General features: G+C 52.1%; 89 protein-coding genes and 4 pseudogenes. 19 read left to right on the top strand and 74 right to left on the bottom strand.

Annotation, left to right across the window (positions count from 1 at the left end):
- The 7 genes and pseudogenes from FYJ62_RS04000 to FYJ62_RS03970 form a co-directional block, all read right to left on the bottom strand.
- Nucleotides 1-460, bottom strand: a pseudogene (locus tag FYJ62_RS04000) (IS4 family transposase); the annotation flags it as partial.
- 88 nt (nucleotides 461-548) lie between these two features.
- A pseudogene (locus tag FYJ62_RS03995) lies at nucleotides 549-905 on the bottom strand (glycosyltransferase); the annotation flags it as partial.
- Between the two features lie 8 nt (nucleotides 906-913).
- Entirely contained in the window at nucleotides 914-1,363 is a 450-nt protein-coding gene (gene pssD, locus FYJ62_RS03990; RefSeq protein WP_206988880.1) for a PssD/Cps14F family polysaccharide biosynthesis glycosyltransferase, read from the bottom strand.
- Nucleotides 1,364-1,425: 62 nt separating this feature from the next.
- Entirely contained in the window at nucleotides 1,426-2,082 is a 657-nt protein-coding gene (locus tag FYJ62_RS03985) for a sugar transferase (protein WP_154547959.1), read from the bottom strand.
- Nucleotides 2,083-2,140: 58 nt separating this feature from the next.
- Complete coding sequence (locus FYJ62_RS03980) at nucleotides 2,141-2,923, bottom strand: CpsD/CapB family tyrosine-protein kinase (protein WP_154547957.1); 783 nt, start codon at nucleotides 2,921-2,923, stop codon at nucleotides 2,141-2,143.
- Nucleotides 2,924-2,932: 9 nt separating this feature from the next.
- Entirely contained in the window at nucleotides 2,933-3,826 is an 894-nt protein-coding gene (locus FYJ62_RS03975; RefSeq protein ID WP_326831988.1) for a YveK family protein, read from the bottom strand.
- Nucleotides 3,826-4,881, bottom strand: a complete 1,056-nt coding sequence (locus FYJ62_RS03970; protein ID WP_195837383.1) for an LCP family protein — start codon at nucleotides 4,879-4,881, stop codon at nucleotides 3,826-3,828. The genes FYJ62_RS03975 and FYJ62_RS03970 overlap by 1 nt, the downstream gene beginning before the upstream one ends.
- Before the next feature lie 333 nt (nucleotides 4,882-5,214).
- Here FYJ62_RS03970 and hflX point away from each other — a divergent pair, with 333 nt between their 5' ends.
- Entirely contained in the window at nucleotides 5,215-6,501 is a 1,287-nt protein-coding gene (gene hflX / locus FYJ62_RS03965; RefSeq protein ID WP_154547955.1) for a GTPase HflX, read from the top strand.
- 234 nt (nucleotides 6,502-6,735) lie between these two features.
- Here hflX and FYJ62_RS03960 read toward each other — a convergent pair whose 3' ends face one another.
- From FYJ62_RS03960 to FYJ62_RS03925, 8 genes are all read right to left on the bottom strand, one after another.
- Nucleotides 6,736-7,524: a C40 family peptidase gene (locus FYJ62_RS03960; RefSeq protein ID WP_154547953.1), complete on the bottom strand. Its 789-nt coding sequence runs from the start codon at nucleotides 7,522-7,524 to the stop codon at nucleotides 6,736-6,738.
- 109 nt (nucleotides 7,525-7,633) lie between these two features.
- Nucleotides 7,634-8,398 carry a C40 family peptidase gene (locus FYJ62_RS03955; RefSeq protein ID WP_154547951.1) on the bottom strand — a complete coding sequence of 255 codons (765 nt, stop codon included), beginning with the start codon at nucleotides 8,396-8,398 and terminating at the stop codon, nucleotides 7,634-7,636.
- A gap of 157 nt (nucleotides 8,399-8,555) precedes the next feature.
- On the bottom strand, nucleotides 8,556-9,221 hold the full coding sequence (locus FYJ62_RS03950) for a C40 family peptidase (RefSeq protein ID WP_154547975.1): 666 nt from the start codon (nucleotides 9,219-9,221) through the stop codon (nucleotides 8,556-8,558).
- A gap of 252 nt (nucleotides 9,222-9,473) precedes the next feature.
- Nucleotides 9,474-10,265: a C40 family peptidase gene (locus tag FYJ62_RS03945; protein ID WP_318282448.1), complete on the bottom strand. Its 792-nt coding sequence runs from the start codon at nucleotides 10,263-10,265 to the stop codon at nucleotides 9,474-9,476.
- 184 nt (nucleotides 10,266-10,449) lie between these two features.
- Complete coding sequence (locus FYJ62_RS03940) at nucleotides 10,450-10,938, bottom strand: C40 family peptidase (RefSeq protein WP_154547947.1); 489 nt, start codon at nucleotides 10,936-10,938, stop codon at nucleotides 10,450-10,452.
- Between the two features lie 256 nt (nucleotides 10,939-11,194).
- Nucleotides 11,195-12,262: a 2-hydroxyacid dehydrogenase gene (locus tag FYJ62_RS03935; protein WP_154547945.1), complete on the bottom strand. Its 1,068-nt coding sequence runs from the start codon at nucleotides 12,260-12,262 to the stop codon at nucleotides 11,195-11,197.
- Between the two features lie 292 nt (nucleotides 12,263-12,554).
- The gene (locus tag FYJ62_RS03930) at nucleotides 12,555-13,043 is read right to left on the bottom strand and encodes a C40 family peptidase (RefSeq protein WP_154547943.1); all 489 of its coding nucleotides are present in this window, start codon (nucleotides 13,041-13,043) and stop codon (nucleotides 12,555-12,557) included.
- A 121-nt stretch (nucleotides 13,044-13,164) separates the two neighbouring features.
- Nucleotides 13,165-13,713: a guanylate kinase gene (locus tag FYJ62_RS03925; RefSeq protein ID WP_154547941.1), complete on the bottom strand. Its 549-nt coding sequence runs from the start codon at nucleotides 13,711-13,713 to the stop codon at nucleotides 13,165-13,167.
- 94 nt (nucleotides 13,714-13,807) lie between these two features.
- Here FYJ62_RS03925 and FYJ62_RS03920 point away from each other — a divergent pair, with 94 nt between their 5' ends.
- From FYJ62_RS03920 to FYJ62_RS03910, 3 genes are all read left to right on the top strand, one after another.
- Nucleotides 13,808-14,149 (top strand): DUF2187 family protein, encoded by a 342-nt coding sequence (locus FYJ62_RS03920; RefSeq protein ID WP_154547939.1) that lies wholly within the window; start codon nucleotides 13,808-13,810, stop codon nucleotides 14,147-14,149.
- A 95-nt stretch (nucleotides 14,150-14,244) separates the two neighbouring features.
- Entirely contained in the window at nucleotides 14,245-15,756 is a 1,512-nt protein-coding gene (locus FYJ62_RS03915) for an O-antigen ligase family protein (protein WP_154547937.1), read from the top strand.
- Between the two features lie 124 nt (nucleotides 15,757-15,880).
- On the top strand, nucleotides 15,881-16,261 hold the full coding sequence (locus FYJ62_RS03910) for a hypothetical protein (RefSeq protein WP_154547935.1): 381 nt from the start codon (nucleotides 15,881-15,883) through the stop codon (nucleotides 16,259-16,261).
- Between the two features lie 445 nt (nucleotides 16,262-16,706).
- Here FYJ62_RS03910 and FYJ62_RS03905 read toward each other — a convergent pair whose 3' ends face one another.
- The 13 genes from FYJ62_RS03905 to FYJ62_RS03845 form a co-directional block, all read right to left on the bottom strand.
- Complete coding sequence (locus FYJ62_RS03905; RefSeq protein WP_154547933.1) at nucleotides 16,707-17,324, bottom strand: LVIS_2131 family protein; 618 nt, start codon at nucleotides 17,322-17,324, stop codon at nucleotides 16,707-16,709.
- Nucleotides 17,325-17,376: 52 nt separating this feature from the next.
- Entirely contained in the window at nucleotides 17,377-17,910 is a 534-nt protein-coding gene (locus FYJ62_RS03900; RefSeq protein ID WP_154547931.1) for a hypothetical protein, read from the bottom strand.
- Nucleotides 17,911-18,554: 644 nt separating this feature from the next.
- Nucleotides 18,555-18,989: a hypothetical protein gene (locus FYJ62_RS03895; protein WP_195837382.1), complete on the bottom strand. Its 435-nt coding sequence runs from the start codon at nucleotides 18,987-18,989 to the stop codon at nucleotides 18,555-18,557.
- Between the two features lie 200 nt (nucleotides 18,990-19,189).
- Nucleotides 19,190-19,627: a cupin domain-containing protein gene (locus FYJ62_RS03890; protein ID WP_154547927.1), complete on the bottom strand. Its 438-nt coding sequence runs from the start codon at nucleotides 19,625-19,627 to the stop codon at nucleotides 19,190-19,192.
- Between the two features lie 98 nt (nucleotides 19,628-19,725).
- On the bottom strand, nucleotides 19,726-20,214 hold the full coding sequence (locus tag FYJ62_RS03885) for a threonine/serine exporter family protein (protein WP_154547925.1): 489 nt from the start codon (nucleotides 20,212-20,214) through the stop codon (nucleotides 19,726-19,728).
- A 2-nt stretch (nucleotides 20,215-20,216) separates the two neighbouring features.
- Nucleotides 20,217-20,996 (bottom strand): threonine/serine exporter family protein, encoded by a 780-nt coding sequence (locus tag FYJ62_RS03880; RefSeq protein WP_154547923.1) that lies wholly within the window; start codon nucleotides 20,994-20,996, stop codon nucleotides 20,217-20,219.
- A gap of 28 nt (nucleotides 20,997-21,024) precedes the next feature.
- Nucleotides 21,025-22,572 carry an ABC-F family ATP-binding cassette domain-containing protein gene (locus tag FYJ62_RS03875; protein ID WP_154547921.1) on the bottom strand — a complete coding sequence of 516 codons (1,548 nt, stop codon included), beginning with the start codon at nucleotides 22,570-22,572 and terminating at the stop codon, nucleotides 21,025-21,027.
- Nucleotides 22,573-22,587: 15 nt separating this feature from the next.
- Nucleotides 22,588-22,962, bottom strand: coding sequence for a hypothetical protein (locus FYJ62_RS03870; protein ID WP_154547920.1), 375 nt, complete (start codon nucleotides 22,960-22,962; stop codon nucleotides 22,588-22,590).
- Between the two features lie 125 nt (nucleotides 22,963-23,087).
- Nucleotides 23,088-23,837, bottom strand: a complete 750-nt coding sequence (locus tag FYJ62_RS10975) for a response regulator transcription factor (protein WP_326831990.1) — start codon at nucleotides 23,835-23,837, stop codon at nucleotides 23,088-23,090.
- Between the two features lie 14 nt (nucleotides 23,838-23,851).
- On the bottom strand, nucleotides 23,852-25,198 hold the full coding sequence (locus FYJ62_RS03860; RefSeq protein WP_154547916.1) for a sensor histidine kinase: 1,347 nt from the start codon (nucleotides 25,196-25,198) through the stop codon (nucleotides 23,852-23,854).
- A 79-nt stretch (nucleotides 25,199-25,277) separates the two neighbouring features.
- A complete protein-coding gene (gene lanKC / locus FYJ62_RS03855) occupies nucleotides 25,278-27,770 on the bottom strand; it encodes a class III lanthionine synthetase LanKC (RefSeq protein WP_154547914.1) in 2,493 nt (830 codons plus the stop codon).
- Nucleotides 27,767-27,916, bottom strand: a complete 150-nt coding sequence (locus FYJ62_RS03850; RefSeq protein WP_154547912.1) for a hypothetical protein — start codon at nucleotides 27,914-27,916, stop codon at nucleotides 27,767-27,769. The genes lanKC and FYJ62_RS03850 overlap by 4 nt, the downstream gene beginning before the upstream one ends.
- Before the next feature lie 132 nt (nucleotides 27,917-28,048).
- Nucleotides 28,049-29,194 (bottom strand): LCP family glycopolymer transferase, encoded by a 1,146-nt coding sequence (locus FYJ62_RS03845; RefSeq protein WP_154547910.1) that lies wholly within the window; start codon nucleotides 29,192-29,194, stop codon nucleotides 28,049-28,051.
- 181 nt (nucleotides 29,195-29,375) lie between these two features.
- Between FYJ62_RS03845 and pepF the strand changes: the two genes are divergently transcribed.
- On the top strand, nucleotides 29,376-31,181 hold the full coding sequence (gene pepF / locus FYJ62_RS03840) for an oligoendopeptidase F (RefSeq protein ID WP_154547908.1): 1,806 nt from the start codon (nucleotides 29,376-29,378) through the stop codon (nucleotides 31,179-31,181).
- Nucleotides 31,182-31,597: 416 nt separating this feature from the next.
- On the opposite strand, the gene FYJ62_RS10740 is transcribed toward pepF, so the two are convergent.
- The 24 genes and pseudogenes from FYJ62_RS10740 to rsmG all read right to left on the bottom strand — a co-directional run bounded on the left by FYJ62_RS10740 (nucleotide 31,598) and on the right by rsmG (nucleotide 56,350).
- The gene (locus FYJ62_RS10740; RefSeq protein WP_229771825.1) at nucleotides 31,598-32,989 is read right to left on the bottom strand and encodes a TcaA second domain-containing protein; all 1,392 of its coding nucleotides are present in this window, start codon (nucleotides 32,987-32,989) and stop codon (nucleotides 31,598-31,600) included.
- A 3-nt stretch (nucleotides 32,990-32,992) separates the two neighbouring features.
- A pseudogene (locus tag FYJ62_RS11055) lies at nucleotides 32,993-33,061 on the bottom strand (zinc-ribbon domain-containing protein); the annotation flags it as partial.
- Nucleotides 33,062-33,088: 27 nt separating this feature from the next.
- On the bottom strand, nucleotides 33,089-33,949 hold the full coding sequence (locus FYJ62_RS03825) for a zinc ribbon domain-containing protein (protein WP_154547906.1): 861 nt from the start codon (nucleotides 33,947-33,949) through the stop codon (nucleotides 33,089-33,091).
- A 176-nt stretch (nucleotides 33,950-34,125) separates the two neighbouring features.
- Complete coding sequence (locus FYJ62_RS03820) at nucleotides 34,126-34,923, bottom strand: metal ABC transporter permease (RefSeq protein ID WP_154547904.1); 798 nt, start codon at nucleotides 34,921-34,923, stop codon at nucleotides 34,126-34,128.
- Nucleotides 34,923-35,576 carry a metal ABC transporter ATP-binding protein gene (locus FYJ62_RS03815; protein ID WP_154547902.1) on the bottom strand — a complete coding sequence of 218 codons (654 nt, stop codon included), beginning with the start codon at nucleotides 35,574-35,576 and terminating at the stop codon, nucleotides 34,923-34,925. Before FYJ62_RS03815 ends, FYJ62_RS03820 begins: the two co-directional genes overlap by 1 nt.
- Before the next feature lie 22 nt (nucleotides 35,577-35,598).
- Nucleotides 35,599-36,390 (bottom strand): Cof-type HAD-IIB family hydrolase, encoded by a 792-nt coding sequence (locus tag FYJ62_RS03810; RefSeq protein ID WP_154547900.1) that lies wholly within the window; start codon nucleotides 36,388-36,390, stop codon nucleotides 35,599-35,601.
- A 395-nt stretch (nucleotides 36,391-36,785) separates the two neighbouring features.
- Nucleotides 36,786-37,043 (bottom strand): hypothetical protein, encoded by a 258-nt coding sequence (locus tag FYJ62_RS03805; RefSeq protein ID WP_154547898.1) that lies wholly within the window; start codon nucleotides 37,041-37,043, stop codon nucleotides 36,786-36,788.
- Nucleotides 37,044-37,127: 84 nt separating this feature from the next.
- Nucleotides 37,128-38,723: an NERD domain-containing protein gene (locus tag FYJ62_RS03800; RefSeq protein WP_154547896.1), complete on the bottom strand. Its 1,596-nt coding sequence runs from the start codon at nucleotides 38,721-38,723 to the stop codon at nucleotides 37,128-37,130.
- 105 nt (nucleotides 38,724-38,828) lie between these two features.
- Nucleotides 38,829-40,814: a PTS fructose transporter subunit IIABC gene (locus tag FYJ62_RS03795; RefSeq protein WP_154547894.1), complete on the bottom strand. Its 1,986-nt coding sequence runs from the start codon at nucleotides 40,812-40,814 to the stop codon at nucleotides 38,829-38,831.
- A 56-nt stretch (nucleotides 40,815-40,870) separates the two neighbouring features.
- Nucleotides 40,871-41,785: a 1-phosphofructokinase gene (pfkB, locus tag FYJ62_RS03790; RefSeq protein WP_154547892.1), complete on the bottom strand. Its 915-nt coding sequence runs from the start codon at nucleotides 41,783-41,785 to the stop codon at nucleotides 40,871-40,873.
- A gap of 4 nt (nucleotides 41,786-41,789) precedes the next feature.
- Nucleotides 41,790-42,539: a DeoR/GlpR family DNA-binding transcription regulator gene (locus FYJ62_RS03785; protein ID WP_154547890.1), complete on the bottom strand. Its 750-nt coding sequence runs from the start codon at nucleotides 42,537-42,539 to the stop codon at nucleotides 41,790-41,792.
- Between the two features lie 238 nt (nucleotides 42,540-42,777).
- Entirely contained in the window at nucleotides 42,778-43,527 is a 750-nt protein-coding gene (locus tag FYJ62_RS03780) for an aspartate/glutamate racemase family protein (protein WP_154547888.1), read from the bottom strand.
- A 21-nt stretch (nucleotides 43,528-43,548) separates the two neighbouring features.
- Nucleotides 43,549-45,099 carry a UDP-N-acetylmuramoyl-L-alanyl-D-glutamate--2,6-diaminopimelate ligase gene (locus FYJ62_RS03775; RefSeq protein WP_154547886.1) on the bottom strand — a complete coding sequence of 517 codons (1,551 nt, stop codon included), beginning with the start codon at nucleotides 45,097-45,099 and terminating at the stop codon, nucleotides 43,549-43,551.
- Nucleotides 45,100-45,137: 38 nt separating this feature from the next.
- Entirely contained in the window at nucleotides 45,138-46,337 is a 1,200-nt protein-coding gene (locus FYJ62_RS03770) for a sensor histidine kinase (protein ID WP_154547884.1), read from the bottom strand.
- On the bottom strand, nucleotides 46,327-47,013 hold the full coding sequence (locus tag FYJ62_RS03765) for a response regulator transcription factor (protein ID WP_154547882.1): 687 nt from the start codon (nucleotides 47,011-47,013) through the stop codon (nucleotides 46,327-46,329). The genes FYJ62_RS03770 and FYJ62_RS03765 overlap by 11 nt, the downstream gene beginning before the upstream one ends.
- 135 nt (nucleotides 47,014-47,148) lie before the next feature.
- Nucleotides 47,149-48,993: an ABC transporter ATP-binding protein gene (locus tag FYJ62_RS03760; RefSeq protein WP_154547880.1), complete on the bottom strand. Its 1,845-nt coding sequence runs from the start codon at nucleotides 48,991-48,993 to the stop codon at nucleotides 47,149-47,151.
- Between the two features lie 14 nt (nucleotides 48,994-49,007).
- Nucleotides 49,008-50,735, bottom strand: coding sequence for an ABC transporter ATP-binding protein (locus FYJ62_RS03755; protein WP_154547878.1), 1,728 nt, complete (start codon nucleotides 50,733-50,735; stop codon nucleotides 49,008-49,010).
- Nucleotides 50,736-50,888: 153 nt separating this feature from the next.
- Nucleotides 50,889-51,632 (bottom strand): DUF1129 domain-containing protein, encoded by a 744-nt coding sequence (locus FYJ62_RS03750; RefSeq protein ID WP_206988801.1) that lies wholly within the window; start codon nucleotides 51,630-51,632, stop codon nucleotides 50,889-50,891.
- A 14-nt stretch (nucleotides 51,633-51,646) separates the two neighbouring features.
- Nucleotides 51,647-52,747, bottom strand: a complete 1,101-nt coding sequence (ychF, locus tag FYJ62_RS03745) for a redox-regulated ATPase YchF (protein ID WP_154547876.1) — start codon at nucleotides 52,745-52,747, stop codon at nucleotides 51,647-51,649.
- An 81-nt stretch (nucleotides 52,748-52,828) separates the two neighbouring features.
- Entirely contained in the window at nucleotides 52,829-53,092 is a 264-nt protein-coding gene (locus tag FYJ62_RS03740) for a DUF951 domain-containing protein (RefSeq protein WP_154547874.1), read from the bottom strand.
- A complete protein-coding gene (locus FYJ62_RS03735; protein ID WP_154547872.1) occupies nucleotides 53,085-53,987 on the bottom strand; it encodes a ParB/RepB/Spo0J family partition protein in 903 nt (300 codons plus the stop codon). Before FYJ62_RS03735 ends, FYJ62_RS03740 begins: the two co-directional genes overlap by 8 nt.
- Nucleotides 53,965-54,744 carry a ParA family protein gene (locus tag FYJ62_RS03730; protein WP_154547870.1) on the bottom strand — a complete coding sequence of 260 codons (780 nt, stop codon included), beginning with the start codon at nucleotides 54,742-54,744 and terminating at the stop codon, nucleotides 53,965-53,967. Before FYJ62_RS03730 ends, FYJ62_RS03735 begins: the two co-directional genes overlap by 23 nt.
- Before the next feature lies 1 nt (nucleotide 54,745).
- Nucleotides 54,746-55,606 carry a nucleoid occlusion protein gene (gene noc / locus FYJ62_RS03725; RefSeq protein ID WP_154547868.1) on the bottom strand — a complete coding sequence of 287 codons (861 nt, stop codon included), beginning with the start codon at nucleotides 55,604-55,606 and terminating at the stop codon, nucleotides 54,746-54,748.
- A 24-nt stretch (nucleotides 55,607-55,630) separates the two neighbouring features.
- Nucleotides 55,631-56,350, bottom strand: a complete 720-nt coding sequence (gene rsmG, locus FYJ62_RS03720; RefSeq protein WP_154547866.1) for a 16S rRNA (guanine(527)-N(7))-methyltransferase RsmG — start codon at nucleotides 56,348-56,350, stop codon at nucleotides 55,631-55,633.
- Nucleotides 56,351-56,525: 175 nt separating this feature from the next.
- Here rsmG and FYJ62_RS03715 point away from each other — a divergent pair, with 175 nt between their 5' ends.
- From FYJ62_RS03715 to FYJ62_RS03700, 4 genes are all read left to right on the top strand, one after another.
- The gene (locus FYJ62_RS03715) at nucleotides 56,526-57,074 is read left to right on the top strand and encodes a CvpA family protein (protein ID WP_154547864.1); all 549 of its coding nucleotides are present in this window, start codon (nucleotides 56,526-56,528) and stop codon (nucleotides 57,072-57,074) included.
- A gap of 103 nt (nucleotides 57,075-57,177) precedes the next feature.
- Nucleotides 57,178-57,714 carry a hypothetical protein gene (locus FYJ62_RS03710; RefSeq protein ID WP_154547862.1) on the top strand — a complete coding sequence of 179 codons (537 nt, stop codon included), beginning with the start codon at nucleotides 57,178-57,180 and terminating at the stop codon, nucleotides 57,712-57,714.
- A gap of 31 nt (nucleotides 57,715-57,745) precedes the next feature.
- Nucleotides 57,746-57,967 carry a hypothetical protein gene (locus FYJ62_RS03705; protein WP_154547860.1) on the top strand — a complete coding sequence of 74 codons (222 nt, stop codon included), beginning with the start codon at nucleotides 57,746-57,748 and terminating at the stop codon, nucleotides 57,965-57,967.
- A 34-nt stretch (nucleotides 57,968-58,001) separates the two neighbouring features.
- Nucleotides 58,002-58,280, top strand: coding sequence for a hypothetical protein (locus FYJ62_RS03700; RefSeq protein ID WP_154547858.1), 279 nt, complete (start codon nucleotides 58,002-58,004; stop codon nucleotides 58,278-58,280).
- Between the two features lie 72 nt (nucleotides 58,281-58,352).
- Here FYJ62_RS03700 and FYJ62_RS03695 read toward each other — a convergent pair whose 3' ends face one another.
- From FYJ62_RS03695 to FYJ62_RS03670, 6 genes are all read right to left on the bottom strand, one after another.
- Nucleotides 58,353-59,312, bottom strand: a complete 960-nt coding sequence (locus FYJ62_RS03695; RefSeq protein ID WP_154547856.1) for an FAD:protein FMN transferase — start codon at nucleotides 59,310-59,312, stop codon at nucleotides 58,353-58,355.
- Between the two features lie 51 nt (nucleotides 59,313-59,363).
- Complete coding sequence (locus FYJ62_RS03690; RefSeq protein WP_154547854.1) at nucleotides 59,364-60,146, bottom strand: tyrosine-protein phosphatase; 783 nt, start codon at nucleotides 60,144-60,146, stop codon at nucleotides 59,364-59,366.
- A 164-nt stretch (nucleotides 60,147-60,310) separates the two neighbouring features.
- Nucleotides 60,311-60,859, bottom strand: a complete 549-nt coding sequence (locus tag FYJ62_RS03685; protein WP_154547852.1) for an NADPH-dependent FMN reductase — start codon at nucleotides 60,857-60,859, stop codon at nucleotides 60,311-60,313.
- Nucleotides 60,860-60,874: 15 nt separating this feature from the next.
- A complete protein-coding gene (locus FYJ62_RS03680) occupies nucleotides 60,875-61,414 on the bottom strand; it encodes an NAD(P)H-dependent oxidoreductase (RefSeq protein ID WP_154547850.1) in 540 nt (179 codons plus the stop codon).
- Nucleotides 61,415-61,475: 61 nt separating this feature from the next.
- On the bottom strand, nucleotides 61,476-61,682 hold the full coding sequence (locus tag FYJ62_RS03675) for a hypothetical protein (RefSeq protein WP_154547848.1): 207 nt from the start codon (nucleotides 61,680-61,682) through the stop codon (nucleotides 61,476-61,478).
- A 52-nt stretch (nucleotides 61,683-61,734) separates the two neighbouring features.
- Nucleotides 61,735-62,298 (bottom strand): TetR/AcrR family transcriptional regulator, encoded by a 564-nt coding sequence (locus FYJ62_RS03670; RefSeq protein ID WP_154547846.1) that lies wholly within the window; start codon nucleotides 62,296-62,298, stop codon nucleotides 61,735-61,737.
- Between the two features lie 292 nt (nucleotides 62,299-62,590).
- Between FYJ62_RS03670 and FYJ62_RS03665 the strand changes: the two genes are divergently transcribed.
- On the top strand, nucleotides 62,591-64,006 hold the full coding sequence (locus tag FYJ62_RS03665) for a C69 family dipeptidase (RefSeq protein WP_154547844.1): 1,416 nt from the start codon (nucleotides 62,591-62,593) through the stop codon (nucleotides 64,004-64,006).
- 208 nt (nucleotides 64,007-64,214) lie between these two features.
- Here the strand turns inward: FYJ62_RS03665 and FYJ62_RS03660 are convergent, their stop codons facing one another.
- From FYJ62_RS03660 to FYJ62_RS03635, 6 genes are all read right to left on the bottom strand, one after another.
- Nucleotides 64,215-64,715, bottom strand: coding sequence for a PTS sugar transporter subunit IIA (locus FYJ62_RS03660; protein WP_154547842.1), 501 nt, complete (start codon nucleotides 64,713-64,715; stop codon nucleotides 64,215-64,217).
- 92 nt (nucleotides 64,716-64,807) lie between these two features.
- Nucleotides 64,808-65,830, bottom strand: a complete 1,023-nt coding sequence (locus FYJ62_RS03655) for a hypothetical protein (protein WP_154547841.1) — start codon at nucleotides 65,828-65,830, stop codon at nucleotides 64,808-64,810.
- A 256-nt stretch (nucleotides 65,831-66,086) separates the two neighbouring features.
- On the bottom strand, nucleotides 66,087-66,761 hold the full coding sequence (locus tag FYJ62_RS03650) for an ABC transporter ATP-binding protein (RefSeq protein WP_154547839.1): 675 nt from the start codon (nucleotides 66,759-66,761) through the stop codon (nucleotides 66,087-66,089).
- Between the two features lies 1 nt (nucleotide 66,762).
- Nucleotides 66,763-67,821, bottom strand: coding sequence for an FtsX-like permease family protein (locus FYJ62_RS03645; protein WP_154547837.1), 1,059 nt, complete (start codon nucleotides 67,819-67,821; stop codon nucleotides 66,763-66,765).
- A 19-nt stretch (nucleotides 67,822-67,840) separates the two neighbouring features.
- Nucleotides 67,841-68,353, bottom strand: a complete 513-nt coding sequence (locus FYJ62_RS03640) for a TetR/AcrR family transcriptional regulator (RefSeq protein WP_154547835.1) — start codon at nucleotides 68,351-68,353, stop codon at nucleotides 67,841-67,843.
- 293 nt (nucleotides 68,354-68,646) lie between these two features.
- Nucleotides 68,647-70,056: an FAD-binding oxidoreductase gene (locus FYJ62_RS03635; protein WP_154547833.1), complete on the bottom strand. Its 1,410-nt coding sequence runs from the start codon at nucleotides 70,054-70,056 to the stop codon at nucleotides 68,647-68,649.
- A 294-nt stretch (nucleotides 70,057-70,350) separates the two neighbouring features.
- Between FYJ62_RS03635 and FYJ62_RS03630 the strand changes: the two genes are divergently transcribed.
- Together FYJ62_RS03630 and FYJ62_RS03625 are read left to right on the top strand one after the other, a co-directional pair.
- Nucleotides 70,351-71,010, top strand: coding sequence for a hypothetical protein (locus FYJ62_RS03630; protein WP_154547831.1), 660 nt, complete (start codon nucleotides 70,351-70,353; stop codon nucleotides 71,008-71,010).
- Between the two features lie 114 nt (nucleotides 71,011-71,124).
- A complete protein-coding gene (locus tag FYJ62_RS03625) occupies nucleotides 71,125-72,339 on the top strand; it encodes a L,D-transpeptidase family protein (RefSeq protein WP_154547829.1) in 1,215 nt (404 codons plus the stop codon).
- Nucleotides 72,340-72,420: 81 nt separating this feature from the next.
- On the opposite strand, the gene FYJ62_RS03620 is transcribed toward FYJ62_RS03625, so the two are convergent.
- Nucleotides 72,421-72,609, bottom strand: a complete 189-nt coding sequence (locus tag FYJ62_RS03620) for a hypothetical protein (RefSeq protein ID WP_154547971.1) — start codon at nucleotides 72,607-72,609, stop codon at nucleotides 72,421-72,423.
- 126 nt (nucleotides 72,610-72,735) lie between these two features.
- Entirely contained in the window at nucleotides 72,736-75,264 is a 2,529-nt protein-coding gene (locus FYJ62_RS03615; RefSeq protein ID WP_154547827.1) for a M1 family metallopeptidase, read from the bottom strand.
- 302 nt (nucleotides 75,265-75,566) lie between these two features.
- Between FYJ62_RS03615 and FYJ62_RS03610 the strand changes: the two genes are divergently transcribed.
- On the top strand, nucleotides 75,567-76,328 hold the full coding sequence (locus FYJ62_RS03610) for a DeoR/GlpR family DNA-binding transcription regulator (protein ID WP_154547825.1): 762 nt from the start codon (nucleotides 75,567-75,569) through the stop codon (nucleotides 76,326-76,328).
- 12 nt (nucleotides 76,329-76,340) lie between these two features.
- On the top strand, nucleotides 76,341-76,751 hold the full coding sequence (locus FYJ62_RS03605; RefSeq protein ID WP_407657295.1) for a bacteriocin immunity protein: 411 nt from the start codon (nucleotides 76,341-76,343) through the stop codon (nucleotides 76,749-76,751).
- Here the strand turns inward: FYJ62_RS03605 and FYJ62_RS03600 are convergent.
- Nucleotides 76,737-77,195, bottom strand: coding sequence for a hypothetical protein (locus FYJ62_RS03600; protein WP_154547823.1), 459 nt, complete (start codon nucleotides 77,193-77,195; stop codon nucleotides 76,737-76,739). The genes FYJ62_RS03605 and FYJ62_RS03600 overlap by 15 nt on opposite strands.
- 402 nt (nucleotides 77,196-77,597) lie before the next feature.
- Here FYJ62_RS03600 and FYJ62_RS03595 point away from each other — a divergent pair, with 402 nt between their 5' ends.
- Nucleotides 77,598-78,011, top strand: coding sequence for a hypothetical protein (locus FYJ62_RS03595; RefSeq protein WP_154547821.1), 414 nt, complete (start codon nucleotides 77,598-77,600; stop codon nucleotides 78,009-78,011).
- 81 nt (nucleotides 78,012-78,092) lie between these two features.
- Here FYJ62_RS03595 and FYJ62_RS03590 read toward each other — a convergent pair whose 3' ends face one another.
- Complete coding sequence (locus FYJ62_RS03590; RefSeq protein ID WP_154547819.1) at nucleotides 78,093-78,848, bottom strand: alpha/beta hydrolase; 756 nt, start codon at nucleotides 78,846-78,848, stop codon at nucleotides 78,093-78,095.
- 370 nt (nucleotides 78,849-79,218) lie between these two features.
- On the opposite strand from FYJ62_RS03590, the gene FYJ62_RS03585 reads away from it, so the two are divergent.
- Entirely contained in the window at nucleotides 79,219-80,076 is an 858-nt protein-coding gene (locus tag FYJ62_RS03585) for an aggregation-promoting factor C-terminal-like domain-containing protein (RefSeq protein ID WP_154547818.1), read from the top strand.
- Nucleotides 80,077-80,364: 288 nt separating this feature from the next.
- A complete protein-coding gene (locus tag FYJ62_RS03580; protein ID WP_154547816.1) occupies nucleotides 80,365-81,315 on the top strand; it encodes a sugar-binding transcriptional regulator in 951 nt (316 codons plus the stop codon).
- A 70-nt stretch (nucleotides 81,316-81,385) separates the two neighbouring features.
- On the opposite strand, the pseudogene FYJ62_RS03575 reads toward FYJ62_RS03580, so the two are convergent.
- From FYJ62_RS03575 to FYJ62_RS03560, 4 genes and pseudogenes are all read right to left on the bottom strand, one after another.
- Nucleotides 81,386-81,601: pseudogene (locus tag FYJ62_RS03575) on the bottom strand (anion permease); the annotation flags it as partial.
- Nucleotides 81,602-81,840: 239 nt separating this feature from the next.
- Nucleotides 81,841-83,223: a flavocytochrome c gene (locus FYJ62_RS03570; RefSeq protein ID WP_154547814.1), complete on the bottom strand. Its 1,383-nt coding sequence runs from the start codon at nucleotides 83,221-83,223 to the stop codon at nucleotides 81,841-81,843.
- Nucleotides 83,224-83,252: 29 nt separating this feature from the next.
- Nucleotides 83,253-84,656: a class II fumarate hydratase gene (locus tag FYJ62_RS03565; RefSeq protein ID WP_154547812.1), complete on the bottom strand. Its 1,404-nt coding sequence runs from the start codon at nucleotides 84,654-84,656 to the stop codon at nucleotides 83,253-83,255.
- Nucleotides 84,657-84,842: 186 nt separating this feature from the next.
- Nucleotides 84,843-85,007, bottom strand: coding sequence for a hypothetical protein (locus tag FYJ62_RS03560; protein WP_154547810.1), 165 nt, complete (start codon nucleotides 85,005-85,007; stop codon nucleotides 84,843-84,845).
- A gap of 86 nt (nucleotides 85,008-85,093) precedes the next feature.
- Between FYJ62_RS03560 and FYJ62_RS03555 the strand changes: the two genes are divergently transcribed.
- Both FYJ62_RS03555 and FYJ62_RS03550 read left to right on the top strand, forming a co-directional pair.
- A complete protein-coding gene (locus tag FYJ62_RS03555) occupies nucleotides 85,094-86,326 on the top strand; it encodes an MFS transporter (protein WP_268233446.1) in 1,233 nt (410 codons plus the stop codon).
- A gap of 81 nt (nucleotides 86,327-86,407) precedes the next feature.
- Nucleotides 86,408-86,674, top strand: coding sequence for a hypothetical protein (locus tag FYJ62_RS03550; RefSeq protein WP_154547808.1), 267 nt, complete (start codon nucleotides 86,408-86,410; stop codon nucleotides 86,672-86,674).
- 8 nt (nucleotides 86,675-86,682) lie between these two features.
- Here the strand turns inward: FYJ62_RS03550 and FYJ62_RS03545 are convergent, their stop codons facing one another.
- Both FYJ62_RS03545 and FYJ62_RS03540 read right to left on the bottom strand, forming a co-directional pair.
- Nucleotides 86,683-86,922, bottom strand: a complete 240-nt coding sequence (locus FYJ62_RS03545; RefSeq protein ID WP_154547806.1) for a hypothetical protein — start codon at nucleotides 86,920-86,922, stop codon at nucleotides 86,683-86,685.
- A gap of 143 nt (nucleotides 86,923-87,065) precedes the next feature.
- Nucleotides 87,066-87,155, bottom strand: a 90-nt coding sequence (locus FYJ62_RS03540; RefSeq protein ID WP_154486841.1) for an IS3 family transposase, incomplete at its 5' end; no start/stop codon positions are given.

Here is an 87,155-nt window from a genome sequence, read left to right as displayed (position 1 = left end):
TCCGAAAGCCCTTCTTGTAGGTCATCGAAACGTGGTCGAATACTTTGGCAGCCAGCTCAGTCTTCTTGTATCCAGTTCTGGAGTAGAGCGAATCGTCAAAGACGAAGCAATCGGCACGTTGGTCAGAGGTCAGATCTTTCAGATGCCCATTGACGATCTTCTCAGCTAGCAGAATAGTGAAGCGGAGCCAGTTGATATGTGGGTTCTGCATGAATCGATAGTAGGTGTTTTTGGAGAAGCCAGCAGTACACTTGCCAGACTTCTGTTGCATGTACATGCTTCTGTCTCGAAACACATTACTGAAGATGTATGAAAGGATCGACCAAAGATGGATTCCTTTTGACTTGCGGAGCCCACATCTACGGAGAAGCTCCATAACTTTGTAGTCCTTGAAGAACTTTTCAACAGAACGGGCGATTTTAGGTTCATTTTCAGTATCGAATGATGGTAAACTAGACATAGCACAAGCCTTTCGTTTGATATTGATGATGTTGTGGTTGACTAAATTATATCAAGCGAACAAAGGCCTTGTGCTTTTTTATTGGCTAAACTATTGAATTTTCAAGGTACAAGCCCACTTTTGCAAGTGGGAAGTTTAAGTTATTAACGTGTTCATTGAATTCTAACTGTCTCGGTACTACAATTGGTACCTTACCATACTGCAGAGCTTCTACAAAGCTAGATGGACCACCGTGAGTGATGACAATACGTGCATCCTTAAATGTTTGTTGCATTTCGTCAAAACTCATCATTTTGTGCATCTCACAATGCTTAGCTTCATAAGTGCTGAACCCGTACTGGACAACCACTTTTTCTTTAATTTCACCTTTTCCAACCAATTCGTCCATCTTCTCAATTAGACGGTTGAATGGCTGCTCGTGCGTTCCTACAGTTACAAATATCATATGTTCCTCTAGAAGATACTACCCAAGTTAATTGCCTTAGGATAAACCTGTTTCATTTCTTCCCATTCTACAATGAACTTATCAGTAATTGGATAAACAAGTTTTCCTGTCACTGTCGGTTTATCATAACGGTCAAATACTTCAATATACACTAACTTAGCGCCCATCATCTTCCCAATATAAAAGAATGGCGCTGCCACAGCTGCACCGCTAGAAATAATCAGATCAGGCTTTTCCTTACGAAGTACCTTTATTGCTAAAAAAGTGTTCTTGATCAAGTTCTTCAAATTACGGTTAGTTGGGTAATAGCAAGGATAGAATCTTTCCCCCTTAAGTTTACTTCTAGCATCTTCTTTATCAAAAGTAACCCAAAAGCGTTCCTTGTTTTGCCAAAATGGCTTCAACATATACAAGTGCGTCAAGTGACCACCGCTTGATCCAACCAAACATACTTTAATATTTTTCTTACTCATTGTTTGCTTCCTAACAAAAAAGCGAGGCGATTAATCCTCGCAAACTCTTAACCTTCATACATTCCATTCGGATGAAAGATAACACCAATTGTCTTGATGATGATCCACAAATCGAAGAAGACGCTGCTCCGATTGATGTATTCAATATCGAGTTGCACCATTTCCGCAAAATCTGCCGCATTCCGGCTAGTTGCCTGCCATAGACCGCTGCATCCCGGCTTGACTAACAGTCTCTGTTTGTCATAGTCGGTATACTGCTCTACCTCATTTGGCAGTGGTGGCCGTGGACCAACCAGTGACATATTGCCAATCAAAACATTCCACAACTGTGGCAATTCATCCAAACTGTGAGCTCGAATGAACTTGCCGATCCTGGTAATCCGGGGATCATCATGCATTTTGAACATGGCGCCCTCAACTTCGTTTTGATCCAAGAGTTCCTTCTTCATTTTATCGGCATTGACCACCATTGAACGGAATTTGTAGATCCGAAATGGCTTCTCATTCTTGCCAATTCTGATTTGTGAATAAAAGACCGGGCCGCCATCTTCGCTACGAATTTTAATCGCCAACCATAAAAAGAGCGGCGATAATAAAATTAATGCAACTAGAGAAGCCAGAAAATCAAAGAGCCGCTTAATTCCATGATAGATCGGTCGACCTTTGACTTTGGCTTGATCAACATATGCTTGGCTCATTTCCATTCTTTCCTCTCCTAACAATTCACCCAAACTTCTTATTTTTTCTCAAACTTATCTGAGGCTACTTCTTTCTCCCAAAGAGCCCCTTTTTCTTTGTTTCTTCTTCTCCGTAACCATAGCCGTAGCCATAACCATAGCCGTAGCCGTAGCCGCCATCCCCATCGGCATCAACGTCATTCATAACATAGCCTAAAATTGCTGAATCAGTCAGCTTCAACAATTCAACGGCCCGCTTAACCGCAGCCTTCTGCGAGTGTCCTTGCCGGACTACCAAGATCGTCCCGTCCAAGGAGCTGGTCAGCTGCTGGGTTTCAGCCGCATCCAAGATTGGGGCCAAGTCCAAGATAACCATGTCGTACTTTTGCTTCAAATCTTCAATCAAGTCAAGCATATGCTTAGAAGACAAGAGCTCTGAAGGGTTAGGTGGAATTGGGCCTGCGGTAAGAATTGATAAATTCTCTACGCCGCTTTCCCGGATCACGCTAGCCGCATCCATTTCCTTAGTCCGGCTAGTCAACAAAGTCGTCAACCCGTTGCTGTTAGTTACGTTGAAAGTTGAGTGTAAAGTTGGTCTACGCAAATCGGCATCGATCAAGATCGTCTTCTTGCCTGCTTGTGCCATGGTGATTGCCACATTGGCACTGACCGTTGACTTGCCGGCACTGGCCATAGCTGAAGTAAAGGCAATCGTCTTGACTTCCTTGTCAACGTTCATGAAATTGATGTTGGTCCGGATATTTCTGAACTGTTCTGAAATGACGCTTTGCGGGTTAGCCAGGGTAATCAGCTTAGCCCCGTTTTCCATCGTTTCGTTGTCTAAGTGCTTCTTTCTAAATAAGCCCATGCTAACCTCCTAAACCCGTCTTCTGGTGCCCAAGCTTCTGTGCTTTTCAGCACTGGCTGCCGTAAAGGTCCAGTCCTTTGGCATCTTAATGCTGGAAACTTCGCCCAAGTTGATCAAGCCTAATTCCTTTTCCATAAAGCTGTCATCACGAACGCTCGTATCTGACAAGTCTTTGATGATAATAATCAACAAGCTGACTACTAAACCAGCCAAGACCCCAACTGCAGTGAGCATTTTCACCTTTGGATATGACTTTGTCCCCTTAGAAGCTTCCGCAACAATCGTCACGTTGTTGACGTCCATGATTGAAGGAATCTGCTTCTTGAATTCCTTGGCCACTGCATTGGCAATTGCTTGAGCCTTTTCTGGAGTTTCAGCCGTAGCTGACAGGCTGAAGACCTGTGATGAAGTCGTAGTCGTTACTGAAACAGCGCTAGACAATTCACTAACTGAAACTGAGTAGCTCTTGCCGTCCCGCTTAATAACGGCTGGCTTGGCCTTGACTGCCTTCTTGACCAAGACCCTCGTCCCATCATCATCAGTCCGGTAAACGGCTTTCTTGGCTGGGGTTGCCTTTCTAACCACAGTAACTGGGTTGGCCAGGTACTTGGAAGCTCCCTTCAAGATTACCCGGCTGGTAATAATGTCCTTATAAGTCGTAACCGCGTTAACGTCGGCTTGCTGGTTGGCATATGCTTGGTTAACGTCGGCTGATTTCCGGTTAACCAACAATTGAGTGCTGGCAGTGTACTTGGGTACCAGAACGTATTCTGAAACTCCATAAGCAATCAATCCCAGGCCGATCATCCAAATCAAGATGCTGATAAAGTGCTTCTTGATCAAGATGAAGAGTCTGCGCAGATCAATGGTTACTTCTTCATTATTCTGTTGTTCAGCGCTCACTAGTTATCCTCCTTATAAACGTTGACAGTCTTAATTCCTAAAGTCTTGCGGATATTGTTGGAAATCCGCTGTCTTTCCTTGGTCGTCATGATCTCGACTTCCATGTTGCCAAACTTCTGGTTGTTGACGCTGCTGCTCCGGCCCTGCGCGTAGTCTGATTTGATCGTGGCCGTCGCGCCGCGGTAGTTGGTCGCCAGCTTGATCATCTGGTTTAAAGTCAAGTCAGTTTGCACGCTATTGCCCAGGGACTGCATAAAGCTGCTGTTCAAGATGTTCTTGTAGGAAACGCTCTTCTTCAAGGCAGCTACCATGACCCGCCGCTCACGGTCCTGCCGGCCGTAGTCTTGCCGTGGGTCGCCGTGGCGGAGCTGAACAAAGGCCAAGGCCTTCTTGCCTGAAATATGGTAAGTTTCACCCTTCTTGAAGCTGTAGCCCATATTGTCAAAGGTCAATGGTGAAGTTACGTCAACGCCGCCCATCTTAGTGATGATCTTCATCGTGCTTTCCCAGTTGACCAGCACATAGCCGTCAATCGGCACGCTGTAGTACTTGTCCAGGGTCTTCATAGTTTCCGTAACCCCGCCAAGTGAGTAGGCACTGTTCAACTTGATCGGTGAATACTCTGGGTAGTCAGGCAGGTTGACCTTGGAGTCCCGGGCGATCGTCGTGACTCTCGTCTGCTTCATGGACGGGTTGACCGTCACGAACATCATCAAGTCCGTCAGCCCGTGATACTTCTTCACGCTGCGGCCCTCCGCGCCGGTGTCAGTCCCTAAGATCAGCAAGTTGACTGGCTTCTTCTTGTCCAGAATCTGGTCAGAAGATGACCGGCCCTTGTTGCTCTTAATGTTCTTTGAAACAGGAGTGTACATCGCGGTAGTCGCGTTGCGCGCGTTCTTGTAGGCATAGCCAGCTACCATCAAGGCTGCCAGCAGAACGATCCCAATAACAATCGCAATATAGCGGCCAATATGACGCTTGTGATGGCGGTGATGATGATGGTGGTGGTGATGGTGATGACGATGCTCTACATTTTGTTGTTCAATTTCCGACATCGGTATCTTATTACCTCTTTATATATTTTTCTTTTCCCTCATCATAAGGACATCTTCCCAATACTGTCCCTATTGTATAGTGATAATAATACAGTATAAGTGCTCACATATTTGCATGCAATATGCGTTATCGCTTACATCCATCTAACACCATTGTTATCTAATAATAATTTAATTATCATTTGCTAAATAATGTTTTTTTGCTGCTAAATGAACCTGTATCTACTATTATAGCAGAACCAGATAGCTTGCATGCACCGCAATCTAGGCTACAATATCTGTAACATGATTTTTATAGCCCTGAATTAAGGGTAAATGATAAGGGGGAGCGCTATGATTGACAATACGCAACATAAAATAAAAGCATACTTAGCCGGGGTAAACTTGAATGATCCCAACTTTGACTACTACATGACCGAATTGGCCAACCTGGCCGAAGCCAACAATTATGAAGTCGTCGGCCAGTCCGTGCAAAGGGCCGAAGCGATCGTCAACAGCACCTACCTGGGCAGCGGGAAAGTCAACTTGATCAAGAACATGGCCCATGGCCTGGGAGCGGAAGTACTAGTAATCAACGATGAACTTTCGCCAATGCAGATCCGCAACCTGGAACAGATGACCAAGCTGCGCGTCGTCGACCGGACGGAATTGATCTTGGAAATCTTCTCCAGCCGAGCCCGGACCAAGCAGGCCAAGCTGCAGGTCCAGCTGGCGCGCCTGCAGTATGAGCTGCCCCGCCTGCACCCGTCTGAGAACAACTTGGACCAGCAGCGCGGCAGCGGCGGCTCAACTGGTGGCGGCTTCGCCAACCGCGGGGCCGGTGAATCCAAACTGGAACTGAACCGGCGGACCATCGGCAAGCAGATCTCCGCCATCAAGCACGAACTCAAAGACATTGCCGGACAAGAAGAGATCAAATCCGCCCGCCGCAATCAAAGCCGCCTGCCCAAAGTCGCCCTGGTCGGCTACACCAATGCTGGCAAGTCCACGACCATGAACGGCCTGCTCCAGGCCTTTGGCGTTGAGAACAGCGACAAGCAGGTTTTCGCCAAAGACATGCTCTTCGCGACCCTGGACACCTCCGTGCGCCGGATCGACTTGGACAAGGGCTTCTCCTTTATTCTGTCCGACACGGTCGGCTTCGTCTCCAAATTGCCCCACAACCTGGTCGACTCCTTCAAGGCCACCCTGCAGGAAGCCAAGGACGCTGACCTCTTGGTCAACGTGGTCGACGCGACTGATCCCAACATGAACCAGATGATCAAGACCACCATGAGCGTCTTGGAAGAAATCGGCGTGACCGGAATCCCAATCATCACCGCCTACAACAAGGCTGACCTGACTGAGCGCAGCTACCCGCAGATCGAAGGCAACGACCTCCTCTACAGCGCCCAAGACCCAGCCTCAATCCGGGCCCTGGCTGACTTGATCACCAAGCGGGTCTTCAGCAATTACAAGTCCTTCCAGCTTCTCTTGCCCCTGTCTGCCGGCAAGGAGCTGGGTTACCTGCATGAGCACGCCCACGTTGAGAACGAAGACTACCAAGATGACGGCATCCACCTCGTGGCCAACATCGCCCCCGAAGACCAGGCCCGCTTCTTGCAATACGTGCAACAATAGGGAAAATGAGTCTGGGAAATACGCTAAGGGCTAAAAAGGCTTCTAGAAGTGAAAATACTTCTGGAAGCCTTTTTATGTATCTCAAATCACAGCAGAGAGCTGCTGAAGCTCAAGAGTCCTCGACTGCCACTTTTTTCCCACATTCGCTTGCCCAAACACAAAAAACGCTCATCTAAATTAGATGAGCGTCCTAGAGCCTTGCCCAGACTCATTTATTTGCTTTGCTATCGATAATTACAGGACCCGTCTAGCCTTGCTTGGCCAGAAGTAGCTGGAAAGAGTCGTCTGCACGACGCCATCCTTGCTGCCCGTGGCGGCCACGTACTTGCCGCCGCCAACGTAAATCCCCACGCTGTATGGGTTGGTGGCTGAGCCCCAGAAGAGCAGGTCGCCCTTCTGCAAGTTCTTGGTTGAGTCAACGGCAATCCCCTGCTTGCTCTGGTCCTTGACTGACCGGCCGGTATTGACCCCGGCGGCCTTCTTGTAGACATAGGCAACCAGGCCCGTATTGTCAAATGACTTAGGCCCAGTTGACCCCTTGGAGTAAGCCTTGCCGACCTGCTGCTTGGCCAGGCTGACGACCGCGTTGGCCTTGGCCCGGGAACCCATCGGGGCACCCCAGGACGCCGCCAGCTTCACCGCGCTGACCGCCTTGGTCTTGACCGTCTGCTTGACTTTCTTGTTCTTGCTCTTAGCCTTGACCGGCTTGGTCTTCTTGGCCTTGACGGCTTGCTTGACGTACTTTGCCATGACCCACTGGTTCTTGCCAACCCGGTACCAGACATTGCCCATGCTGTCCTTGGCAGTCTGCAGAACCATCCAGGCCGTGCCCTTCTTGGCGTGCGTGGCCACGTGGCGGCCATTCTGATAGTTGGTCCAAACCGTGACATACTTCTTGGCCACGACCTTGATCCGCTTCGATGAGGCGTTGACCGTTTGTGAGACAGGCTTCATGCCGGTTGCCGAAATGCTTAAGAAAGTCAGAGCGGCGGCTGACACTTTAATCCACTTTGACTTGTTCATGTCCAACATTCCCCCTATATAACGACTTGACGATACCTATTCTTATAATAAAGCAAGTCTCGACCCTGACGCAACTAAAAAGAAAGCCCTGCCACAAGCAGGGCCCCTATTAAAGCAGGCGGCGGGCCGTAACTGGCCAGTAGTAGCTGCTCAAGGTCGCTAAGATGACCCCTTGGGTTTCATCAGCGGCGGAAACGTATTGGCCGTTGCCAACGTAAATCGCTACGTGGTACGGCGCGCTCTTGTCGCCCCAGAAGAGCAAGTCCCCTGGCTGCAAAGCAGCCGCGGAAACGGGAACTTCATAGCCTTCGTTGACTTGGGTGTAGGTAGTTCTGGAAACGGTCTTGCCAACGGCTGTCTTGTAGACCCATTGCACCAGGCCGGAGCAGTCAAAGCTGTAAGGGCCAACTCCGCCCCAGACATAGGCGTGGCCAACCTGCTGCTTGGCAAGGTTGACGACTGCCGCCTGCCGGAAATTGGACCCGGTTGGAGCCTGGCTGGAAGCCGCCTGGGTGATCTGCGTGCTTGACAGAGACGCCTTGGCTTGGGCCGTCTTGGACTTGGTCGTCGTGGACACCACTACCGTGTTCTTGCTTTGAATCCACTTCTTGCTGCCAACCTTGATCCAGACCGTGTGCTTGCTGTCAGTGGCTTCGGCCTGAACCTTCTTGACCGTGCCCTTCTTCAAGTACTTCTTGGTCTTCTTCCGGCGGCCGCGCTTGTAGTTGTTCCAAATGGCCGTCTTCTTGACTGTCTGGACTCTGGCTACCCGGCCCTTGACCTGCGCGTATGCTGCTGGCGCCTTTAATGCCGCGAAAGCAAAGAACGCCGCGAAAACCGTGACAAGCTTGACCCACTTGCTTGACTTGCCCATAAACTATCCTCCAAGACTACTACACTATTTTGATGCTGTTAATACTTATAATAAACGCTCAAGCCGCTTCCTAGCAAGCCTTCTTTGCATTACAAGTTTGTTACAAGCGCAAAAAAATGGCCTCATCCAAGATGAGACCATGACCAATATGCTTAGCTTAGATCAGCCGGCGTGCGCTTGACGGATAAAAGACGCTTGATGGCCGGGTGCTGACCGTTGACTTGATGACGCCAACCGTTGGGCTGGACGCGTGGACGAACTTGTTGCCGCCAACGTAGATGCCCACGTGGCTTGGCGCGCGCTTGGAGCCAAAGAAGAGCAGGTCGCCCTTTTGCAGCTTCTTGGTAGAAACCGCCTTGCCGTAGTAGAGCTGCGACACTGAGTAGTGCGGCAGGTTGACGCCCAAGGCGTGCTTGTAGACGTACATGGTCAAGCCGGAGCAGTCAAAGGAATAAGGACCAGTCGCCCCCCACACATAGCTCTTGCCAAGTTCGCCGGTTGCCAAGGCTGCCACCTTCTTTTGCTTGGAAGCCTTGGCGGCAGCCGCCTTGATCTTGTTGTACTTGGTAGTCGTAATCGCATTTACGCCGTTGATCCACTTCTTTGAGCTGATCCGGTACCAGGTCTTGCCGTTTGCCTTGACCTGGCCAGTCGCCGTAAACTTGCGGCCGGACTTGTAACGGGTCACGACCCTCTTGCCCTTGCCGTAGGTGGACCAGATGTTCAGCTTGTTGCCGCGGTTGTAGGCCACAAAGGTCTTCTTGATCTTCTTGACCGGGTCGACTTGGACGGTCTGGGCATCGTTGGTCTCCGCCTTGACCATGCCTGGCTTGACCGCGAAAAAGCAGGCCAGGGCTAATAAACTCAAAAGATAAGTGAAATTGCGCTGTTTGCTATGCATATTGAAATTCTTGCTCCGTCTATTTGATATTACTGGCTAACATTCTACGGAACTTATATTACATTTCTGTAACAGGCATGATACAAGTCATTAAAACTTAGGCTTTTTCACAAGCAAAAAGCGCCAGCCTTTCGCTGACGCTTATCGTTCGATGGTATCTTAATTGGCTTTGAATTAGATGATCCGCTTAGCGGTTGATGGCCAGAAGTAGTAGCTCAGGCTTTGCTTGATGACGCCTTGGCTTGGCGTAGCGGCGTGAACGTACTTGCCGCCACCAACGTAGATCCCAACGTGGTAAGGCGCGCTTGACGGACCCCAGAAGAGCAGGTCGCCCTTCTTCAAGGTGGCGCTTGAAACGGCTACCCGCTTGCCTTGGTAGACTTGGGTGTAGGTCGTCCGGCTGATGTTCTTGCCGATGGCGTGCTTGTAAACGTATGAAGTCAGGCCAGAGCAGTCAAAGCTGTAAGGGCCAGTAGCTCCCCAAACGTAAGGCTTGCCCAGTTCGCTTTCAGCTAAAGCAACGACCTTAGCGGCCTTGCGGCTCTTGCTCTTGGACAGCTTCTTTTCTTTAGCGGCCTTCTTGGCAGCTTTCTTGGCAGCCTTTTCGGCTTCCTTGGCCTTCTTGGCCCATTGGTCAGTGGTCAAAGTATACCGTTTCAAAATCCACTCATGGTCGCCCAGCCGGTACCAGACCTGCTTCTTGTAAGTTACTTGGCCGGTAACGTTCAAAGTCGTGCCGTGCTTGTAAGAGTTGGCGGTGGCGTTGCCGCGGACGGTCCCCTTCTTGTAGTTCTTCCAGCTCTTGATGCTGTAGCCGGCAACGTAGTTGACGACAACTTGCTTGTTGACGTCCTTGACGCGGGCAGCAGCAACGGTGTTGACTTGGCTTTGAGTGACAACGGCCGCGCCGGTGAAGAACAGGGCGCAAGCCGCGGTTAATTTGATTAAAGTACGCTTTAAATTCACTATAAGATACCTTCTTGTCATTTCAATGACAATCTTTCATTTTTTGTTTTCTTTTTTACACAATGACTATCATAATTAACTAATGTTACAGAAATGTTACAAGGCCAATACTATCTTGTTAAAATCCCTCCTATTTAAATAAGCCACCGGAAGATCGCTTCCGGTGGCTTGCTTAATTCACGATTTAGATGATCCGCTTGGCAGTTGATGGCCAGAAGTAGCGGCTCAGGCTCTGCTTGCGCACGCCCTGGCTGGGGGTCGCGGCGTGGACGTACTTGCCGCCCCCAACGTAGATGCCCACGTGGTAAGGTGAGCGCTTGGAGCCCCAGAAGAGCAGGTCGCCCTTTTGCAGCTTCCTGGTGGAAACCTTGACCGTCTTCCCCTTCTTGACCTGGGTGTAGGTGGTCCGAGTAATGTTCTTCTTGATGGCCTTGCTGTAGACAAAGGAGGTCAAGCCGGAGCAGTCAAAGCTGTAAGGGCCAGTCGCGCCCCAGACGTAGCGCTTGCCAACCTGCTTCTTGGCTAAGGAAACGACCTTGTTGCGCTCGGTCTTCTTAGAGGCAGCCTGGACTGGCTGGCCGGCACTTGGCACCTGGCTGGCCGCGAAGCTCACGCCAGCGGTTAAGGCCAGGGCCAAGGTCAATTTTGCAAATACTTTCTTCAGCTTCAACATTTCTCGATTACACTCCCGAATTTGATTTTTTAAGTTAGATAATTAGTTTGATTCATTTTTTCCTTAAGTACGCTATCTATCTTAACCAATCTTTGTTACAAGCCATTTACAGACTGTTTGCAATTCTTTGAATTAGCATTTACAGAACTTTTGCACGAAAGCTAGCAAACAAAAAGGAAGACTCCCCGCTATTCTCAAGCGGAGAGCCTTCCAGCCTATTTGTTAAATTGTTATCGTATGCTTTTGTAACTCAGTCTTAGGCGCCAACCTTTTCGGTAGCGCCGCTGGAGACTTCGACCTTGATCTTTGGCGCTGGGGCCTTGTATTCAACCTTGTTGCGCTGGTCAACCGTGCCTTCAGCTTCCATATTGTGGAAATTGTTGTAAGACAGGGTGATCATGTCTTCCAGGGCTGGTTCGGTAAAGGAGCCCATGTGCGGCGTCAGCAGGACGCGCGGGTACAGGTCCATCAATTCTTGCACGTCATGGTCAGGAACCTGCGCTTGGTTGGCAAATTGGTGACCCATGATCTTCTTTTCGCTGGTAACGACATCGGCGCCGTAGCCGCCCAGGTGGCCAGACTTGATGCCAGCGGCAACGGCCGCCTCGTTGGCCAGCTCGCCTCGGGCCGTGTTGATCAAAACCGCGCCCGGCTTCATGCTCTTGATGAAGTCTTCGTTGATCAAGCCATCATTCTTGCCTGGGAAGTAAGGCACGTGCACGGAAACGATGTCGCAAGTGGCGAGCAATTCCTCCTCGGAAACGAATTCGCAGTATTGCTTGGCGAAGTCGGATGGATAGGGATCATAGGCATAGACCTGGCTGCCCAGCCCCTTCCACATCTTGCCTTCAACGGCACCGATCTTGCCGGCCCCGTAGATGCCGACCTTCAAGCGGTTGAATTCAGTGGCAAAGTAGTCCGGGTGCATCCCAAAGTCCTGTTCATGCACATGGTAGACTGCTTCCCCAACGTGGCGCGACAGGGTGACGCCCAAAGTGAAGGCCAAGTTGGCAACCGCGTATGGCGAGTAGTTAGGAACGCGGGCAACCGAAATCCCTAATTCCTTGGCTGCCTTCAAGTCGTAATGGTCAACGCCAACCGACCTGGTGAAGACCCAGTTGATCCCATAGGACTTAAACTTCTTCAGGTTGGTCCGGTCACAAAGACAATTCCCGCGAACCAAGACCGCGTCACAGTCAGCGGCTTCTGCAGCATTGTCCCTGTTCAAGTATTCGCCAATGAGCTTCAAGTCATAGCCGTACTTGTTCAACTTCTTAAAGTAACTTCTTTCCAAAGGGCGGACGCCGTAACATGCAATTCTCATGGTGAATACCTTCTTTACAAATTAGACTATATTTAACCTTCATTAACAATGACCATATTCTATTTAATCCTTTTCTAAGGTTCAACCCCTTTGGCTTACATTCTTAGAAAATAATTTTGTTCTCGATTACTTTTGCAAGAAGTGCCCCCTTCTGCTTTCACAAACGAAAGTCAGTCCGCTTTTTCCCGCAATTGCGGGCTTTGGCCGCTTTTTCAGGGCAAGCAAAAAGCGCCTCGCGGACAGGTGTCCGCGGGACGCTCTTATCATCAGCATCATTTTGAAGCAAAGGCAATTAGATGATCCGCTTGGCGGTTGATGGCCAGAAGTAGCCGCTCAGAGTCTGCTTGCGCACGCCTTGGCTTGGGGTGGCAGCGTGCACGTATTGGCCGCCCCCAACGTAGATCCCAACGTGGTAAGGTGAGTTCTTGGAACCCCAGAAGAGGAGGTCGCCCTTCTGCAGGGTGGCAGTTGAAACGCGTACCGTCTTGCCCCGCTTTACTTGGGTGAAGGTGGTCCGGCTAATGTTCTTGCCGATGGCGCGGCTGTAGACGAATGAAGTCAGGCCGGAGCAGTCAAAGGCGTTTGGGCCAGTAGCGCCGTAAACGTAGCGCTTGCCGACTTCCTTCTTGGCCAAGGCAACGACCTTGTTGCGCTTGCTTGCCTTGGAAGCGGCTTGCACTTGTGGGGCGTTGTTGGCAGAAACGGTTAAAACAGTTACGAGGCCGGCGAAGGCAAAGGCCACGGCGGCAAAAGCTTTAACGAGTGAATTCTTGAACTTCAAAATGATAACTTCCTTTACTTGTATGCTTGAATTAATTGCTTAATTGAACTTGATGCCCTATATCATACAGAGGAAATGTTTCATTTCTGTGTCAAAATAATCACACGTTCTTTAAGAAATGTTACTTTTGCTCCTTTAATTGCAATACAAGCCGGTCAAGGGCCTGCTTTGTCTGTGTTAAATCTTCATTGACCAGGATATGGGCGTAAGGGGCCAGATCGCTTGGGAGAGCATTCAATTCATGCCCCGTCAGGCGCTGCTTGATCTTGGCCGGGTCATCCCCTCTAAGCCGCATCCGTTCAGCCAGTTCCGCGACCGGGCTGGTCACGTACAGGAAATAGACCTGCTGGCCCAGAGCCTTGATGTAGGAGCGGGCGCCTTCGATGTCAACGATCAGGCTGACCAGGTCGCCCTTGGCCCAGGCCTTCCGCAGCCCCTCCTGGCTGGACCCGTAATGGTAGTCGCCGTATTTGACCGACTCAAAGAGGTGGAGGCGGCTGAAGGAGGCCTCGTCTTCAAAGTAGTAGGCAACCCCGTTGACTTCGCCGGCGCGCTTGGGCCGGGTCGTGTGGGTGATCACCCGCTGGATGTGGTATTGCTGGCTGAGATAGTCGGAAATGGTAGTCTTGCCAGCCCCGCTTGGACCAGCGATCAGAATTATTTTTTGCAAAAGAGGATGCTCCTAACTTGAATTTTTTGAACATATAATATAGTATAACTTCGTTGTAATTTTAACCAGTTAAATAAAAAGGTGAGGCCAAGACATGAAAAAAGCAGATGTTGAATTGGGTGCGGTTGTGACCGCCAAGTCAGAAGAAGAATTGAAGAAGCCATTCCAGGGCACGGTGGAAAAGATTTACGAAAATTCAGCCTTGCTCGCCATCACCTCTTTTGACGATGTCGACGCGACTGCCGTCAGCGACTTGAACTACAAGCTGGTCGTCAACTTCAAGAACATGAAGCCGGCCAAGTCAGCCAAGAAGGCCAAGGCCCTGTCCACCAACAACGTGACCGTAGAAAAGATTGCCCCAACCATGAAGGCGGCAGACAAGGATGAGAAAGAAGCCAAGGCCAAGACGGCCAAAGGCAAGAAGACCGGCAAATAAGCCAGTTATGGGTCAGCTCTAAGGAGCTGACCCTTTTTTCTTGCCTGCCGCAACTTGTGTTAAGATGATTAAGCAATAGAAAGCGAGGAAAATCAATGAACGAAAAAGCGCGCAAGCTCCTCTGCGGCTTCGTCCTCATCCAGCCCTTCCTGGATTTCGACTTCTTCTACGAGGGGCGCCTGGCTACGGCTTTGCCCTTTACCATCCCGACCATCCTGCGGATCATTGGGGTCCTGGCCTTGCTGGGCCTTTACCTGGCTAATGCGGACCACCGAAGCCGCTTGAAGCGCCAGTACTGGCTCTGGGCCTACCTGGCCGTCTTGACTGTCTACTGCCTGTTGCACCTGTGGCACGCCAAGACTTTTAAGAGCATCAACCCGTCAGGCTATGGCTACTCCCTGTTCGGGGAAATTTTCTACCTTTTCAGAATGGCCATGCCCCTGATCCTGATCTACCTGACCCAGGGGCTGGAAATCTCCAAAGAGCTGTTCCTCAAGGTCTGCTACTGGGTCAGCCTGACCTTCTCGGGCATCATCGTCTTGTCCAACCTCTTCGTGGTGTCCTTGAAGTCATATGAGCACGGGGTGATCTCCGGCAACATCTTCACCTGGTTCATGGGACCCTTGTACGGCTACTCCCATTCAGCCTCCAAGGGCTTCTTCTACTTCACCAACACTTTGAGCGCCATCTTGCTGATGCTGGCGCCGCTGGTCTTCTACCTGCTTTTGGCCCGCTTCAAGTGGCAGAACTGCCTTTTGGCCGTGGTTCACTTCCTGGCCATGCTGGAAGTGGGGACCAAGGTGGCCTTGTATGGGCTCTTGGCCAGCATGGTCTTGAGCCTGCTGGGTTGGCTGTTTCATATTTTTTTGACCAAGAACGAAAGCTTCTCTTGGAAGCCGGTGGCCGTGATGGCGGTCTTGTTCGCGGCTTTTGCCGTGACCTACAAGGTCACCCCGGCCGTGCAGCGGTATGAATACGAGATCTACTGGGCCAAGAGCCACGATGCCGACATCTCCAAGGAGAACGCGGAACTGGCCGCGGGCCTGGCCAAGTACCGGAATGATCCGGCCAAGCTGGCGGAATTTGAGAAGGACTTTTTGGCAAAGAACTACCAGAAATACGCCTTGAACAAGCGCTTCATCACCAAGTCCTACCCTTACAAGTACGACCCGCAGTTCTGGATCGACATGCTTAAGAAGCCCGCCACTTACCGCCTGGCCAACCGGAACGTGGAGACGGCCATGCTGGACCGGGTCGTGGCCACCAACGCCAGTCCTTGGGACAAGTGGCTGGGGATCGGCTATACCCGGGAAACCAATATTTTTAACCTGGAACGGGACTTCAAGGCCCAAGCGTACTCGCTGGGGGTGGCCGGCACGGTCCTCTACCTGGGCTTTTACCTGGGAATCCTCCTCTACGGGGCCTGGGAGTGGCTGCGCTTCAAGGGCGTCCGGAACTACCTGGTTACCACAAGTTTGCTGGCCAGCGGCATGATCCTAGGCGCCGGCTACATGTCCGGCAACGTCCTGGACTTCCTGACCTCCAGCCTTCTGCTGGCCTTCCTCGACGGCTGCCTCCTGTGCTTCATCCGCCGCAGCCGCGGGTGATGCGCGGTGTAGGGGCGCGCGGATTTTTGTAAAGATAGGTATCAGCAGCAGGGCCTCCGGGCCCTGCTGCTTTTTGCTTGCGCGAATGCGGACTTGGACGTGGCTACGTTGCGCGAATGCGGACTTGGCTGCGGTAAAAACGGGGATGGATTTGCGATTGGCTGCGGTAAAAACGGGGATGGATTTCCAGGATTTGCGCTTGGCTGCGGTAAAAACGGGGATGGATTTCCGGGATTTGCGATTGGCTACGGTAAAAAAGGGGATGGATTTCCGGGATTTGCGATTGGCTGCGGTAAAAACGGGGATGGATTTGTGGGATTTGCGATTGGCTACGGTAAAAACGGGGATGGATTTGTGGGATTTGCGCTTGGCTACGGTAAAAACGGGGATGGATTTGTGGGATTTGGACATGGCTGAGGTAAAAACGGGGATGGATTTGGACGATTTGCGATTGGCTGAGGTAAAAACGGGGATAATTATTTATTCGAACCACATTTTTTACTGAACCAAGCCGTTTTTTCGAAATTGGAGCCCCGTTTCTTACTGAACCAAGCCGTTTTTTCGAAATTTAAGCCCCGTTTTTTACTGAACCAAGCCGTTTTTTCGAAATTGGAGCCCCGCTTTTTACTGAACCAAGCCGATTTCTCGAAATTTAAGCCCCGCTTTTTACTGAACCAAACCGATTTTTCGAAATTTAAGCCCCGCTTCTTACTGAACCAAGCCGATTTCTCGAAATTGGAGCCCCGCTTCTTCCTGAACCAAGCCGATTCTCTGGAGGAGCGCGGCAGTTGGGGACTTTGCGGGGATTTTTTACTGATTTTTCCCCAGAAAGTACCCAACTACGGGCTTTTTCAAAAATTAGTTCCCCAGAAAGTACCCAACCGAAGCTTTTTGCCAAAAAATCACCACACAAAAAACGCTAAGCAAACAACTTTGCTTAGCGTTTAAGATTATTTCTTAATAAAAGACGTGTCGGGCACGCGGATCAAGAAGAAGCGGGTCGCCACCTTGCCAGCGTGCATCCCCAGCCCATTCTGGGCCGTATTCTTGTAGCGGGCAGTGTAGACAGCCACGTAAGCCTTCTGGTAGCGGTCGTCCATCTGCTTCAGCTTGGCCAGCTTAAACGGAATCGTGCTGGCGGTCACGTTGATCGGGTTGTCCTCATAAGAGACGGTCGCCATCCGGCTAGGCACGGTATACTTGTGCCCCGCGGTGTAAAAAATGTAGTTCTGGCTGGCGTTCTTGGTCTTTGAAGAATCGACCTTGACGTAGTAGTTCTTTGAGGCGCCTGGCTGCAGGATCAGGGACTGGTACTTGACCTTGGCGCTGATCCGGGTCTGGTCGTTTAAGTTCGGGTTGTCAAAAACCGACTGCCCCGCCAGCCAGCCCAAGGCCAGGCAAAAGATGGCAATCTCCGCAATGCTGATGGCGAGGTTGCCCCATTCAAAGCTATGGTGGCGTTCAATAATCATTCGCAGCCGCCGCTTGCGGATATTCTGCACAATGAAGGTCAGGTAGACGATCAAAGCCACCCAAAGGGCCACGCCCAAGACATTCCAGCTCCACATAATTGCTTACCTCCTATGTTAATTATAAGGGAAGGCGGCGGTAAAGCCCAATTTATTTTTTGCTGGACTTGGCTTTAGTCTCCTTCTTGGCAGCTTTTTCAGCCTTGGCAGCTTCGCGGGCCGCCTTTTCATTTTCGCGGATCTGCTTGATCTTCTCGCTCATGGCATCAGTCAGCAGGTCCGTGGCCTTGTCCTCGTCAGCCACCAGCTCATCCCCCGTCAGCAAGAGGTCGATCCGGAACTTAGAGGCGTTGACGTACTCGCTGGCCGTCTCAAAGTAGACCTTGACCGGCACTTCTTCCTCATTTTCAAAAAAGTTGATCAGCTTCTTGTAGTTGGCCAGGGGCAGGTTGATGATATTGGTCTCCAAGGCAAAAGTAATCGGGTTCTTCCCTTCCAAAACCAGCTGGACCTGCATCAAAGATCCCTTCTTCAAGGCCAGGGCGACTTCGTGGACCATTTTTTCCGCGTGAACGCGCAGCTTGCTCTTGCTTCTGGACACGTCAGCGTACTTGATGGTCTCCATGTCGGACAAGTATTCTTGCTCTTCAATTGCTTTAGTAATCTCGTTTAAGTTGATTTTCATGGTCATCATGTCCTAACTTGCTTATCAAATTCTCTACCTACCTTAGCGAAAAAAGTTCAATTGTGCAAGGACATCAGCTGGAGGAGGGGATTTTTTCATGAAAAAAGAACCGGCCATGCGACCGGCTCTTATTAGGATTAATAGGAAATATAGGTATGACGCCAGACATCGCCTGACTATCATCGCCGCGGACAGAAAACATGGGGAAAAGATCTGCCCGCGGGGAAATAGAGCCACTTGTCATAAGCAGGCCTCTATCACGCTGTCATTCTAACATATCTCCTTAGCACTGTCTTTCATAACGTAGAGTATTTAATTATTTAAGGGCTGGTTCTTGAAAAGTTAAATAATTAATCCAAAAATTTTACAAAGCAGCGGCAAGCGAGTACAATAGATCATCGACGAGTCGAGGAAAACGCAAAGGTGCGTATTTTTGAGATAGAGGGCATCAGGCCTTTGGCCAGACGCGGGAAGCGTCGATGCTGACACACCCTTGATGTGAACGAGAAGGAGTCACATTTGCCTTCGGGCAAGTGCCTTGAGTAAAAGAGCCGCTGGAAGCAAGTACGCTTCTGGCGGCTTTTTTGTTGGCTTTGGGTGAAAAATGGAGCAAGGATAACCTTGCTCCATTTTGTTATTTGCTGTCATTTCACGCTATAACTGCTTTCCTCTTGCCCAATCGAGTCAGAAACGGTGATTTTCCAGCCCATCCCGTTCCGGCGGACCGTGACTTCCTCGTAATAAGGGAGGTTAGCGTCGCCCTTGTCTATCTTCTTGCCAGCTTTTGCAAAGAGGGCCTGGTTCTCTTTAACCGTCCGCTTGGTTGAGAAGCTGCTGACGTAGGTGGTCCCCATGCCAAAATGGCTGTCAGCCTTGACCTGGTTCAGATAGTAGATGTCGCTGTAGCCATGCTGGGGCAGGGTCTTGTTCAAAACTTCAGTTACCACGCCTTCCTGGGTCGACTTGTAGATCTCGTTAGCCGTAAACAATACGGAAAAGAGGACAAAGAGCCAGATTGGCGAGGTCAGAAGCAACGTGATGATCTTGTGCTCATGGTAGAGCTGCTTGATTGCCTTCATTTTTTCTTCCTCCAATATAAAGCATTAATGTTACCGCATTCATTCTTAACTTTACAGCCATTTTGTAAATGCGACACTTTGTATGATATTCTTAAGCCTTTTTATATTACTTTTATGCATTTGATTATAGTTGCCGCGTTATAGCTTGAAGGATTTCATTCCAACAAAAAAAGCACGTGAACATCTCACGTGCTAATCAATTATTCGTTCGACCCTTCCAGTGGCCCTTCTTGGACAATCGCGTCTTCCTTGGTCGACTCAGTCGTGCCATGCGCGTGCTTTACTGGCGCGTAAAGGCTGAAGCACTTCATCGGCTCGTCGCCAGCGTTGGTCACGTTGTGCCAAGTGTTGTCCGGGATAAAGACAGCTTCCCCAGCGTGAACGATCTTGTCCACGGTCAGCTTGTCCTTCTCCTTGCCCAGCTGCACGCGGCCGGTCCCGCTCACCAGGTAGATGAACTGGTCATTGTCGTGGTGAATCTCCAAGCCAATGTCGCCGCCGCCAGCCGGGATGCACATCAGGGTTACCTGGAAGTGGTCCCCGGTCCACAAAGTTTCACGATACTTTTCATTTTCTAAGGCAGCCTGCCGTAAATCCAAAGCACATGGAGCAGGTCCATAGTCCTTCAATTCTAACATGACAAAACACCTCTTTATAAAAAATGTAAGCGTTTTACTTGCTGACACCTTAAGTCTAACACTTTTTTGCCAGCATACAAGCCTGAATGCTCGCGGACCTATTCTTTCTTTTCCCGGGCATGAATCCGCCGCAAGTGCTTGACCATCGCTTCCTGGAACATGGTCGACAGCAAGACCCCTAAGGCAATGGAGGCCGTTACGATCGCCACCCGCTGGACTTCCTGCTGGGCTTGCGGCAGATTGCCGTCCAGCAGGCTCCTGACCGCCATATAGGCCGGCGCCCCTGGCACCAAGGGAACCAGGCCCGGCACGCTGAACAAGAGGGCGGGACACTTTTGCCAGTGGGCCAAAAGGACGGACAACAGGCCCACGGTAAAGGCCCCCAGCATATTCGACAGCATCCGGCCCAAATCGGCCCGGTCAGCAAACCAGTAGACCATCCACCCGGCCATGCCACAGATCCCGCTCCAATTGATCACCCGGTGGGGAATATTGATGGTCAAGGCAAAACCGATCGTCGCGATCAGCGAGAAGGCCAGATTGATGACCAGGTCAAACAAGGTAAAGTTGACGTGCATTCCAAACATAATCAGGCTCCTAAAAACTTGATGACAATCCCGACCCCGCCGCCTAAGGCGATGGCCGTCAGCGCGGCTTCGCACATGCGCACGATCCCTGAGACCAGGTCCCCCTGAAACAGGTCGCGCAAGGCCGTGGTCAGGGCCATGCCCGGCACCAAAGTCATCAGGGCCCCAACCAGGATATTGTTGATGTTGCACGGCGGGTACAGGTGGTTGATCCCAATCGCGATCATCCCCATGACCATGGCCGACACCATCTCTGACAAAAAGCGGACATTGGTATGCTGGGAGAACCGGTAGTTCACCAAGTAGCCGCATCCCCCGACCAGACAGGAGGCCAGCATATCGGCCCAGGCATACTTGCCCAAGAAGATGACCATCAAGGTCCCGCTCAGCAGGGCCGCCCCCAGTACCTGCAGCCACAAGGGAAAGGTCGGCACCTGCTTTTCCACCTGGCCCAACTTTTCCTCCAGCAGCTTCAGGCTGATCCGCTTGTCCGCGAACTCCCTTGACAGCTCATTGACCCGGTCGACCAGCTCCAGGTTGATGGCCCGCTTTTTCACGGATTCCAGCTCCGTAACCGTGCTGGCCACCCCATTGTCCAGGCTGACGAAAATCCCGGTCGGCGAGGCAAACACGTTGACCTCCCTGATTTCGGCGTTGACCGCGATCCGGCGCATGGTGTCCTCGACTCGGTACATTTCACTCCCGCCCGCCAGCATCAAGCGGCCGGCCTTCAAACAAATGTGCACCACCCGTTGGGTGTATTCGGCTTGGGTTTCGTTCATTGGCTTTACCTGCTAAAAAAATCCCCGCTTATTCCTGGGCCATGGCCTCGATGTCCACGACCTTGTCGATCCAGTCGCCCCTGAAGAAGTCGCGCTCGTGGCTGACCACGATGACCCCGCCAGGGAAGTCGATAATCGCCTTTCTCAAGCTGTCCTTGGTCTCATTGTCCAAGTGGTTGGTTGGCTCGTCCAAAAAGAGCAGGTTGGCCGGCTCAAACTGCATCTTGGCCAGCTTGACCTTTTCCTGCTCGCCCCCGGACAATTCCTTTAAGGGACTCATGACCAGCTGGGCCGTCAAGCCCATCCGGGCCAAGGCCTGGCGCAATTCTTTCGGCTTTTTCCGCTCAAATTCATTGGACAGATACTGCAACGGGGTCATGTTCTGGTTGGGCCAGGTCAAATCCTGCTTGAAGTAGGCCAATTTGACCGTGGAAGAGATCTCAAAGCCGCCATAGATCGGCTTGATCTGCCCCAACAGGGTCTTGAGCAAGGTAGTCTTGCCGATCCCGTTGAAGCCAGTGATAGCCACTTTTTCTCCATTGCCCACGGAGAAGTTGAAGGCTTCCTTGACCAGGGCCTGGTCGTAGCCGATTACCAAATCCTGGGTCTGCAAAAGCAGGTTGGAAGCCGTCTCCACGTAAGGAAACTGGAACTTGGCCTTCTTGCCCGTCTGCGGCGAGGTCAGCTTGTCCATCCGATCCAGGAGCTTTTGGCGGGACTTGGCGCTTTTCGCCCGGGTACCGGCCTTATTTTTTCTAATATAGGCTTCAGTCTTGGCAATCTGCCGCTGCTGGTTGGCATAGGCCTTCATGTAAGTCTGCCGGTTGGCCTCTTTCTGCCGCATGGCCTGCTTCAAGGTCCCAGTGTAGCGGGTGATGGTCCCGAAGTCGATATCGATGATGCAGTTGGTGATCCGGCCTAAAAAGTCGTAGTCGTGGCTGACGACGATAAAGGCTCCTGGGAAGTCATTCAGATAGTTGACCAGCCAGTCGATGTGGCTGACGTCCAAATAGTTGGTCGGTTCATCCAAGACCAGGACCTGAGGGCTTTGCAAAAGCAATTTGGCCAAAATGATCTTGGAGCGCTGACCGCCTGAGAGCTTGGAGACGTCCCGGTCATAGCCCAATTCCGCCAGCCCCAGCCCGCTGGCCACGCGCTCAATTTCCGTGTCCAGGTCGTAGAAGTTGTTTTCTTCCAGGTAGGTCTGGATCTTCCCGGCCTTGTCCAGCAGCTGGTCATCGCCGTTTGCGGCATAGTCCACGTACAGCTGGTTCAGCCGCTTCTCCTCGGCATACAGGTGGTCAAAGGCAGTGCGCAGGAACTCGCGGATCGACAGGCCAGGCGTCAGCTTGGCGTACTGATCCAGGTAGCCGACCGTGACCTTGTTCTGCCACTTGACCTGGCCGTCGTCTGGGAGGATCTCTCCCGTCAGGATCTTGATCAAGGTGGACTTGCCAACCCCATTTTGTCCCGTGACCCCCATGTGGTCCTCTTTGTTCAGGACAAAGCTGGCGCCCTCATACAAGGTCTTTTCCGCGAAGCCTTGGCTCAAATTATCGACTGTCAGTAAACTCAAAGTTCTGTTTCCTCTCTATAAGTGGAAGTTTTCCGCGTTGTCGCGCTCTTTTTCGTATTTTTTCAAAATTTTCAAAATTTTCGGCCAGAGGTAGCGGGGAGCCACCAAGTTGAGGTGGTCGCTGGCAACCTTGAAGTAGCTCTGCCGCATCCCCGTCAGCTTGGCCAGGAACTCGTCATCCATGTGGTACTTGTCCGCGATGCGCTGTACTTCCGCGATAGCGTACTCCGTGTAGCTGGAGCTGGCCCCCACCAGGATGAAGCCGATCACGCCCCAGATGACTGACTGGGCGGTGGTCATGGCGAAGGAATGCAGGCAGATGTAAACCATGGCAATGAAGGTCAGGGCACCCGCGATGGCCCCGTAGATGTATGGATAGTAACGTTTCATTGAAAAATTCCCCTCTCAAATTCTAAGAACTATCTTAACGTATTTTGGCCCTGGTTTAGTAGCAAAATTATTGCTGAAAGGGAAAAAATAAGGCCTGGCACTGGAAATTCTCCAGGCTGGGCCTTCTATCTCTCTTGAAAAAGCTGGCGCACCTTCCGGCTGTTTCTGGTCGAGAAATAGCGGATGTCGCCGGTGATGAAGGTCAGCTTTTTCTCCTTCAAATCGACTTCTTTGACGTTGGCGGGGTTGATGACGCAGGATTCGCTGACCTGCACCAGGGCCGGGTACTTCTGCGGCAGTTCCTTCAGCTTGCCGATGAATTCCGCCCAGCCGGTCGTCTTGACCAGGCGCAGCTTGTGGGGAACCGGCGTCGTCTCCACGTAAACCACATCCCCCATGCTCATGTTTCTGACGTCATGGCCGAATCGGTAGCTAAAGGTGTTTTTCTGGATATAGCGGTACTTGGCGATCGCGTCCACCGCCTGCTCCAGAGAGTAGGTCACGTTCCGGCGCAAGTCGTTCGCGTTGCCGTTTTTGACGATAAAATTGCTGGCCCCCAGCCGCCTTTGAAAGGTCAAAAAAGCCATGTCCTGGTGGCTGGTCACGAAAATCAGCTGGGCCTTGGGGTCCTGCTTCTTGATGATCTCGCCCAAGTCCAGGCCGTTTTGCTCGTCCAGCCTCTTCCCAATTTCAATATCCAAAAAGTAGATGCCGGACGTGAGCGGCTTTTGGGTCAAAAAATCCAGGGCCTCATCGTAGCTGCCTGCCGCCTTGACGACGGCAAAGTCCAGCTCTTCTTCATCACTTAAAATAATCTGCGCCCGCTTGATGCAGTCCTTGATCAGGGCAATCTGGTCAGGCTCATCATCGCAGATAAAAACCGGATACTTTATTTTTGTCCCTCCTTCAGAACCATCAGACTAAATGTAAAATCGTTGCCTGTCGTATCTATATCCACAATCATTTGCCCGGCATACTTGTTCACGATCTCCAAGGCGTTGCTTAAGCCCAGGCCGGCATGCCGGTCCTTGCTCGTGTAGCCTGGCTCAAAAATCCGCGGTGACGGGATATTGTCCGTCTTGTTCTTGATGACGAACTCGAAATCGCCGTTTTCCTGGTAGAACATGGCTTCAATCCGCGCGTCCTTTAAGCCGCTGCTGGCCTCGATGGCATTGTCAAAAGAAATCCCGATGACCCGGACCAGGTCCATTTTTTCCATTTCAGAAACCAAAGGCAGATGGTCGATGTCCTTCTGGCAGCTGAAGCGGTAGGGAATCCCCTGATCGTAGATTTTCGACAATTTGGTAATTACGATGCTTTTAAGCAAATCATCATGGATATGATTGACGTCTTGAAACTTGGCCAGGGCATGCTCGTCAAAATTTTCCCTTGAATACTCGTTTAGCTTCTCCAAAAGCTGCTGGGAGTCGTTTTGGGCCGCTGCCAGCTTGAGGCTGCTCAAAATATTGCGGTAGTCATGCTTGAAGCGGCGCAGCCGGTCCTCATCCTGCTCCAAAGAAGCCGCATAGCTCTTCAGCTGCTGGTTGGACTCATAGAGCTGGCGGTTCTGCGCTTGCAGGTGCCGCTCCTCGGCTTCGTTTAAAAGGGCGGTCTGATTTTTGATGCTGAGACTAAAGCTGAGCACGGCATAGATGCCTTGAACGGCCAAGATACCCAGGAGGATCGCCAGGCCAACCGACATCTTCTTCACCTGCATCCCGACGACGTATGCAAAAATTGTCGAGACATACAAGTAGGACAGCAGAAACAAGCAGTTTGTCTGATAGCGGACGTCGCTGATATATTTGCGGATTTTTGGCAAAAGCGGCCAAGCGAGCAAAAAGCCAGTCAGCAGGAGGCCAAGATCAATCCACAAGCTGGCCGTAAGAGTTTCCGCGAAAGACCAGCAGCTAATGATGTTTACTATAATGTCTTCTAGCAAACCAAGGATACCGACAATCAAGGCCGCGCTTACTGCCTGCTTGACCTTTTTGCCTTTGATCTGGGTTAAAACCAAGAGGGTCAGCTCAAAAATTTCGAAAGGAAGGTCAATGAAATAGGACGGAACCGATTCAACTGTGATCCCGTCGATCACGCCAATGAGCCAGATACCAAAAAGCATGGCCCAAGCCCGGCGGCTAGCCGGCCGCTGGTCGAGCAGCCGCAAAAAGCAGGCAATATCAATCATAGGCGCCAGCATCATGGTGCCGGCATCAAGCAGATACAATAAAGTCATCTATCCATCCTATCTTCGCTTCGTCCCTTTTTCAGTCCTCATGATACAACAAAAAGCGCAACTGAGTTGCGCCTCTTTTCTAATCCGCAAACAAGAATTTTTCATTCCCAATGACTGGCAGCCACTTGCCCCAATTGTGGTCTCTGGCCCCCAGCAAGATAGCCAAAACTCCAACCGCACCGGTGGCCAGGTCCAGGGAATTTTTCAAGCCATAGACCCCAGGAAGCAAAATCCTGTCTTCATCAAAGACCAGGTAGTTGGCCAAGTACTGCAGTTTTTCGTCCAAAAAGCCCTCATAGCCCAGACTTTCTGCCGCGATGTCCCCCAGCATAAGACCCGCGAAGCCGTCAAACAAGCCATTCATGTAGGCTAATTTAACCCGGTTAGTCGCGATCAAGTCCTTGATCATCCTGCTGCCGCCTTTGACCTTGACCCCGTCTTTCGCGAATTCCAGCAAAACCAGGAGCAAGCCGCAGGAGCCAGAATTAAGGTAGGGCAGGTAGCTTTCCTCGCCATTGACCACGCCTTTTAAAAAAGTTCCGCCTTTTATCTGGCTGACTTCCTGCTCTAAAAAGGCGGCCAGCTTTTTTCCAGCGGCTCTTACTAAATCAGTTTCGTTTAAGTACTTGCCAGTTTTTTCGAGGTAAAGGAGCATCCCTAATTTTCCAGTAAGCAGACCCGCTTCCTCCCAAGCGTCATAGCCAGCCAGTATCTGTTGGGCAACTTTTACCAGCTCCTGCTTTCTCGCCTCATCTGGTTCAAGCAGCTGCAGGGACAATTTGGCCAGACCTATCCCCGCCAAGCCGCTCTCTAGCGACAAGTCAGTCATCTGGTCAACTTCAATTCCATCGATCAACTTCTTGCCTAGTTCCTGGTCAACTTCTGAATACAGGACTGCCCCCATCCCGGCCGCGCCGGTAAAGAGGCCTGGCTCCATTTCACTTGCCTGGCAAATTGCCTTTTGATTGTCCAGGCACCACTTTTTAAAAAGCTCCCGGTCTTCCGGCAAAGCGGACAAGACCAGGCCCAGGCCCAGCGCTCCATTTTCAATATTCAGCATCCCTGCCGGCTCAATAAACTGAGCAATATCGCCCTTGATCAAACGCTGACTTGTCCAATCGATATTTGCGTCGATCCCGCTCGCGATGCCCTCAATCAGTTGGTCCAGGGATTTCCGCCCTGCCGCGGCTGGCAAGTCTGGCAAAGTCAAGTCAGCTTTTTCAAAACACTCTCTTTTGAATTTCCGCAAAAAATCTCCCGCTGCCTGGTCCAGATTTTCTAGCCTGACCGCTTCGCTTGCTTCCGGCTTTTTGGCCAAATGACTGACGTCGATGACCGGCAAAAGGGTGTATTCAATCATTTTGTACAAGGACAGCCAATCCTGCTGGCCCAGGGTCTTGGCCCGCTGGTCGCTGAAACCTGGCGTGGACAAGCCTGGTTCATAAGTCTGGTCAAGTGGCCCCGCCTGTTCAAAATCGACCAGGACCGGGCCTTTTTTGCTTAAGAGAACATTGCCCGGCTGCAGGTCGCCAATGGCTATCCCCCGCCGGTGGATGTCTTCGACCGCCGCAAGCAGCTGCTTGGCCAGCTTTTTTACCATTTTCAGATAGCGGCCATGATCTTGCCGGAAAGGATACTTTTCCTTGATCAGCTGGTCCAAGTTTTCTGCTGGCAGATAGTCCTCGACCAGATAATAATGAATCCAGACCTGGAAAGAATCCCGCAGCTTAACAACATAGGTTGAGTCTTGCAGCTGCCTTAAGAGCTCTGCTTCATGCTTGATCCGGCTGAAGCCATCCTGCAGGTTCGCGTCAATCCCGGCCCCCTGCCGGCCTTCCTTAATCAAGTACTTCTGCCCAGCTTTTCGCCCCAGGTAGATCCCGCCGGCATTGCTAAAAAGCAAGGCTGACGAAATATGGTACTGACTCAAGCGAGAAAAATCGCCGCGGCCTGCCTCTTTTTCAGCAGGAAAAGGATCTGACACGAAATCTGGCTGCAAGTAATAAGGCAAACGTTGGTCGATGACCAGACGACCTTGCTCGTCCCTTATGCAATAGTTGCCCGCCTCATCGCGGAGCTCCTTAAAGGCTCCATAGCGGTAATAAACATTGCTTGTTTTATACCGCTTGTCAGACAGGATATAGGGTCCTAATTCATACTCACTAGTTAAAGCCGACAGGTCAGCCGCGGCCTGCTTGAACTGTTCCGTATCCTTTGGATAAGCCGTGATAAACTTACCCGACTCAGTCCGGTCAGCGTTTTTGGAGTTTTTGACGATCCATTCGCCCCGGCTGACCGTGAACTTGAAGCTGATTTTTTGCTTAAAAAGATAGTCAGCTGCTGCCCTTAAAAGACCTTCTTCGTCCTTGTATCCGGCTGACAAGTGGATCTTCCAGCCCTGCGCCGGCAGCTTGCCTGGCACCAACAAGTAGGTCCAGTGGCGGTCACTCCAGGTCTGCCAGCCTGCTGGCGGCTTCACCTGGTAAGGCTGCATTTTAGGTGCCGCGTCTTCAAAAAAGCTGCTCTTTTCAGCCAAGAGAAAGGGAACATAGTCCTCGATTGCGTACTTCATTTTAACTTGAACAAGTTGTCAAAAAAGCCGTAAAAGCTGCCATAAATGGTGTGAAAGCAAATCAAGCTGCGGCGGACGTCGCCGTTTTTATCCTTCTTAGCCTTCTTCAGCTGCAAATTCAAAATTTCGTCAATCAGGTTTTCCATTTTTCTGCCTCCTTTTGTCTACTAGTTTAGTGCCTTCCCTCTTGCTTTTTTCAAGAAGTCATTATCGGGCAAAAAAGGCTCATAAGCGCAAAAAAAATACCCCTAGCTAAGCTAGAGGCATGATTGTCATCACTACCAAGAATCCGAGTTTCTTGGCGTAACGGAATTGGCATCGTAGATTGTATAATCGGTAAAGGTATCGCTCTTGGAGAAGTCGATCCCGTTATGGGACTCGTTCAGACTATTCTGCCGGGTTTCCTGGTTGGCCAGGGTCTGAGGCGCCAGGCCCAGGCTCTTTCGCAGCTTGTCCGACCACTTCTGCAATTCCTCAGTTGAGGCAATCTGGAAGCTGGTCCCGGAGATCATCGCGTCGTGCCCTTGGATGTAGCCGCTGGTCACGTTTCTGGCCGCGCCCCGGTAGTTCAAGGCCAGACTGGTCATGTCGCCAAAAGTCAGGTCCGTCTTCACGTATTTGGCAAAAATTTTCAGCAGCTTCTGGTAGTTGGCCAGGCCGTTGACGCTCAAGGCCTTCTTTAACACGGCCTGAATGATCTGCCTTTGCCGCATCTGCCGGCCATAGTCCCCCTTAGGGTCGTCATAGCGCATGCGGGCATAGGCCACGGCATGGCGGCCGTTAAGGTGCTGCTTGCCCTTGCGGAAATCGCACCAGTCATAGCTGAAGCTGAACGGAACCTGCACGTCGACCCCACCCAAAGCGTCAACCAGGCTCTTCAAAGCCTTCATGTTGACCTCCAGATAGTAGTCGACTGGCACGTTCAACAAGGCAGAGACCGTCTTCACGGACCCGTGGCTGCCCCCGAACTGGTAAGCCGAGTTGACCTTAAACATGAAGTAGCTCTTCGCGCTCGTCTCCCCCAGGATCTCCGTCAAAGTGTCCCGCGGAATCGAGGTCATCGTGGCCTTCTTGGTCTGCGGGTTGGCGGTCACCAGAATGATGGTGTCCGAATTGCCTTGGTCATGGCGTCCCTCAATCCCCTGGTCCACCCCTAAAACCAAGATGGAAATCGGCTTCCGGGCCGCGATCTTGGCGCTGGTCGCGGTGTTCGTGTTCCCCTGGCTCATCTGCGACACGGTCGCGTGCAGGGTAAAGTAGGCATGTGCCCCCCAAGTAGCCGCGACCAGGACCAGGAAGGTCAAGACCAGCCCAAATACCGCCCCCTTGCGGCGCGGCTTGTCAATCAGATCTACCTTGACCAGAGTCACGTTGCGGAAAAGCTTGTCTGTCGTCTTGTGGCGCTGCCGGTTTCCATTATCCATCAATCGCCGTTTCCTTCCTAAATCCTAATCAATCAAAAAATATTTTCTCACTTATTTCCCGTAAGATAAACTAAAAGCAGGCAATGTTTATAGTATCTTATTTTTTAGGCAGGAACACGCAAATGTAGTAGAATACAAGCATATTGAGGAAAAAACTGCAATTAGAAAAGAGGAATCATTTATGGAAATTCCAACCCGCGACCAAGTCCCAGTTCAAGACACCTGGGACCTGACCCGCATCTATCCAGACGACGCGGCCTGGGAAGCCGACGGCAGTGCCTTGGCCAAAGACATCGCCGCGATCGCCCACGTCGCTGACGGGCTGACGGATAACGGCACCGCCCTGTACGAGGGCTTGAGCAAGATTTTTGCCCTGGACCGCCGCTTGTCCAAATACTATTCTTACGCCACTTTAGCTTCTGACGTCGACACCAGCAACCAGCACTACTTGGGCTATGCCGCCAAGGCCCAAACCCTGGCCAGCGACTACCAGGCCCAGATCTCCTTCTTGGAATCAGCCATCCTGGCCTTGTCCGGGGAAGAGCTGGCTGAGCGCTACCGGCAAGAGCCGCGCCTGGAAGACTACCGCCACTTTTTGGACAAAATCCGGACCCAAAGCGCCCACGTCCTGTCCGCCAAGGAAGAAGCCGTCTTCTCCCAAGCCAGCGACGCCTTGGCCTCTTCCACCAATACCTTCAACGTCCTGTCCAATTCCGACCTGGAATTCCCTTACGTTGAAGACGAAGACGGCCAGGCCATCCAGCTGACTGACGGCAGCTACAGCATCTTGATCCAGTCCCAGAAGCGGGAAGTCAGAGAAGATGCCTTCGGGGCCCTCTACTCCAGCTACGCCCAGTTTGAGAATACTTTTGCTTCAACCTTGGCCGGCGTGGTCAAGGCCCACAACTTCAACGCCCAGGTCCACCGCTACCCGGACGCCAGAAGCGCGGCCTTAGCCGCCAACAACGTTCCCGTCGAGGTCTACGACCAGCTGGTGGCCAGCGTCCATGACCACCTGGACCTGCTCCACCGCTACGTGGCCTTGCGCAAGGAAATCCTGGGCCTGGATGACCTGCAGATGTGGGACATGTACGTGCCGATCACCGGCAAGCCATCCCAGACTTACAGCTTCGCTTCTGCCAAAAAGATCGCCAAAACTGCCCTGGCGCCGATGGGCCAGGACTACTTAAAGCACGTGGACTACCTGTTCGACAACCGCTGCATCGACTTCGTCGAAAACCGCCACAAGCAAAGCGGGGCCTACTCCGGCGGGGCCTACGACACTGACGCCTACGAGCTGATCAACTGGCAGGACGACCTGGACTCCCTCTACACCCTGGTCCACGAGACGGGCCACTCCGTCCACAGCATGTACACCCGGGAGAGTCAGCCTTACGTTTACGGGGACTACCCGATCTTTTTGGCCGAAATTGCTTCAACGACCAACGAAAACCTGCTCACCAACTACCTGCTGGACCACACGGAGGACCCAAAGGAAAGAGCCGCCCTGCTCAACTACTACCTGGACTCCTTCAAGGGGACCGTCTACCGGCAAACCCAGTTCGCGGAATTCGAGCAGTTCATCCATGAAAGCGACCAAAACGGGCAGCCGCTGACGGCCGACTTTTTGAACGGCAACTACGGGGACTTGAACCAAGCCTACTACGGGGAGGCCATGACCCCGGGCAGCGACATCGACAAGGAATGGGCCCGGATTCCCCACTTCTACTACGACTTCTACGTCTACCAGTACGCTACCGGCTTCGCGGCCGCGACTGCTTTGGCCAACAAGGTGTCCTATGGGAGCGACCAGGATCGGTCCAACTACCTGGGCTTCCTGAAGTCCGGCTCCTCCGCCTTCCCGCTGGAAACGATGCAAAAGGCCGGCGTGGACATGACTAAGGCCGACTATCTGGAAGACGCCTTCACGACTTTCGCACGGCGCCTGAACGAATTCACCGACCTGATCAAGGGCCTGCACAAGTAAGCCTGGCTTAAAAACTTAAAGACCAAAAAAGCTGCTCTCCAATTGCACGCGGAGAGCAGCTTTTGTTATGCGATTTATTAATTTTGATGCTTATGCTTATTTACTATAACTGAAATTTAATCCCTTAATGAAGTTAACTCACATTCAGATAACTCCTTCTATAAGTATTTTTCACAAGGATTATTGTACATGAAAGCGTTTAAAATTCATGTGAATATTGGCTTAAAACGTTGATATATCAGCGCCCATACTTGAATTTATTTCACAATATTTTTGTTTGCTAAAAGAAGGATCCCAAAAAGCCCCGCTATTGCGGGGCTCTATATATTTTTTCACAAAGTAGTTTGCTAATAAGGTTGCCTCTATTGATCGGCAAAAAAGATTTAAAAAATTTTGATATTTGGCGTTAGGCGTACCTAATTTTTCTTGGCGTTAGGCGTACCTAATTTTTCCAAAACGTAGTCGCCGTCGCTGTCCTTGCTGATGATCCCGTTTTGGTAAGTGTCAGTCACGCTGGTGTCATCCTTGTCACCGGTGTAAGAGAGGTTGTGGGTGACCTTGTAGTTGACGTAAGTCTTGCCGCTGCCGGCCGGGCTAGTAGACAGGACTTTGACGACTTCGTTGTATTCGGAGACTGAGTCAGAGTCATCCCAGTTGTCGTGCAGCTTCTTGATGCTGAGGTAGCCGGTATTGCTGCTGCCGTTGACCCAGTCTTTGCTGTCGTTGTCATCCCAAATATCCTGGAGGAGGTCTTCAGCGTCTTCGCTGCTTGCCAGGCCTGGCCAGGACGGGGTCAGGACCCAGCTGCCGTTGACGGCCTTGATTTGGTCGCTGCTATCGTCATCGCTGTCATAGTCATCGTCACTGTCATTTTCCTGGTCAGCTGGGGCAGTCACGTACTGGTCAAAATTGTGGATCGTATCTGACTTGCCGATGCCGGACTTTTTCACATAGAGGCTCATCCCTGACGTGATCTGGTAGTCCTTGAAGCTGGCCTGGCCCTTGTCGTCCAGGTCGGCCACCTTCTTGTCGTTGATGTAGACTTCCCCGTTAGGCACGCTGCTGACCTTGAAGCTGCCCGTGGTGATGTTCAGGCTGACCTGGTGGTTGCTGAAGAGGTCCAGCTTAACCGGGCTAGGTGAAATGGTCTTCCCGCTCAAGTTGGCTGAAACTGAGAAGGTATAGCGGCCAGCGATTACCGGGTCCAGCTTCTTTTGGTAGTAGTCACCAGACGCAGACAGCTTGCCCACGTCTTTCCCGTTCATCTTGATCGTGGAATTTTTGTGGTTGGTCACGACCGTTGGCGAATAAGTTTTGACCATGAGCTTGTATTTCGGAAAAAGGAAAAAGTAGTGGCCATCCTCACCTAAAGAAACGGATTTCTTAAAGCTGGCATCAAGTTCTTCCTGATTCTTCCACTTACTGCCCAGGTTATTAGCTGCGGTCTTGTTTTCCTTGTAGTATGTTTGCAGCGGCCGTACGCTCTTCTTGGTCAACTGGAAGCTGCTGTCGTCAGTTTTAACGTAAGGCGACAGATCCTGGCTTGGGTCCTTCAGCGCGCTGATGATTCTGTCGATCTGTTTGTCCTTGGCGTAGTAAGACTTACCAAAGCCGTAACCAGCCAAAAGGACCAGCAAGACAGCAGCGGTGATCAAGATTGGCTTCTTCCACTTCCGGGTCTGCTTGAGGTTGGCCCGCTTTTTGACGGTTTTAGCTGGCTTAACAGGTTGGACTTGCTGAACCTGTTGAACTGGTTGAACCTGCTGGACTGGCTGAGTTGGCTGGCTTGGCTGTGCCGGTTTAACCAACTTTTCCCCGCATTTGGCGCAGAAAGTGGCATTAGCTTGGTTTGGGGCGCCGCATTTAGCGCAGTAGATCATTTTTGCTTCCTCTCACTTCGATACATCTTAGTAACTATTGCCAAGCAGCGAGTTAATCTCCTGATTAGTGACAGACGCGATCTTGGACACGAATTCCTTGAAGAACATGTTGACCACAATCATAACTATAATCAAAACAATGATTGAGATCACAAGCGCGAACTGCATCTGGTCGATTTTTTCCGCCTTTTCTTCCAGCAAAACATAAATCAAAGCAAGGAAGCCAACGACTGCCGTCATACCGAGCGCAATTTCCTGCAGGACCAGGCTGCCCGTCAAAGCAAAAAGCCAGAACAAAACATTCAAGATCAAACTGTAAGCCGATAAGTGAGCATACCGGTTGAGATATCCCAAAAAGTCAAATTCAGACTTGGCAAAACGCTTCATGGCAAAGTAGTTGATAGCCAAAACTACCACTTGCCCCAGCACGACACTGATTATTACATACGAAGAGAAGCTAGACTTTAACTCAGTAATAACCGATGAAAAATATGGGTATTTTGTTATTAATGAACTAGCCAGCTTGTTCATGCCCGTAAGCCCTGCCAATATGAAAAGCAAGTCTTCCAAAATCAAGGTCGTCAAGCCGTACCACTTTTCAGCGGCCACCGCCTCAGCCGGCTTCTTCCAAGCATGTAGCAGCCACTGCCAGTATGTGGACAGCACATTTTTAGCTTGGCCGCTGGACAGCACATTTTTAGCTTGGCCGCTGGCCTGACTTTCCGCTTTCACTTCAGCTTCCTGTACAGGTGCTGCTTTTGGTTCAGGCGCTGCTGGGGCAGGCTTTTCCTCGCTTACCGCTACTTGGCGCAGGTCAGTTCCGCAATTAGTACAGAAATTGACATTTGCTCCCATTTCAGCGTGACAATTCGGACATTCTTTCATCATTAGTCCTCCACTTTTATAAAAAATTAATACTTTTAAGAAAAAGATAACATATAAAAGCAAGCTTTTTCAAGATGATAATAAACTATTTTTAGGGAATTATATTAGCAAAATAAAATACACAGTTTCCCAAAAGCGCAGAGACCGTGTATTGATGATTATTAAAATTCTATATTTGCTTACGCCCGCTTCTTTCTGGCGTGGGTGAAGTAAACCAGCAGGTAAGCCGTTACCTCAATTAATGAAATGAAGAAGGTGACCGGCCAGTTGGTAATGTAGCCCAGGATCAAGCCGGACCAAACCCCAAACAGGGCCAGGCCGACCGACCAGCCCAGCATGCTGGGGATAGACCGGCCCAGGTAGCGGGCGGTGGACGACGGCATGGTCAGCAGGATGAAGACCAGCATGGAGCCCACGACCTGTGAGCCGATCGACACGGCCATGGCCAGGGCAACCAGGAAGGCGACCCCGACCAGGCCCGTGTTGATGTGGTGGGCCTGGGCGCCGATGTGGTCAAAAGAGTCGTAGTTGAGCTGGCGCTGGATCGAGAAGATGATCAAGAGCACGACCACGGACAAGACGACCAGCTGCAGGACGCTTTTTGGACTGACCCCAATGATGGAGCCAAACAGGATGTCCGTGGCGTAGGAGCTGGCGGAGTCGGACAAGGAGAGGAACAAGACCCCCAGGCCGACGAAGAAGGCGGAAATCGCGGAAATCGCGGACTCCTTCTGCTCGCTTCTGATCGACAGCTCCCCGACCCCGATTGAGCCCAGAAGGGCAAAAATCAGCATCCCCGTCAGCGGCTGCATCCCCATCAAGACGGCAAAGGCCGCGCCAGCGAAGCCGATTTCCGACAAGGTGTGAGCCAAAAAGCTGAAATTGCGGGCGACGACGTAGACGCCGACCACCCCGCAGGTGATGGCGATGAAGGTCGCCGCCCAAAAGGCATTGCGCATGAACTCGTAAGCAAACATCAGTTGAAACTCTCCTTAAAATCTTCCATCTTCCCCTGGCGAATGGTCCCGTCGCTCAGGTACAGGTAGTCTTTCATGTAGCGGCGGGCCAAAGGGATGTCGTGGGTAACGAACAAGACGGTCATCCCGTGCTCGCGGTTCAGGTGCTGGATCAGGTTCATCAATTCTTCCTTGGCTTTGGGGTCCAGGCTGGCCGTGGCCTCATCCAAGATGATGAAGTTGGGCTTGTCCAAAAGGGCCTGGGCCAGGTAGGCCCGCTGCTTTTGCCCGCCGGACGCCTCGCCCATCCGGGTCTTGGCCAGGCCTTTCAGGTGGGTCTCCTGAAGAATGTGGCTGACTTCCTGCTTGACCTTAGCGCTCTTAAAGACCGGGGTGTTCAGCTCGATAAAAGACTGGATCGACAGCGGGTAGTCCGGGTCGATGTTTCTGAACTGGGGCACGTAGCCGACCCTGATGTCATCAGCCATTTCGAAGTAGCCCTTGGCTGGGCTGAGCATCCCCAGCAGGATCCGCACCAGCGTAGTCTTCCCGGCCCCGTTTGGGCCCAGGAGCGCGGTCATGGAGCCCTCTTCCAGGGAGAAGTTCAGCTTTTTAAAAATTTCGTGGTCATCAAATCTCATTGTCAGATCGACAACATTTAAGGCTTTGGCCATTATTTTTCCTTTCTAGTCTTGCCTAGCTCAACAATTCCAGCATCTTGTCCTGAACGGCGCTGTCTTCGCTGGAGCCAATGATTGCCGTCGCGGCCCGCTTGGCTTCCGGCAAGGCACTGGCCGTCGCGTAGCTGGTCCCGGCGTATTCCATCATCGCCACGTCGTTGCCACCATCGCCAAAGGCCACCATCTCGCTTGGCGAAATGTTGTAGCGCTGGCCCAGGAGCTTGAGACCGACGGACTTGTTCATGCCGACCTTGCTGATGTCGACGGCCGTGTCCGACCCTGCCACCATGTCCAGGCTTGGGAACTCGCGCTTGAGCTGCTTGGCAAAATCCGAGGACTCGCCAGGCTTGGTGGACAGCGTGTACTTGAAGAAGCGGTCGTCAATTCCCTCGTAGCTGTCCAGCATGGTCAGCTTCTCGAAGAACTGGGTCAGGTAGCGGTAGTATTCGTCCCCGTAGCTCTTCAGGCTGTAGGCGCTGTGCACCCCGCCCCAGACGCTGGGCCGGCTGCCGTACTTTTTTTCAATCTGCTTCATCGTGCGCATTTCATCAGGGTCCAGGTCCACGATGTTCAGGACTTCCCGCCCTTTCAAGACAAAGGACCCGTTTTCTGCCACGAAATACATTTCAGGCAGGTATTCCTTAGGGAAGCGGGTGAGCAGGTTGTAGTACTGGTTGCCAGATGCCACGACGAACTTGACCCCCTGCTCCCGGCACAGCTGCATAATTCGCGCGAACTTGGCGTGGTCATAGGTTTTCTTGGAAGTCAGCCAAGTTCCGTCCATGTCAGTTGCAAGCAATTTGATCATTTTTTTCTTCCTTCCTAACTGCTTTTTCGCTAAAAGATCTTTAACGTTATAGAATACCAAAATTTCGCCCTCCTTGCAAAATTGCGGGCTCACGGGGGACAGTGCGGGAGTTTGGCTGTGGCTACGGTAAAAGCGGGGACAGTTTTGCGGGATTTGGACCTGGCTACGGTAAAAACGGGGATAGTTTTGTGTAATTTGGACGTGGCTACGGTAAAAACGGGGATAGTTTTGCAGGATTTGGACGTGGCTACGGTAAAAGCGGGGACAGTTTTGCGGGATTTGGACCTGGCTACGGTAAAAACGGGGACAGTTTTGCGGGATTTGGACCTGGCTACGGTAAAAACGGGGACAGTTTTGCGGGATTTGGCCCTGGCTACGGTAAAAGCGGGGATAGTTCATCGCTTCGAGCCCCGTTTTTTACTGAACCACAGTCCTTTTTTCGTTTTTCGAGCCCCGTTTTCTACTGAACCACAGCCCTTTTTCGTTTTTCGAGCCCCGCTTTTTACTGAACCACGATCTTTTTCAAAAATTTTAACCCCGCTTTTTACTGAGCCACGGCCTTTTTCAAAAATTTTAGCCCCGCTTTTTACTGAACCACGACCTTTTCCCCAAATTTTAACCCCGCTTTTTACTGAACCACGACCTTTTCCCAAAATTTTAACCCCGCTTTTTACTGAACCACGACCTTTTTCAAAAATTTTAACCCCAGTTTTTACTGAACCACATGAACCTAAAACCTACTTCAAACAATCTCCGAAATTCTTTTCTAAAATTTTCTCAGCTTCCAGTTGCTCGGTTAGAGATAAATGCGAATTAGCAGAAATATTGGTTGAATATTTGTGCCATCCTCTTAAAGTCAACAGTTCCTCCGGCGAAAACTTATCAAAAGTGAAAGTTATCCCAACCATTTTATTCGCTTTGCCGCTCTTGACCACTTCGTAGCTCAAGTTGCCAAAAAATGGTACCAGTTGAAGTACAGCGGGCTTAATCTTATTCCTCATTACCTCATAATTCGAATAGCTATCCGGCACTGCCAGAATTTCCCGCAGCTGCTCAAAGGGCACCTGGTAGCAGCCGGCTGCTGAAGCTTGCAGCAGCTTGCGGAACAAAGTCTTGGCGTTGTTCAGGCTGATTCGGCGCAGCAATTGATAATTCCAGCAGGTGAAGTCCTTCGTGCAGCCGTTAAACAGGAACGAGTACTTCTTGCTAACGCTGACCGTCAATTTCTTGTCTTCATACTTAGCCTTTTGAAAAAGCTTGCTCTGTTGCATGAACTCAGCCAATTCGCTTAACTGCTGATCCAGCCGCAAAAAATCACGCCCGCCATAGCCAGCCCCAGTCCGCAACTCACTTCGGGTCAGCTGGAGCGTGCCGCACCCGAAGCCATAAAGCCGGCCCACGATCAGCCACAACATATTCTGCTGCTTCCCGGTCAAGCCCGTGAGCGGATAATCATTTAACCGCCCATGATACGTCACGTTCTGCGCAAGCGGAATTCCAAGCCTGACAGCCTGGCTAATTTGTCTGGCTTTATCCAGATGCGCCTGCGTCAACTTAAAACGGACATTGGCTGGATAGGTCCGCCGATCAGGCAGGCGCTGACTTTGAATCGCCTGCTCAATTGCCTGGATCTGCTGCTGATTCAGCAAGGCGAACCCGTCATTGCTCAAAAACAGGTTCAAGACCGACAGCTTGACCACCTGCGAACCAGCCCGTTGCAGATCCTCCTGGTTCTTCAGCTTGAAGTCATCATTCCCCAGCCGGTTGATCACCACCACAATCGTCTTAATAAAATTGGGACTGATCCCCATTGGCTGCAGGACTTGCGTCAGCGCCTCCTTGTGGTAGCTAATCTGATCATAAATGCCCCGGCCCAGCCGGTTAAAGTCGAAAAGCTTCCCCGCAATTTTGCGCACCTTGACTTCAATACAATAAATGCCGGTACTGGTAATCACCAAATTATCAATTTGGTTGTCGCCAACTGGCCGATTTCTATCATATTTGCAGGGCAGGATCACATTATGAAAAAACGCCGCCGCGACGGACTTGACCGCCTGATCGACTAGCCACTCACCCGCCGCGCCCGCTAATAGATTTTCCGCATTCACCAACTGCTCTTGCGTCAAAGTCGCTGCCTGGTCCGCCCCCAGCTGGTTATAGCTGACCAGCAAGCCGTTCAGCTCGCGCACCCCAGCCAAATTCTGATCAGACAGCTGCCGGGTGTGGTCATAGTCCGGATTGATCAGCTGTTCAGCCGCCTGGGCCGATTGCACGACGGCGTCATTTTCAACTTCTTCACTGGCCAGGTACCAATTTGTCCAAATTCGTTCCATAAGATTGCTCCTTTGCTTAGTCTCTCTACTGACTATTACACGAAAGAAGCGATTTTTACCTAAAAAAAGAACTCGGAAAAATCCGAGTTCTTTTATTTGAGAAAATTAGTTCTTTTGGTCAACTGGCTTCTTCCAAAAGCCCATGATCAAAGCAGCGACGATTGAGCCGATCGCTACGGCTGCAAAGTAGCCAAACCAGTTGGTTGACAAGGCGATTACCCAGAAACCACCGTGTGGTGCTGGCACGCCAACGTGCCACAAACCAACCAGGGCACCACCGACAGCACTGCCGATGATTGAAGATACGATAACGTGCAGTGGGTCAGCACTGGCGAATGGGATGGCCCCTTCAGTGATAAAGGAGAAGCCCAAGATCCAGTTGGACACGCCGGCCCGGCGTTCGTCTTCAGTAAACTTGTTCTTGAAGAAAGCAGTTGCGATCGCCGTTGCAAATGGGGCAACCATCCCGCCGACCATAACGGCAGCCATCAAGATGGCTGAAGTCTTGGAAGTTGGGTCGTTGGCGAAGGCACCTGAAGCAAAGACGTAAGCAGCCTTGTTGAAAGGACCACCCATGTCGATACTCATCATGCCGGCCAGAATCGTGGTCAAAAGTACCAGGTTGCCAGTGCCCATGCCGTTCAGGAAGCTGGTGATCACCGTGTTCAAGGCACCAAAGATTGGGTTGACGATGTAGTACATGATCAAGGCTACAAGGAGCAAACCAAAGATTGGGTAGAGCAGCATTGGCTTCATGCCTTCAACGTTCTTCGGCAACTTAGCGAAGAGCTTCTTGAGGCCCAGAATCAGGTAACCGGCAATGAAACCGATGGCGATCCCGCCCAGGAAGCCGGCTGGTGAAGCAGCCTTGGCGTTGACGTTAACGGCGTAAGAACCACCCAATGAAGAGTTGGTGATTGAGGCCATGAACCCGCCGACGAAACCAGGCATCAGGGCTGGCAAGTCGCCGATTGATTCAGCAATGTAGCCGGCCAGAACTGGAACCATGAAGGCGAAGGCCAGGTTACCAGCTGAGTTCAAGAAGATGAAGGCTGGACTCTTGGCACCACCCATGTATTGTTCCACCAGGAAGGAGATGGCCATCAAGATACCACCACCGATAACGAACGGAAGCATGTGGGAAATCCCGCTCATCAGGTGCCGGTAGATAGTTGACCAAACGCTGCCGTCGCTTGAAGCTGAGCTTTCGCTGGCTTCACCGGCTTCAGCATGGTAGACGCTGCCCTTGCCGGACAAGATGTCGTCTACCAATTGGTCTGGCTTGTTGATCCCGTCAACGACTGGGTGCTTAACCAGTTCCTTGCCGTCAAAGCGGGCCATCTTGACCTGCTTGTCGGAAGCAATGATGACACCCTTGGCCCGCTTGATTTCGTCAGCGGTCAATTCGTGCTTGACCCCTTCTGAGCCGTTGGTTTCAATGCGGACTTCAACGCCGCGCTTTTCGCCGGCCTTGATCAAAGCTTCTTCAGCCATGTAGGTGTGAGCAATCCCGTTGATGCAGGCAGTAACGCCGACGATCAATGGCTTTTCTGCTTCGCCTTCCGCCTTGGCCTTAGCAGCGGCTTCCTTCTTGGCAGCCAGCTTGGCTTCGCGTTCAGCGTCTTCCTTGTCCTTGGCAGCTTCGGCTTGGTTGAAGAGATCCATGACTTCGTCTGGAGTTTCCGCCTTCTTCAAGGCTTCAACCAGGTCTGGGTTGATCAAAAGTGAGCTCAGCTTGGCCAAGGCTTCCAAGTGGGTGTTGTCGGCACCAGCTGGCGCGGTGATCATGAAGAACAGGTAGACTGGCTGCCCGTCCAAAGCTTCATAGTCAAGACCTTGCTTGCTCTTGGCAAACAAGACTCTGGCCTTGTTGATGTATTCGTTTCTGGCGTGAGGCATGGCAATCCCGCCACCGATCCCAGTGGTGGTTTCCTTTTCCCGCTTCCAGATGGATTCAACGAACTTTTCCTTGTTGTTGACAATGCCAGTGGCAACTTCCAAGTCGGCCATTTCGTTAATGGCTTCGTCCTTGGTCGTCGCCTTCAAATCCATAATCATGGATTCTGGACTTAAGATATCCTTAATACGCATCTTATTCCCTCATAACTTGCTATTAGTTGACGCACTTCTCTGCTATTGCCAGCAAATTATTCGACAACGTCGATCTTAATTTGCGGCAAGACGACATCGATTTGGCTCTTAACGGCAATGTCTTCCGTAAAGGCGGTTGCCCCACCGCAGGCACTGCCGACCCGGAGGCCTTCAGCAGCGTCGTGGGTTTCAAACCAGGTCCCAACGAAGCCCGCGATCATGGAGTCGCCGGCCCCAACTGAGTTGACGGCAACGCCCTTGGCGGCGTTGGCGTGGTAGATGTGGTCTGGGGTTACCAGGTAGGCGCCTTCGCCGGCCATGGAGATCATGACGTTTTGCGCGCCTTGGTCCAGCAGCTTCTTGGCTGCTTGCAGCATGTCATTGGTTGACTTGAATTCAGTGTGGAACAAGTCGGCCAATTCGTGGTGGTTTGGCTTGATAACCAATGGGTGGAACTTCAAGGTCCGCAACAGGGCTTCGCCAGTCGTGTCAACGACGAATTCAGCACCCTTTTCGCGGATGGTTGGCAAAAGGCTTTCGTAGAAGTCAGTTGGCAGGCTTGGTGCCAGGCTCCCGCTGATAACTACGACGTCGCCTGGCTTCAAGTCGTCCAGGCGGGCCTTGAAGGCGGCAACTTCCTGGTCAGTGATCTTTGGACCAGCCGCGTTGATTTCAGTTTCTTGTTGGGCATGAATCTTTACGTTCACCCGTGTCGTGTCGCTGATGCGGACAAAGTCACTGTTGATCTGCTTGACGTTCAGCTGACGGATCAGCTCTTCGCCGGTAAAGCCGCCGACAAAGCCCCAAGCCGTGTTTTCAACGCCCAATTGGTTCAGGATTTGGGAGACGTTGATCCCCTTGCCCCCGGCCAAGAATTGGGTGTCGCTTGAACGGTTGGTTTCCCCATCATTTACCTTTTCCAGCTGCAGGACGTAGTCCAAAGCTGGGTTAACGGTTACAGTGTAAATCATTTTCTTATTCAGCCTCCTCAAGTTGAATATTAGCTGGCATTTTGCGCCGGTCTGCTGCTTTTAAGCGCGTGATGACAACGACCTGCTGGACATTCGCGAATTCAGCAAAAGTCACCGCGTCAAATTTGCTGCGATCAATTAAGACGTAGGCGGCTTGGCTCTGCTCAATCGCGGCCTGCTTGATCGACGCTTCTTCCGTGTCTGGAGTAGTCAAAGTCCCCTCGCGGCTCATGGCGTTGGCGCCAATAAAGGCAGCGTTGAAATTGAGGCGGCGCAAGCGGTCCAGGGCAGCCGCGCCAATAATGGCGTGAGTTTCCTGCTTGATCTTGCCCCCTAAAAGGCAGGTATCAATCCCGGCATCGGTGCAGGCCAGGGCCGTATCGATTCCGGTAGTGACCACGTGCAGGCCCGCAATTTCCTTCAGAAAAGGCACCATTTCATAAATGGTCGTCCCCGCGTCCAAAAAGACATAGTCGTTTGGATGCACGTGGCTGACGGCCTCTCTGGCAATCGCCGCCTTCTCGTCGCGGTTAAGATTGAAGCGGATATTCTGGGCCACATCCTGGCCAAAGCCCTTGATGCTCTCAGCCCCGCCGTGGACCCGCTTCAGCAGGCCCCGGTCTTCCATCTCGCTCAAATCGCGCCTGATCGTTGATTCGGACGTTGACGTCAGTTCACAAAGCTCGGAAACGCGGCAGATCTTATGCTCGTTGACGTATTCCGTGATTCTTCTTTGCCGTTCTTCGGTCAGCATCTTTTCTCACCTCATTAGTATTGTAAAGGCTTTCTTGCCAAAAAGCAATCAAAAACAGTCAAAAACAGTCACTTTTTCTCCAGGCCTTTATTTTAGCATGTTTTTGCCATTTCTAATGTTTTTTTACATAAAAAAGGCGGGCAGACTTAAATAGCTTAAGTGTGCCCGCCAGGTTTGACTGACCGTTTTTGATTGTTTTAATTGATCAACTCCTGCTTCAGGAGTTGCTAAATGTTTCTTACTTGTACAGGTACTTGGCGCAGACTTGCTTGGGATCAGCCCCATTTCTGATCTGCAGGGCCAATTCGATTGACACGTCGGCCAAGATCGACTGGGGATCAAGCACGTGGTATGGGTGGTCTGGCGCCTGCTCTTGGGCCAGGGACAGTTCCGTGCAACCCAAAAGAATGACTTCGCAGCCATATTCCTCGTGCATCTTGCGCAGGATCTCGTGGTAGAGGTCTCCGTCCACGGTCCCCTTCTCCTTGATGTCCCGGTAGATCAACTCCGTGACCATTGGCTGGATTTCCGCGCCCCCGAACTCGACTTCCTTGCCGGCCCGGTGGATCTCGTCCTCATACAGGTGGTCGTAGATGGACCCTTCAGTCGCGATCAAGCCGATCTTCTGCTCGCCTGGGAACTTGTCCACGAATTGGTGGACGGCAATCCGCATCATGTTCAAGAAGGGAATGTCCGTCAAGGCCGCCAGGTCGTCATAGAAATAATGGGCCGTGTTGCAGGGCATGACGATAAAGTCCGGCCCCAGCTTAGCCTGGCCCAAAACATCATCTTTAAGGTCATTGAAGAAATTAGGCTGGCTGTGGTCCATGATATAGGCCGTCCGGTCGGGAACCTGGGCGTCGTTGACCAAGATGTAGTTCAAGTAGTCCTGGTCCTTGGCGATCTTCACCCGGTGGTTGATTAAGCGGACATAGCTTTCGGTAGCGATCGTGCCCATCCCACCAATAATGCTAAAGAAATGCTTCAAGATTGTTCATCCTAACTGTGTTTATTTTTCAAGCTCGCTGATCACCCTGCGGGCAACTGCCATGTCGCCCTCGTATGGGGTGTCAACGCCGCGGATCTTCTGGAAGGCGTCCGCGCCCTTGCCGCAGAGCAAGACCACGTCATTGGCCGTGGCTTCGCTGATGGCATCGTGAATGGCCTTTTCCCGGTCAAGTTCGATCACGGTCGCGCACTTGGAGTGGTCGATGCCGGCATCGATTTCCTCACAGATCTCCTCGGCGTTCTCAAAGCCTGGGTCGTCAGTGGTCAAAAAGGCCTTGTCGGCTTCAGCCGTCAGGCTTTCGCTAAAGCCGGCCCGGCGGGAGATGCCCTTGTCGCCAGGCGCGCCGACAACGACGATTACGCGCGGGTTGGCGAATTCGCGGCGCATGAACTTCATCAAGGCCATCATTGAAGCCTTGTTGTGGGCGTAGTCAACGACGATCAGCCCGTGTTCCTTGGTCGTGACGGTCTCCATCCGGCCCGGAATCGTCACGTGGCGGATGCCGGCAGCGCAGGAGTCGTGGTCCATGCCTGCCAGACCGGCCCCGATGATGGCGCCGGTCGCGTTGGTCTCATTGAAATCCCCGATCATCTGCAGGGTGTAGTCGCCAGCGATTGGCAGCTTGTGGGCCTGCGGTGAAACGGTCTCCAAGGTGAACTGGGTTTCCGCCAGGTCGGTTTCAATGGACTTGTAGCGGAAGTCGATCTGCTTCTTCAGTTTTGGATTTTCGAAGCCTTCCCGGGCAAAAAGGTAGATGCTGTCCGGGTTGGTCGTAGTCGTAGCGGCCGCGTAGACGTCGTCAAAGCGGGCCGTTTCCGCGTTGATGATGCACTTGCGGGAGTTGACCAGCAATTGCAGCTTGCAGTGGAGGTAGTCCTCAAAGTTCGGGTGCTCATTCGGCCCGATGTGGTCTGGAGAGATGTTCAAGAAGAAGCCCAAGTCGTAAGTCAGGCCAAAGACCCGGTTCTTCTTGTAGGCTTGGGAGGATACTTCCATAACCATGTGGGTCATCCCGTTGTCCACGGCCCGGCGCATGTCGCGGAAAAGGTCCAGGGATTCCGGCGTGGTCAGGCTGGACTTGAAGGTGTCTTCAGGCGCCGTGCCGACGATGTTGTTGACTGATGAGAGCAAAGCAGTGTGGCCGCCGTTGATCTGGTCGAGCATGCCCTTCAAGAAGTAGGCTGAAGTGGTCTTGCCCTTGGTGCCGGTGAAGCCCACCAGGAAGAGGTCATCTTGCGGGAAGCGGTAGAAGGCGGCTGACAGCAGGGCCATGGCCTTGGCCACGTTGCGCACGATTAAGGCGTGCATCCCCTTGCCTTCTGGATATGGCTGCTCAGCCACGTAAGCAATCGCCCCGTCTTCTCTAGCCATTGACAGGTAGGTTGGTCTAAAGCCGGCCCCCTTGCAGAAGAAGAGCGTGTTGGTCTGGACGTCGCGCGAATCGTAGGAAACGTATTCCATCTTGGTCTGCACAGTATCTTGGACAGCGCTTGACTTGAGCAAGTGGTGTTCTTTCAAAATTAAAATACAAGTGTTTAATGAGATGCTCATTAGTTACTCCTCATGGTCAAATATAAATTCACTAAAAATTATACCACACGGCGCGCTTTTGAGTTTGCCAGCTTAGGGTTAGGGTGGCGCGGCAAAAGGATGATGAAGCTGGTCAGCTTGGCGTTTGACTCGCAGCGGATGGTGCCGCCATGAAGCTCCACCACGCCCTGGACGATGGAGAGGCCCAGGCCCGTCCCGCCGGTCTTGGTGTTTCTGGAGCTTTCGACCCGGTAGAAGCGGTCAAAAATCTTCTTCAGCTTATCCTGGGGAATCGGCTCCCCGTTGTTCTCCACCCGGAGCTCAACCCACTTTTCATTGACCAGGTTGGCCACCAGGTTGATGGTGTCCGCGCCAGCCGCGTACTTGAGGGCGTTGGAGATCAAGTTGTTGTAGACCCGGACCAGCTTTTCGACATCGGCATTGACGACCAGGTCTTCCGGCCGAGCCTTGATGGCAAAGGAGATGCCCTTTTTCTCTGCTTCAAGTTCAAAGCCGGCCGCCACTTGCTCCATCATGCTCAGGATGTTGACCGGCGACAGGGTCAGCTTGGTCTTGGTCGACTTCAAGGTCGTGTACTCAAACAGGTCATTGGCCAGAGACTTCATCTGCTCGGCCTTGTCGTAGGCAATATTGATGTACTTCATCATATCCTCGCGGCTGGTCACGGCCCCGTTTTTCAGCAGGCCCAAATAGCCGATAATGCTGGTCAAAGGCGTCCGGATGTCGTGGGAGACGTTGGTGATCAGCTCATCCTTGGACTGCTCGATCGCCTTTTCCTCATTGATGGCTTCCACGGTGGAATCAACCAAGGAGTTGATGGAGTCGATCACCTTCTGCATGTCGGTGTTGACGCTGAAGGAGATCCGGTGGTCGAAGTGGCCGTTGGCAATATAGTGCAACTCGGAAATAATGTGCCGCAGCTGCATCTGGTGATATCTGCGGATCAAGCGCCAGTACAAGACCACCACGTCGGCAATCCCCATCAAGAAGACCCCGATCCGCTCCCAGGACCAGAGGTGAAAGCCGCCCGGCCCGATCGTCATGGTCTTTTTCAAGAAGTAGATCCCGTTGACCAGACTCTTGTCCTGCAGAATGGCCAAATGGTAGAGAATGATTACCGACAGGTTCAAAAGCAGCATGATGATGATCGTCACCACGCCTTCAGCGAACAGTTCGCTCTTTTCCGCCGCGGTCAGCTTGACCCGCTGGCGCTTGTTTTCTTTATTTTTAGGCTTCAACCTTGTAACCTACGCCCCATACAGTCTTGATAACTTCTTCGCCGTCAGTGGCCTTCTGGATCTTGTCGCGCAAGTGGGACACGTGGACCATGACCGTCTTGGCGCTGACGATGGATTCCTGCTGCCAAACGCGCTCAAAAATCTCATCGGCTGAGAAGACCCGGTTGGGATGGCTGGCCAGCAGGTAGAGGATCCCGAATTCCAGGGCCGTCAGCTGGATCTCCTTCCCTTCCACGGTCTTGACCTCGTGGGAGTCCTTGTTGATGATGAGCGGCCCTACTTCCAGAACGTCCGGCTCGTCTTCCTTGACCTGCTTCTGGCTCCGGCGCAAAAGCGAGCGGACCCGGGCCATGACTTCCAGCGGGTTGAACGGCTTGGACACGTAGTCGTCCGCCCCGGTGATCAGGCCCTGGATCTTGTCCATGTCACCCGTTTTGGCGCTGACGATAATGATCGGGATGTCAGAATCCTTGCGGACCTCCTTCACGACCTCAATCCCGGACATGTTCGGCATCATCACGTCCAAAATCATCAAGGCAATGTCGGGATTGGTGGACAGCTTGGTCAAGGCCTCCTTGCCGTTGTAGGCCGCGATTGGCTCGTAGCCTTCATTCTTCAAATAAATGCTCAAAAGCTCGACGATTTCCTTGTCGTCATCTACAACGAGAATCTTCATCTTCAAAAATCCCTTCTACTCTCATCTATTAATTGTCGCTATCCCTTATTTTAACCGATATAACAAAAAGAACGCACACTCTTGCGCGTTCTTTTTGCGATTTTTAGCAAATATTAAGCTAATCTTTGCCAGGCTTTACTGGATTTCCTTCTTGCCCGTGTAGAGCTCGTAGTAGTAGCCCTTCTTGGCCAGCAGCTGGTCATGGTTGCCGGCTTCGATCACGTGCCCGTGGTCCAGAACCAGAATCAGGTCAGAGTTGACGATGGTGGACAGACGGTGGGCGATGACGAAGCTGGTCCGGCCAGCCAGCAGGTTGTCCATCCCGGCTTGAACCAGCCGCTCAGTTCTGGTGTCGATGGAGCTGGTGGCTTCGTCCAGGATCATGACTGGCTCGTCGGCGATCATTGCCCGGGCAATCGACAGCAGCTGCATCTGCCCTTGGGACAGGTCGCCGCCTGAACCGTCGATCACGGTCTGGTAGCCGTCATCCAATTCGTGGATGAACTCATCGGCTCTGGCCAGGCGGGCAGCTTGGTAGACTTCGTCGTCAGAGGCGTCAGGCCGGCCAAAGCGGATGTTGTCCATGATGGTCCCGGTAAACATGTGGGTTTCCTGCAGGACGACGGAAACTGACTGGCGCAGGGAATCCTTCTTGATCTGCTTGATGTCGATCCCGTCGTAAGTAATGGTCCCGGAGTTGATCTCGTAGAAGCGGTTGATCATAGAAGAAATCGTGGTCTTCCCGGCCCCAGTTTCCCCAACCAGGGCCACCTTCATGCCCGGCTTGGCGTCCAAAGAGACGTCGTAAAGGATCTGCTTGCCTGGCACGTAGCCAAAGTTGACGTGGTCAAAGACGATGTGGCCCTTGACTGGCACCTTCTTGTTGCCTTCAGCTGGCAGATTCCATTGCCATGCGTTCTTGACGCCTGGCTTTTGCTCAATGGTCACGTCCCCGTCATCGATTTCGGCCTTTTGGTCCAAAAGCTCGAAGATCCGGTTGCCCCCGGCGATTGCCAGGACAATGACGTTCAATTGCTGGGAAATCTGGGCAATTGGCATGATGAAGGCCTTGGACAATTGCATGAATGAGGCCAAAGCCCCCAGAGTCAAAGGCAGGCTGCCCGCCAAAACGGCGGCCCCGCCGATAAAGGCAATCAAGACGTAAAGCAGGTTGCCGATGTTGCCCATGATTGGGAACAAGATGGTTGAGTAGGTGTTGGCCTTGGCTGAGGCGTTGCGCAGCTGCTCATTGTAGACGTCAAACTGCGCTTCGGCTTCCTTTTCGTGGGAGAAGACCTTGACGACCTTCAAGCCCGTCAGCATTTCTTCGTTGTAGCCGTTGACTTCCCCAACCGTCTTCTGCTGAATGTTGAAGAAGTGGCTGGACTTGCCGGTCAGGTACTTCACGATCCCGATCGACAGGCAGACCACGATCAAGGACACGATCGTCAGCTGCCAGCTCAAGACCAGCATCCCCACCAGGACGAAGGCCACGTTGAAAGCCGAGTTGACGAGCATTGGCAAGGCTTGGGAAATCATCTGCATCAAGGTGTCAATGTCGTTGGTGTAGCGGGACATAACGTCGCCGTATTCGTTCTGGTCAAAGAAGGCGATCGGTAGGTGCTGCATGTGGGCGAACATCTCGTCACGAATCTGCTTTTGCACCCGCTGGCTCACGAGCATCATGAGCAAGGTAAACAGGTAGTTGGCCACGACCCCGACCGCGTAGATGCAAGCCATGAAAAGAATGGCGTGGATCAGGGGGGCGAAGTTCGGCGTGGACTGCTTGAGCATTGGCGTGATGTACTTGTCGATCAGCTGCTCAATGAAGAGGGAACCATAAACCGTGGCCCCGGCACTGATGATGATCGCGACCAGGGAAATGATCAGGGAAGCCGGGCTGACTTGGTAAATGTACTTGATAAGCCGCCACAAGGTTTTGGCTTGGGATGGCTCGTTGCTGTTTTGTTTCTTTGTCATATCCGTTCCTTCACCTACTTCTTGTTTTCTTCTTGGTACTTGGCAATTGAGCTGTAGAGCTCGTCCGTCTGCATCAGTTCATCGTGGGTGCCGATGGCTTCGATCTGGCCATGGTTCATGACGATGATCCGGTCGGCATCTTTAATTGAGACGATTCTCTGGGAGATGATGATCTTGGTCGTCTTAGGCAGGTCGCGGGCCAAGGCTTCTCTGATTTCTCTTTCGGTCTTGGTGTCGACGGCACTGGTTGAGTCGTCCAGGATCAGGATCTTCGGCTTCTTCAGCAGAGCTCTGGCAATCGTGATCCGCTGCTTCTGACCGCCGGAAACGTTGGTCCCGCCTTGTTCGACGTGCGTTTCGTACTTGTCTGGCATTTCCTGGATGAAGTCGTCGGCGTGGGCAATCTTGGCTGCCTTCAGGATTTCTTCATCAGTGGCGTTTTCATCGCCCCACTTCAGGTTTTCCTTGATGGTGCCGGAGAACAGGACGTTCTTTTGCAAGACGACGGCAACGTTGTCGCGCAAGGTCTTCAAGTCGTATGAGCGCACGTTGTGGCCGCCGACCCGGACCGCGCCGCCAGTCGTGTCGTACAGGCGCGGAATCATGGAGATCAGGGTTGACTTGGATGAGCCAGTCTCCCCGATGATCCCGATGGTTTCCCCGGACTTGATCTGCAGGTTGATGTCCTTCAGGGCATAGTGACTGTCATCCTTGTCGTACTTGAAGTTGACGTGGTCAAAAATGATCTCCCCGTTGGTCACTTCCGTCAAAGGCGCCTTCTTCGGGTTGACGATGGTTGGCTTGGCCGTCAGCACTTCAGCAACACGCTGGCCGCTGGACTGGGCCATGATCAACTGGGTAAAGATCATGGACAGGACCATCAGTGAGAACAGCACTGACGTGGTGTAAGAGAACATGGAAACCAGCTGGCCGGTTTCCAATTGGTGGCCAACGATCATCGTGCCCCCAAACCAGCAAAGCAGCAGCATGGCCACGTTGATGGTCAAGGTCATGACTGGGCCGTTCAGGGCCATGATCTTCATGGCGCCGGAGAAGAGGCGGAAGATCTTGCTGGATGACTTCTCAAATTCTTCGATTTGCTCGTCCTCGTGGACGTAGGTCTTGACTTCCCGGATCCCACGGATGTTTTCGCGGACCTTGCGGTTCAGTTCATCGTAGGCTCTGAAGATTCTTGGGAAGTAAGGCCGGGTGGCGTTGATCAGCAACACCAGGACGACGGCCAAAATCGGCGCGGCGATGATAAAGATCAAGGCCAGACGCGGGCTGACCACGATGGACATGATCAGGGAAATGATCAGCATCAATGGTGCCCGGACCGCTACTCTGATGCTCATCATGTAGGCGTTCTGGATGTTGGTCGTGTCCGTGGTCATCCGGGTTACCAGACTGGCGCTGGAGAAGCGGTCAATGTTCTCAAAGGAGAAGTCCTGCATATGGTAGAACATGTCCTTGCGCAGGTTGGCAACAAAGCCGGCCGCCGCGTGGGCGGAAAAGTATGAGGCTGACGCCCCCAGGGCCAGGGAAATCAAGGTCAAGACGATGGTGTAGAAACCGAGACGTCTGACATAATCCATGTCCCCCTTGTTGACCCCGTTGTCGATCAACTGTCCCATAATGTATGGGATATACATTTCAATGAAGACTTCGACAGCTACGCACAAGGGCGAAAGAAGCGATTCTTTCTTGTACTGCCGGACAGACTTCAATAAAGTCTTAAGCATTCATGGCCTCCCTCTAATTTACTCAATGCTTATCTAAATCGTTCCAAACAAAAACAAATAGACGATCCTAAGATCATCTATTTGTTTTACTTAGCTTATTTAGTTTACACCTTTTTTAAATAAAAAGCACGCTATTGAATTTGCTTTTTCAGCCTACTTGTCTTCCGGCTTCTTCATGGACATGGTTGAAGGAGTGAAAGATGAGCCTTCGATGCCGTAGTGGCGGCGCAGGAGCCAGCGCAGGCCGTAAGCAGCCGCGGCCACGATCAAGTCAGCCCAGCCAGGCAGAACCGGGTTGATGACCTGCAAGGCCGGCAGCGACAGGACGAAGACCACCAGCATCAAGGCCACGATGGAGCCGACCCCGGCCCCGATAACCTTGCCCCAGCTGGTCTTGCCGTTCTTGCTGCTTGGCTGGATCCAGCTTTCGTACTTGCTGAAGAACCAGCCCATGCCGATCCCCATGATCAAGAGGGTCAGGATCCCAGAGCCGGAGGCAGTGGACTTGTTGTCGCCCGAGAAGGCTTGAATCAGCCCGAACATCAGGGTCAAGATGGCCGTATAGATCAGGCCACCGTCAACGGTAATGATCCAGGCTGGCACCTTTTGCGGCTTGACTTCCGGGTGCAGGATCCGGTCAGCCAGAACCTTGGGGGACGCCCCATAGAGGACGTTGGCCGGTTGGCCCTTGACCTGGGCTTCCAGAATTTCCGGCAGCCGCTTGGAGATTTCCGCTTCCGCCTTGCTCTCGCTCATCCCGCCAGCCAGCAGGGCCTTGCGCAGACGGTAGAGGTAGTCCTTGTTCTTGTTGGACAAGCGGTCCTTGGCCGCTTTCGCGCCGGTCCCTTGCACGACTTGCTTTTCGGCTTGTTCAGTTTCTTGCTTTTTTTCGCTCACTTGTAGCCTCCTGATTAAACGTTAAATCTGAATTCAATGATGTCGCCGTCTTGAACCTCATAGTCCTTGCCTTCCAGGCGCAGGCGGCCGGCTTCCTTGATCTTCTGCATGCTTTCGTATTGGTCCAGGTCAGCGAAGGAAACGACCTCGGCCCGGATAAAGCCACGTTCAAAGTCGGAGTGGATGATCCCGGCAACTTGCGGAGCCTTCATGCCTTGGTGGAAGGTCCAGGCCCGGGTTTCCTTGCCGCCGGCCGTGAAGAAGGTTCTCAGACCCAGCAGGTGGTAGGCAGCCCGAATCAGGCGGTCCAAGCCAGATTCCTTAACCCCTTCGGCAGCCAGCATTTCTTCCTTTTCATCATCGTCCAGGCCGGCAATTTCTTCTTCGATTTCCGCGGAAATGCCCAGGCATTCAGCGCCTTCCTTGTCGGCGTGGGCCTTGACGATTTGGTAGTACTTGTCGCTTTCCGGATCAGCCATTGAGCTTTCGGCGATGTTAGCCACGTAGATGACTGGCTTTGAAGTCAGCAGGAAGAGGCCCTTGACGATCTTTTGCTCATCTTCCGTGAACTGGATGGAGCGGACTGGGTCGCCGGCTTCCAGAACCGGCTTGATCTTTTCCAAGACATTGTATTCAGCCATGGCTTCCTTGTCCTTTTGCTGAGCCATCTTCTTGACCTTGCCGATGCGGCGGTCGACTGAGTCCAGGTCAGCGTAGACCAGTTCCAGGTTGATGGTGTCGATGTCTTCTTCCGGGTCAACCTTGCCGGAGACTGAAGTGATGTTTTCGTCGTCAAAAGCACGGACTACGTGCACGATGGCGTCAGTTTGGCGGATGTTTTCCAGGAACTTGTTGCCCAGGCCTTCACCCTTGGAAGCCCCCTTGACCAGGCCGGCGATGTCCGTGAATTCAAAAGTCGTGTGGACGACCTTCTTGGCTGGGATCAGTTCTTGGATCCGGGCCAGGCGGGCGTCTGGCACTTCAACCATCCCCACGTTTGGTTCAATCGTGGCGAAGGGGTAGTTTGCCATTTCCGCCCCTGCCTTGGTGATAGCGTTAAACAAAGTTGACTTGCCGACGTTTGGCAAACCGACGATACCAGCAGTTAAAGCCATATTTCTGTTTTCCTCTTTCTATCTGCTTGCTAATTTTTACCTTATTGTCTATTTTGGAATTTTTGCCCTCTAGTAGTTGTACTACTTGAAGTTTGGCCGCGCAATCTCCTCTTTGGCGACATAGTGCGCCAATTTGCGATTGACGGGGTCATTAGCCTTGGTCAGGACCTTCTTGGCCCGTTTGGTGAAGTCGCCCCGGCTCATCATGACCACGTGCCCGCAGCCCATGCATTTGAGGCGGATGTCCGCCCCGACCCGCATGACTTCCCAGTTGTTGGTCTGGCAAGCATGCGGCTTCTTCATTTCCACCGTGTCTGCTAAATCAAAAGAAAAGTTCTTATTCATCGAGATTCACACCTAACAAATCCAGAATTCTGTTCAGCTCCTCTGGCGAGGCAAAATCAATGGACAAGTGGCCCTTGCCCCGCTTAGTTTCAGAGATGTTGACCGGAGCGCCGAACTTGGAAGCCAGCTGGCTTTCACTGGCCTTAATGAAGGCCGACTTGCCCGCGCTCTTCTTCTTTTGCTTCTTGCCCCGCTCATTCATCTGGGCGACCACGGCCTCGACCTTGCGGACCGGCATCCCCTCCTTGACGACTCGCTTGGCCAGGCCGTCAATGGCCTCCTTGTCCTTTAAGCCCAGCAGGGTTCTGGCCTGGCCCATGGACAATTGCCCGTGCTGCAGCAAGGCCTTGGTCTTCTGCGGCAGGGTCAAGAGGCGGAGGTAGTTGGTGATGTAAGGCCGGGACTTGCCCATCTTCTTGGAGACCTCTTCCTGGGTCAAGCCGAGGTTCTTCTGCAGCATCTCGTATGCCTGGGCCTCTTCCAGCGGGGTCAGGTCCTCTCTTTGCAGGTTTTCCAAGATGGCCACTTCCATCATCTGGCTCTCGTCAAACTGGCGGATGATGGCCGGAATGGTGGTCTTGCCGGCCAGTTCCGAAGCTCGGAAGCGCCGCTCGCCGGCAATGATCTCATAGCCGCCCACGGACCGGCGGACGATGATTGGCTGCAGGACCCCGTTTTCCTTGATGGATTCCGCTAATTCGCCCAGCTTTTTTTCATCGAAATTCTTCCGCGGCTGGTAGGGGTTGGGCCGGACCTCTTCCAAAGGGAGGTCTTCAATCTCCTCGGCCGGCTTGACCTGGGGCTCCTCTTCAAAGAGGGCGCTCAAGCCCCGGCCCAGGCCCCCCTTCTTCTTGACTTCTTTCTTGTTCTTGCTATTTCTTGAGTCTCTTGCCATGTGCCTTTAATACCTCTTTTGCTAAGTCGTCATATACCTTGGCGCCGCGGGAGTTCGGGGCGTATTCCGTAATCGGCTCGCCGTAGCTTGGTGCTTCGGCCAGCTTGGTGATCCGGGGGATGATCGTCTTGTAGACCCGGTCGCCAAAGTATTCCTTGACCTGCTGGACCACGTCAGCCCCCAGGTTGGTTCTGGCGTCCAGCATGGTCAGCAGGACCCCTTCCACGCCCAGGTTCTTGTTGAAGTGCTTTTGAACCAGGCGGATGGTGTTGAGCAATTGGCTCAAGCCTTCCATGGCGTAGTACTCGCTTTGCACGGGAATCAGGATGGACTGGCTGGCCGTGAAGGCGTTGATCGACAGCTGGCCTAAGGATGGGGGACAGTCGATAAAGATAAAGTCGTACTTGTCGCCCAGGTCATCGATGGCCCCTTTCAGGCGGGTTTCCCGGGCCATCATGCTGATCAGCTCGGTCTCTGCCCCAGCCAGGTTGATGGTGGCCGGCACGATGTCCAGGTTCTTGGCGCTGGTCTTTTTGATTGCTGAAGCGATCGGAATCTCGTCAACCAGGACGTTGTAGATGTCGTATTCAATCGTTGATTTTTCAATCCCCAGCCCTGAGGTGGCATTGCCCTGGGGGTCGATGTCCACGATCAGGACCTTGTAGCCGCGCTTGGCGATTGAGGCCGCCAAGTCGATCGTGGTCGTGGTCTTGCCCACGCCCCCTTTTTGATTGGCAATTGCAATGACGCTTCCCATGCTAGTCCTCCTTCTTTACGGCCGGCTTCTTGCTCTTGGCCGCTTTCTTCTTTGCCGGATCCTTCATCACGATAGTGATGGAGTATTCGTCCCCGTCCTTTTGTTCTGCAACCTTGACCTTGATTCCGGACTGCTTGGCCAATTTGACGGCTTCCTTGATCGTGTTGATCTGGACCCGCATGTCATGACTCATCCGAAAGACCTTGCGCTTTTCCTTAGGCTTGGCCGGCCCTTCCAGCAACTTGGCTACCAGTTCTTCGGTCTGCTTGACGTTCAGCTTGTCGCTCAAGATCTGCTCCAGGGCCTGCTTTTGCTGGTCGCTGCTTAAAGCCAGCAGGGCCCGGCCGTGGCGGGCGGTAATGGCGCCGCTGGCCAGAGCCTCCTGGATTTGGGGATCCAGCTTGAGCAGGCGCAATTTGTTGGCCACGTAGGACTGGGACTTGCCGATGTCCTTGGCCAGCTGGGCCTGGGTCAGGGAGTTGAGCTCCATCAGGTTTTCGTAGGCCGTGGCCTCATCGATTGGGTTCAAGTCTTCGCGCTGGAGGTTTTCGATCAGGGCCAAAGAAGCGGTCTGCTGGTCAGAGAGGTTGTTGACGATGGCGGGAATTTTTTCCCAGCCTAAGGACTGGGCCGCTCTGAAGCGCCGCTCGCCGGCAATGATCTCATACTCTTCCCCGTCTTCCCTGACGATGATTGGCTGCAAAAGCCCCTCTTCGCGCAAGGTCTGGGCCAGCTCGTTGATGGATTCAGAGCTGAAGGCATGACGCGGCTGGAAGCGGTTGGGGTGGATCCGGGCTAGCGGCAGGTCCTGGATCTGCTTGTTCTTTGGAATTTCGTTGCGATGAAAAAAGCCAAAAGCCATGATTTGACCTCCATTCCTAATCAATTACAAAGGCTTGCGGTTCGGCGTGCCGGCCTGGCGCGGGTACTTGGCCGGGGTCTTTTTGACCTTGTCGACCACGACGATGGTCCGCTCCTCCTCAGTCCCGGCCAGGGTGAATTCCTGGCTGAAGGAGACCTTGCCGCCCAAGGTATCCAGGGCCTTTTTGGCATCAGCCAGCTCACTGGCGGCCTTTGGCCCCTTAAGGGCGACGAACTTGCCGCCGGTCTTGGCCAGCGGCAGGCAGTACTCGCTTAAAACGGACATTCTGGCCACTGCCCGGGCCGTCACCAGGTCAAACTGCTCCCGGTAGGCTGGGTTCTGGCCAACGTCTTCCGCGCGCCCGTGAACCAGCTCAACCCCGCTGATTTCCAGCTTGTCCAGCAATTCTTGCAGGAACTTGAGCCGCTTGCCCAGAGAGTCGACGATGGTCAAGCGCAAATCCGGCCGCAGGATCTTGATTGGCAAAGACGGGAAGCCCGCCCCGGCCCCCACGTCGCAGACCTTGGCCCCTTCGGTGAAGACTTCCGGCACCAAAAGCAGGGGCGTGAGCGAGTCGTAGAAGTGCTTGAGGTAGACTTCGTCCTCTTCCGTGATCCGGGTCAGGTTCACGTGCTCGTTGACCGTGATCAATTCTTTAAAATAAGTTTTAAATTGTTGCTCTTGCTTGGCAGACAATTTAAGATTATGGTTTGATAATGTAGTCGCAAAAAGTTCAGGATTCAATTTTTCCACCTGTGAAACCGTGTTTCACACCCTTAAATTTAACGCAAAAGACTATGTTTCGCAAAAATAATTGTTACACAAACTATCTTAACAATTATGGAGTATTTTTGGCACCAGGTCAAAATATTTCCGCCAGATTTGGAAGATTTGTTCCACAGAGTAAAGAGGGATTTTAATGTCAATCGTTATTACCTTGCTAGTTATAACCTATCTGGTCTACCAGACCTATAAAGGCTACAATGTCGGCTTCTCCAAGCGGATCATCAACCTGATCTTCGCTGGGGTCGTCTTCATGATCGCCATTATGCTGCAAAACCCGATCGGGAACATGATTTACAAGCAGGCTGTGGGTGAAGCTGGCATCAGCGCTACCTTAAGCATCAGGGATGAGCTGATCCTGCAGGGTTGCCGCTTCGCTGCCTTCTTCGTCCTTTTGTTCGTTGGCAAGCAGCTGTCCAAGATCGTCAAAGGCTGGCTGCCGGAACGCCAGGCCCAGGTTGGCTTCACCAAGGTCCTGGACTCAACCGCCGGCGCCTTGGTCTCCTTCGTGGCCGCCTACTTCTTCATGTACGTGGTCCTGTCCATCGTCAACGCGCTCGGCATTGCCCAGCTGAGCTCCGCCATTTCCAGCTCGCCATTTTTGAGCTTCATCGTCAACTCCACACCCGGCCTGTCCACCGGGGTCTTCAAGACCCTGTTCAGCGTCAGCCGGACCACTGCTTAAAAAAACTGGAAGACCAGCCGGTCTTCCAGTTTTTTGTTTGCCTGGGTACGCGGCGGTGAGGCGGTTGGATGCGGTAAAAACGGGGATCGCTTGGGGATGAATCGTGCTTGGCTACGGTAAAAACGGGGATCGGTTGGGACGAATCGTGCTTGGCTACGGTAAAAACGGGGAGCTTTTTAGACAAATCGCACTTGGTTGCGGTAAAAACGGGGAGCTTTTTAGACAAATCGCGCTTGGCTACGGTAAAAATGGGGATCGGTTGGGACAAATCGCGCTTGGCTACGGTAAAAATGGGGATCGGTTTGGACAAATCGTGCTTGGTTGCGGTAAAAACGGGGATAATCATTTCTTTGAACCCCGATTTTTACTGAATCAATACGTTTTTTCAAATTTTGAGCCCCGCTTTTTACTGAGCCAAGACGTTTTTTCGATATTTGAGCCCCGATTTTTACTGAACCAAGACGTTTTTTCGATATTTGAGCCCCGCTTTTTACTGAGCCAAGACGTTTTTTCGATATTTGAGCCCTGCTTTTTACTGAACCAAACCGTTTTTTCGATATTTAACCCCCGTTTCTTACTGAACCACGAAGATTCCCTGGGGGAGTGCTACAGTTTGAGACTTTGCTGGACTGAGTTCTGAGATTTTCGACTTAGTTAGGGACTTTGCGGGGATGAGTTTCGCGAGTTTTGGCTTAGTTGAGGACTTTGCGGGGATGGATTTCGTGATTTTAGCTTTAGTTAGGGACTTTGCGGGGATGAGTTTCGCGAGTTTTGGCTTAGTTGAGGACTTTGCGGGGATGGATTTCGTGATTTTAGCTTTAGTTAGGGACTTTGCGGGGATGGATTTCGTGATTTTAACTTTAGTTAGGGACTTTCCGGGGATTTTTTCCTAAAAAGACATCCAACTGCGACCGATTTGCAAAAAATTTGCCCCATAAAGTACCCAACTACTGGGGTTTTGACAAAATCGAGCCCCGGAAAGTACCCAACTACTGGACTTTTGACGAAATCGAGCCCCGGAAAGTACCCAACTACTGGACTTTTGACGAAATCGAGCCCCATAAAGTACCCAACTACTGGGGTTTTGACGAAATCGAGCCCCGGAAAGTACCCAACTACTGGACTTTTGACGAAATCGAGCCCCGGAAAGTACCTAACTACTGGGGTTTTGACGAAAACGAGCCCCGGAAAGTACCCAACTGCTGACATTTTGACAAAAGTGTTCACCCGACACCAAAGCAAAACCCTGTCACCGACCGTGACAGGGTTGTTGCTATACTAATATTTCAAGCCAACTTGTTCGACAGTTTCGTCATTGTAAACGTAGACGGCACCCAGACGCTGGTCGTTGACCCAGCCATTGATTGGCGCGCCCGCGAAGAAGCAACGCTTGCACTCAATTTCGGCATCCACGGAATTCTTCGTGAAGGTCGTGACCCCGGCAACCTTGGTCTCAACCGGGTAGCCGGTCCGGGAGTCGATCAGGTGGTGGTACTTGTGCCCGTCAACTTCCAAATAGCGCTCATAAGTCCCGCTCGTTACCACGGAACATTCCGGAATCATGACGGCATCAATGTTCTCGCCCCGCGGCTTGATCGGGTCCTGCACGCCAACCGTCCACATGCCGTTCGCGCGCTTAGGACATGGGTTGACAAAAAGCACGTTGCCACCCAGGTTGATAATTCCGGCTTCTACTCCATAAGCCCGCCACAAGTCGCGGATCCGGTCGGCCGTCCAGCCCTTGGCGATCCCACCCAGGTCCAGCTCCATGCCAGCCTTTTTCAAAAAGACGGAGTGGTCGTCGTCATTCAATTCCACCATCCAAGGGTTGATCAAGTCCATTTTTTCCTTGATCTCGCGCTCATCCGGCACCCGCGCGCCCTTGAAGCCAATGGACCACAGCTTGACCAAAGGCCCGATCAGGGCATTAAAGCCAAAATTCTCCCGGCTGGTCTCCACGGCCAGCTTGATCAAGCCATAAACCGGACTGGAGACTTGAACCGGCTCCTTGCCAGCCGCATCGTTGACCCGGGTCACTTCTGAAAGACCATAGCGGGCATCGTCCGGCTTGCGGTTGACCGTCAAAATGTCTTCAAAATGATCCACCAGATCGCAGGTCTGCTGCAGAATGCCTTCCGTGTCTTCCCGGGTCCCGAAAATCTGGAAGGTCATGTGGGTCCCCATGGCCTTGTGGGACGCGGAAACCTGATCGGTTGAAATATACTTGATAATCCCCATCGTTAATCCTCTTTTTTCTCTATCTGCATCTGCTTTTTTCACTTACTTTTTCTATTCCAAATACAAGTCCCGCAGGCGCTCCTGCATCCCCGGACCCACGCCCAGCTGGTTGACGATAAAGTGGTCCAGGTCCCCGTACTTCTCCTGAATCAGCAGCAAGGCCGCGTCCAGGTACTCATTGTTGACCGTCCCCAGCGACCTTAAGTTGGCGCGGAAGATCAGGTTGTCGCCCCGCTCCACGCATTCGCGGTCCCGCCGGGCCCGGTAGTCGTTCAAAAGCGGCCCCGAAGCCAAATAGTCCTGCCGGATCGTCTCCAGATCCACGCCCAGAATATAAAGAATAAAGACCGTGGACATGCCGGTCCGGTCCTTGCCTTCTGAGCAGTGGAAAATCGTGCCGCCCGTTTCCTGCTGGGCCAAAAAGGCCAGCAGGTCGTGGAAGGCCGCCTGGGAATGCGGACGCGAAACCATCTTCTGGTAGGAGCCGATCATATGGCGAAAGCCAGCCAAGGGCTTGGTCGCGTACATGTCAGCCAGATCCTCAAAACTGGCCCCCGCCTGGGTCTGGTCCCGGCTGCTGATCGGAATATGCACGGAGGCGATCCCGTCGACCAGCCGGTCCGGCCGCTTGACGCACTCCTGCGGCGAGCGCAGGTCAATAATCGTCTTGACCCCATAAGCGCGCAGAAAATCCGCGTCCTCCTGGCTTAATTTGGCCACGGTCCCGGTCCTGAGCAGGCGTCTTTTCTTGATCTTGCGTCCGGCATAGCCAACATACCCTCCCAGGTCGCGCGGGTTGCGGACGGTCTTCAGCGGCAGCAGGTCGACTGGCATGACAATCCCTCCTATTTTCCTTCTCTTGCTACTTTTTCGCTTAACTTCAAGCGAGTTCTTAGTCTTATCATAAGATAATTTGCCAAAAAGGCCAAAAGAAAACGGACAGCAGAGCCGCCCGTTTTCCCACTGAAATTCACTTTTGTCTTATCTCAGCCTTACGCTTACTTTGCTGCTTGCGAAACAAACTTGAAGAAAGCATCCATCACCTTATCCAATTGCTTGACGGAGCCTTCGTCGACCAGTTCGCCGCTTTCCTTGTTAAAGCTGGAGAATGCCCGGCCGATCAACAATTCGTTGCCCGGCAGAACGTTGGCGCTCATGTCTGGGGAAAGCAGAATTTCCCGCAAGTCTTCCTGGGCACGTGAAGCACCTTGACCGCCAAGGGAAACGCCAACCACGCAGGCTGGCTTCATGTTCATGACGTCAGCGCCGGCGTGGGAGCCCAGCCATTCCAAAGCGCTCTTCAAAGCAGCTGGCACGGCGTGGTCGTATTCTGGCGTCGCGATGATGACCCCGTCAGCTTCCTTGACTTGCGCGCGCAAGGCAGCGACCTTGTCATCGCCCTTGCCTTCCTTGTAGAAAGCTGGCAGGCCGTCAATTTCCACGACCTCGATGTCCGCCTTGTCGCCGTAGCGCTTGGCGATGAACTTGCACAGCAGACGGTTGAATGAAAAGTCTGCGTTGGTACCAACAATTGCTAATAATTTCATTTCAAGCCTCCGCTCCTACTTCGTGATTTGGGCATACCAAGCGTCGACTTCTTCAAAGAAGTGGTCCAGGAACTTCACGGTCCCTTCCACCTTCAAGTCGCCGTTTTCGTCAAAGTCTTCCGGTGCCAGCCCCATCATGAATTCATCGTCGTTGAAGACCGTTGGGTGCAGGCCTGGAGACGCCAAAATCGTCTTCAGCTTGGTTTGTGAGCGCGCCCCGCCTTGGGCCAAAGGAGAGGTTGAAACGACAACCACTGGCTTCCCGTTGAAGGGGTGCGTGTTGGTTGAGAGCCATTCCAAGGCGCTCTTCAAGGCGCTGGTAACTGAGTGCTGCTGTTCCGGCGACCCGATCAAGACCAGGTCAGCGTCAGCGACTTGCTGGCTGAGCTTGGCCACGTCCTCGGGGTCTTCCTGCCCTTCCTTGAACATCGGCAGGCCTCTGACGGTCGCGAATTCAAAATCATACTTGCCGGCAAAGTGCTTGGCGATGAACTTTAATAAAGTTTCATTGTAAGACTTTTCGGCGTTTGATCCGCTTAAAGCTAAAACTTTCATATAAACCACCTTTCAGATTTTCCATTACTTCCCCTATTATACCGAAAGATCCAAACGGTGATTACTGTTTTTTGTGAAAAAGTTGCAAGCATTGACGATTTTGCGAACTATTTAAGTTTTTTAAATCGTTCAAAAAGTGCAAAAAAGCCGTCGTTCCCGTTCCATCGCCAATGTCAGCGATTGCTCTTGCCTCGTTTTGGCAAATTGCCCCGTCCTTTTCTTGAAAAGTGCCAGCAGCTTTCTGCGGCTTTTTTAAGACTTTGATCAAGCAATCACTAATCAAGCAGTGATTTCATGAAAAAGGTCAAACAGGAATGCGGCTATTCGCTTGCCTTGTCCTGCAACTGCTTCAAATGCTGGTTCAAGTGCTGGTCCAGGAGGTTGACGATGCTGTCCTGGTCATATTCCAGCAGCCCATCCACCAGCATGACGGCCATCCCGTTGACCAGGATCCAATTGAAACGGGTCAGACAGTCCAAGTCAGGCTCAGGCAAGTCTGGAAACTGCTCCTTGACCTTGTCTTTCCCAACCTTGATCAGGCAATCCTTGATCAGCTGATCGCCAAAGCGGCCCTTGACGAACAAGCTGGAAAACAGGCTCCGGTGGTGGCGGGCAAAATTCAGGTAGGACAAGTCTAGATCATAAACCGGCTGGCTCACGTAGACCTTCTGCAGGGTCTTTTCCTGCAAGTTGCTGGTGATCCGGTCCAGAACCTCCCGCCGCAGGCTGGTCATGTTCCTGAATTCCAGGTAGATTGGCTGGGTGGAAAAGTGGCCCTGCTTGGCGATGCTCCGGGCGGTCACGCTCTCCAAGCCGTCCTTCAGGGCCAGTTTATAGGCTATGTCCAATATTTTCTCACGATCAATCTCTTTTCTTCTTGCCATCCGACTGCTCCATCTATCCCCAAAATATCTTTTTTGCCACTTTCATATAAGCTGTAAATATTATTTCCTCATTTATTCCGTATTGGTGGCAACCAATAATGTGTGCTCTTATCGTTTATAAGAACCACTTATCGTTTCTCGGGTTATATCTTAGCACAATTTTCAGGGCTCTAATCTCGGCCTTAGATATTTTTTAAACAATTTGACTAAATGGGGTAAAATCTAGAGTATCAGCCCTTAGGGCAACGAAACAGCATGAGCAAGTTTATCAAAAAGAAAGAAGGAAGCAAAAATGACAGAAAAAGTCGGCAGATCCTCCTGCACCTCCATCTTGATCGGGAAGAAAGCCAGCAGCGACGGCAGCGTCATCGTTGGCCGCAATGAAGACTCCAGAACCGCCTGGCCCAAGCATCTGGCCTTCAACCAGCACCAGCTGGCCGATGAAGCGCCCGTCTTCAAGTCGCGCGCCAACAAGTTCCAGCTGACCCTGCCACAGGAAAGCTATGCCTACTCATCAACTCCGGAATGGACCAAGAAGTATGGCGTGTTTGAAGAAGACGGGATCAACGAATTCCACGTGGCCATGAGTGCCACCGAAAGTGCCTACAGCAATGAGCGGGTCCTGGCTATTGACCCCTTCAAGACTGAAGGCGGGATTTTGGAAGAAGCCATGGTAACCGTGGTCTTGCCATACGTCAAGACGGCCCGCGAGGGGGTCCGGCGCTTGGGCGAGATCGTGGAACGCCACGGGGCAGCTGAAGCCAACGGAATCCTGTTTGGCGACCGCGACGAGGCATGGTACATGGAAATCGGCTCTGGCCACCACTGGGTAGCCATCCGCATCCCTGACGACTCCTATGCCGTCGTTGCCAACCAATTGTCCATCCAGGAGATCGACTTCAGCGATCCAGACTCTTTCATGTTCTCCGCCGGCCTGGCAGACTTCGTCTATGACAACCGCCTGTGGCCGCGCGAAGCCAAGTTCAACTGGCGGGACATTTTTGGCACCAACAGCGAAAGCGACCTCCACTACAACACCCCGCGGGTCTGGTACGGGCAAAAGCTCCTGACCCCATCGCTTGTCCAAGAGCCGCAGTCCTTTGAACTGCCATTTTTGCAAAAAGCCGACAAGCCGGTGACGATCGCGGACGCGGAAAAGGTCCTGGGCAGCCACTACAGCAACACCCCTTACGACCTGACCAGCAAGAAGAACGCCGGCCAGGCCACCTTCCGGCCAATCGGCGTCGCCACCACCCAGGAGTCCCACCTCTTGCAGCTCAAGGGCGAGGAGATGTACCACTGGCTGGCCATGGGCGTGGCCTCCCAAAGCGTCTACATCCCCTTCTTCCCGCAAGGGACCAAGGTGCCATACATGTGGGGCAACGGGAAGGAAGAATACAGCCCGAACTCCGCCTACTGGATCTTCAAGCTGGCCAGCGTCCTGGTCGACCGCGACTGGGGCAAGTACGGCAACGACCTGGCCAACGCCCAGGCTGAAGCCAAGCAGAAGGTCAGCCAATTGCGGCATGAATACGAGCAAAAGCTGCACCAGGCCCAAGAGCCGGCAGCCGTAGCCGCGGTCGCGGACGAAGCCAACGCCAAGATGGCCAAGGCGACGACTGACATCTACAACAAGCTGATCAGCCACCTGATTACCGCCCAAACCGGTGATTCACCGCTGCGCTTCCAGATGGATCCTAACTTGTAGGATAAAAATGAGTCTGGGGGAAAATCTAACGAATAAAAAGGCTTCTAGAAGTGTAAAACTTCTGGAAGCCTTTTTTATGATCACAGCAAACCGATTTTTCCTACATTCGATTGCCCAAATACAAGACGCTCATCTAGATTAGATGAGCGTCCTAAGTCAATGTCTTAACTTAATGATATTGAGTTTTTCCCAGACTCATTTTTTTATTTCAGCTGAGGTAGCTGATGGTCTGGACCGTCCGCTTGGCGTTGATCTCCCTGAAGAAGACCGGCACCGAGATCCCTTTCAGGATCTGGTCGTTGGTATAGGTCACGATCACCGTATCGTCATAGCCGAGCCCCCGGAGCAGCTTGCGGTTCATGGTCGCCAATAGCTGGCCCTTTTTGACTTCCTGGCCAGCTTCAACCAGAATGTCGCAGCCGCCCCCGCCCAGTTCTACCGTGTTCAAACCCAGGTGGATCAAGAGATCGAGTCCTTCTTTGGTCCGGATGCCAATCTCATGGTTGGTCGGAAACAAGGAAGTAACCGTACCATTCAAGGGAGCGTAGATCAAGTCGCTGGACGGCTGAACCGCGAAGCCCTCGCCCAGTCCCTTGCTGGCAAAAATCTCATCATTGACGTCCTCGAGCGGGAACAGCCTGCCCTGGACCGGAGCCAGAACCTTGCTCAGCCGGGCCCTGCTCTTTAGCAAATCAAAAATTCTAAACATAAATCAACCTCAAAATGATATTCAGACTAAAATATGTAAGCGCAATCATCACTGTCTAGTTTATCATTTTGATGGTAGATTTACTATTATTTTTAATGGATATTTTCCAAAGTCAATTCACCGCCAAAGGCTTCCAAGCGATCGACTTCAGCCAGGTTGATCTGGCCAGCAAAAGTCTCGTACTTGCCAGACGGGTATTGCTCAAAGCTTAAGGCATCCCCTTCCTTGCTCTTCAAGACGCCATATTCTGCTTCTTCCTCATCTTTCATGACAAAGGATACGACTTGACTGTCAGCTAATTGCCAGAAGTCCTGCATCTGCTTGATATTTGCTACTTTATCTTGAACTTCAAATGGATCTTCTAATCCTCTTTCCTTAAGCTGGTGCCGGCAACGGCTGATATCTTGCAAATACTCTGATTGATCAATTACTCTGTCAACGGCCGACTTCTTAACCAGCAGCAAAGAGTCATCCCGGCCAATTTCGTCGACGGTCAAATACAAGCTGAAGTCGTCATCAGCACACAAGCGCCGGCCAACCGCGAATGAATCAGGATCTTCTTTCAGATGAACTTCGCACAGATTTTCAGCCGCTGAGTCTGAAGAAAAATCCTTCTTAAACTTAGGATTGTCCAGCAGCCATTCACCTGAAAAAGCGGCTAGCCGCCGAAGTTGACTGACAGCAACTTCTCCTGCAAAAGGCTGGTATTTGCCAGATGGATATGCCGCAAAGCTGACTTGCCCGTCAGAAATTTCATCAATATAGCCCCATTGCTGGTAGTCTTCGCCTTCCAGGCCAAAATATACAACCTGCCCAGGCAATAAGTCCATAAAGCTTTCAACTGACTTGATTAAGCTAACTTTGTCTTCCAGCTTGAAAGGATCTACCAGGCCTTTTTTCGTTAGTAGCTTCCGCCGGCGATGGATCTCTGCCAAATAATCTGATTGATCCAACAGCCGCGTGACCGCTGACTTTCTGATCAAGAGCAGGGAATCATCCCGGCCCAACTCATCCAAAGTCAAGTAGAGCTGCCAGCTGTTTTCTTCAAACAACAAGCGGCCAACTTCGAAGCTGTCATCATCAGCACCAGTATAGATTTCGTATAACTTTTCCATCCCTATCGACCTCGTTTTCTCTATCCCATATTTTTTTACAATTATTAGCATACTCGCTTTCAGCCGAAAAAGGACGAAAAACTCAAATCCGGTCGCTTTTCTGCGCATCCGGTCAAAAATTAAGTGATGACAGAACTTTTCGGGAATCCAAACTTGAAAAAGTACCCAACTCCCCCAAACCCACGCGCCGCATCTCCAAAAAGAAAAAGTGTTGACCAACTACTCAGCCGAGTAGCCGTTCAACACTTTTTTCAGATTATTTTCTTTGCGTCAGCTGGCCGTCCATCATGTCATAGATGTGGTCAGCGTATTTTTCCAGCCGCGGGTCATGGGTGACCAAAATGATCGCCTTCCCGTGGTCCTTGGCCAGCTTCTTAAACAAGCGGCCGACTTCTTCCACCCGCTCACTGTCCAAAGATGCCGTTGGCTCATCGGCCAGCAAAATCTTCGGGTTGGCGTACATGGCCCGGGCGATTGCCACCCGCTGCTTCTGCCCGCCTGACAGGTTTTCGGGATACTTTTTGACCAGGTTCTCAATCCCCAGATCAGCCAGCAGGCTGGTCAATTCTTCCTTGCTCAAGTTGCCGCTCTTCTTGACCTTGTCCACCAGCTGGAACTGTTCCTTAACCGTCAAGTACGGTACCAGGTTGTAAGCTTGCAAAACAAAGCCCAGCTTGTTCAAGCGCAGGCGGCTGCGGTCCTTTTCCTTCAGCTGGCTGATGTCCTGGCCGTCGATTTCCACCTGCCCGCTGGTGGCGCTTTGCAAGGCGCCCATGATCGTCAAAAGGGTGCTCTTCCCGGCCCCGCTCGGTCCCATCAACAGAACCACGTTGCCAGTGTCGGCGCTAAAGTCGACCCCGCGCAGGGCAACCGTTGCCGCATCCCCTTGCCCGTAAACTTTCTTCACGTTCTTGATTTCAATCGCTGCCATCTTAGCCTCCAATTGCCTGTACCGGGTCAATCTTCAAAATCGTTCTGACTGGGTTAAGCCCGCCCAGCAGAGCCATCAACAACATCCCGCCAATTGCCGCGGCAAAAATTTCCGGCGTAAAGGCCATCGGCGCTGATGCCGGCATAGCGGCCGCCGTGCCCCAGATGGCCAAGAGGGCCAAGACCAAGGCGCTCGTTACCAAAAGCAGGCTCTGGCTGACCGTGGCCCAGATCAAAGTCTTGGCCGGCACCCCTTGCGCCCGCAATACCGCGTAGTTCGGCAATTTCTGGATGGTCAGAATGTACAAGAAGACCGCCACGATTACCAGGGAAATAATGAACATAAAGGCAATCATCAATTCAAAAGTCAAATTCTGTTCAGAGTAGCCCGGCAGCTTCTGGATGAACTTGTTGACTGGGTAAGACTTGAAGTGCTTGTCCTTGACAGAGAGCTTGCGCTGGGAAATGATCCCGGAAGCCTCAATCCCTGGCGCCACGTTCTTCAATTCCTTCCATGCTGGCAAAAAGCCATATATGATCGGCTCAATGTTGATCTTGGCATCCTTGACGAAGCCCACGATCTTGTACTTGTGGTCTGACCCGTTCAAGGTCACCTTGTCGCCCAGCTTGTAGCCCTTGTCCTTAAAGCGGCTGTCAGCCGTGACCTCGTACTTGCTCTTAGCCCGGCGGCCAGCGATTAAGTCCTGGTCCTTGTAGATGAACTCACCCTTCTTAACCCCCAGGTACTGGGCGTTGATCCCGGTCTTGCCCTTCTTCTTGGCCACTACCTGCAGTTCGCCGACTACGGCTTCCTTGTCGGTCAAGTCGACCTTCTTCAAGTCGTCCTTGGTCAAAATTGAACTGTTCATGGACAGGTTGGCGCTCTTGTTCAAGACCACGCTCTTGGTCTGCCAGCTCTCAAGCGCCACCGTGTTTTCCCGGGCCAGGCCGTAGGCCAGTCCCCAGGTCGCCAGAATCATATAGGCGATCAAAAAAATCATAAAGACGATCAGGCCATAGCGCTTTTTCTCATGCTTGATCTCTTTTAAAGCTAAAAACATAGTTTTTCCTTTCCCTTGCCTACTCGATCAGGGCCAAAGCCTCCTTGAGCCGCTTGAGGTACTCATCGGCATGGTCCGGGTCGAGCAGGGCACATCTGATTGTCTCGTGGGAAAAAAGCATGGCCGCCCACATCTTCGCCGGAAGCTTGCGCTGGCAGCGCAGGGACGCCGGCTGCTTCTCCTTGACCGCGGCCTCATTGGCCACGTAGTGCATCCGGGCCAGGTCGTAGTACTCGCTGTCCTTGACCTGCTTGAGGAAGTCCCAGGTTGCCCGGTAGATCTCTTCGCCGTCAAAAGACTTCGGCGAAAAGCCCGCGTGCAGGTGGACCAGCGCCGTCTTCAACGTGTAGGCGTAGGCATCCGGCAAGCCGTCAAAATACTTGTAGAAGGCCCCACGGGCAATGCCCGCCTCCTTGACGATCCGCGCTACTTGCGCCCGCTCCAGGGGGTAGGCGGAAAACTCGTGCAGCAGGGCTTGGGTGACCCGCTCCTTCTTCTCGGCTTTCAGGTTTTCAAACGTTGCTTTGACCATTGCTTGTTTCTGTCTCCTTTGGTGACACCGTGTCACCTCTCACTTATCTACTTTACTACAAAGTGACACCGTGTCAATCTTTCTTTTTAGCTTTCTGAAAAAATTATACTAGAAGCGTCCCGATTCTGGCGCCTTCATAAAAATTCGCCAAAAAAAGACCAAGAGATCATATCTTGGTCTCTTGGTCTTCATCTTTTGAACTTACCATTGCTTATGTGATGCTGCTGGTAATGTTACTTGAATGTTGTTCTTGTTCGAATAGTTTGTTGTTTGATTAGTTGATAGTTATTTAATTACTTGCCTTCCAGAGGGAAGATCTTGTCAGGGTTGATGACGCCGTTTGGATCAAGCAGCTTCTTGACGCTTCTGAGCAAGTCAGTGTAGTCCTTGCCGTAGAAGTCGTCGAAGTAGCTTTCGCGGGCGTAGCCAACCCCGTGCTCACCGGAGATGTTCCCGTCAACGGCCTTGGCGGTCTTGTAGAGTTCGCTGATGACCGTGTCGCGGTTCTTGATGAATTCTTCATCAGTCATTTCGTCAGAGCAGATGTAAATGTGCAGGTTCCCGTCGCCAGCGTGGCCGAAGTTAGGGATCCGCATCCCCAGCTCGTCTTCCAGTTCCTGGATTCTTTCCAGCACGTCAGGGATCTTGTTGATTGGCACGGAAACGTCGACTTCGTCCATCTTTGGCGTTGACTTCTGAATTGCCAGCAAAAGCTGCTCACGGGCGCTCCAGATCAGCTTGGCCTGCTCACTGCCGGCGTCAAGGACGACGATTTTGCCAGCCTTGAAGGCCGCGGTCGTCTTGGCGATTTGATCCAGTTCCGCCTTGACTTCCCCTTCAGTGAAGGCATCCAGGCCGATAATGATAAAGCCGTTCCCGTCCTTGACTGGGAATTCCTTGCCTGAGTAACTTTCCCACAGGTTCAAGACCTTGCGGCCCATGAATTCAACCGTGGTTGGCACCACGCCGGAAGCCAGGATGGCTGGCACGGACTTGATGGCCTCGTTCAAGCTTGGGAATGGAATCAAGGCATTGATGATGGTCTTGGCCCGCGGCATCAGCTTGACCGTAACTTCAGTCACCACGCCCAGGGTCCCTTCAGCACCGATCATCAGGTCCTTCATTGAGTAGCCTGAAGATGACTTGACTGACTTGGAGCCAAAGCGGTAGAGCTTGCCGTCAGTCAAAACCACGCGCAAGGCCCGGATGTGCTCGCGGGTAACCCCGTACTTAACGGCCTTCAAGCCGCCGGCATCGGTTGCCACGTTGCCCCCGATGGTTGCCCAGTGCATGGCTGGCGCTGGCACGTAGGTCAAAGGCTTGTCAGCCAGGAACTCCTCGATGTCCTTCAGGCGAATCCCGGCTTGAACGGTCATGGTCAGGCTTTCTGGCTCGTATTCCAGAATCTTGTTCATCTTGACCATGTCCAAGGAAATCCCGCCGTGAACGGTCAGGTTGGCCCCCATCAAGCCAGTGGAATTGCCGCGGGGCACCAAAGGCAGCTTGTGGTCACTGGCGTACTTGACCACTTGTTGAACTTCTTCGTTGGTCGTTGGCTGGATGACCAGTTCAGGCATGGCCCGGACGGTCTTGAGCTGGTCGTGGTCCCAGTGCTCAGTGACTTCAGTCACGAAGCGGTCAGGATTCGCGATCATGCCGCGCAGGTTTTCAATGTCGCTAGTGGTCAATTTATTGTATTCCATACTTCTCACCTTACAGATTGCCAAAATTATATATTTCAGCTTCTTTTTTAAATAATTACTTACATATTAAAGATCCAATGTCTATTAAACCATATTTGAAAGCGCTGTCAATTCAATTATTTTTTGCACATAGGCAAAATTGGTCTAAAATCGCGCCAGTCCGTGAAAGGGCTTTATGGGGAAATTTTCTTTTCCCAGACTTTGTGAAATATTCCTTTAGTCCAGTTTTTTCTTTTTACTTGCATACTGTTTTCTTATACAATAAAGCCATGTCATTTACAAAGGAGATAATTCATGCTTAATCCGGATTTCGCAATCATCTTAAACTTCAAGCTGGCTGACCCAGAGTCCGCGCCAAGCAAGGCTGACGCCCTGGTCAAGCGGGCCCGGGACATTGGCGCCCGCTGCATCGCCAGCAACAGCCCGGCCGCCTTTGAGGCTGCCTGCGCCAAATACACGGTCAAGAACGTTCCGGCCATGACCGGGCAAAAATATGCCCCAGACACGGTCGTTGATGCCCTGGTGGCAGCCAGAAAGGCCGGCCAGCCGCTGGTCATCGACCTGGATGTCGCTGATGGCCTACAAGAAGACGATCAAGCGGCACTGACGGCCTTGAACAAGTGGATGCATAAATTTGGTCACGTCGTCAACGAAGGGGCGCCATGCGCCTTAGAATGCGATCTGCAAGGGGCCTTTCTCTTAGAAAACCGGCACGTCAGCTACCAGGACTACCTCTTCCTCCACGCGCCCGTTGCCGCCCAAGCCGTCGTTACCGGCCTTGAGCAAGCGCCCAACCGGGTTGAATGGGTTGACGGCCGGGCAGAGGTGCCCTTTGAATTTGCAGCTGGCCAGCTGACCCTTGACCTGGCTGAAGCCAAGGACGATTTTGCCTGGCAGGTCGTCCGCATCCAAGGCCACCGGCCAGAAGATGACCTGGCAGATACCAAGTTTTAGACCTATTCATTTTTTCGACCAATCTCCTGCTTACTTTTTTAAAGCACCAGATTTTCATAATCTTATAATTCGTGCTATACTAAACCCAATTCGGAGAGATAGATTGGAGTTAATATGCCTTCTCGAATGGATTATCACAAGAAAAACAAGCAAAACACCAAGCTTCTGATTGGTGGCGCTGCTGCCGTAATCCTGATCATCATCTTAGGGGTCTTCGGCTGGCAGCAAGCCAAGTCCCACAATGCCGCGGTCAACGCGGCCAACAAGAAGCAGGCTGCTTTTAACAAGACCCACTTCAACCCGAACGTCACCATTTATGGCGTCAAGGTCGGCAAGATGACGGTCGCTAGCGCGACTAAGGCCATCAATGCCAAAGCCTTGAACCAGGTAACCGATACGGACGGCAAGGTGACGGTCTCCCGCAACCCAAAGGTCGAGACCATTACCCAAGCCCAGGTCCAGAAGTACTTTGACAAGCAGCACACGACCTTGACCAACACCCAGCAATACACCTACGTCAACAAGGACATCGACGCGGGCAAGCAGGCCCTGAACAAGGTCCTGGCCGCCACGGTCACTTACAAGGTTGCTGGCAAGAGCTTCAAGCTGGACGCCAAGAAGTACGTCACCAAGGCTTCCTACTACAAGGGCGCCACGCACTTTGAGGACGTCAAGAAGCTGACGGCCAAGCTGGAAAAAATGGACAGCGAAGTCGGCACCTTGGGCAAGAAGTTCAAGTTCAAGACGCCAGCCGGCTCAACCGTTACCGTAACCAACAAGAGCTACGGCTGGGGCATCTACGTCAAGAGCGCTGAAGAGGCCATCTTGAAGGCTTACCAAGACGGCAAGTCCATCATTGACGGCAAGAACCATATCTATGGCAAGGGCTACACCACTGAAGGCCTGGGCTACGGCAAGGCCAACAACGGCTTGGGCCACAGCTACGTGGCGGTGTCAATTGCCAGCCAGGACCTGTGGGTGGTCAAGAACGGCAAGGTCGTCGTTTCGATTCCTGACGTCGTAACCGGGACCGCAAACAGCACTACTGGCGACGCTACCCCTAAGGGCGTCTGGTACATCTTCTACAAGCAGCGGCGCGTCACCCTGCGCGGGACCAACGACGACGGCTCAGCTTACGCGTCAAAGGTTTCCTACTGGATGCCGTTTACCTTGACTGGCTGCGGCCTCCACGACGCTTCTTGGCGGACCGACTGGTCAAGCACCGCTTACCTGGATGGCGGCTCACACGGCTGCGTCAACATCCGGCCAAGCGAAATCAAGTCTGTTTGGGACGCGGTTGACGTCCACATGCCAGTGGTCGTCTTCTAAGACGAAAATTGCATCATAAAAAGGATCTAGTCGCATTTGCGGCTAGGTCCTTTTTTGTGTTATTTGTTTCTGGTATTTTTCTTAGTCCTTGTCAGCCAATTCCATCAGCCTTTGGACAGGCTCGCTCTCCTTGAGCTTTCTCTTGCCCTTCTCCATCAGGATTCCGGCCTGAACCCCCTTCAAGAACGGGGCTGACCGCTTCAAGGCTTGGCCGCCGGCATAGCCCACGGCGAGCAGAAGGGCAATTGTCTTTACATGCTTGATCCTCATCTTTCTCACCCGATTTCTAAAACCCTCCTGACCTTTTTTACACCTATATTGTAGCGCTTTCTTCGCTTGACAACAAAAAACTGTTCCCGGTTTTCACCAGAAACAGTTTTTCCAATTTAACTGCGCTTACTTCAAAGCAGCCTTAACGGCAGCGTTGACCGCGTCCTTTTCGGACTTGATCAAGTCAACCCGGGTAGCGATGACCTTGCGGTCCATCTTGATTTCCCGGTTCAAAAGCATGTCGCTTTCCTTGTCAGTAAAGAAGGCGTTGTATTCGTCGTAGCGTTCCTGGGTCTTGAAGACGCGGGAAATGACGGTGATGAAGGTCGCGAATTCCATGTCGCCGCCAACCGTCTTTTCCATCCAGGCCCATTCGTCTCTGATCCAGTTCCAGGCCAGTTGTTCACCGGCCGGGTTGGACAAAACGCCGCTAAACCAGCCGCACAAGTCCTGCGGCTTAACGATTTCCGCGTTCTCGAACCAGGAGATGATCTTCTTCAGTTCGCCTTCGTCCTTGCTCTTCACGATTGCTGCTTCCAGGTCCATCTTGAATGATGGGTCGCTGGTTGCCTGGTAGAGGCCGATCAGCTTGTCGGTCAGTTCGCTTGAGCCATAGTTTTCAACTTCGTTGATCAAGACATAGGCCCGGATATCAGCGGACAGTTCAGCCAGCTTGTCAGCGTATTCCAGGTAGAGCTCGTGGGCCTGCTTTTCAGACTCAGCGTTGCGGCCGTACAGACTAGCAGACAGGACGTATGGCCGGGTTTGAATGTCTTCGTCGCTTTCGCCAGCCTTTGGCAGCCAGCCTAAGCGGGCAACCTGGTCCTTGGACAGGTCGTTGTACAGGGCGCGCAGGTTCTTGTCGGCCTCGCTGCCTGCTGGGGCAAATTGACGCAGCTTGGCAGCCGTCGTGTACAGGGCATCGCTCACGATATGGCTTTCTGAGTTCTTGAAGAGTTCCAGAACTGGCACCACGTCAGCGTATGACACTTGCTTGCCTTCTGCCAAAAGACGCAGTTCTTGCAGCAATTGCAATTGGGACACTGGATCCAGGTCCTTGGCTTCCTTCATGATGTCATCCATCAAGGTCTGGTCGTACTTCACGATGAAGTGGGAGCTGTTGCCCACGTTCAAGCGCAGGGCGTGGCCGGCTTCTTGGCGCAAAGCCTGGTAGTCGCCCAGGTCAAGTTCGACGTCAGACATGATCTTTGGTGCCTTGAAGTTGGCGTTCAATGGGATTTCCCACTTGCGGCCGACTTCCTTGCCTTCGCCGACAAAGAACTGCTTCTGAGTCAGCTTCAAGTGACCGTCTTCCACGAAGGCGTTGACGACTGGATAGCCTGGCTGGTCCAGCCAAGTGTGCATGATTTCGCCGATGTTCAGGTCGGTTGCCGTTGACAAGGCATCCCACAGGTCATCGCCGGCAGCGTTGCCGAACTTGTGGTGGTCGAAGTAGTACTTCAAGCCCTTGCGCAAGGCTTCATCGCCCAAGAGCGAGCGCACCATGACCAGCATTCTTGACCCCTTGGCGTAGACGATCGCCCCGTCAAACAAGGCATCGATTTCGGCTGGGTCGTTGACTTCAACGTGCACTGACTGGACCCCGTCGGTCGCGTCTCGGGTCAAAGCGGCCGCGACTTCGGAAGTTTGGAACATTTCCCAGATGTGCCAGTTTGGCTCCAGGTGGTCAACTGACAGGTATTCCATCATGTTGGCGAAACTTTCGTTCAGCCACAGGTTGTCCCACCATTCCATGGTTACCAGGTCGCCGAACCATTGGTGGGCCAGTTCGTGGGTCACGACGGTTGCAACCAGCTTCTTCATTTTCAAAGTGGTGTTGGCTGGGTCCAAGAGCAGGTAGGCTTCCCGGTAGGTTACCAGACCCCAGTTTTCCATGGCGCCGGCTGAGAAGTCAGGCAGGGCCAGTTGCAGTGATTGCGGCAATGGGTATGGAGTTTGGTAGAAGTCTTCGTAGAATTCGATGGCCCGCTTGGCGATGTCCAAGGAGAAGGTCAGTTCCTTTTCGCTGTGGGCTTGGGTTGAGTAGACCCCGATCAAGACGCCGCTCTTGGTGTGGGTCGTTACTGACCGCATTTCGCCGAAGGCAAAAGCAACCAGGTAGCTGGACATGCGGACGGTTTCCTTGAAGTAGTGCACGCCGTTTTCAACCCGTTCTTCCGGCATGTTGGCCAGGACGGTTTCGCCTTCATGTTCGTCGAACTTAAGGGCCAGAGAGAAAGTTGCCTTGGCTTCCGGCTCGTCAACGCATGGGAAGGCTTCCCGGGCAAAAGTAGTTTCAAACTGGGTCCCGATCAATTCCTTCTTAACCCCGTCAACTTGGTAGTAGGATGGGTAGATCCCCATCATCGTGTCCGTCAAAGGAGCTGAGTAGTCGATCGCGATCGTGGCTTGGCCAGTCTTGCCGGCTTCGATCTTGATCCCTTCAAAGTCATCGCCAAAGGTAAATGGGACGTCCTTGCCGTCGACAGTGACCTTGCTGATGGTCATGTATTTTTGGTGAACCAAGACAGTGTCTTCCTTGATGTCACCGTGAATGGTTGAAGTACCAGAGAATTTTCTAGCGGCCCGGTCGACGTCGATGTACAGGTCGTAGTGGTCTGGATGGAATGTTTCGTAAAAGCGCTTAACAGCCATGTGTTCCTCCTAACAAAAATTAACATTTGCAAATCTGCATTTGCGTCCATATACTCTCTTATTTTAGCAAAAAAGGTCCGCTGAATGACAACAAAATGGCTTTTGCCTGGCTGGCCTTGGCCGGATCTTTTTTTCAAAGCAGACGCACAGGCAGCAAAGCTTGAAATGACGCCATTTTTATGCAAAAGCATCAGCGTTTCCCCTAGCAAATGCTGACAAACGCTGAAATATCTGCAGTAAACGCTGATAAAATAAAGGTTGTTCCGTTTAAAGATGGTACTTTATAGACAAGGAGCAAAACAATGAATCAAGAAGAAAGACGGCAAGAAATCAAGCGGCTCTTGCAAAGCCGCCACCAGCTCTCCACCAGGGAGCTGGCCCGGCACTTCGGAATTTCCTTTGACACCGCCCGCCGCGACATCATCCACCTGACCCGGACCGGCCAAGCGGTCCGCGTCCATGGTGGGGTGATGGAACTGGCCAAGGATGACGTGCCAGCCTACCTGGCCCGCCAGCACATCCTGTCGCCAGTCAAGCTGGAGCTGGCCAAAGTGGCGGCCCACTTCGTCCACGCCGGCCAGTGCGACTTTATCGGCCCCTCCACCAGTCTGGAGCAGCTCTGCCGGCAGATTCAAGGCCGGGACCTGCACGTAGTCACGAATTCGATCGACAACGCCCTGGCCCTGCTGGCGCATCCCCTGCCCCGGGCGACCCTGCTGGGCGGCACCTTGGAAAAGCGCAACCGCTACACCTACTCCGCGGCAGCCTTGACCCAGGTCAGCCAGCTGCGCTTCAACACGGCCTTCATCGGCTGCGTCAGAGTCGATCCGGACGGGGTCTACCTCAGCGAAGAGGAAGACGCCAACCTGATCCGGATGGCCGTGGCCCGGGCGCGCACGGTCGTGCTTTTAGCCGAAAAATACAAGTTTTCTTCCCAGCTCACTGCTCCTTATCTCGTTGCCCCACTGGAGCAAATCGACGTCGTCATCACTGATGAGCCGATGGATCCACAAACGCGTCAGGGCTTCAAAAAGACCGTTCAAATTTTGAGCATCGCCAAATAGGAGGACAGTACCATGTTTAAGCGGAAGTTCATGCAGATTTTTGTCAAAAAGAACCAGCAAAAAGAAGAAATTACGGAAAAGACCGGCAAACTCCTCAAAAGCTTCTATAACAGCTTCTTTTCCGATATTTTCAATGAGATGAACATTGACCGCTACCGGCCCATCCGTGACGCGACCGGCATGGTGATCAACAAGTTCACGGCCAACGACCACCCACTGGCCAACGCGGGCAAGCTGGTCCTCTTTATCCAGGCCTACTTGGCCATGAACCAGTTCCACTTGACCAAAGAACAGCAGCAGATGCTGCAGGAGCTGGCCGACCTGACCAAGCACGTCAATCTGAACTACGTCTACATCAGTCCCCTGGACTCGATGGACCAGTTCCTGCCAGAACGAGAAAAAAACGGCCTAAAGCTGCTTTAATATAGTAAAAGACGACTGTGCCTTTGGTGCAGCCGTCTTTTTGCGTTGCTGCGGGAGAATGGTTTCGCGCGTTTTGCGTTTGGCTGCGTATAAAACGGGGATGGTTTCGCGCATTTTGCGCTTGGCTACGTATAAAACGGGGACCTTTTCGCGCGTTTTGCGTTTGGCTGCGGTAAAAGTGGGGATGGTTTCGCGCGTTTTGCGTTTGGCTGCGGTAATAACGGGGATGATTTCGCGCGTTTTGCGTTTGGCTGCGGTAAAAGCGGGGGTGGTTTCGCGCGTTTTGCGTTTGGCTGCGGTAAAAGCGGGGATGATTTCGCGCGTTTTGCGTTTGGCTGCGGTAAAAGCGGGGATGATTTCGCGCGTTTTGCGTTTGGCTGCGTATAAAGCGGGGACCATTTTTGGCAATTTGGCTTTGGCTACGTATAAAACGGGGATAACCATTGCCCTAAGCCCCGCTTCTTACTGAACCAAATCGTTTTTGCAAAATTGGAGCCCCGCTTCTTACTGAACCAAATCGTTTTTGCAAAATTGGAGCCCCGCTTCTTACTGAACCAAGCCGTTTTTGCAAAATTTGAGCCCCGCTTTTTACTGAACCAAGTCGTTTTTGCAAAATTTGAGCCCCACTTTTTACTGAACCAAGTCGTTTTTGCGAAATTGGAGCCCCGCTTTTTACTGAACCAAGTCGTTTTTGCGAAAATCTGAGCCCCGCTTTTTACTGAATCACGAAGATTCCCTGGGGGAGTGCTACAGTTTGAGACTTTGCTGGACTGAGTTCTGAGATTTTCGACTTAGTTAGGGACTTTGCGGGGATGAATTTCGTGATTTTAGCTTTAGTTGGGGACTTTGCGGGGATTTTTTCCTAAAAAACATCCAACTGCGACCGATTTGCAAAAAATTTGCCCCATAAAGTACCCAACTACTGGGGTTTTGACAAAAACGAGCCCCGGAAAGTACCTAACTACTGGACTTTTGACAAAAATAACCCCCGGAAAGTACCCAACTACGGCATTTTTCAAAAAATCGACCCCTATAAAGTACCCAACTACTGAACTTTTGACAAAAATAACCCCCGGAAAGTACTCAACTACTGGGGGTTTGACAAAAATGAGCCCCGTAAAGTACCTAACTACGGCTGATTTACTAAAAATAACCCCCGGAAAGTACCCAACTACGGCTGATTTACTAAAAATGAGACCCGTAAAGTACCCAACTGCTGACGTTTTGACAAAAGTGTTCACCAGAAAAATACCCAACTAAAGCAATTTGGCAATAATCCGGCGCTTTTACAAAATTCGAGTAAAAAAAGACGGCTGCAACTGGATGCAACCGTCTTTTTAGCTATTTTTTGCAGATAAAATCACTTATCAATTGAAGCGTCTCCGCTCTTTGACCACCGTCGCCAAACAAGCGGTGACCTGCCCCCTTGATCAGGTGCAACTCGCTGTTTTGATAGATCTTGTCATACTTGACTGAAGCAAAATAGTCCACGACCTTGTCCGCGAGCCCATGCACTAGCAAGACCGGTCCATCATAGCGGGCCGCGGTCTCGTAGATTGGCAGCAGCTGGGCAATTCTGAAATACTTGCCGCCAACGGTCCAGCCATCAACCACGACTTGGTCAGGAATGTGCTCTGAGTCATACTCAACCCCCTGGCACTTGCCGTTGATGGCATCTGATTTCAATGTAGCCGCTGGTGCCAGCAAAACCAATTTGTCAATCAAGTCATGGTAGTAGCCGCCTAACATGCTGGCTACCACCCCGCCTTGCGAGTGGCCAATGACGTAGACTTTTTCCGCCTTGATCACCTTTTTGGCAAACTGCAGGGTCTGAATCGCGTCCTCAATTTCATTGAAGACATCCATGTCCGCGAAATCGCCCTCACTTTTGCCGCAGCCGTTAAAGTCTAAACGCAGGGTTGGAATCCCCTTGGCGTTCAACCGTTTGGCCACTTGGTAGTTCAGGTGGTCCGGCGTGTAGCCCATGTTCCCCTTGAAGCCGTGCAAAAGGATGGCCACTTCCTGGTTTTCCAGCTGGTCGGTCCCCTCCAAAACCCCATGCAGAGTCAATCCATCCCGTTTGATATTAACATCCATGTTGTGTTCCCTTTCTCCTCTCTTTTGCCTGCTTTCTTCCTATTTTATATCTTTAGGACAGACTTGCAGCGCTTTGTAATGAAAAAAATGCACTATTGTTACATTCTTACTATTCAATTGCGCTGGCTTTACAAATATTACTTTCTCTGTATAGCTTAGATACGTGATTTTTCCAGTCCGCTGGCCATTTTTGACAGCTTTTTGGCCATTTTCGCTATTCATGTATCCCTTAAATTGGGAAATATTACCAATTTTGCCGGGCTTTTTACCTGATTGTTAACTAACCGTGATTGCTTTGTAACACTCCTGTCATATTGGACTAGTAGCATAATAGGTAAGTTTTAAGAGACTACGTGAGGAGTAATCTACTATGAAGCATTTCAATTTTAAAAAGGCATTATCCGCGGCCTGCTTAGCAGCCGCTTTTGCCACCGCCCCTGCCACTACTGTTTTCGCAGCAAGCAACGACGAGGCCGCGCAATCATCATCTACTCAAGCAAACCAAAGCAGCCAATCATCTTCAACCGACCAAACCACTAAGGCCGCTGAAGCCACCAAGAAAGCTGCCAAGAAAGCCAAGAAGACCACTAAAAAGACAGCTAAGAGGGCTGCCAAGAAGGCCGTTAAAAAGGCAACTAAGAAGACTGTCAAGAAGGCCGTAAAAAAGACCACTAAGAAGTCTGCCAAGAAGACTTCAAAGAAGACGACCATCAAGACTGCCAAGTCCGCTGTAAAGGCTGACGCCAACTCACAAGCAGCTGACGACAAGCAAAAGCAGGACCAAAACCAAAGCCAAAACCAAAGCCAAGACCAACAAGCACAAGACGCGCAAGCCAAGGCCAAGGAAGAAGCCGCTAAGAAAGCTGCTGAAGCCAAGAAGAAGGCCGCTGCTAAGAAGCGTGCCGCTGCCAAGAAGAGAGCCGCTGCTAAGAAGCGTGCCGCTGCCAAGAGAAAGGCTGCCGCTAAGAAGCGCGCTGCTGCCAAGAAGAGAGCCAAGCTTTCCGTTGCTGAAAGAGCAGCCAAGTACTGGATCGCTATGCGCGAATCAAGTGGCTCATACACTGCTAGAAACGGCAACTGCTACGGCCGCTACCAACTTCTGACCGCTTACCTGCACGGCGACTACTCAAAGAAGAACCAAGAAAAGACCGCTGACTGGTACGCTCACAGCCGCTACGGCTCATGGGTCAACGCCAAGAGATTCTGGCTGGCTCACAACTGGTACTAAAACAGACATAGATTCCTCACATACAAGCATGTACAAAGGAGAAGCCGCAAGGCTTCTCTTTTTTATTGTAGTTTTTGCTGACTATTTTGCTAGCTTTCGCCTCGCATTTTTTCACTTTTTTCCGGATCTTTTCTCATGCCACTTGCTCATGAAAGAAGCTTGCAGGCCTGGCCGTTTTTGATTTTTTTAGATTTTTAATCTATTATTTTAATTTTACAAACTGTCTGGGATGTTTTATAATATTTAAACAGCTTTGAAATATACCAAAGAAGAAGGAGCCAATACCCTATGCAGCTTAGCAATGACCAACTGGCCAATATCGCTCATGACTACTACATCAGCAAATTAAACATCGCCGAAATTTCGGCCAAGTACAGCCTCTCCCGCTACTTAATTGACAAGGCCCTGGTGGACGCGGAAAACACTGGGATCGTCCAAATCAACATCAGAGAAGGTGCCAAGCGCAACTCCAGCCTGGAGACCCTCTTCAGACAGAAGTTTGACTTGAAGGAAGCTTTTATCCTGAAGAAGCTGGAAACCAAGAACCAGGACAGCGAAAAGATCGTCTCCTTCGCGGCTGAACAGATCCAAAGCTACATGCAGTCCTGTGAGAACGTCGGCCTGACTTGGGGGACGACCATGCTGGACATCATCAACTCATTCACCGACACCAAGAACGAGAAGCTGAACTTCGTCCAGCTGGTTGGCTACCCGCTCCATGGCTCAGGCCGCAAGAGCCCCCTGGAACAGGTCGCGGCCAACCAATGCGGCGCCCACTTCCAAGCCCTTCCCGCGCCGCTGTACGCCACCAACCCTGACCTGGTGAAGCTCATCAAGCAAGAGCCGTTCTACAAGCTGCTGGATGAGCGCTACAACCACATGGACCTGCTGGTCGCTACCCTGGGCACCCTGCAGGCTTTTGAAGAAGAAAGCTTCATGCACCGCCAGTACGAGAACCTCCTGTTCAGGGACATCCGCCGGGACAACATCGCCGGGATGATCTTCGGACGGCCATACGACCACGAAGGCCACTTCTTCAGCGCCATCACCGACAAGATCGTCGGCATCTCTGACCAGCAGATCGTCAGAACTCCGGTCCGCTTCGTAGTGGTCAACAGCCGCTTTAAGGCCGGCGCCCTCATCGGCGCCCTGCGCTCCGGCATCGTTACCCACCTGGTAACCAACGAAATCATTGCCGAACGGGCCCTGCAGCTGCTTGAAGACGAAAAGCATTCTTAACCGCAAACGAAAAATGTCACTCAGACGCGCGTCTGAGTGACATTTTGTTTTATCACATATTTTTTGCTTTTTACCACAAGCCAAGCAGCTTCATCCAGAGGCCGCCGACTACGCCGTAGACCAGCAGGTAAAAAAGTCCCAAGATAAAGCACATCTTCCACCAGTCAGTCTGCTTCACGTAGCCAGGGGCAAACAGTTCCGTGGCTGGGCCACATGAGTAGTGGGTGGTTGATTGGAAGATGGCCCCGGTCAAGCCAAGCATGATGGCCGCGTACATGACCGGCACCAGCAGGAAGGAAATCAGTGCTGGCACGATGGCCGCGGCTGCCCAGCCAAACCAGGAGATCTTGACGCCATTGCCAGCCGGCAATCGTGATCGTCGCGGGCTTGAATGGGGTCAGCAGAAAGAGCTCGATCCCTACGATTAAAGGCCAGACAAAGTCTTTATAGTTAACTTTCTCTAACGTATTTATTCCCGCTTGTTTTTTCTTTACTCTTAACTCAATATCTTTTCAAAAAAATTGACTATCCGCGCGCCAGCTTGGCGGCTTGGATGCCGGCTTGGCGGCCGAAGACGACGGTTTCCGCGATTGAATTCCCGCCGATCCGGTTGTTGCCGTGCAGACCCCCGGAGACTTCGCCAGCCGCGAAAAGGCCAGCGATGACCTTGCCGTTGGAGTCGAGGACTTGGGTTTCGTCATTGATGTGGATCCCGCCCATCGTGTAGTGGATGGCTGGGTGCACGTGGATCGCGAAGAATGGCGCCTTAGTCACGCCGCGGTCCATCCCCGTGGTCCGGCCAAAGGCTTGGTCAGCGTGCTTTTCAACAGCTCCGTTCCAGGCAGCCACGGTCTCTTCCAGACCAGCCGCATCAACGCCGATCTTGCCAGCCAGCTCAGCCAGGCTCTCCCCGTGCTCGACCAGGCCAATGTAGTCGTAGAATTCAACCGCCTTGACGTGGTCGCGGATGCCTTGGTCAAAAATCAGGTAGGCCCCATCTTCATCAAGGCCCGTGATGGCATCGGAGACGATCTTCCGGGTGTTCAGCTCGTTGACGAAGCGCCGGCCAGCCCGGTTGACCAAGATGGCCCCTTCCCCGCGGACGGCTTCCCCGATCAGGAAGGTGCGCTCGCCGTCAGTCTGCGCCGTTGGGTGTACTTGGATGAAGTCCATTTGGATCAATTGAGCGTCCACGTCTTTGGCCAAAAGCAGGCCGTCGCCGGTCGCGCCGGCTTGGTTGGTAGTCTTGTAGCCTACCAGGTCTGGCCGATACTTCTTGATGATTTCCTGTGAAGCCCCGAAGCCGCCAGTTGCCAAGATGACTGCCTTAGCCGCGATCTGCTTGGTCCCGTTGACTTCAATGCCCACGATCCGCTTGTCTTCATCCTGCAAGAGCTTGGTGATCTTGGCTTCATTGAAGACGGGAATGTCTTCCTTTTGAATGTTCTTCAAGAGCCCTTCGACCAGGTAGCCGCCAACTGGGGCAGTTGATGCTGGCCGGTGGGCCCGCTTTTGGCTCATCCCTCCGGTAATGGTCAGGTCGGTCAGCGCGATTTCATGCTCAGCCAGCCAGTCGACCGCCAAAGGAGCGTGGTCGACAAAGTAGCGCAGCATTTCCCGGTCGTTCAAGCGGCCGCCGCCCTGCAAGGTTTCCTTGTAAAAGTCTTCCTTGCTGTCGATGATGCCGTGGTCGTATTGGACCAGAGACTCAGCCGCGTTCATGCCGGATGAGGCCTTGCTGGTGTTGCCGCCAAGCTTGGCGTTTTTTTCAAAAACAGCCACGCTGGCGCCTAATTCATGGGCCTGCAGGGCCGCGGAGAGGCCAGTCCCGCCGGCGCCGATTACGACAACGTCGTATTCGCTGTCAGCTTCGTTAATCTTCTTTGCTTCGTATACAAATTTAGCCATAGTTGCAAATTCTCCTGCTCAGTGTGAGCTTATTCTTCAGGCTTGGTCCGGTCGACGTTGGTCATGGCCATGTAGTCCATCCATTCGTCGTATTGTTCTTCAGTCACCTTGCCGCTCTTGAGGGCCGCTTCCTTCAAGGTCATCCCTTCCTTTTGCGCGGTTTGGGCGATTACGGCTGCTTCGTGGTAGCCAATCTTTGGTGACAAGGCAGTTACCGTCATCAATGAGTTTTCAAGGAGGTCATCCATGCGCTGCTCGTTGACGGTCAAGCCGTGGATCATCTTGTCAGCAAAGCCAGTGATGGTGCCAGTCAGGATGTCAGCTGATTCCAGGAAGGCCGCAATCATAACCGTCTTGAAGACGTTCATTTCAAAGTTGCCTTGACTGGCCGCGAAGTTGATGGTCACATCGTTGCCCAAGACGCGGGCAACCGCCATGGTTACGGCTTCAGCCTGGGTCGGGTTGACCTTGCCTGGCATGATTGATGAGCCTGGTTCGTTGGCAGGGATGTTGAGCTCGCCGTAGCCGGCACGTGGGCCGGAAGCCAGGAAGCGGATGTCTTGGGCGATCTTGAACATATCGTTGGCCAAGGTCTTCAAAGCCCCGTGCATAACGCTCAAAGCTGAGTGGTGAGCCAGGCCCCAGAACTTGTTGGTTTCAACCTTGAATTCGTGCCCGTAGACTTTGGACAGCTTGCCGGCGATGGCTTCAGTCATCCCAGGAGCTGCGTTCAAGCCAGTCCCGACAGCCGTCCCGCCGATCGCCAACTCGTAAAGGCTTGGCTTCAATTCTTGGATGTAGGCCAGGTCATGCTTCAAGGCTGAGATGTAGCCAGAGACTTCCTGGCCAAAAGTCAAAGGAGTTGCGTCTTGCAGGTGAGTGCGGCCGACCTTGACCGTCTTCCAGTACTTGTTCTGCTTGACCTTGAGCTCGTCGATCAGGTGCTGGATGGCTGGTTCCAGCTTGTCGATGGCTTCAACGGCAACGATATTCATGGCCGTTGGGTAGGTGTCGTTTGAACTTTGGCCGCGGTTGACGTCGTCGTTAGGCAGGATGTTCAAGCCTGGGTGCAGCTTGTTGGCCAAGTTGGCAACGACTTCGTTGACGTTCATGTTGGTTTGGGTGCCTGAGCCGGTTTGCAAAACGTGCAATGGGAAGTCCTTGCGCAGGCTTTCGTCATCAAGGGCCAGCAATTGATCGATGGCTTCTTCGATGGCTTGCCCCTTTTCAGCAGGCTCATCGCCAACTTCAACGTTTGATTCAGCAGCAGCCTTCTTCAAGTGCAGGAAGGCGCGAATGATGGCCAAAGGCATCAATTCGCCTGATGGGAAGTTGTTGCGGCTTCTTTCAGTCTGTGGGCCCCAAAGAGCTTCCTTAGGGATCTTCACTTCACCAATCGTGTCTGATTCAATGCGGTATTCTTGTTCTGACATCTCTGTTTCTCCTTACAAACGAACTTTAAACATTGCTTTTGTTAATTGCATTATATAACGGCCTTTTTTAATTTTGTTAAAAAACACACAATTTTTAGCAGTTTTTTCAAGAATTTAAACCGGACTCAGTTCTTTAAAGTTTGCCCATTTTTTGGTCATTTTTGTTAAAATACAAAAGTCTTCAAATTAAAGTAAGCGCTTAATATCGGCTTCAATATTTTTGGGAAAGACCAGCAGGCTTTTTTCTTGGCCTGCTTTCGGCAAGTGAATGAAAAAGGTAACTTGTGAAATGTTCATTTGAATCTCCCACTTTAGCTGGGCTCTTTTTTCATAAGTGCCGCTTGCTTTCATCTGGAGCTTTTTATTAAAAAAACAAATTCAATAGATTGACTTTAGTGATAAACTAAAGCTTAGATTTCTTGATTGGAGAGAATAAATTGCAAGATAAGTTAGAAAAACTGCCCGACGGCTGGCACAAGGCTTTTGCAACCTTGTGGCTGGGGAACTTGATCACGGGGATGGGCTATTCCATGACCATGCCGTTCGTGTCGCTGTTCATCGCTGATCTGGGCCACTACAGCAAATTCGAGATCAGCATGTATTCCGGCCTGGCTTTTGCCGTGACCTTTATCACCCAAGCCATTATGTCGCCCATCTGGGGCTCCCTAGCCGACCGCAAGGGACGCAAGCTGATGTGCCTGCGGGCTTCCGGCGTGATGGCTTTAACCATTTCTTTGACCGGTCTGGCCATGAATGCCGGCTATATCGTGCTCATGCGGGCCATTCAAGGCTGCTTTTCTGGCTACATCAACAACGCCACGGCGCTGATGGCCGGCGAGACGCCCCACCGCAAGAGCGGCTGGGTCATGAGTCAGATGATGACCGCCAGCACCGCGGGCAACCTGATCGGGCCAATCCTGGGCGGGGCCTTGTCCAGCTTTTTTGGCAACCTGCTGGGCGGAGCCTGGGGCTACCGGGTTCCCTTCTTTATTACCGGCTTTTTGATGGCGATGGTCTTTTTGGCAACATTGCTGTTCGTTCATGAAGACTTCAAGCCAGTAAAAAAGGCAGAAATGCGGCCAATGAAGGATATTATGGCCACTTTGCCCAACCTGCAGCTGATTATCGTCATGTTCGTGACTACTATGCTGGTTCAATCCGCCAACATGTCTATCGACCCGATCGTTTCCTTATATGTCAAATCCATGATGCCAGGCGCGCAGAATATTGCCTTTATTGCCGGGGTCGTGGCCGCGACGCCAGGTCTGGGGACCTTGGCCGCCTCATCGTATATTGGCCATAAGATGGACCAGATTGGACCGCTGAAGATTTTGCGCCTGGGGCTACTGGCCGGCGCCCTGCTCTTCGTGCCCATGGCCATCACCCACTCCCCGTGGGCCCTGGCCGCTTGGCGCTTTTTGCTGGGGATGGCTAGCGCGGGGATGATGCCCGCCGCGCAGACCGTTCTGACTTTGAACACGCCACCTGAATCTTTTGGCCGGATTTTTTCCTATAATCAGTCCTTCCAGGCCATGGGCTCGGTCATCGGTTCCCTGCTGGGCTCTGGGATCTCCGGCATCTTCGACTACGCGACGGTCTTCTGGGTCACTGGGGCCACCTTGCTTATCAATTTTGCCTTGGTGCTGATTTTTCAAAGAAAAAACAGCTGAATCTTGACTTAGTTGGGGATTTTGCGGGGATGAATTTCGTGATTTTAGCTTTAGTTGGGGACTTTGCGGGGACGAGTGCGCTTGGTTGCGGTAAAAACGGGGACGAATTTGCGCGATTTGGACATGGCTACGGTAAAAACGGGGACGAATTTGGAGGATTCGCGCTTGGTTGCGGTAAAAACGGGGACGATTTCGTGCGATTTGGACATGGCTGCGGTAAAAACGGGGATGAATTTGGCTGATTCGCGCTTGGTTGCGGTAAAAACGGGGACGAATTTGGAGGATTCGCGCTTGGCTGCGGTAAAAACGGGGATGAATTGCGACTGGATACGGTATTTATGGATATAATCACTGCTTTAATCCCCACTTTTTACTGAACCAAGCACTTTTTTCGAATTTTGAGTCCCATTTTTTACTGAACCAAACCGTTTTTCAAAAATTTGAGTCCCATTTTTTACTGAACCAAACCGTTTTTCAAAAATTTGAGTCCCATTTTTTACTGAACCAAGCCGCTTTTTCGAAATTTGAGCCCCGTTTTTTACTGAACCAAGCCGCTTTTTCGAAATTTGACCCCGCTTTTTACTGAACCACAGCACCCTCTATAATTTTTGCCACAGTTGGGGATGAATTACGCGACTTTTGACTTAGTTGCGGACTTTTTGGGGATGGATTGCGCGATTTTTGACTTAGTTGAGGACTTTGTGAAGTGCCATAGAAAAGTTAGACATTTTATAAAATCTTAAATAGTTGCCATTACACGATCTCTATATTTTACAGGGGTCGTGTAATTTAGTTTATTGGACCGTCTGATGTTGTTAAACCAATATAT

The sequence above is a fragment of the Lactobacillus porci genome (assembly GCF_009695985.1).
GTDB lineage: Bacteria > Bacillota > Bacilli > Lactobacillales > Lactobacillaceae > Lactobacillus > Lactobacillus absianus.
This window is presented reverse-complemented; position numbering and strand designations above follow the sequence as displayed.

Excerpts from the sequence above, each read along its gene's own strand:
- FYJ62_RS03985 (WP_154547959.1), bottom strand. The coding sequence starts at position 2,082 with ATGGAAATGAGCCAAGCATATGTTGATCAAGCCAAAGTCAAAGGTCGA.
- FYJ62_RS03980 (WP_154547957.1), bottom strand. The coding sequence starts at position 2,923 with ATGGGCTTATTTAGAAAGAAGCACTTAGACAACGAAACGATGGAAAAC.
- FYJ62_RS03970 (WP_195837383.1), bottom strand. The coding sequence starts at position 4,881 with ATGTCGGAAATTGAACAACAAAATGTAGAGCATCGTCATCACCATCAC.
- hflX (WP_154547955.1), top strand. The coding sequence starts at position 5,215 with ATGATTGACAATACGCAACATAAAATAAAAGCATACTTAGCCGGGGTA.
- FYJ62_RS03960 (WP_154547953.1), bottom strand. The coding sequence starts at position 7,524 with ATGAACAAGTCAAAGTGGATTAAAGTGTCAGCCGCCGCTCTGACTTTC.
- FYJ62_RS03955 (WP_154547951.1), bottom strand. The coding sequence starts at position 8,398 with ATGGGCAAGTCAAGCAAGTGGGTCAAGCTTGTCACGGTTTTCGCGGCG.
- FYJ62_RS03950 (WP_154547975.1), bottom strand. The coding sequence starts at position 9,221 with ATGGTCAAGGCGGAGACCAACGATGCCCAGACCGTCCAAGTCGACCCG.
- FYJ62_RS03940 (WP_154547947.1), bottom strand. The coding sequence starts at position 10,938 with ATGTTGAAGCTGAAGAAAGTATTTGCAAAATTGACCTTGGCCCTGGCC.
- FYJ62_RS03935 (WP_154547945.1), bottom strand. The coding sequence starts at position 12,262 with ATGAGAATTGCATGTTACGGCGTCCGCCCTTTGGAAAGAAGTTACTTT.
- FYJ62_RS03920 (WP_154547939.1), top strand. The coding sequence starts at position 13,808 with ATGAAAAAAGCAGATGTTGAATTGGGTGCGGTTGTGACCGCCAAGTCA.
- FYJ62_RS03915 (WP_154547937.1), top strand. The coding sequence starts at position 14,245 with ATGAACGAAAAAGCGCGCAAGCTCCTCTGCGGCTTCGTCCTCATCCAG.
- FYJ62_RS03905 (WP_154547933.1), bottom strand. The coding sequence starts at position 17,324 with ATGTGGAGCTGGAATGTCTTGGGCGTGGCCCTTTGGGTGGCTTTGATC.
- FYJ62_RS03900 (WP_154547931.1), bottom strand. The coding sequence starts at position 17,910 with ATGAAAATCAACTTAAACGAGATTACTAAAGCAATTGAAGAGCAAGAA.
- FYJ62_RS03895 (WP_195837382.1), bottom strand. The coding sequence starts at position 18,989 with ATGAAGGCAATCAAGCAGCTCTACCATGAGCACAAGATCATCACGTTG.
- FYJ62_RS03890 (WP_154547927.1), bottom strand. The coding sequence starts at position 19,627 with ATGTTAGAATTGAAGGACTATGGACCTGCTCCATGTGCTTTGGATTTA.
- FYJ62_RS03885 (WP_154547925.1), bottom strand. The coding sequence starts at position 20,214 with ATGTTTGGAATGCACGTCAACTTTACCTTGTTTGACCTGGTCATCAAT.
- FYJ62_RS03880 (WP_154547923.1), bottom strand. The coding sequence starts at position 20,996 with ATGAACGAAACCCAAGCCGAATACACCCAACGGGTGGTGCACATTTGT.
- FYJ62_RS03870 (WP_154547920.1), bottom strand. The coding sequence starts at position 22,962 with ATGAAACGTTACTATCCATACATCTACGGGGCCATCGCGGGTGCCCTG.
- FYJ62_RS03860 (WP_154547916.1), bottom strand. The coding sequence starts at position 25,198 with ATGACTTTATTGTATCTGCTTGATGCCGGCACCATGATGCTGGCGCCT.
- lanKC (WP_154547914.1), bottom strand. The coding sequence starts at position 27,770 with ATGAAGTACGCAATCGAGGACTATGTTCCCTTTCTCTTGGCTGAAAAG.
- FYJ62_RS03850 (WP_154547912.1), bottom strand. The coding sequence starts at position 27,916 with ATGGAAAACCTGATTGACGAAATTTTGAATTTGCAGCTGAAGAAGGCT.
- FYJ62_RS03845 (WP_154547910.1), bottom strand. The coding sequence starts at position 29,194 with ATGGATAATGGAAACCGGCAGCGCCACAAGACGACAGACAAGCTTTTC.
- pepF (WP_154547908.1), top strand. The coding sequence starts at position 29,376 with ATGGAAATTCCAACCCGCGACCAAGTCCCAGTTCAAGACACCTGGGAC.
- FYJ62_RS03825 (WP_154547906.1), bottom strand. The coding sequence starts at position 33,949 with ATGATGAAAGAATGTCCGAATTGTCACGCTGAAATGGGAGCAAATGTC.
- FYJ62_RS03820 (WP_154547904.1), bottom strand. The coding sequence starts at position 34,923 with ATGTTTGCTTACGAGTTCATGCGCAATGCCTTTTGGGCGGCGACCTTC.
- FYJ62_RS03815 (WP_154547902.1), bottom strand. The coding sequence starts at position 35,576 with ATGGCCAAAGCCTTAAATGTTGTCGATCTGACAATGAGATTTGATGAC.
- FYJ62_RS03810 (WP_154547900.1), bottom strand. The coding sequence starts at position 36,390 with ATGATCAAATTGCTTGCAACTGACATGGACGGAACTTGGCTGACTTCC.
- FYJ62_RS03800 (WP_154547896.1), bottom strand. The coding sequence starts at position 38,723 with ATGGAACGAATTTGGACAAATTGGTACCTGGCCAGTGAAGAAGTTGAA.
- FYJ62_RS03795 (WP_154547894.1), bottom strand. The coding sequence starts at position 40,814 with ATGCGTATTAAGGATATCTTAAGTCCAGAATCCATGATTATGGATTTG.
- pfkB (WP_154547892.1), bottom strand. The coding sequence starts at position 41,785 with ATGATTTACACTGTAACCGTTAACCCAGCTTTGGACTACGTCCTGCAG.
- FYJ62_RS03785 (WP_154547890.1), bottom strand. The coding sequence starts at position 42,539 with ATGCTGACCGAAGAACGGCAAAGAAGAATCACGGAATACGTCAACGAG.
- FYJ62_RS03775 (WP_154547886.1), bottom strand. The coding sequence starts at position 45,099 with ATGAGCATCTCATTAAACACTTGTATTTTAATTTTGAAAGAACACCAC.
- FYJ62_RS03765 (WP_154547882.1), bottom strand. The coding sequence starts at position 47,013 with ATGAAGATTCTCGTTGTAGATGACGACAAGGAAATCGTCGAGCTTTTG.
- FYJ62_RS03760 (WP_154547880.1), bottom strand. The coding sequence starts at position 48,993 with ATGACAAAGAAACAAAACAGCAACGAGCCATCCCAAGCCAAAACCTTG.
- FYJ62_RS03755 (WP_154547878.1), bottom strand. The coding sequence starts at position 50,735 with ATGCTTAAGACTTTATTGAAGTCTGTCCGGCAGTACAAGAAAGAATCG.
- ychF (WP_154547876.1), bottom strand. The coding sequence starts at position 52,747 with ATGGCTTTAACTGCTGGTATCGTCGGTTTGCCAAACGTCGGCAAGTCA.
- FYJ62_RS03740 (WP_154547874.1), bottom strand. The coding sequence starts at position 53,092 with ATGAATAAGAACTTTTCTTTTGATTTAGCAGACACGGTGGAAATGAAG.
- FYJ62_RS03735 (WP_154547872.1), bottom strand. The coding sequence starts at position 53,987 with ATGGCAAGAGACTCAAGAAATAGCAAGAACAAGAAAGAAGTCAAGAAG.
- FYJ62_RS03730 (WP_154547870.1), bottom strand. The coding sequence starts at position 54,744 with ATGGGAAGCGTCATTGCAATTGCCAATCAAAAAGGGGGCGTGGGCAAG.
- noc (WP_154547868.1), bottom strand. The coding sequence starts at position 55,606 with ATGGCTTTTGGCTTTTTTCATCGCAACGAAATTCCAAAGAACAAGCAG.
- FYJ62_RS03715 (WP_154547864.1), top strand. The coding sequence starts at position 56,526 with ATGTCAATCGTTATTACCTTGCTAGTTATAACCTATCTGGTCTACCAG.
- FYJ62_RS03705 (WP_154547860.1), top strand. The coding sequence starts at position 57,746 with ATGAGTTTCGCGAGTTTTGGCTTAGTTGAGGACTTTGCGGGGATGGAT.
- FYJ62_RS03695 (WP_154547856.1), bottom strand. The coding sequence starts at position 59,312 with ATGGGGATTATCAAGTATATTTCAACCGATCAGGTTTCCGCGTCCCAC.
- FYJ62_RS03690 (WP_154547854.1), bottom strand. The coding sequence starts at position 60,146 with ATGCCAGTCGACCTGCTGCCGCTGAAGACCGTCCGCAACCCGCGCGAC.
- FYJ62_RS03685 (WP_154547852.1), bottom strand. The coding sequence starts at position 60,859 with ATGAAATTATTAGCAATTGTTGGTACCAACGCAGACTTTTCATTCAAC.
- FYJ62_RS03680 (WP_154547850.1), bottom strand. The coding sequence starts at position 61,414 with ATGAAAGTTTTAGCTTTAAGCGGATCAAACGCCGAAAAGTCTTACAAT.
- FYJ62_RS03670 (WP_154547846.1), bottom strand. The coding sequence starts at position 62,298 with ATGGCAAGAAGAAAAGAGATTGATCGTGAGAAAATATTGGACATAGCC.
- FYJ62_RS03665 (WP_154547844.1), top strand. The coding sequence starts at position 62,591 with ATGACAGAAAAAGTCGGCAGATCCTCCTGCACCTCCATCTTGATCGGG.
- FYJ62_RS03660 (WP_154547842.1), bottom strand. The coding sequence starts at position 64,715 with ATGTTTAGAATTTTTGATTTGCTAAAGAGCAGGGCCCGGCTGAGCAAG.
- FYJ62_RS03655 (WP_154547841.1), bottom strand. The coding sequence starts at position 65,830 with ATGGAAAAGTTATACGAAATCTATACTGGTGCTGATGATGACAGCTTC.
- FYJ62_RS03650 (WP_154547839.1), bottom strand. The coding sequence starts at position 66,761 with ATGGCAGCGATTGAAATCAAGAACGTGAAGAAAGTTTACGGGCAAGGG.
- FYJ62_RS03645 (WP_154547837.1), bottom strand. The coding sequence starts at position 67,821 with ATGTTTTTAGCTTTAAAAGAGATCAAGCATGAGAAAAAGCGCTATGGC.
- FYJ62_RS03640 (WP_154547835.1), bottom strand. The coding sequence starts at position 68,353 with ATGGTCAAAGCAACGTTTGAAAACCTGAAAGCCGAGAAGAAGGAGCGG.
- FYJ62_RS03635 (WP_154547833.1), bottom strand. The coding sequence starts at position 70,056 with ATGGAATACAATAAATTGACCACTAGCGACATTGAAAACCTGCGCGGC.
- FYJ62_RS03630 (WP_154547831.1), top strand. The coding sequence starts at position 70,351 with ATGCTTAATCCGGATTTCGCAATCATCTTAAACTTCAAGCTGGCTGAC.
- FYJ62_RS03625 (WP_154547829.1), top strand. The coding sequence starts at position 71,125 with ATGCCTTCTCGAATGGATTATCACAAGAAAAACAAGCAAAACACCAAG.
- FYJ62_RS03620 (WP_154547971.1), bottom strand. The coding sequence starts at position 72,609 with ATGAGGATCAAGCATGTAAAGACAATTGCCCTTCTGCTCGCCGTGGGC.
- FYJ62_RS03615 (WP_154547827.1), bottom strand. The coding sequence starts at position 75,264 with ATGGCTGTTAAGCGCTTTTACGAAACATTCCATCCAGACCACTACGAC.
- FYJ62_RS03610 (WP_154547825.1), top strand. The coding sequence starts at position 75,567 with ATGAATCAAGAAGAAAGACGGCAAGAAATCAAGCGGCTCTTGCAAAGC.
- FYJ62_RS03605 (WP_407657295.1), top strand. The coding sequence starts at position 76,341 with ATGTTTAAGCGGAAGTTCATGCAGATTTTTGTCAAAAAGAACCAGCAA.
- FYJ62_RS03600 (WP_154547823.1), bottom strand. The coding sequence starts at position 77,195 with ATGGTTATCCCCGTTTTATACGTAGCCAAAGCCAAATTGCCAAAAATG.
- FYJ62_RS03590 (WP_154547819.1), bottom strand. The coding sequence starts at position 78,848 with ATGGATGTTAATATCAAACGGGATGGATTGACTCTGCATGGGGTTTTG.
- FYJ62_RS03585 (WP_154547818.1), top strand. The coding sequence starts at position 79,219 with ATGAAGCATTTCAATTTTAAAAAGGCATTATCCGCGGCCTGCTTAGCA.
- FYJ62_RS03580 (WP_154547816.1), top strand. The coding sequence starts at position 80,365 with ATGCAGCTTAGCAATGACCAACTGGCCAATATCGCTCATGACTACTAC.
- FYJ62_RS03570 (WP_154547814.1), bottom strand. The coding sequence starts at position 83,223 with ATGGCTAAATTTGTATACGAAGCAAAGAAGATTAACGAAGCTGACAGC.
- FYJ62_RS03565 (WP_154547812.1), bottom strand. The coding sequence starts at position 84,656 with ATGTCAGAACAAGAATACCGCATTGAATCAGACACGATTGGTGAAGTG.
- FYJ62_RS03560 (WP_154547810.1), bottom strand. The coding sequence starts at position 85,007 with ATGAAAGCAAGCGGCACTTATGAAAAAAGAGCCCAGCTAAAGTGGGAG.